Here is a 110,945-nt window from a genome sequence, read left to right as displayed (position 1 = left end):
CGGGCGGGACGCCGGTTTCGATCGCGTTGAAGAGCTTCATGGTCGCAGTCACCAATCCGAAGGGCTACCTCTTCTTTTCGGCCTTCCTACCGCAGTTCATCGATCCGACCGGCCTGCAGGCAACGCAGTATGGCGTGCTGGCACTGGTGTTCGCCTCCCTCGATTTCATCATCATGCTGGCCTATGCCGTGTTCGGCGTGCAGGCCGTCCGATTCCTCACGACGAACGGCGCGTTGTGGCTTGAGCGCGCCTGCGGCTGCGCGCTGTTGGCGTTGGCCGGTTCGCTTGCGCTCTATCGTCGGGCGGCGGCCTGATTTAGGGCAGTGATACGTGTCCGACACGATAGATCTGGCCTGAACCTGCAATGAGCGGCGCCGATCGGCGCAAGCTGAAGCGCACCAGCGTCCAGTTGGTCGGCTCGAAGGCCGAAACCGAGGCCAGGACGTCGGCCTGTCGTGCTTCTCGTTGCGCCTGCCTGACCTCCACGTCTCTGATCTCGGCGAGCGCGGAATAGGGCTCGATGGCGACTATCTCTGTGGTAACGAATTTTGCCTCTGCAATCGCGGAGGCGGTTTCCGCGTGCCATGCGATCCAGGTCTTCACGCGAGGCCAGCCGAAGGACTGCATCAGTCCCTCGAAGCCGGTGCCGGTAAGAAAGTCGCTGGCGCGCTCCGGCTGCTGCCAGAGATAGAAGGGCGCATAGAGGTTTTCGCGGGATCCGAACTCGCCTCTGCGGGCACTGAGGTAGGCCTTGAAGCCGAGACCGGGAAATCCGTCCAGCATCGGTCCCTTGTCGCGGATGCGCCGGTCGATGATCGACATGTCGTAATCGGCCGGAAGGGTGAAGCTGTACTGCATCGCCATCATGAGAGGATCTCCACCGGCTCAAGCCAGTCGACGTTGCGGCCGGCTTCGGTTGCCTGAATACTGAGATAGCTGAACGGGCTGTCGTGTCCGGCGCCGTGCCAATGCTTCTCGCCGGCGGCGAACCAGACAGCATCTCCGACCAGCAATTCGTCGACTGCCCCACCTTCGCGTTGCGCCAGACCCTTGCCTGATAGAACATAGAGCAGCTGCCCGCGCGGATGCCTGTGCCAGCGTGTGATCGTGCCCGGATCGAGCGTCGCCCGCATCGCCGTGTTCTCGCCGTCGGCTGTTCCTTCCAGCAGCATCTCCACCCAGAAGGGTGCGGTGGCAATATCAACGGGCGAGCGGACGGCATTGCCCGGACGCTGGATCGTCATACGTTCAGGGTTGCCCATCATGCCGCACTCCCGAAGGCGCGGGCTTCCCAGCCGGGTTCGCTCATCTGCGCCTTTCCGTCGCCGAACGACCATTCATCCGGTGATGTGGTGGTGACGACGATCATGATGTCTTCCGGCCGGATTCCCGGCGATTGTCCGAGAAGCTCGGTGGCCCGCTTGAAAAAGGCCTGGCGGGTCTCGGTCGAGCGCGGCTTTCCGGCGGTGATGGCGAAAAGCACGAAGTCGTCGGAACGCGGTCCGGCAAGATAGTTGCGGTCGAAGATCAGTTCGCCCGGTTCATGCTGGTGGATGATCTGGAAACGATCGGCGGGCGGCACGTTGAACGTCTCGACCATGGCGCGATGAATGCTGTCCGCAACAGCGCGCAAATACTCCGGCGACTTGCCGCGCAGTAGAGAGATACGAACAAAAGGCATGGCGAGTTCCTTTGAGTGAATTCTTGACAGGAGAAGCATCGCACGCCACGATAATGCTGAAAATCAGAATTGTTTGAACATACGATTCACAAAAACGGGACGAAAGTGATGCGACGGACGATCTTCGATCTCGATGTTCTCAGAACCTTTGCGACCGGAATGGAGCTCGGCAACTTCGCGCGAGCGGCTGACCGGCTCGGCCGCTCGACCTCGGCGGTCAGCGCTCAGTTGAAGAAGCTCGAGGAGCAGGCGGGCACGCCGATCTTCCGCAAGGCGGGGCGCGGCCTTGCGCTCACCGATGCCGGCGAGACGATGCTGGCCTATGCGCGGCGGCTGCTGGAACTCAACGACGAAGCGGCTGCAGCGGTAAAGAGCATCGAGCTCGAAGGCTGGGTGAGGCTCGGATTGCAGGAGGATTTCGGCGAGGTCTTGTTGCCCGACGTGCTCGGCCGTTTTGCGCGCGCGCATCCGAAGGTCCGCATCGAGGCGCGCGTGGTGCGCAATGTCGAATTGATCGAGCGCGTCACATCAGGAAAGCTCGATCTGGCACTCGCGTGGAGCGATGGCACGCTGACGCCGCATTGCGAGCAGATCGCCGAAGTCCCGATGCGTTGGATCGGGCCGGCGGAAGCAGCTGTTGACTGGAGCCTCGGCGGCGGCGAGCCGATGCCGCTCGCCTCGCTGGAAGCCCCGTGCCTGTTGCGCTCCGCGGCGACCAAGGCGCTCGACGCGGCGGGCATTCCGTGGCGGCTTGCCTTCGTCAGTCCGAGCCTCGGCGGATTGTGGGCGGCGACGGCCGCTGGGCTCGGCATTACCATCCGCACACCGATCGGGCTGCCGCGAAAGGTCAAGCCGCTTGTTGCAGACGCAGCCGGCTTGCCGGAGCTTTCCTCGCTCGGTCTCGTCCTGCATCGCGCCGAGGCGGAGCCTGGGCCGGCGACGGCGCGGCTTGCGTCCATCATGTTGCAATCGGTGCGGGAGGCCGTCGCTGATGTCGTGCCGCAGGCGGTCCGCCCGGCGGCGAGAGCCTATGCCTGATATTCGCGCTGCGCGTTGCGGCGGATCGCTTGCGGTGGCTGGCCGAAAGCGCGCAGGAATGCGCGTCGCATCCTCTCACGATCCGCGAAGCCTGTCTCCGTGGCAACGACGTCGATCGGATGCCGGCCCTGTTCCATCATCAGCCGGGCCGCCTCGAGGCGCAGGTTCTCCACCGCTTTTGCGGGCGATTGCCCTGTCTCGGCGCGGAAGGTCCGACTGAACTGGCGGGGGCTGAGCGCCGCTGCTTCTGCCAGTTCTTCGACGGATAGCGTGTTCTTCAGGTTGCTGCGCGCATGGGCCAGCGCCTTCTGGATCCTGTCCGATTTGGGTTCCAGTTCCAACAGCGCGGAAAACTGCGACTGGCCACCGGCCCGGCGGTGGTAGACGACGAGCTTGCGGGCAACGGCGCGGGCGATGTCGGCGCCGTGATCCTTCTCAACCATGGCAAGTGCCAGATCGACCCCGGCTGTCATGCCCGCCGAGCTCCAGACAGAGCCGTCGATGATGAAGATGCGATCCTCCTCGAGCCTGACCTTGGGGTAGCGCGATTGCAGCTCTCGAGCGAGCAGCCAATGCGTCGTGGAGCGCCGGCCGTCCAGCACACCCGCGTCGGCAAGCAGAAATGCACCGGTGCAGATCGAGGCGACGCGGCGGGAGGCGGCAAGCGCGTTGCGGATGAATTCGCCTTCTCCTGGGGTCGGCAGCTTGATGCCGACGGCGCCCGACACCAGCAGCGTATCGAAAGCGGGATCGTCGAACCGCGTCGTCTCCATCGTGACACCGAAGGAGCCGCGCACCGGCCCACCGGTCTCGGAGAGATAGGCGATGTCGTAGACCTGTTCGCCGAGTTCGAGGTTGGTGAACTCGAAGGCGGAGATGGCGGCGAGGCTCATCATCTGAAAGCCGGGAAAGAGCAGGACGGCAATGCGCTGCATGGTTCGAAACTCCGTTTGTCCTAAAAGGTTGTTTATATGACATTCAAGACATTGGCAATCAGGCGTAAGACTCTCCTCAGGCCAACAGCAGGCGCTGTTGCCCAACACGGAGAACGACAATGACCGAGCAGCACAAAGGAACCGCACTCGTTACGGGCGCATCATCGGGGATCGGCGCCATCTACGCCCACCGGCTCGCAAAGCGGGGCTACGATCTCATTCTAGTCGCGCGCAATGCCGAGCGCCTTTCCGAGCTTGCGACCAAGTTGACCCGGGAGACGGGCAGGACGGTTGAAACGGTGCCTGCTGATCTCGGCAACAAGGCTGATCTGGCGCGTGTCGAGGCGGTGTTGAAGAACGACCGCAGCATCACCCTTCTGGTCAACAATGCCGGCGTCGGCGGCACCGCGCCGCTGCTGGCCTCCGATGTCGACAAGATGCAGGCGATGGTCGATCTCAACGTTACAGCGCTGATGCGGCTGACCTACGCAGCCGTGCCCGGTTTCACGGCCCGCGGCGGCGGCTCGATCATCAACATTGCGTCGATCGTGGCGATCGCGCCTGAAGTTCTGAATGGGGTCTATGGGGCAAGCAAAGCGTTCGTTCTTGCTTTCAGCCAATCGCTGAAGCACGAGCTGGCGGATAAGAATATCCGCGTTCAGGCGGTGCTGCCGGGGGCGACGGCGACCGAATTCTGGGGCATTGCCGGTACGCCGGTCGAACACCTGCCGACCGAGATCGTCATGCAGGCGGAAGACATGGTGGATGCGTCTCTTTCCGGCTTTGACCAAGGTGAATTCGCGACGATCCCGGCGCTCGAGGATGCCGGATTGCTGAAGGCCTACGAGGATGCACGCCAGGCGCTGATGCCGAACCTGTCACGGTCGGCACCCGCGACGCGCTACAAGGCTGCGTAGCGTAAGAGACGGGGTGGGCAGGCTTGTTCTGCCTCTACCCGTGCCGGGCCAGTGCGCCGGCGAAGATATCGGCGTCGACGTTGCCTCCCGAGGTGACGACGACGACGTTGTCTTCCTCCATCTCATCGCCGTGGAACAGCGCTGCGGCAAGGGCGACCGCGCCGCCCGGTTCGACGACAATCTTCAGCCGCACAAAGGCTATCACCATGGCGCGAAGCGCCTCCTCGTCTGTCACGACGATACCGGGGCCGGCAAGGCGCTGCAGGATCGGGAAGGTGATATTGCCGGGCTGTGGGGTAATGATCGCATCGCAGATGGAGCCGGTCATCGCCGCGTTGCGCTCGATCTTGCCTGAGGCCAGCGACCGTGTCGTATCGTCGAAGCCTTCAGGCTCGCAGGGACGCACGCGGAACGCAGGCGCGCTAGCCTCGAGCGCAAGCGCGATCCCCGACGTCAGGCCGCCGCCGCCGCAGGGCACCAGCACCTCGGCAGCCTTGATGCCTTCCTCTTCCGCCTGTTCGGCGATCTCGAGACCCGTCGTGCCCTGGCCGGCGATCACCTGGGGCTCGTCGAACGGCTTGATCAGGGTCAGCTTGCGTTCGCCCGAAAGCTTGGCGCCGATGGCGTCGCGATCCTGTGTGGCGCGGTCGTAGAGCACGACTTCGGCGCCGAGGGCGCGGGTGTTGGCAATCTTCAGTTTCGGGGCGTCCGACGGCATGATGATCACCGAAGGCACGCCATGAAGCTTGGCGGCGAGCGCCACACCCTGCGAGTGATTGCCTGACGAGAAAGCGATGACACCGTGCGCGCGTACGGCCGAATCGAGTGCGGAAACGGCGGACCAGCCTCCGCGGAATTTGAAGGAGCCGGTATGTTGGAGGCACTCGGCCTTCACGAACACCCGCCGTCCGGCAAGCTCGTCGATGAAGGGAGAGGAGAGAAGGGGCGTGCGGCGCGCATGTCCGCGCAGACGGGCGCGGGCGGCAACGATCATTTCAATGCTGGTCATAGAGACTCTTTCGAATGACGGTACGCCCGTGCATAAGGCTACACGTGATGCTTGTGAACGACGACTTTGTCACCGTGACACGAAAAGCGCCATACTACGCGCCAGCATCAACGGCGACTACCTCCGTGCTCGCATCCGACAATCAGTATCCGCCGGCGGAGCCCTCGGAGGCGCGGCTGTCCATCGCGCCGTTGTAGCGTGCGCCGCCACCCTTCTCGATATCGGCGAGGCTCTTTCCGCCGACAAGGATGCCGGCGGCCTGCCCCCATTGCGGCGGGCCGCTGCCGTCATCCAGTGTATGGCCCATGGCGATCAGCGCCCGGATCGTATCAGGCGAGAGCGTGTAGGGCTCGAGATAGATCTTGTCAGGCTGCCATTGGTGGTGAATGCGTGGGGCGTTGACCGCCTGGCTGATGTCCATGCCGAAATCGATGACGTTGAGGATCGCCTCGAGGGTGATGGTGATGATGCGCGATCCACCGGGGCTGCCGATGACCATGAAGGGCTTGCCGTCCTTGGTCACGATCGTCGGGCTCATCGAGGAGAGCGGCGTCTTCTTCGGTGCAATCGCATTGGCCTCGCCCTGAACGAGACCGTAGAGGTTCGGAACGCCAGGCTTCGAGGTGAAGTCGTCCATCTCGTTGTTGAGCAGGATGCCGGTGCCGGGCGCGACAACGCCAGCGCCGAAGGAACCATTCAGCGTATAGGTGACCGCGACGGCATTTCCTTCATCGTCGATGATGGAATAATGCGTGGTCTCGACGCTTTCCTTGGCTCCGAGCGGCTTCAGGTCGGCCGACGTGCCGGATTTATAGGGATCGATCTTGGCGCGGATCGCCTTGGCGTAGCTCTTGTCGAGCAATGTCGACATCGGGTTCTCCACGAAGTCGGGATCGCCGAGGGCAGCGTTGCGGTCGACATAGGCATGGCGCATCGCCTCTACCATCAGGTGAACCGTCTCAGCAGAACCGTAGCCGAGGAAGGAGAGCGGGTAATCCTCGAGCACGTTGAGGATTTCGCAGATGATGACGCCACCGGAGGAGGGGGGAGGCGAGGAGATGATGTCATAACCGCGGTAGCTGCATTCGACGGGCTTCAGTTCTCGCACCGCGTACTGCTCGAAATCCTCCTTGGCGAGAATGCCGCCCCTCGCCTGGCTCGTCTTGGTGATCGCGTCGGCCGGCATGCCCTTATAGAAAGCGTCGGGCCCTTTGTCGGCGATGCTGGAAAGAACGACGGCGAGGTCGGGTTGCACCAGTTTTTCGCCTGCGGCGTATGGCTTTCCTTCTGCTTTCAGGAAGATCTTTGCAGCGGCTTCATCCTTCGCAAGCCTCTTGGCGCTGCCGGAAATGTTGGCCACGTCGCCTTGTTCCAGCGTGAAGCCTTCCTTGGCGTAGCGAATGGCCGGCGCCAGCAGATCCTGTCGCGACTTCGTGCCGTATTTTTCTCGCGCCGTCTCGAAGCCCATCACGGATCCGGGCACGCCGACGGCGAGATAGCCGTCGAGGCTGGCGCGGGGAACGATATCGCCCTTGGCATCGAGATACATCGTCTTGGTGGCTGCGAGCGGCGCGCGCTCGCGGAAGTCGAGAAATGTCATCTCCCCGTCCTTCAGCCGGATCGTCATGAAACCGCCGCCGCCGATGTTGCCGGCCGTCGGATAGACGACGGCGAGGGCGTAGCCAACGGCAACCGCGGCATCGACGGCATTGCCGCCGTTCTTCAGGACACCGACGCCGACATCGGTCGCCAGATGCTGTGCGGTCACCACCATGCCATGTTCGGCTTCAACGGGCGCGGGCGAGGCGGCGAACGCCGACGGTGCAAGTGAGAGCGACAGTGCGGCGGCAACCGCGAATATTCTGATGTTGGGCTGATCCATGACTTCCCTCAAAGCATGACGGTGCGATGGATATGGGACGCAACGAGCGCTCGGCAATGCACTGCGCTCAGCAGTGGTGTGTTCCGTTACTGAAAGGTTAGTTTTCGGTTGCGACGGGCCCGGACAGGCTGGCTGGATCGCCGAAGGGCGCGGCAATGTCTGGCGGCCGCGCGGGCTTTTGGTGCACCAAGCGGTGCTCGGCCTGGCGGGCGGCGGCCTGGAGGTCGCGAGCGGCGCCGCCGATCTTCTCCATGGCGGCAATGGCGACGTCGGTGACCATATAGTCCGGCTTGTGGCCGAGGCCCTGTATCTTCACTAGTTCGGAGCCGGCGATATCACGGGCCAGCCCCTGCGAATGAATGTGTTCCCAGACGATGGCATCGCTGTCACCGGTGATGATGACAGCAGGTGCGGTGATCCTGGAATATTGCGGAGAATGCGCCTTGAGGTAAGCCAGCAGGCGGGTGCAGTCGATGGCGTTGTTGTAGAAGGCGCGCGGACGCAGCGCCAAGGTGGGGCCTGTCTTCGCGATATAGTCTTCCGGGCGCGGATTGGGACGGAAGACGTTCATCGTCGCCTGCTCCAGCCGTCGCAAACCTAGCGGCACGACAATGGCGTGGGTAAAGAGCCAGCCGAGCATGGGCATTGCAGCCAGGCGATAATACCAATCGATGCCGCCCGGCCAGGGATGAGTCGCGGGGGCGAGAAAGAGCAGGCCTTCCGTCTTGTCGGGATGGCGCACGCCGAAGGCGGCCGCGATGGCGCCGCCGAAGGAGTGGCCAACGATGATAGCCCGTTTGATTCCCCGCTTCTCCATCAGCGTTGCGATCGCGTCCGCCTGTCCGGACGGCAGGGCATTCTCGGGGCGGCCGCGTTCCGAGTAGCCATGACCCGGCCGGTCGACGAACAGCATCTCGGCACGGCCCTCTAGCGATCCCAGGAAGGCGCCGACTTGATCGAGCAGATTGCCGCCTGCTCCGTGGATAAAGACCAGCGGCGGTAGATCGGCGGTTTCGGGACGTGGAACATGGACGGCATTCAGCTGGTAACCGCCGATATCGGTAAGTTCGCCAATATTGGGATAATTGGCCTCGAACTGCCGTTCCATGTAGATGGAGTAGCCAACAGCGGCGGCAACAGAGGCAATGAAAGCGGAAGCTTCGGCAAGCATGGCAATATCTGCTGAAATCACGTAACCAAGGCTAAGATTGGGCTGCGCGCGCCGCCGTCAAGATCAGGTGCGGCTGCCGGCCAGCTTTTCGGAGAGTGTATTCATCTGCTCCTGGGCGCTTCGATTGGCAGGATAGATCGCCAGGAAACGTTCCCAGGCTTTCAGGGCCAGCGCGTCGTTGCCCGTTTCCATTAGAATGGCGGCCATGCCGGAGAGCGCGCCGAAGTGGCGGGGCTCGATGTCAAGCACGCGCTCGATGTCGGACATGGACTTGCGATAGTTGTCATTGGCGTAGTTGAGCGTCGCCCGGCGATTCCAGCTCTCTGCGTAATCCGGCTTGAGGGCGATCGCCTGATCGAGGAAGTCGAGGGCGGCGGCGGTGCGCTTCTCCTGGATCGCCTTGTCGGCCCACTGCATCAGGAGATTAACGGTCGCGCTGCCCGAGTCGTTCCACTCGGTACGGATTTCATCGGCGATACCGCTTGCTTTGTCAGGGTCGCGCTCGCGCTTCAGCTGTTCGAAGAGCTGATTCACATGCTGCTTGGGTGAGAGGTTTGCGTCCGGCTGCTCGACGATGACATCCTTGTCCGCAGCTGCGGCAGGGAAAACAGGAGCGAACAAGAAAAGGGACAGCGGCAACGCCGCGCAGGTCATAGCAAAAAAACGCATGGCGGACATAGTAGCCCGCCATCGCTGAAGATCAAAGCAATTTGATTTGATTGCAGAAGCAATCCCCGGACGGCGGGCGCAGAATGCCACGAAGCCGTACAGGCGCGCTATATCAGCCCTGACGAGCCTTGTAGCGCGGATTCAGCTTGTTGATGATGTAGATGCGGCCCTTGCGGCGAACCAGGCGGTTGTCACGATGACGAGCCTTGAGCGACTTGAGCGAATTCTTGATCTTCATTGTTTTGATCCGCGATGTTTGAGGGGGAATTCACATTCGCCCGTATCTATTACATTCAAAAGCGCGCTCAGGGCGCGCTCTTCAGGTTGGGCGTGCAGATAACCCGACGGTTCCGCTGTGTCAACCACATGACGGTGTTTTTCCCGGGGCCGAAGCGGCTTTTGTCAGGGAAAAACCGGCAATTTTGCGGTCAACGTGGTGACGTGGCCCATCTTGCGGCCGGGGCGGGATTCCGTCTTGCCGTAGAGGTGGACCAGCGTGTCGGGTCGCTGCAGCCAGTCGGGCAGGGCCAGAATATCGTCACCGATCAGGTTCTGCATGACGCAGTCCGAGTGGCGGTCGGCATTGCCGAGCGGCATGCCGGCGACGGCACGGATATGCTGCTCGAATTGCGAGACAACGCAAGCGGCTTCCGTCCAGTGACCGGAGTTGTGGACACGGGGCGCCATTTCATTGGCGATCAGGCTGCCGTCCGCGAGCACGAAGAATTCGATGCCGATGACACCGAGATAGCCGAGCGCCGCCAGGATCTTCTCGGCGGCTTCGCTGGCGGCGGCTGCCGTTTCCGCAGCGATGGACGCGGGTATGGTCGACGTGTGCAGGATGCCATTGCGGTGAATGTTTTCGGCTGGGTCGTAGCAGGCGACGGTGCCGTCGGCCGCGCGCGCCGCGATGATCGAGATCTCGCGCTCGAAGGCAACGAAGCTCTCGAGAATGAGCGGCACGTTGCCGAGTGCTGCAAAGGTGCCATCCGGCGCATCGGCTGCGGAGCGGAATACTCTCTGTCCCTTGCCGTCATAGCCGAGGCGGCGGGTCTTGAGAACGCCGCGTCCGCCGAAGTCCTTCAGGGCCGCTTCGAGATCGGCTTGGCTGTCGACCGCGTGGAAGCCCGCCGTCGGGATGCCGCATCCATTGATGAAGCGCTTTTCGACCAGCCGATCCTGTGCGGCCTCGAGAGCCTTCGGCGGTGGATAGACCGGGACCTTGCTTGCAAGGGTTTCGGCGGCGGTTACCGGGACATTCTCGAACTCATAGGTAACGACGTCGCAAGCCTTCGCAAGTTCGGCCAGCGCTGCAGGATCGTCGTAGGCGGCGACGATCTGTCCGTTGGCGACCTGCGCTGCTGGACAGTCGGCCTGCGGTTCCAGGACGACGGTGCGGAAGTTCAGTCGTGCAGCGGCCATGGCAAGCATGCGGCCGAGCTGGCCGCCGCCAATGATGCCGATCGTTCTTACTGTCATAGGTCGTCCATCGGATATTCGGCTACCGCGGCGCTCTGGCGCTCGCGCCATTCGTCGAGCCGGTCGGCAATCTCTTCGTCCGACAATGCCAGTACGGCTGCTGCCAGAAGAGCAGCGTTGATCGCACCCGCCTTGCCGATGGCAAGCGTGCCGACCGGGATGCCGCCCGGCATCTGGACGATGGAAAGAAGACTGTCCTGACCTGACAGTGCCTTGGATTGGACCGGGACGCCGAAAACTGGCAGCGGCGTCATGGCTGCGGCCATGCCGGGAAGGTGGGCCGCGCCGCCGGCGCCAGCAATGATCACCTTGAAGCCTTCATCGCGGGCGGACTTTGCGAAGTTCACCAGGCGATCCGGTGTGCGGTGGGCCGATATTATGCGCGCATCATAGGGAATTTCGAGCGCCTCCAGCGTGTCGGCGGCGTTCTTCATGGTCTCCCAATCGGACTGGCTTCCCATGATGATGGCAACGGATGGTCTGTCTGTCATCGTCACGGCGTTCCCTTCAGGCGATGATGTCAGGGATGATCTGGTCTTCCAGCTTGGACAGCTTGTCCTTGATGACCAGTTTCTTCTTCTTCATGCGCTGGATGCGCAATGCGTCGCATCCAGTGGCAATCATGGCGTTGATGGCGGCGTCGTAATCCTCGTGCTCCTGGCGCAGTCTTGCGACCATGAGCCTGATTTCCGCCTGTTCCTGATCGGCCATTTTGCATTCCCCATAACCGTCTTCGGACATCGTCCGTTCTGCCGATAATTTCCGCAAGCTCCTATCACCAATTGGAGGTAACGGCTAGCGGCTGTTCGTCATGATTTTGCCACGTGTTCTCCTTGCTTTCACCTTCGACAAGGCTTCAAAAATATGTCACAGTCGAAGGGTTGACGCCTTGGATCTCCGGCGGTGTTGGCCGGGGAGAGGTAAGAGGAAGGAAGGGTCAAATGACTGTTCAAGCTCATCTTGAGTCACTCCAGAAAAAGCATGTTGCTCTCGAGGAGGAGTTGCATTCGCTTATGACATCCCCCTCCCGAAACGATAATGAAGTAGCTGAGTGCAAACGCAGAAAATTGCGGATCAAGGACGAGATTGAGCGCCTTAAATCATCCTTCCATTGAGTAGGATGCAATAAATCAACGAACGCGGCCCTAGGCGAGGAGGGCAAAACTCCAATTTCACCAAAAGCTTAGACCAGTTCGTGCTCGACAGGCGGTTATGGCGCCGGCTCCGACGGAAAGTCGCGAGCCGGCGTCCTTCGTTTGAGCGGTCGGGCTAGGCCCAGAACTGATCGAGCCAGAGATTGAGCCTGTCGAAGCCGCGATTGTTGACCGCATAAATGCGTCGGGTGCCTTCTGCGGTCACCGAAACCAGATTGCAGTCCAGCAGCGCCTTGAGGTGCTGGGAGACGGCGGGGCGGCTGATCGGCAACCCCTCGGCAAGTTCGCTCACGGTCTTCGGCGCGCGTCGCAACTCCTCCAGCAGGAAGCGCCGGTGAGGGTCGGCTATCGCGGTGAAGGGATCCACGTTCGACATAGCGAAAACGCTACGTCAAACGGCGCAATCGGGCAAGGAAATTGTGCGACGCAACGAAACCCAAAATTGTCAGAAACCCAAGCCTTCCTTCGCGATCAGGACGGCGGCAATGAGCGCCATGGCGTACATGAAAGGGTAGAAGATCGCGGGCTTCATCCGGCGCACGCACCAGGCGCCGGCAATCGTCGCAAGCGGCGCGAACGGCAGCAGCGTGGCCGATGTGGAGAGGTTCTGCGTGTCGAGCTGGCCGAGCGCGAAGTAGGGTATGAGCTTGACGGCGTTGAGAATTGCGAAGAAGCGGACGCTGGTTCCCGTATACTCCCGTGGCTGCATCTGCAGCGGCAAGGCATAGATCTGGAACGGTGCTCCGCCGGCATGAGCGACGAAGCTGCCATAGCCGGACAGGCTTCCCCACGTCGTCGCAAGCAGCGGCCGTTGGGCTCGAGGTGGCGTATGCTTTCCGGCTGCCGGGCCGAAGTTGTTCCAGAAGTAACGAAGGCAAAAGAGGATGGTGACCGCGCCGATGACGACGCGAAGCGCACTGCCTGGAACGAGCGCCGAAGTCGCCCAGCCGAGCCCGATGCCGAACAATGCGCCCGGCAGCATGATCTTCAGCGTTGTCCAGTCGCCGTGTCCGCGCCAGATCACGAGCGAGATCATGTCCATGAAAACGAGGATCGGGAGCAGGATCGCGGCGGCCTGAACGGGCGAGACGACGAGAGCGAGAAACGGCAATCCGATCAGCGACAAGGCATCACCCATGCCGCCTTTCGCCAATCCGACGAGGATGACAGCAGGAACGGCGGCGTAGTAAAATGACAAGTCCATCGGCATGCTTTTGAAATCCTCCACTTGCCAGTCCCGTCTAACGGAACTACTCACACGAGACGAGTGCAGATAGGCCGCAAAACGACCTGTCCTGCTGTAAATGGAAAGAGTTCATGACCGAACCGGAAAACCGCTGCCGCCTAGTTCTGATCGCGCCCGACATTGCCGATGTCGACGAGCAGGCGAAGATCGTCGGCGACGCCTTGAAGGGCGGTGATGTCGCCTCGGTGATCGTACCGCAATACAGCCTCAATGACGGCGAGTTCCAGAAGCACGCCGAGAAGCTGGTTCCCATCATTCAGGAGTCAGGTGCGGCCGCACTGCTAGCGGGCGACAGCCGCGTCGTCGGGCGCAGCAAGGCGGATGGCCTGCATCTAACCGGTCCGGCGAGCGAAATTTCCGAAGCGATCGACAAGTATGCCGACAAGCTGATCGTCGGCGGCGGCAATGCCGCTGATCGCCACCATGCGCTTGAGATCGGCGAGGAGCGACCGGACTACATCTTCTTCGGCAAGCTCGACGGCGACATCAAGCCGGAGGCGCACCCCAAGAACCTCGCGCTCGGCGAGTGGTGGGCTTCGATGATCGAGATCCCGTGCATCGTGATGGGCGGTACGGATCCAGCTTCCGCACTGGCCGTTGCCGAAACCGGCGCGGAGTTCGTCGCGCTGCGGCTGGCGGTTTTCGCGGACGCCGGGCTTGCGCCGTCCATCGTCGCCGAGATCAATGCGCTCTTGGACGAAAAAGCGCCACGGTTTGAGGATTGATATCGCGCTCATGCCGATCCTAGCCCGTCATCTGCGCCTGTCCGCTGCCTTTACTGTCGCCATTTTGGTGGGATTTACCCATGGCGCTTCGGCCCAGGTTGTCGACAATGTCGTGACACGGCCACTGGCGACCGCCCCAGAGTCGCTCAAAGCCGGGCGGCCGCAGACCGATGGCACGGGACCCTCGACGGGCGTTGGCGTTTTCGACCGCATGGGTGCGAAGTTGCCGGACCTGCCGCCGGAAAAGGATTATAAGGGCGTTGTCGATGAGGCCTACGGCGCCTATCAGCGCGGCTACTATCTGACGGCGATGGAAAAGGCTCTGGCCCGGGCACAACTCGGCGATCCGGCAGCGCAGACGCTTATGGGTGAGCTTCTGGCGGACGGGCTGGGCGTCAAACGCGACATGAAGAACGCGGCCTTCTGGTACAGCAAGGGTGCGGAAGGCGGCGACGCTGCAGCAATGTTCAAATACGCGCTGATGCTGATCGAGGGCCGGTACGTCAAGCGCGACAAGGCCAAGGCCGACGAATACATGCACAAGGCGGCCGATGGCGGAAATGCTTCGGCGCAATTCAACTGGGGCCAGATCCTCACGACCGACAATCCCGGCGACAAGGGATTGAAGCTTGCCCTGCCTTATTATGAGAAGTCTGCCGAACAGGGCATCGCCGACGCGCAGTATGCGGTGGCGGAGATTTACGCCTCGCTGCCCGACTTGCCGGAGGAAAAGAAGCAGCTGGCGCGCGAATGGATGGCACGTGCTGCGCATGCCGGCTTCGACACCGCCCAAGTCGATCTTGGCATCTGGCTGGTCAACGGTCAAAACGGCCCGCGCGATTTCGTCAAGGGTTTCCAGTGGCTGAGGCTTGCCGCCAATCGTGGCAACGTCGTTGCGCAGAACAAGCTCGCGCACCTCTATATCAACGCGCTTGGAACCAAGCCGGATCCTGTCGAGGCCGCGAAATGGTATGTCCTGTCGCGCCGCGCCGGTCTGCCCGACCCGGAACTTGAAGACTTCTATCTCGGCATTGAGGACGACCAGCAGAAGGCGGCCATCGATGCTGCCAACAAATTCCGCCGCCTTCAGTGATTTAACCCCTGAAAGGCTCTGAATGGACCGGCGGCTCGTGCCGCCGGCTTTCTGTCTCAGGCGAGATAGCCGCCGTCGATCGTCAGGCTGGCGCCGGTGATGAAGGACGCTTCTGAACTTGCGAGATAGGCCGCAAGGCTTGCAATCTCGCGGTCTTTTCCCATGCGACCGAGGGCAATCAACCCCTTCAACATCTCATTGGCATGCGGATCGGTATTCATGTCCGTCTCGGTAGGTCCGGGCTGGATCGTGTTGACGGTAATGCCGCGCGGGCCGAGATCGCGCGCGAGGCCGCGCATCATCGCAGCGACTGCGCCCTTGGTCATGCTGTAGACAGCGGATGTCGGAAAGCCGCTGCGTTCCGCGGTCACGCTGCCGATGGTGATGATCCGACCGCCTTCATGCATATGTTTCGCTGCGGCCTGCGTGCCGGCAAAGACGGCCCGCACATTGACGGCGAACATGCGGTCGAAGTCCTCCAGAGGGAAGGTTTCCAAGTTATTCAACAACAGGATTCCTGCGTTGTTGACGAGAATGTCGATGGAGCCAAAGTGATCGGCAGCCTTGTCGATGGCTCGCTGCAGTGCTGCGGCATCCGCGCTGTCGGCTTGAATGGCAAGTGCCCTGCCGTCCTTCAACTCGATCTCAGCTTTGATTGCTTCAGCTTTCTCCTTGGAATTGGCAAAGGTGAAGGCGACTGTGGCGCCATCCATCGCCAGCCTGCGAACGATCGCCGCGCCGATGCCGCGTGAGCCGCCGGTCACGATTGCGACCTTTCCTTCAAGTGGTTTCGTCATTTTCATTTCTCCTTATTGGACTGTTTAATCTAGAATAGGGTGCGGAAAATCAGCGCTCTTCGATTGGGCTGTTATCGAAGGCTGCGGATTGCGAGACTGGCGATGGTGCGCAGGGTTTCGGGGCTTGCGCCGTTGCGGGCGCTGACTTTCATGCCGGATAGGGTGGCACCGAGAAACTGGGTGGCGGTTTCGGGATCGATTTCCGCCGATAGCTGGCCTTTCCTCTGGCCATCCTTCAGCAGCGTGAAGATTGCCTTGGCAAGCATTGCCGAGGCGCTGTCAGTCAAGGTCGCCACATCTGCGTCGGTGCGGCCAAACTCGCAAATCGCGCTGACGCCGAGGCAGCCCTTCGACGCCTCCGAGGCAGGTCGAGATGCGAAGGCGAACAGGGCAGCCTCCAGGGCATCAAGCGGTTGCGCGCCGTTTTGCATGTCCGCGATGATGCGCAGAATACTGTCGGTATTGTAACGCTTCAGAGCCTGGAGGTAGAGACTGCGCTTGTCGCCGAAGGTATCATACATGCTCTGCCGGCTGATCTTCATCGCCGCAAGCAGGGTGTCGGTGGAGCTGCCCTCATAGCCATGCTGGGAGAAGACGCCGATCGCAGCGTCGAGAGCATTGTCTTTGTCGAATTCCTTGTGCCTTGCCATGGACACGCAAATAGCAATTCCGGATCAATCTGTCCAGAAATATTTGAGTCGCATTTCTCCGTCGGCGTCGTGGTTCTACGGTCTCCTCTTGAAATTTTCCCGATTTTGTGGTCTTGAGGCCGCCAATCTTATCGAGCGCCGCCTTCTCCGGCGATCAGGGACCTTTCCCACCCTGACAGCGCATACCGTTTACCGCTCAAGGAAAAGTGCTCACATGGCTCGTTCAGCTCTCCTCAATGTCATGGTTCAGGCTGCCATCAAGGCAGGCAAGTCGCTGGGACGTGATTTCGGGGAAGTGCAGAACCTGCAGGTCTCGGTGAAAGGCCCGGGCGATTTCGTCTCGAATGCTGACCGCAAGGCCGAAAAGATCGTTAAGGACGAACTGCTGAAGGCCCGCCCGACCTATGGCTTCCTCGGCGAAGAGAGCGAGGAAATCAAGGGCACGGACGGAGCGCATCGCTGGATCGTCGATCCGCTCGACGGCACGACAAACTTCCTGCACGGCATCCCGATGTTTGCGGTATCGATCGCGCTCGAGCGCAACAATGAAATCGTGGCTGGTGTCGTCTTCAATCCTGCGACGGACGAACTCTACACCGCTGAACGCGGCGGCGGCGCCTTCCTGAACGATCGCCGTCTGCGTGTCGGCGCACGCCGCGTGCTGTCTGATTCCGTCATTGCCTGCGGCGTACCGCACCTCGGCCGCGGAAACCACGGCAAGTTCCTCGTTGAACTCCGGCACGTCATGGGCGAAGTTGCCGGGATTCGTCGCATGGGCGCGGCGTCGCTCGATCTCGCCTATGTGGCTGCCGGTCGGTTTGATGGCTATTGGGAAACTGCGTTGTCGGCCTGGGATATCGCTGCGGGCATCCTGCTCATCCGCGAAGCCGGCGGCTACGTGTCCGATTGGGAAGGCGGCTCGTCCATTCTCGAGACGGGCTCGGTGGTTGCAGGCAACGAGTATATCCAGAAGGCATTGCTTGAAGTCGCCAAGCGCCCGATCCCGGCTCGGTAAATCGCTGTTGTAAAGGCACGGTTTTCGTTCCGCGCATACTTCAATTCGGCACAATGTTGCTCTAGTCTCCGGCTGAAATGAATCCGGAGGCTGCGGAACCTATGGAAAATGTGAATGTGGCTGAGTTCGGCTCGACCGAAAAAACCACGGGTAATTACAGCTATAAACTTTCCAGTCCGATGCCGTTTCTTTGGACGATGGTGCTGTTTCTGATCATCGTCGGGTTCATCGCAGCCATTCTTTTCCGGCAGACGCAGACCGCTTTCATGCACAATCCGGGCCTTAACGGTTTGATCCTCGGCGTATTGGCGGTCGGTATCATCCTCGTCTTCAGCCATGTGCTGTCGTTGCGCCCGGAAGTACGGTGGTTCAATTCGTTCCGCGCTGCAGGCAGCGCCGACAAGGTCGGCCGCAATCCGAAGCTGCTTGCTCCGATGCGGACTCTGATCGGCAGCCGCAGCGCTTCGGCGGGAATCTCGACGGCGGCGTTTCGGTCCATTCTCGATTCCATTGCCAACCGCCTCGATGAATCGCGCGACGTGTCGCGCTACCTGATCGGCCTCCTCGTCTTTCTCGGCCTGCTTGGTACGTTCTGGGGTCTTATCGGCACGATCGGTTCGATCAGCTCGGTTATTCAGACGCTCGACGCGGGTTCGAACGGTTCGACCGATGTTCTCGGAGCGCTGAAGGAGGGGCTTTCGATGCCGCTTTCGGGCATGGGCCAGGCATTCTCGTCGTCGCTGCTTGGCTTGTCCGGCTCGCTCATCTTGGGTTTCCTTGATCTGCAGGCAGGCCGTGCTCAGAACCGCTTCTACATGGAGCTGGAGAACTGGCTTTCGTCAGTGACCGACGTCGGCTCCGATGTGGCGATCCCGACCATCAATCCCAACTCGGCGGTCTCACCGGACGACGTTCGGGCGCTCTCCGAATATATGCGCCGGATCTCAGAGGAAGGCAGCGGCGGCACCCAGAGGTCGGTTGCGGCAATGGCAAACCTTGCCGAAGGCATTCAGGGCCTAGTCAAGAACATGCGCAATGAACAGCAGATGCTTCGCGACTGGATCGAGGCGCAGCAGGACGAGACGAAGGCGATGCGGCGCACGCTCGATCGCCTGGCTGAGAGGATCGGCTCGCAGGAAAAGCACGGCTCAGGCGAACGCTCTCAACGCATGCAGCAACCCGAAAAGACCGAGGGCAAGTAAGCCATGGCTCTTGCCCGCAATCGTCGCCCCCAACGCGCGGTGGACTACTGGCCAGGTTTCGTTGATGCACTATCGACACTGCTGATCTCCATCATGTTCGTGCTGACCGTCTTCGTGGTCGGACAATATATCCTGAGCCGTGAGATTACGGGCCGGGACGAGGTGTTGAATCGGCTGAACAGCCAGATCAACGAATTGACGCAGCTTCTCGCCCTGGAGAAGGGAAGCAAGCAGGACCTCGAGGATAGCGTCGCCAATCTGCAGGCCTCCCTAGCGTCCGCCGAGAGCGAAAGATCCCGCCTGAAGTCGCTCCTTGATGCTGGGTCGGGCGGACAAAGCGCTGCGGAAGCACGTGTCGGCAACCTGACGAAGGAACTCGACGAACAGAAGCAGATGAGTGACCGGGCGATGAGCCAGGTCGAGCTTCTCAACCAGCAGATCGCCGCCTTGCGCAGCCAGATCGCCGCTGTCGAAGCTGCTCTGCAGGCTTCCGAGCAGAAGGATCAGAGTTCGCAGGCGAAGATCGCCGATCTCGGACGGCGCCTGAACGTCGCTCTTGCGCAACGCGTGCAGGAGCTCAACCGCTACCGGTCAGACTTCTTCGGGCGCCTGCGCGAGATCCTGTCCGACCGCGAGAATATCAGGATTGTCGGCGACCGCTTCGTCTTCCAGTCGGAAGTGCTGTTTCCCTCGGGCAGTGCGGATCTCAATCCGGACGGGCAGGTCGAGATGGCAAAGCTTGCGACGGCGCTCCTCGACGTTGCCAAGGAAATTCCGCCTGAGATCAACTGGGTACTGCGTGTCGATGGGCATACGGACAATGTGCCGCTCGCGGGCACCGGACGATATGTCGATAACTGGCAGCTGTCGTCCGCACGTGCGATCTCGGTCGTCAAGTTCCTGATTTCCCACGGCGTGCCGGCCGACCGTCTCGTCGCCGCCGGCTTCGGCGAGTTCCAGCCGATCGCACCAGGCGACACGCCCGAGGCGCGCGCAACCAACCGTCGTATCGAGCTCAAGCTGACCGAGAAGTAGGGTTACGCGACGCCCGACCGAACGTCGGTGAGGCGATCCATCAGGAAACAGCGCACCGCCGGGCTGTCGCTGAGGCCGATTGCCGAAAGGTAGGCGGCCTCTGCCGCCGGATAGTCTCCAACTTCCGTCAGCAAGTGCGCGCGAACGGCCCAATAGGGCTGGTAGGCTCTGATTTCCCTTGCGTCCATGGCGTCGAGAGACGCCAGCCCAGCTTTGGGTCCCTTCGTGCGACCGAGGACGGCGGCACGGCTGACGCGGGCGCCGATCGTCGGCTGCATCATCAGCAGCGCATCATACAAGATCACGAGAGCGTCCCAGTCCGTCAGGCCTGTCAGCCGGCGGGCGGCATGAACGGATTGAATGGCGGCCATGCACTGGAACGGACCGAAGCGGTTGGCGGCGCCGGCCTTGCGGAGCAGCGTGTCGGCTTCGGCGAGCATGATCGCATTCCAGCGATCCGTCGACTGCTTGTCGAGCGCGATGTACTCGCCCTCGGCATTGTGCCGCGCGGCACGTCGACCCTCGCAATAGAGCATCAGGGCAAGCAAACCGATCACCTCTGGCTCTTCGGGAAGCATTGAAAGCAGCGCCCGGCAGAGCCAGATGGCTTCGCTGGAAAGGCCACTGCAACCGCCATCGGCGCCATCGAGATTGTCCCAACCAAGCCCGTAGGCCGCGTAGATTGCGGAAAGAACGGCGGACAGACGCTCGGGCAGCGAGTGTCGATCGGGTATGGCAAACCCGATGCCGGTATCGCGAATGTTCGCCTTGGCCCGGACCAACCGCTGGCCCATGGCGGCAGGCGAAACCACGAAGGCCTGCGCGATTGCTTTTGCGTCGATGCCCAACACGACTTGCAGCATCAGCGGCGTGTGAATGCCTTTGTCGATTTGCGGATGAGTGCAGGCGAAAAGCAGCTTCAGGCGTTCGTCGGGCAACGCGTCTGTGGCCACTTCGTTCATCCTCGCCTCGGCCTCCTCGAAGGCCAGGACGATCGTTGGTCGCGCATTCTCGCGAACGGATCGATGGCGTGCAGCTCGCATGAGGTTGCGCCGCGCAGCGACCAGCACCCACGCCTCCGGCCTGTCGGGGATGCCGCGTTCCGGCCAGACCCGCAGAGCATCGACGAGCGCTTGTGACAACGCATCCTCGGCGGCCGGCAGATCGCGGGAGCGGGCCGCCAGGAAGGCGACCAGCTTGCCATAGGATTGACGCGCCACCCTTTCGGCGACGCGTTCGGCTTCGACCGTCATGTCCGCCTCACATCTGAAGGCGAGGGCGCACTTCGACCGAACCTTCTGCGGAGACCGGAACCCGGGTCGCCCATTCGAGCGCCGTATCGAAGTCCGGTACGTCGATCAGATAGAAGCCTCCCAACTGCTCCTTGCCCTCAGGGTATGGACCATCCTGCACGTCGTGGTCCTCGCCCTTGCGCCGCACCACCGTGCCGGTTTCGGGCGCGGTCAGGCCGGCGCCGCCGGTCATGATGCCGGCTTGGATCAGAGCCTGCGTGTAGGCGATCCAGCCGTCGCGGTAGGTGGGATCGGCGCGGCGGGAAAAATCCCGCGACGATTCGCGAACGATGAGCGCGTATTGCATGTGTATTCCTCCAGAATGGTTGTGTTGACCGGCGTGCAGGCATCTAAGAACCAAAAGCAGAATGCTGCAACGCTTGGGGGATCGGCGGTAGACCGTTCCGAGAGAATGAGACTCGGCGTTGGCTCATTTCGACATCCGGCCAAAAAAATTTCACGGCGGAAAAGTGGCGTTGTCGCCGGGCGGGGCTCCGCGTAGGCTCGTGGCGTTTGGGGGAGAATGCTTTGATTGAATGTGATGTGCTGGTCATCGGCGCAGGACTTGCCGGGCTTGTGGCTGCGGCGGAGGCAGCGGAGCGCGGACGGAAGGTCTGCATCGTCGAGCAGGAGGGCGAACAGAGCGTCGGTGGGCAGGCATTCTGGTCTCTGGGCGGGCTGTTCTTCGTCGACAGCCCTGAACAGCGGCTGCTGGGCATTCGCGACAACCTCGGCCTGGCGCGACAGGACTGGATGGGGTCCGCGTCATTCGACAGGCCGGAAGACTACTGGCCGCGTCGCTGGGCAGAGGCCTATCTGGAGTTCGCCGCAGGCGAAAAGCGTTCATGGCTTTATCAGCAGGGAATGCGCTGGTTCCCGGTGGTCGGTTGGGCCGAGCGGGGAGGCGGCTTGGCGCACGGCCACGGAAACTCCGTACCGCGCTTTCATGTGACCTGGGGAACCGGGCCGGCTGTGCTTGCCCCCTTTGTTCGCCGCGTGCGCGAAGCGGAAGCGAAGGGCCTTGTTACGCTTCTGTTCCGGCATCAGGTGGATGATCTTCTCGTTCAGGACGGCGTCGTCTGCGGCGCCCGCGGCTCGGTCCTTCAGCCCGATGCTTCCGTGCGAGGGCGGGAGACAAACCGTATGTTTTCGGCGCTCTTCGAGGTTCGGGCCGGCGCGACGATCGTCACATCAGGGGGTATCGGGGGTAATCACGACGCGGTGCGCCGGAGATGGCCGGTCGATAGGTTGGGGCGGCCCCCGGCCGAAATGGTCGCCGGCGTGCCCGCCCATGTAGACGGTCGAATGATCGAGATCGCCGAGCGTGCTGGCGGGCGGGAGATCAATTCGGATCGGATGTGGCACTACACGGAGGGCGTGAGGAATTGGGACCCGATCTGGCGCAATCACGGCATACGCATCCTGCCGGGTCCCTCCTCCTTCTGGTGCGACGCCTGGGGTAACCGCTTTACTCCGCCAGCGATGCCCGGCTTCGATACGCTGGGGACTCTGAAGGCGATCTGCGCAACCGGGCAGGACCACAGCTGGTTCATCCTGACCAAGGCAATCATCAAGAAGGAGTTTGCCCTTTCCGGTTCCGAGCAGAATCCCGATATCACGGGCAAGGATATCCGCCTGCTTCTCAAGCGGTTGGGCAAGGAGCCGCCGGGGCCGGTTCGTGCGTTCATGGACAAAGGCGAGGATTTCGTCGTTCGCGACACGCTGGAATCGCTTGTCGACGGCATGAACGGGTTGACGGGTGAAAAACGTGTGGATGCGAGCCGCCTCAGGACGCAGATCGAGGCGCGCGACAGGGAGATCGCCAATCCCTTTGCCAAGGACGCACAGGTGGTCGCCATTCGAGGGGCGCGGCGCTATCTCGGGGATCGCTTGATGCGGACGGCCAGGCCGCATGCACTGCTTGACCCCAGGGCCGGGCCGCTCATTGCCGTGCGGCTGCACATCCTGACACGCAAGTCGCTCGGTGGTCTGGAGACGGATCTATCCGCGCGCGTGATCGGCCATGGTGGCGATCCGGTTCCGGGGCTTTATGCGGCGGGTGAAGTGGCGGGTTTTGGTGGTGGAGGTATGCACGGATACAATGCGCTCGAGGGAACCTTCCTCGGCGGCTGCATCTTTTCCGCCAGGGTAGCCGGGCGGGCAGTTTAAAGGCGGCGTTTGTGGCGCCGCCTTATGTGATCAGGCCTCAGCCTTCGTCGTGTCGACGACTTCTGCGCCGGGAGAATTCTTCTTGATGGATTCGATGGCGCTGAGCGCCGATGCCTTGGCTTTATAGCCTTCGGAGCCGAACATGGCTTCGCCATTCGGAGCTTTGAAACGGAAACGGAACTCGCCAGCCTTGTCCTTGTAAACTTCGAACTTATACATCGATTTTTCTCCCGGAATCAGGATGTTGTCCTATCTGCAGGTGTAGCCTAGAACAAAAAACGCAACTATTCCATCGGGATATTTGCGCGCTTTGCAACCGACGCGACTGACGGGCCGTCAGGGACGACATACGCCCCTGATGTATAGGTTTTACGGTTTGAAGATCGAGAAGACCGACGAAAACTTGTTGATCAGGTAGGGCGCAAAGAGCACCAGGCCGGAATAGAAGAAGTTGGCGCCCTTCGTCATATCGGGGATCTCGTTGCCGCTGGCGAAGCGATGGAGGAGGCAAGGCCAAAGCCGACATAGAGCATCAGGATCGCGACGGTTCCGACAAGCGCGATAAAGCGGCTCGAGCTCGCCTTCATCATCGTGACGGTGAGAGGGACTTGCCCTGCTGCGAGCGCATTGCCGGCGGCATCAATGGCGTTTCCGGCCGTATCAGTCTTAGTCAAGGCGACTTCCTCCGACAAGGCATCGGTGAGCGACCAATCCCGGGCCTCCCGCAGCGAGCGATAGCACAGCAGCATCGATATGACGACGGCTACGGCGACGAGAACGACTAGCATCTGGGCAAAGCTTATCGAGTTCAACTGAGCCTCCCCTCAGAACGCGACGACATGGCGTTCACCCATAAATCGGGTGTAATCTTTGCGTGCATTATGTCAATATACACGCAAAGATTACACGCCGTTGCAACCGGCGGAGGCCGGGGGTCGAGGAAGAGCGTGTGGTCAGGCAATCATCTTGCAGCGGCGAGAAAGTCCCCGGCGCCGGTTTCGAACTGCAGCCTCGCAAGCTTGGCGTATATGCCGCCCTCCCTGATGAGGCTCTGATGTGTTCCCTCTTCGACAACGCGTCCCTGATCCATGACGAGGATACGGTCGGCCTTCAGCACGGTCGCGAGGCGATGGGCGATGACGAGCGTGGTGCGGCCGGTCATCAACCCGTCGAGGGCCTTCTGCACAAGCGTTTCGCTTTCGGCGTCCAGGGCCGACGTCGCTTCGTCGAGAAGCAGGACCGGTGCGTCCTTGAGGATGGCGCGGGCGATGGCGATGCGCTGGCGTTGACCGCCGGAAAGCGTGATGCCGCGCTCTCCCACCTCGGTGTCGTATCCCTTCTCCAAACGAGCGATGAATTCGTCGGCCTGTGCAGCGATCGCGGCGGCCCGCACCTCTTCGCGGCTTGCCTCGGGACGGCCGAAGGCGATGTTGTCGTGAATGGAAGCCGCAAAGATCGTGACGTCCTGGGGCACGATCGCTAGGCGCTTGCGCAGTTCGTCTGGGTCGCTGCTGCGTGCATCCACTCCGTCGATCATCACGGCGCCCTTCTGCGGGTCATAGAAGCGCAGCAGCAGCGAGAAGACGGTGCTTTTTCCGGCGCCGGAGGGGCCAACGATCGCGACGGTTTCGCCGGGAGCGACGCCGAAATTCAAGCCATGCAGCGCGGATCGCTCCGGCCGTGAGGGATAGGCGAAATGCACGTCGGTAAACTGGACACGGCCTTGCGCCGGAGCGGGCAAGGCAACGGGCGCAGCCGGTGCGGAAATCGGGGAAACCTCGTCGAGCAATTCCGTCAGCCGATCGGCCGCTCCCGCGGCCTGCGAGAGCTCGCCCCATACCTCGGAGAGTGCGCCGAGCGAGCCTGCGGCAATGACGGAGTAGAGAAGAAACTGGCCAAGAGTGCCTGGCGACAACGTGCCGGCGAGGACGTTATGGGCGCCGACCCAGAGAACGGCGACGACGCTGCCGAAGATGAGGGTAATGGCGATGCCGGTCAGCAGGGCGCGCGAGCGAATTGCGGCCCGGGCAGCGTCATAGGCGGTTTCGACGGCCATCCCGTAACGCGAGGCGGCGGCATCCTCGCCCCCGAAGGCCTGGACGGTACGGCTGGCCGCAATCGTTTCGTTGGCGAAAGCAGAGGCGTCGGCCAGCGTATCCTGAGCCGAGCGCGAGCGCTTCCGGACGGAGCGGCCGAAGCCGACCAACGGAAAGACGATCAACGGGATCGCACCGATCACCAGGCTGGACAGCTTTGGCGACGTCACGATCATCATGCCCATCGCGCCGAGACAGAGAATGAGGTTGCGCAGGGCGACGGAGGCCGTCGCGCCGACAGCCGACTTGATCTGCGTCGTGTCCGCCGTCAGGCGCGAGACGATCTCGCCGGACTGGTTGACGTCGAAGAACGAGGGAGACAGGCGCGTGACGTGATTGAAAACATCGCGGCGCAAATCGGATACCACACGCTCACCAAGGGTGATGACGAAGTAGTAGCGAAGGGCGCTCGCGATGGCGAGCACGATCGCCATGATCATCAGCATCAGGAAATAGCTGTTGATGAAACTGCCGTCGGCCTGTGTGAAGCCATGGTCGATCATGCGGCGGACGGCGAGCGGCAGAGCAAGCGAAGTGACAGCGGCAAGTGCCAGGGCGGCAAGCGCCCCTGTGACCATGCCGCGATAGTGCATCACATAGGGTGTCAACCTGCCGAGCGGCTTCAGCGAACGAGACTTCTTTTCCTCGGGTTGCCCTGCGTATGCCAATTCGTCTCCGATCGCCTTCGACACCGCTCATCCGCGGCTGATGGCTCTTGTTATCCTGCCGGCCTTCATGTATAGGCAGCCCATCCTAATGGGAAGCCGTAGCCTTTTGCGTCTGCGGCTTCATTTATTCAATCGGTCCTCTTGTCGCAACGAATATGCGTCAAATTGGACGTTGCATGGCAGGAAGATTGTTATGAAGGCAGATATCCATCCCGACTACCACACGATCAAGGTAGTCATGACCGACGGCACCGAATACGAAACCCGCTCGACCTGGGGTTCTGAAGGCGCAGTCATGAACCTCGAAATCGACTCCAAGTCGCATCCGGCATGGACTGGTGGCAACCAGCAGCTCATGGACCGCGGCGGTCGCGTTTCCAAGTTCAACAAGCGTTTCGGCGGCCTTGGCCTCTAATCGCTGTCGCTTGGCAGAGTTTGAAAGAGCCCCGCTTCGGCGGGGCTTTTTTGTGGAATTGCTCAGGAGATAGCACCAAGCCGATTTCCAGCATCCACCACGGCAGCTTTGCGCCGTGAGTGGACTTCGACACGCTCGTGACGGGCGACCGACTTGTGGCCGGAGAACGAACCCGCTGCGCGTTTCTGGCATGGGAAAAGCGATAGCAGACATTCAACGATCCGGATTGAGGTCTCGAGCTGACCTGCTTCGTTATTGCCGCCGCTCGGCAGGAACGTCGCGAGAGGGTGGAAAGCGGTCATTTGCCTAGTCTTCAGGAAAGATGGCGTTACGATCGGAACCGGTCGTTTGATGTTCTGCCTCTTGCAGCAGGCCCTCGAGACGGGTCGCCCATTCCTTGTTGCTATCTCTGAACGGACCAAGCGCATCGCCGGCAGGCTCCGGGAGATCGCCTACAGCGGCGGAGAAACGGCGAGCCTCCTGACTATGTCCCAACGCCGTGTGGCAGCACGCCTGAATGCGGAGCAGCGCCGGCCAGTCAGGCCGCGCCTTTAGCGCCATTCGTCCCGTGTCAAGTGCGCCCTCGACGTCGCCCGAAAAGAACAGCGCAAGCATCAAGAAACTGAACCAGGCCGCATTCTGCGGATCATGGGGGTTGAGTTCGAGGCCCCGAGCCAGGGGCTTTCGCGCGCCGGCCGCATCGCCCACGAAAAGGCGGGCCATGCCGAGGACGAGATACCCCAAGGCGAAGCTAGGACCGAGTTCGATGGACCGCTCGGCTGCGAGGATCGCCTGGTCAGCCCTGCCTGTGTAGGCCGACACAATCGCCAGCGCATAGTGCGCATACGGATTTCGGGCGTCGAGATATATCGCCCGCAAGGCCGCATCGAGACCTTCCTTCCCGTCCGCGGCGGGATTTTCTGTCCAGCCATAGGCGATGAGGCCTGCGTTGACCCGTGCCCGCCAGATCTGCGCCTCTGGAAGCATGGGATCGAGCTCCGCGGCCTCCCGGAAGAATCGCCTTGCGAGAAGATGGGTTGGCTGCGTTACCTTGTGAAAATTGAATGTACCTTGCCGTACAAGGTCCCATGCGGTCACGTTGCCGGTGTGCGGAGCAACCTGAAGTCCATGCCGCAACAGCAGTTCCGGCTCGACCGCCGCTGCAATCCGCTCGGCGATGGCGTCCTGCACTGCAAATACCTCGGCCACCTGAAGATCGTAATGTTCGGACCAGACAGTGGCATCCTTTATTGCGTCGGCAAGGTAAACCGATATCCGCATCCGATCGCAGGTATGCCGGATGGCTCCATCCACCAGAAAATCAACGCCAAGTTCGTGCGCAATAGACTTCGGATCCCTCGGGCCATTCCTCATTGCGAAACTCGCCCCACGCGACGCGACGCGGAACCATCGGAACCGGGCGAGCGCCACGATCAGGTCGTCGGCGATACCGTCGGCCAGATATTGTCTCTCGGCATCTCCGCCAAGATCCTCGAAAGGCAGTACTGCGATCGCGGGGCTGGATCTCGCCTCCGCATGCCCTTCGCTACCGGGTCCGTCGGTCCGGCTCTCCACCGGACCGGAAAATCTGTATCCCACCCGTGGGACCGTAACGATCCAGTCGCCGCCGTCTGATGCCGGGCCGAGCAGCTTGCGAAGGGCAGCAATCTGAACGGAAAGATTACTCTCCTCGACGGCGAGGCCCGGCCAAACAGCATCCATCAGCGCCGACTTGGCGACGATGCGCCCATCTGCCGCGAGCAGAACGGCAAGCAGCGAAGCGCCGCGGGCGCCGATGGCGACAGGCCTGTTATCACGGAGAAGGCATCCGTTCTCGGTAATGAACTCGAAGGGGCCGAATACAAGGTGCTGGGTGTTCATGACTTGGGAATGATACGCCCGATTTCGCAGTTTTCGGAATTTTTCGGCCTTCGTTCAGGACTTGCGCCGGCTCCGCGCGCAGATTCAGCTCCATGCAGCAGTTGAAGTGGTGGGAACGATGGAGAACGAAACAATGCAAGCGAAGAATGCTCATGCATCAACCGCGAAAATCGTACGCGGCAGTGACAGCTATGTCGCCGAGCAGGGATCTGTCTATCGCTCGGGAGTCTCGGCGGAGAGCGTCGGATCCAGCATGCTGTGGCTCGGGATGATCTCGCTACCCGCAGGACGACGAACCAGCGCCCATCGCCATCAGGGACACGAGACGGCCCTGCTTATGACCGCGGGCAAAGAGATCGAGATTTGGTCGGGGGCCGAGCTTGAACGATGCGAAAAGGTCCTCCCCGGCGACTACCTGTTCATTCCGGCCGGCGTTCCGCATCTTGCCGTGAACCGCAGCACGGAAAACGCCGAGTTCCTCGCTGCCCGCAACGACCCCGCAGCGAACGAGAGTGTCGTGCTGATGCCGGAACTTGACGACATCGTACCCTAATCAGGCTCAGAGGTGCGCTATGGCGATCATCGAACAACGTCTGGCCGCTATGGGTCTGGAACTGCCCGAGCCTCTGAAAGTTCGCGAGGGGCTGCGTATGCCTTTCGCCGCGCCGACATATCGGGTCACGTCGCGTGCAGCCGGGATGGGACATTGGCGAAACCCCTCGGCAAGGTCGGGACCGAGGTTTCGCCTGAGCAGGGTTACGCGTCAGCGCGGCTCGTTGCCCTGGCTCATCTCGCGAGCCTCAAGCGGGCAGTCGGAAACCTCGATCGGGTTACGGCGTGGCTGCGCGTCTTCGCCATGGTGAATGTTGCTCCGGGTTTCAATGAGACCCCGCTGGTCACAAACGGTTATTCCGATTTGATACTGGAGCTGTACGGCCCTGACGTTGGCGCCCACGCCCGCTCGTCCATCGGCATGGCCATCCCTTTGAATGCGCCTGTAAACTGCGAAGCGGAAGTGGAAATTGACGGGTGACCCCTTAGGGTCGGTTCACGACCTTTGCGGGGTGCGGCGCGAATGACGTTCATGGCGCAACCGCGACCTCCAGCTGTCGTCGCCGCCAACGTCTGCTTTTCGGACGGGGCAAAGCTGTTCTCCACGACCGATATGGTTTAGTGTTTCGGGTGCCGTCAGGCATACGAAAGCCTCCCATGCAGGAACCCGCGGGTCCGCAAGGGCCGGAAGGAGGCAGGAGGTGTCCCTCCTTGCGTCAACGCATTTGCTGCCTCGCCACTACGTTGAGTCGCGTGGTTGTTGTGCGCACAAAGAAAAACCGGCTGCGCGGGACGCCGCCGGTTTCGTGAATTCAGGTTGCGGCGGTTCAGTTGTTGCCGAAGGCCGTCTGCAGCAGGCTCAGCTGAGCCTGTACGCTGTTCTGGTTGTCGGGAACGATCGGGGCTTCCGCCGGACGGTAGATTTCGCGATCGAGCAGGGCGACACGATTCTGCAGGCGCAACGAGCGTTCGATCAGGTCGCGGAAGGATTCCGGCAGATCGCCCCAGCCCGGCGCATTGCGGTCGACGTTGAAGCCGTCGAGGCGAACCTTGTTCTTCTCGGCCAGAACCTGATCGCGCGACATCTCGCCATTGTTGACGGCGCGCTGCAGCAGTAGCCAGGAGGCCATCTGCATCAGGCGGGTGGTCAGGCGCATCGATTCAGCGGCATAGAGGACGGATGCCATGCGCGGCAGAACCTTGGAGGCAGCGCGGCCCTGGCCATCGAGATAGGCGGCGGTTTCTTCAACCAGCGACATGCCTTCCGAATATAGTGTCTTGAACTGCGAGGATGCGGCAGCGCGACCTGCAAAACTGATCGTGTTCAATCCAAGCTCTGACATTTAAACAGTCCCTGTTGCACGCATCTACTTATGGTCAGGTAACGCCAGTCGAAGGGAAAAAGTTTCCTCGGCCAGTCTTTATGCGTTTAAGATGGTAGCTTTAGCCGAATTGCGCAAGGCGTTTCTTAAGAAAGGGTTAACTTCCACAGTTTCATGGAAATGGTCCCCAGCGCAATAAAAAAAGAAGAGCCGCAAAAGCGGCTCTCAAGGTAAAACAGGGAGAAAAATCAGACCAATTCACCGCATGGAAAACTGTCTGAGATCCAGAGAAGAACTGGATGAGTACAGTAATACCTTATAAAGCTTAATGGCCGCTTAAACCTGTCTCGGATTAACACTCTTCGGTCGTTAGCTTTCTGCAATAGTCAGCCGACGAATTACGAGCGGAAGAGGCTCTCCGCCGCTGATCTTGTCGATGTCTTGCTGGCAGCTTCCGCCTCGAGTCTTACGATTTCCGCCTTGAGCAGCTCCACGCGCGCTCTCAACTCGTCGACCGATAGGGTGGAGAGGTCGGCCCCGATCTCGTGGGCAACCTTCTTCTGCGGCCGGTCATCGTCGATGAAGCTCATATGCTATCCTCCCTTGTATGCCTCAGCTATATTTTAGGGCAGGATCGCCGGTTTCGGGAGTCTTGCCGGTTCCGCGGTCGGCAAGCGACATGCTTTCGGGCGTCAGCGTCTGCGATGTAGCCGTCGGAATGGTGGTAAAGGCGTCGCGATCGCCGGCGGGAACGGCGGCGCGCATGCGGCTGCGGATGATGGCATAGGCGGTGATCAACACATGGGCGATTGCCGTCACCAGGAAGAGGGCGTGCGGATTGATCATCGACATGACGGGGCCGCCGATGGTCGGGCCGATGATGGTGCCGATGCCGTAGAGGAGCAACAAGCCGCCCGAAACCTTTACGAAATCCTCTGCCGAGGCAAAGTCGTTGGCGTGCGCAACCGCGATCGGATAGAGGGTGTTGGCAACGGCGCCGTAAAGGACGACGAGGCCGATGATGAAGGCCGGTGACGATGGTTGCAGGATGGCGATCAACAGGCCGGCGAAGGCCGCGATGGCCGACATGGCTGCCAGCACATAGCGCCGGTCGATGCGGTCGGAAAGCCGCCCTGCCGGCAGCTGCATCACGGCGCCCGCGAAGATGGTGGAGCTCATCATGATGGCGATGCTGGTGTCGGACAGGCCGGAGCCTGCGCCGAAGACAGCGCCCAGCGTTCCGTATGCGCCGTTGGCGATGCCGACGAGGAGAATGCCAAGGCAGGAGACCGGGGAGTTGCGGTAAAGGGCCGGAAGATCCAGCTTCACGGCCTTCAGCGGCTGCGGCGAGGCTGCGGTCGAGAGCGTCGTCGGCAGCATCGCGATGCAGTAGAAGATGCCGCAGACCATGAACAGGACAGGCGTGCGAACATCCTCGAGCGGGATCATCATCTGACCCGCCACGACGCCGAAGAGCGTGATGGCGATATACAGCGAGAAGATTGCGCCGCGGCTCTCGTTTGTGGCGCGCTCGTTCAGCCAGCTCTCGATGATCATCGAGGTGCCGGCGGTCGCAAAACCGGTGACGGCGCGCAGCAGCACCCACCAGACGGGGTGGATGATAATGCCGCTGACCAGGGCGATGATCGCGATAATCGCAATGAAGCCGGAGAAGGCACGGACATGGCCAACGCGGCGCACCAATTTCGGCGCGACGAGGCAACCGATGACGAAGCCGGCAGCCCAGGACGTGCCGAGCAGGCCGAGCGTGGTTGTCGCGTAGCCTTCCAGGTTGCCGCGAACCGGAAGCAGGATGCCCTGCAACCCATTGCCCATGAAGAGAAACAGCGTCCCGAAGAGAAGCGAGGCGACGGACAGCAGATTTCTTTTCATATAGCCAGACTCTATGCGTTGATTGCAAAGACAGATGGCAACACGGAGTGTCGCCCAGCCTCGAGATGATTGATTGTGCCCCCAAATGCCTTTACGGCATGAATAAATGCAGTCGTGACGTGAAAAAATGTCCGTCCTGTGACATTCAGAAGAGATGGAAAAATAAAGACATGACGAAGCTGATCGCTCTGCTGCTCATCTTGGCGATGGCGATTCAGCTGATCAAGCCGCTGGGCGTTCCGGGGCTGCGGCGGCGCATGGATTTCTGGAAGATCGCCCTGATCGCGTTTGGGGTCTGGGCGGTGGCGCTGCTTGGCCGCGATCTGTTCGTTTAGTACGTGATTTCGCCGCGCATGACCGGCGCGCAGCTGCCCGAGATCGTCACATCGGAAACGATGCCGTCCTTCTTGACGGCTTCGATGCCGATGATGCTGCGGCGTCCCATCTCGACGCCTTGCTCGATGGTGAGCGAAACGTTCATGTCCGCATCCGGCTCCAGCGAAACGAGGTAGGCGCCGAGGGCTGCCGAGGCGCTGCCGGTCGCCGGATCCTCCGGAACGTTGTCGAGCGGCGCGAACATCCGGGCGCGGATCGTCCACGGCTCTTCCTGGGAGCGCACATAGACGAACAGCGAGAAATCGTGATTGCCTTCGGCAGTCGGGCCGGCGGCATCCTGGAAATAGGTGAGGTTCGGGCGGGCGCGACCGAGGGCGGCAAGGTCTGCCAGTTCCGCGACGGCGAAACTCAGTCCAACGGAGGCGACAACCGGTCGGTGCTTCGCCACCCGGATTTCCTGCGGCTCGATCACTATACAGCGCGCAACGGTTTCCTCGGATATCGTGTTGCCGATGGTGAGCGGCTTCGGCGCACGAATCGATGCCGACAGCACCTCACCGTCGTCACGCTTCAGGTTGACCTCGACGAGACCCGCCTTCTCTTCGAAGCGCAGGCTGTCGCCGACCGGCCGTCCGAAGACCTCGCGCTGTTGGCCGAGCACATAAGCCGTCCCGACGTTCGGATGCCCCGCAAAGGGAACCTCCATGGTGGGTGTGAAGATGCGGACACGGGCGGTATTTACCGGATCTTCTGGCGGCAGCACGAAGGTGACTTCCGAATAGCCGAACTCGGCGGCAATATTCTGCATGTCTGCGTCCGTCAGGCCACGCGCGTCCGTCATCACGGCGAGCGGGTTGCCTTCGAAGCGAGTAGAGGTGAAGACATCGACTGTCGTGAAGGCAACGGTTCTCATGGCGGCTCCGAGAGGGCTGATACCACGATCTCTACCGGCGATCCGCCGGCTGCAGAAGCCGGAAAGTTGTCGCCCTTACAATGCAGAAACCGGCCGTCTGCGACGACCGGTTTTGCTTTTCTTGTCGATCAGAAGATGGCTTAGGCCGCCTTCTCCAGATCCTTCTTCCAGCTGCCCTTGGCGGCGAGGCTGTTCATTTCGGCGCGGTGGGCAAAGGCACGCTGGCCGGCGGCAATGTTTTCCTGCTTGCCGCCCCAAGCCTTCAGTGCCGTATCCTGCAGTGCGCGGCCGTAGGAGAAGGTCACAGTCCACGGCAGGTCATAACCGGAGTTGATCGCGGAAAGATGCGCCGACGCTTCTTCGGTGGACTGGCCACCCGAGAGGAAGGCAATGCCGGGAACGGCCGACGGAACGGTGCGCTTCAGCACCTCGACCGTGCGCTCGGCGACCTCGGCGACGGAAGCCTTGCGGGCGTTCTTGCCGTCGATGACCATGTTCGGCTTGAGGATCATGCCTTCGAGGCTGACGCGGGCGTCTGCCAATTCCTCGAAGACGGTGCGCAGCGTCCATTCGGTGACCTCGGCGCAGCGATCGATGTTGTGGTCGCCTGGCTTGCCGTCCATCAGGCATTCCGGTTCGACGATCGGCACGATGTTGGCCTGCTGGCACAGCGCGGCATAGCGGGCGAGGGCGTGGGCGTTGGCTTTCATGGAGCCCCAGGTGGGCAGCGTGGAGGAGATTGCGATAACGCCGCGCCACTTGGCGAAGCGGGCGCCGGCTTCATAATACTTCGCAAGACGGTCTGCGAGGCCGTCGAGGCCTTCGGTGATGGTTTCGCCGGGATAGGCTGCCATCGGCTTTGCGCCGATATCGACCTTGATGCCCGGGATGCTGTCGGCCGCACGGATGACGTCGACAAGGGGCGTGCCGTCTGCTGCCTTCTGGTGGAGGGTCTCTTCGTAGAGGATCACGCCGGAGATATACTGACGCATCGCGTCTTCGGTGCGGAACAGCATTTCGCGGTAGTCGCGACGGCTCGTTTCCGTCGATTCAAGTCCGATCGTGTCGAACCGCTTCCCGATTGTGGCTGTCGATTCATCTGCTGCAAGCAGCCCGCGGCCACCAGCCACCATACGCACGGCAATGTCTTCCAAACGTTCGCTCATATCGTTTCTCTCCACAGCAAAAAAATCGTCAACCAGTAGATATAGGTCGCGGATAACAGAAGTTTATGGGTGGGAAAACGGCAGCAAAATTGTCTGAAACGTTTGAATTTTTTTTAATCGTTTGAAAGTTTGGGCTTTTGTACTCCAAATGAGCAAAAGACCGCGGAGCTTTCGCGCCGCGGTCTATCTACATGTAAAATTTGTTAAATTCGTTCGCTTGAATTATTTGTGCTTGTTGAGCACAGCGACACCGGGGAGCACTTTGCCTTCCATCCACTCAAGGAAGGCGCCGCCGGCCGTCGACACATAGCTGAAATCGTCGGCCACGCCGGCGTGGTTCAACGCCGAGACCGTATCGCCACCGCCGGCCACCGAGGTGAGCTTGCCGGCCTTCGTGCGCTCGGCCGCAAATTTCGCTGCCGCGACGGTTGCCTTGTCGAAAGGCTCGATCTCGAACGCGCCGAGCGGGCCATTCCAGACCAGCGTATTGGCGCGCTCGATCCATGCCTTGATCGCCTCGACCGACTTCGGGCCGACGTCCAGCACCATAGCGTCATTGGGGATCGCGTCGATTGCGACCGTTTCGTTGGCGGCGTTTGCCTTGAATTCGCGGGCAACGACGCCGTCTTCCGGCAGAATGATGGCGCAGCCGGCCGTGGCCGCTTCGATCATGATCTGCTTGGCGGTGTCTGCAAGATCGTGCTCGCAGAGCGACTTGCCGACATTCGTGCCGCGGGCGGCAATGAAGGTGTTTGCCATGCCGCCGCCGATCACCAGCGCATCGACTTTCTTCACAAGGTTCATCAAGAGGTCGATCTTGGTCGAAACCTTGGCGCCGCCGACGATGGCGACGACAGGACGGGCCGGGTTGCCGAGACCACTCTCAAGGGCCTCAAGCTCGGCCTGCATGGTGCGGCCCGCATGGGCGGGAAGATGATGGGCGAGGCCTTCCGTCGAGGCATGTGCGCGGTGGGCAGCAGAGAAGGCGTCGTTGACGTAGATGTCGCCGTTCGCCGCAAGCGCCTTGACGAAATCGGGGTCGTTCTTCTCTTCGCCCTTGTGGAAGCGGGTGTTTTCCATGAGCAGGATGTCACCGTTCTTCATCGCACCAACTGCCTCCGCTGCTGCTGCGCCGATGCAGTCGCCGGCGGTTGCCACGGAGTGGTCCAGCACCTCCTCGACGGACGGAGCGATCAGCGACAGCGAAAGGTCCTGCGACGGGCCATCTTTAGGGCGGCCGAAGTGCGCCAGCAGGATGACCTTGGCACCTTTGTTGGAGAGCTCCAGGATCGTCGGGGCAACACGCTCGATGCGTGTGGTGTCGGTTACTTTGCCGTCTTTGACCGGAACATTGAGGTCAACGCGAACGAGGACGCGCTTGCCGGCAACATCGTTGAGGTCGTCGAGGGTCTTGAAGGAAGGCATGGAAAAATCCGTTCGTTATTGCCCAAAAGATGCGGCGACCATAGCAAGGATGATCGCAGACGCAAGGCGCTCATTGCGGGTTTTGATCGCCCTTGGCTGATGCCGCCGCAGCCGCTGCTTCCCGGCTTCTGCGACCTTTGATGCGGTCGCGGATGCGATCGATGATGTCGTGCAAATTGAGGAAGATCGGCAGGGTGGTGGCGGGCTCTACAGCCTCCAGCGACATGCCGACCGAAGTGATGTGGTCCTGATCATCGAGATCGCGGACGATGAGAATGATCGAGCCGAGACGGACCCGGTCCGCATAATCCGCCTTGCCGCCCAGACGATGCTTCATCAGTTCGGCGATCGTCAGCCCTTTCTCGGATTCGTTCAGCAGGCCGGGGCCATAGGCGGCGTCGAGATCGGCCGCTGGCCGGGCGGGCGACAGCGCGAATGCGCCGAAGAAATCGGCGTCATCCTCTTCCACCGGCGCGCGGCTGGCAAAGAGCTTGTCGAGCAGCCGCGAGTAGGACGGCACGACGAACAGATAGACGAGGTCGTTCTCGCGTAGCCGGCCCGCATATTGATAACGCATCGACTTGCCGTCGCGGATGACGAGCGACGGCGTCGCCCAGCGCGGGATGCGTTCGCCGCGAAGCACCGGGCTGTCCTTGATAACGCGGTAGGAGAGGAGCTCGTGGTTTGCCGCACCCGGCAGATCGACTTCGACCTTGTCGACGGCACCCATGCGCGGCGGGATGATGAGCCCCAGCTTCTTGGCGACCGGCTTGATCGTCCAGCCCTGTACGAGAAGCGAGACGAGCACGATGATGAAGGCGGTGTTGAAATAGATCTGGCTGTTCTCCAAGCCGCCGAGAATGGGCATGATGGCGAGCAGGATCGAAACGGCGCCGCGCAAGCCGACCCACGCGACAAAGCCGATCTCCCGCTGCGTATAGTCGAAGGGGAGCAACGAGAGCCAGATGGCGAGCGGGCGCGCGATGAAGATCAGGAACAGGGCGAGCAGCACGGCGGGAACGGCAATCGCCGGAAACTGCGACGGCATTGCAAGCAGTCCCAAGACCAGGAACATAATGATCTGGGCAAGCCAGGTCATGCCGCTCTGGAAGCGCTTGATAGAGGCATGGCCTTGCAGCTTGCGATTGCCCGCGTAGATGCCGGCGACATAGACGGCAAGGAAGCCGCTGCCGCCGACCGCGCCCGTCGCCGAAAAGACCAGCAGCGCTAGGGCCAGCACGAATATCGGGGTCAGGCCGCGATCGGTTTCCAGCTGGCTGACGATCAGCGAGATCATCATGCCGCCGAGCAGACCGAGGATGACGCCGAGGCCCATCTCCTGCACGAACATGGCGAGCATACCGATGTTGATGCCGTGATAGCGCTCGCCGCTGGCAAGGATCTCTACGAGGGCGATGGTCAGGAAGATCGCCATCGGGTCGTTGGTTCCCGATTCAACCTCCAGTGTCGAGCGCACCTTGTCACGAATATTGATGCCGCCGATGCGCAGCAGGAAGAAGACGGCGGCAGCGTCGGTGGAGGAGACGATCGAGCCGAGCAGCAGGCCTTCCAGCCACGTGAAGTTCAGCAGCCACATGGCGGCAACACCAATGAGTGCCGCTGTTATCAGAACGCCGACCGAGGCGAGCGTCAGAGAGGGTATCGCCGCAAGCTTGAAGGCTTGGACCGGCGTTCCGAAACCGGAGTCGAACAGGATGACGGCAAGCGCGATGGAGCCGAGGAAGTAGGCCAGATAATTGTTGCTGAACTGGATCCCGAGGCCATCAGATCCAGCAAGCAGGCCGATCGCGAGGAAGAGCAGGAGGAGGGGGGCGCCGAAGCGGAAGGCGAGCAGGCTGGAGAATGCGGCGAGAAGCACGAGCGTCGTCGATACCAGTACGACGATATAAAACGCTTCCATGCCTGTCCCCTTACCCGCAATTCAATGCAGACCGCCCCCGGTCCCGCAGTCCATCCAATCGCCCTTTCGTGGTCACTCAAGCCCGCTATGAGTAAACGGCAAAACAAACAGGATGGGTAGGCCTTGCGGTCGACCCCGTGCTGTTTTGCGGCTTCATGCTGCTGTTTTGGCGTGCCTGACGGCAAAACCGGGTGAGTGCTCACGAAGGAGCATGAATCGAGTGTATGAGCAAATCGGGCGATAGGAGGGCAGAAGTTGCGCTCTCGCGCGTTTCCTCTCAATCAATGAGCGGTCATGGAGAAGCGCACCGTCGGCTTCTTGCCCGATCGCGCTGCTCAGGCGTCTTCGTCCTCATCGTCCTCGTCATCGACGATGTCGGAAATCGGGATCAGAAAGACGACAAATTCATCGTCAATCGTTCGCTCCGGATCATCGTCGAACTCATAGGCGTGCTCGACTTCGCTTGCCTCTTCGGCGGTCGCCTTGCGCAGCTTGAGTTCCGTGACGCCGTCCCAGACCGGCTTGCCCTGCGATTGCAGAACCGTCAGATCCTCGCGGAAATCCTCGGCCTCGAAGAAATTCTCGGCATCATCGGCATTCTCGGAGCGAAAGCTTGCGATCGCCTGTCCGCCGATCTCGATCGTAAAGTAGTCCATCAAAATTCTCTTTCGCTTCTGTGCCGTCCAGCTTCGATGAACAGTACGGTGATCGGCTGCGGCGCGCCAGTCTAATCGTTCGGGCAAACGGACTATCGAGGTCCCATGACGCGTGTGGACGCCATTAACGGCTGCCCTTCGGCGATCTGCTTCGAGTTGCGCCCGCCAACAAGGCTGAGACTCAGCACGCTCGCAATCATGAGCAGAACGATGATTGTCATGAGAATTCTCATGGATGAGTCCGCCAGCCAACATCCGGCATTATCTTGTCTCTATGACGCTAGTCAGTTTGGCTTCAAAAGAAAAGCGGCCCGGTCGCCCGAGCCGCTTTCGACGATTCATGTCGGGACGCTCTTAGATGAGCTTTGCGAAAGCGACAGCCGTATCAGACATGCGGCTGGAGAAGCCCCACTCGTTGTCGTACCAGGACAGGACGCGCACGAAGTTGCCTTCCATGACCTTCGTCTGATCCGTTGCGAAGATCGAGGAGTGGCTGTCGTGGTTGAAGTCACGGGAAACGAGCGGCTCGTCAGTGTAGCCGAGGATGCCCTTCAGCTTGCCGTTTGCGGCAGCCTTGATCGCTTCGTTGATTTCGCCGACGGTGGTGGCCTTCTTGGCAACGAATTTGAAGTCGACGACCGAGACGTTCGGGGTCGGAACGCGGATCGACGTACCGTCAAGCTTGCCCTTCAGATGCGGAAGGACGAGGCCAACGGCCTTGGCGGCGCCCGTCGACGTCGGGATCATGGACAGGGCTGCGGCGCGGGCACGGTACAGGTCCTTGTGCATGGTGTCGAGGGTCGGCTGGTCGCCGGTGTAGGAGTGGATGGTGGTCATGAAGCCGTGGTCGATGCCGACCGCGTCATCGAGAACCTTCACAACAGGCACGAGGCAGTTCGTCGTGCAGGATGCGTTGGAGATGACTAGATGCTCCTTGGTGAGCTGGTCATGGTTGACGCCGAAAACGACGGTCAGGTCGGCGCCGTCGGCAGGAGCCGAAACGATGACGCGCTTTGCGCCGGCCGTCAGGTGCGCGGCAGCCTTGTCGCGGGCGGTGAAGATGCCGGTGCATTCCATCGCGATGTCGACGCCGAGTTCCTTGTGCGGCAGCGTTGCCGGGTCCTTGATCGCGGTCACCTTGATCGGCTTGCCGCCGCCAACAGTGATCGTGTCGCCCTCGACCTTCACCTCGGCCGGGAACTTGCCGTGGATGGAGTCGTAGCGCAGCAGATGGGCGTTGGTCTCGACCGGGCCGAGGTCGTTGATGGCAACGACTTCAATGTCGGTGCGGCCGGATTCGACGATAGCGCGGAGAACGTTACGGCCGATGCGGCCGAAGCCGTTGATGGCAACCTTTACAGTCATGTGCATTCACTCCCTAGAGATGGGCTTGCGGATTGAGTTGGAGAGCGCCGAAGCGCTCTCTTAGAGGTTTGCTTCTGCGGCAGCGACCACGGCGTCCGCGGTGATGCCGAAATGCTCGAATACCTTCTTTGCCGGACCGGACGCGCCGAAGCCCTTCATGCCGACGAACGTGCCTTCCGGACCGATGAAGGCATCCCAGCCTTCGCGGACGGCGGCTTCCACGGCGATCTTGACTGGCGAGTTGCCGATGACTTCCTTGCGGTATGCTTCCGGCTGCTCAAAGAACAGTTCGGTGCAGGGAACGGAAACGACACGGACGCTGACGCCCTTGGCTTCGAGCGTTGCACGGGCGGCAACGGCGAGCTCGACTTCAGAGCCGGAAGCGAAGATCGTCACCTTGGCGTCGGCTTTGCCGGCGAGCGTGTAGGCGCCGAGTTCGCAAAGGTTCTTTTCGCTGTACTCGGTACGCACTGGCGTCAGGTTCTGGCGGGTCAGCGCGAGCGCGGACGGGTGTGTCTTCGACTTGACGGCGATCTGCCAGCATTCGGCAGTTTCAGTCGGGTCTGCCGGGCGGAAGACCCGTAGATTCGGAACGGCGCGCAGGCCGGCGATCTGCTCGACCGGCTGGTGCGTCGGGCCGTCTTCACCGACGCCGATCGAGTCGTGCGTTAGGACGTGGACAACGCGGATGCCCATGAGGGCGGCCAGGCGGATCGGCGGTCGGCAATAGTCCGAGAAGATCAGGAAGCCGCCGCCGTAGGGGATAAGGCCGCCGTGCAGCGCGACACCATTCATGGCCGAAGCCATGCCGTGCTCGCGGATTCCCCAGTGCATGTAGCGCCCGGCGAAATCGGTCGGCGTGATCGAATGCATCTGGCTGGTCTTGGTATTGTTCGACGGCGTCAGGTCGGCGGAGCCGCCCAGCGTTTCCGGCAGGAAGCCGTTGATGACCTCAAGCGCGTCTTCCGATGCCTTGCGGGTGGCAATCATCGGCTTGGTTTCGATCAGCTTCTTCTTGTAGGCGCTGATCGCGGCGTCGAAGCCTTCCGGCAGGTCGCCGGCGAAGCGGCGGGTGAACTCAGCCTTGTGCGCGGACTTGGCGAGGCCGTCTTCCCAGGTCTTGACTGTTTCGACCGAGCGGCTGCCGGCTGCGCGCCATGCGTCGAGAACGTCGGAAGGAACGACGAAGGGTTCGTATTCCCAGTTCAGCGCCTTGCGGGTCGCCGCGATTTCATCGGCGCCGAGTGGGTTGCCGTGAACCTTATGAGTGCCCTGCTTGTTCGGAGCGCCGAAGCCGATGATCGTCTTGCAGGCGATGAAGGTCGGACGGTCGGACTTGTGAGCGGCTTCGATGGCGGCGGCAATGGCAGCCTGGTCGTGGCCGTCGATTTCGATCGTGTTCCAATGAACAGCCTTGAAGCGAGCAACCTGATCGGTGGAATCCGACAGGGAGATGGCGCCGTCGATGGTGATCGAGTTGTTATCCCAGAAGAGAACGAGCTTGTTCAGCTTCAGATGACCGGCAAGTGCGATCGCCTCGTGGCTGATGCCTTCCATCAGGCAGCCGTCGCCGCAGATGGCATAGGTGTAGTGGTCCTGAAGCTCAGAGCCGAACTCGTCGCGCAGCTTGCGTTCGGCGATCGCCATGCCGACGGCATTGGCAATGCCCTGGCCGAGCGGGCCGGTCGTCGTTTCGATGCCGGTCGCATGACCGTATTCGGGATGGCCGGCGGTCTTCGAACCGAGCTGGCGGAACTGCTTCAGGTCCTCGATCGTCATGTCGGGGTAGCCGGTCAAATAGAGCAGCGAGTAAAGCAGCATCGAGCCGTGGCCGGCCGACAGCACGAAGCGGTCGCGGTTCGGCCAATGCGGCTTCTTCGGGTCGAACCGCAGATACTTCGTGAAGAGAATCGTCGCTACGTCAGCCATGCCCATCGGCATGCCGGGATGCCCCGAATTTGCCTTTTCGACTGCATCCATGGCGAGGAAACGGATCGCATTTGCCATCCGGTCGTTTTGTTCAGGAGAGGTCATGGCTATTCCACGGGTTCCGGGTGTCGGGGGATGGCCTCGAGCCTGTGGAGACCATCAATGAGAGCGGGTGACACATAGCAGTTGGAACGGCCAAGTCAACAAATGGAAGGCCCTCCGGAGGCCTCTCCAATCGATTTTAGACATTTGATCATCGATTTTTACAAAAGTTGAATAGGCGCTAAGGCGGCAGTTGATTTTCGTCATCCACAGAATAGGTCTGCAGCCGCACGGCCAGCTTTATTGACGTGCCGTTGGCGAGGTGCGTATCCTTTTGGAAATACTGGATCGGTCTCGGGCGCCGATTCGCGGGTCTTGTGCGGGGAACCGGTAGAGACATGACGCCTACAGGCAAAATGGAAGCAGCACTCAACGAGCTCAGGCAAGCCATCTCCGGGCTTGAAAATGCAGTCGAGATGCGCATCGAGCACCAGCGGGAGCAGGGCGAAATCGAAGGCGAGGTACGTCGTATTCATGCCGATCGCTCGAAGCTTGCCCAGGAACTGGACCAGGCCGAATTCCGTGCGAACCGGCTCGAGGAAGTCAATCGCGAGGTCTCGCGGCGGCTGGTGACGGCCATGGAGACGATCCGCGCGGTTCTGGACCGATAGAAAGGCGCGATACATGGCGCAGGTAACGGTAACGATCGACGGCAAGGCCTATCGCATGGCCTGCGAGGAGGGTCAGGAAGACCACCTGACGGACCTCGCGACGCGCTTCGACAATTATGTCGGGCACCTCAAGGGGCAGTTCGGCGAAATCGGTGACCTCCGCATCACCGTCATGGCTGGCATCATGGTCATGGACGAAATTTCGGAGCTCACCCGCCGCGTCGCCGGGCTTGAATCCGAACTCGATTCGTTGCGGAACAGCAGTGATAGCGTTCTCGCGGCAAACGCCCGCACCGAGGAGGGCCTTGCGGCGGCCTTGGGTGAGGTGACGAACCGTATCCGCAGCATCACCGACAAGCTGAACGGCCGTGCGCCCGCCGAACTCAATTAAATAGGGGCGGCGTCGCCGGCCCTCTGGCGCAGCGCCCAAATCGGCCTTATATAGCGGAGTGCGGTCTGCGCCTCTCGACAGGAACCACAATCCCTGGGGCCATACTCGATCCAAAGGGAGCTGTCCCTGACCAGGCTCGTGGGCCTGGACACACGGTGCCCACCTACGTTTGTAGGCGCCCAGGATCGTAAACATCCATCGGTTGTCGTGGATCGCACTTCCCAAAAATCCGTACACGCTTACTGCTGTTGGGGCACAATGGATATCTTTCCGTCTGCTTTCTCAATCTTGTACATCCCGATCCCGGCCCCAGGTCCCAGGCGAAGTCTGGCGTATAAGTAATCAGGTGGGGTCATGGCCGCCGTCTGTCGCTTGATCATGAAGTTATTGATCTGCTGATCCGCTAGCGGCGTTTTCGATATGATCAGAAAAATCCAGCTATTCCTTCCGTAAGGCGATTTGGTGAAGTAGATTTGCGGTCGAACAAAACGTTGTCGAATTGCAGATCGGGGTCTGGATTATCCTCGATGCTGCCAATCGCGGTTTAGCTTTGGAGCGCATCTTCTTTCTTCATATTGTTTATAGCTGTTTCCTGCGCGGTAATGTTGCTTCGCAGGCCCTCAAAGGCTTCGCGGCTCTGTTCGTTGTAGCGATAACTCGCATAGATCCTCCAAGCAGTGCTGAGAACGGTGCAGATTACTCCGCACGCCACTGCGACATGAAAATAGATCCGAAATCGGTGTAGAGCCCCTTCTTGATCTCGCTGTTGCTCGTCGAGGAGAACAGGTATCGATACAAGAAGACGAGACCGGTCGGAATAACACACATGAAGACGAGTGCGAAGAAAAACGGGCCGTATTTCTCGGCAGTGATCGTCGCGTGTTCCGGTTGATCTATAAGTTCCTTTAGTTTGATCAGATCGATGTCCCTCACCTCACTGAAGTATTCCCTGGACCGGGCCCATAGACGTTGCAGGTGCAGTAGGCGGAGGGCGGACCGAAGCCCGGGCATATTCCAAACTGCGTGACGCACGCGCGCGGACCCTGCGGTGGGACGCCCTGCATTTGCATCTGGTAGACGACCTGCGGCGGACATGACTGCGCCATGAGGCTGTCCGGATAGAGGCATAATCCGATCAGCAAGGCAGCAGACTTCATCGCTCAGACCCCACAATTCCCCAGGAGCATTTTGAAAGTAAAGATTGCCACAGTTAGCGCAGAATAACAACTTTTGAACGAACCTTGCAATAATGCCCGTTATGATGGTATGCGGTTGTGGTAGACGCTGTCTATCCTGAAATGCTTTCCGGTGATCCGCTATTGAAGATTCTCGATGGAATAGGCGGACCGCGGTCCGCCGACGACAATGCCTGTCGGTTGCTCCGAATGTGACAGAGACTTCTCTTGCTTGCTGTATTGCGAGTGCTAGTTTCCGCATCTTATCGATTTAATTTCCAGGAGACTTGAGATGCAGCTTGGCATGGTGGGTTTGGGCCGCATGGGCAACTACATGGTCCAGCGATTGATGCGCGATGGCCATGAATGCGTCGTCTACGACGCGAGGCCTGAAAGCGTTGCTGATCTCGTCGGCAAGGGCGCTGTCGGCAGCGCCTCTCTCGAGGAGTTTGTTTCGAAGCTGTCGCGCCCGCGCGCGGTTTGGCTGATGCTGCCGGCGGCGATCACGGACAAGGTCATCGCCCAGCTTCTGCCGTTGCTGCACGACGACGACATCATCATCGACGGCGGCAATTCCTACTATCACGACGATATCCGGCGAGGTGCCGAGCTCATCACCAAGGGCATTCACTACGTTGACGTCGGTACCAGCGGCGGCGTTTTCGGCCTGGAACGCGGTTATTGCCTGATGATCGGGGGCGAGAAAGGAATCGTCCAGTCGCTGTCGCCCATCTTCGCGTCTCTGGCGCCGGGACAGGGAGTCATTGCTCCTTCAGAGGGGCGCACTGCTCATCCGGAAAGCACGGCCGAGCAAGGGTATCTTCATTGCGGTCCGCATGGCGCCGGTCATTTCGTCAAGATGGTGCACAACGGCATCGAGTATGGCCTGATGGCCGCCTATGCCGAAGGCCTGAATATTCTGAAACATGCCAATGTCGGTGCGGCCACGCATGCGGTCGATGCCGAAACTGCGCCTTTGGCGCATCCCGAACACTATCGTTACGATTTCAACTTGCCTGATATTGCCGAAGTGTGGCGTCGCGGGAGCGTCATCACCTCCTGGCTGCTCGACCTGACGGCCGACGCGCTGCATGTCGATCCGGTCCTCACCAAGTATGCCGGCCGTGTTTCCGATTCCGGCGAGGGCCGCTGGACGATCATGGCGGCGATCGATGAAAGCGTCCCGACGCCGGTGCTGAGTGCGGCGCTTCATGGTCGCTTCTCCTCGCGCGACAACGACGAGTTCGCCAACAAGGTGCTGTCGGCCATGCGTGCGGGCTTCGGCGGTCACGTCGAGAAGCCAAAGGGCTAGGCTGAAACTTTTCGTTTTCCAAGCCCGCGCAGCGCCGCCTGTGCGGGCTTTCCTTTTATACAGCGGGATATATTGTCTATACAACGGGATACATTGTCGAGAGATTGCATTTAGGGCAAGGGATCACGGGGCTGGCAATGGGGCGCGCGTGGCATGATGCAACTACTGATATCGATGGCATTCGCCCTCGCCGTGGCCACGAGCGCCTCGGCTCAGACCGCCAACCCGCCGTCGCCGCCTTCCACGCCCACGACTAGTGCGGCTCAACCGCCGGCGGAAGTTCGGCAGATACTCGAGCTGATGCAAACGCCACAGGTGAAGGAGTGGATGGCGACGCAAATGAAGGCGGCGCCGACAGCCACCCTGACGGAGGCCGGCGAAATGTCGGCGCTCTCCGAACTCGTCGGTCATGCGCGCCGCCATGTCGAAATGGTCTCCGGGGCGGCGATGGAGTTTCCCGGCGAAGTCGAGACCGCGTCTGAAGTCGTCGAACGCGAGGTCGCGCCGACGGGCTGGCTGCTGATTACGACGGAGGTCATTGCCCTTTTTCTCACCGGAGCGATTGTCGAGCTGCTGTTCCGTCTTATCGTGCCGAAACCGCGAATCCGACGGACCGACGACGAGGTCGTCACCGTTGCCCACCACGCTGCGGCAAATCTGCTTTATCGCGTCGTTCCCGCAATCGTTTTTGCGATGGCGACACTGGTGCCTTTGCTCGCTTTCAACTGGCCTCCGATCACGCGGTCCATGGCCATCGCGATTGCAGTCGCACTCATCGTCGCCCGCTTTACCGTCGCGCTCGGGCGGCTCCTGGTCGCCCTCGTTACCTTGCCGCGTGCGGATGGCGAGCGCCAGATTTCGCGCGCCAGGGGGCTTTTCTGGTTCCGGCGTTGCGCGACCTTTGCGATCTACTTCGCATTCGGCTGGGCGGTGATCCAACTGATGGTGCCGCTCGGCTTTTCCGAGGGCGCGCGCTACTTTGTCGGCTACATTCTCGGCATCGGGCTCTTCGCCATCGCAGTGGAGGCGATCTGGCACCGTCCGGTGGAGGAGGGAGAGCATCGCAGCTTCACCGTTTCCTGGGGGCTGACGCTCTATTTCGCTTTCCTTTGGCTTCTCTGGGTTTCAGGGTTCAACCTGCTGCTCTGGCTCGGGATCTATGCCGTGCTCCTGCCGCGTGCTCTCTCGGTTGCAACGCTGGCCGTTCGTTCCCTGCACCAGGCCGAGGCGGGCTTTCTCGCCGGGCGCCGGATTGCGACTGTGCTTCTCGACCGTGGCGTTCGAGCCCTTATCATCACGGCCGCGGCTTTCTGGCTTGGCCGCATGATCGGGCTTGCGGCCGATCGCATGGCCGCCGGCGAGACCATGCTCGATCGGCTTGCCCGTGGCGCGATCGGCGGCATCGTCATCCTGCTCGCTGCCGATCTGTTGTGGCACCTGGCGCGCGCATACATCAACGGCAAGCTCGATGACTCCAGGATCGAAGGCGCGATAACGGATGAGGAAAAAGCCAGCCGCGCCCGCCTGCAGACATTGTTGCCGATCTTCCGCAATATCCTCGCCGTGGTCATTGCTGTCATTGCTGTACTGATGGTGCTGTCGGGCCTCGGGGTCGAAATTGGCCCGCTGATCGCCGGTGCCGGCGTGGTCGGCGTCGCCGTGGGCTTCGGCGCACAGACCATCGTGAAGGATGTCATCAGCGGCATGTTCTATCTTTGGGACGATGCCTTCCGTGTCGGCGAGTATATCGAGAGCGGTAGCCACAAGGGCGTTGTTGAAGCCTTCAGCCTGCGCTCGGTGCGGCTGAGGCATCACCGCGGGCCGCTGACGACGGTGCCGTTCGGCGAACTCGGCGCGGTCAGGAACCTCAACCGAGACTGGACGATCGACAAGATTACCCTGAACGTCACCTACGACACCGACCTCGTGAAGGCGAAGAAGGTGATCAAGCAGATCGGACAGCAACTGCTGGATAATCCCGACTACAGTCCACACATCATCGAGACGCTGAAGATGAAGGGCGTGGAACAGTTCGGCGAGTTCGCGATTGTCATCCGGCTGGCAATGATGACCAAGCCCGGCGAGCAATTCGTCATCCGACGCAATGCCCTGGCCATGATCCGCAACGCCTTCAAGGAAAACGGCATCGAGTTTGCTGTGCCGACGGTGCAGGTTTCGAGCGAAGGGCACGAGTCCGAGGCGCATGCAGCTGCCGCCCGCCATCTTTCGCAACGCTCGAATTCAGATGAGCCCGCGGCGTAGCATCCGGGACTCGCTTATCGGAACGGGCTAGCCTCGTTCAGTGCTTTTTTGCCGCTCCAACCCTGTCAACGTTACGAAATTGCAATGTGCGCCGGCGCGCCCTGCGCCAAATTTGCCCCAATTGGAGATGAAGCAGGCGAGATCGGCGGTTCAGGGTCGGGCAGGCTGCGCACTCATAGAGCTTGCGTGCCGCGCATGTTACGTGTTTCGGACATGATTCCCACCAAACTGGAATATTGCGGCGGTACGAGATGTCGGGACACGGCAAGTTAGAAGAAATCGAAGACGCCGACGAATCTTCGGTACGTGGATTCTTCAGGCGCTACCGTGCGCACCTGACAGCACTGGCGACGCTCGCGCTGTTCTGTCTCGTCGGCTTCGCAATCGTGCAACTGACGAACGAAGTGCGATATGACGACGTCGTTCAGGCGCTGGCCGACACCAAGGTCAGCTCGATTTTTCTGGCCCTGCTGTTCACCGGCATGAGCTTTCTTGCCCTCGTTTTCTATGACGTCAATGCCATTGAATATGTTGGCCGCAAGCTGCCATTTCCGCAGGTGGCGCTGACCGCCTTCAGCGCCTATGCGGTCGGCAATACGGCGGGCTTCGGGGCGCTGAGCGGCGGTGCAATCCGCTATCGCGCCTATTCGCGCCTCGGCCTGACGCCTGAGGAGATTGGCCGGGTCATCGCATTCGTGACGCTGTCGTTCGGCCTCGGGCTTGCGGGCGTTGCCGCTATCTCGCTCCTGATCATCGCCGATGAAATCGCGCCTCTGATCAATGTCGGCAGCCTGACCCTGCGGCTGATGGCCGGTATGGTCATTGCCGGCCTCGGCGTCATCATGTTCCTGGGACGCGAGGGGCGCGCAGTCCACCTCGGTCCCGTCTCGGTCCGATTGCCGGACTCGCGCACATGGTCGCGGCAGTTCCTGGTGACCGCCTTCGACATCGCCGCCTCGGCGACCGTCCTTTATGTCTTGCTGCCACAGGCCGCGATCAGCTGGCCGATATTCCTGGCTGTCTATGCCATTGCGGTTGGGCTTGGAGTGTTGAGCCATGTACCGGCCGGCCTCGGTGTGTTCGAGACCGTTATCATCGCTTCGCTTGGCAGCGCAGTGAACATCGACGCAGTGCTTGGTTCGCTGGTTCTCTACCGCCTGATCTATCACGTTCTGCCGTTGCTGATCGCTGTGCTGGCCGTCTCGGCAACCGAGCTTCGCCGGTTTGCCGATCACCCGGTTGCGTCAGGCATCCGACGGATCGGCATCCGGCTGATGCCGCAGTTGCTCTCGACCCTATCGCTCCTCCTCGGCGTCATGTTGATCTTTTCGAGCGTGACGCCGACGCCGGACCAGAATCTCGAGTTTCTTGCGAACTACCTGCCGTTGCCGCTCGTCGAGGGGGCGCATTTCCTCTCCAGCCTGCTCGGGCTGACACTGGTCGTTGCGGCACGCGGTCTCGGCCAGAAGCTCGACGGTGCCTGGTGGGTGTCGATCCTGTCGGCCGCGGCGGCGTTGACCTTGTCGCTGCTGAAGGCGATTGCACTGGTCGAGGCCTGTTTCCTCGGTTTCCTGATCTTCGGCCTGTTCGTCAGCCGCCGGCTGTTTCGCAGACATGCGTCCCTTCTCAACCAGACGCTGACGGCCTCATGGCTGACGGCGATTGCCGTGATCTGCGTCGGTGCGATCGTGATCCTGCTCTTCGTCTATCGTGACGTCGAATACAGCAACGAGCTCTGGTGGCAGTTCGAATTTGCCGGCGAGGCCCCGCGCGGTCTGCGCGCCGTGCTCGGCCTTACGATCATTTCCTCGGCGATTGCGATCTTCAGTCTGCTCCGTCCGGCGACGGTCAAGCCGGAACCTGCTTCCACCGACGCGTTGCAGCGGGCGGTCGGTATCGTCGAGAAGCAGCGCTTTGCCGACGCCAATCTGGTGCGCATGGGCGACAAGAGCATCATGTTCTCGGAGAAAGGCGACGCTTTCATCATGTATGGAAGGCAGGGGCGCTCCTGGATCGCTCTTTTCGATCCGATCGGGGAGCGCAGCGCCATTCCAGAGCTGGTCTGGCGTTTCGTGGAGTCCGCACGCGCCGCCGGCTGCCGCGCAGTCTTTTACCAGATCTCTCCGGCGCTTCTTTCGCATTGTGCCGATGCAGGGCTGCGTGCCTTCAAGCTCGGCGAGCTTGCCGTTGCCGATTTGAAAACCTTCGAGATGAAGGGCGGCAAGTGGGCAAACCTGCGGCAAACCGCGAGCCGCGCGCAACGCGACGGCCTTGAATTCGAGGTTATCGCGCCGGAAGACGTTCCCGCCGCAATGGATGAGCTTGGCTCGGTTTCGAATGCGTGGCTCGAGGATCACAATGCCAAGGAGAAGGGTTTCTCGCTCGGTGCGTTCGATCCAGACTATATCGTTGCCCAACCCGTCGGCATCCTGAAGCGCGAAGGCAGGATCGTGGCCTTCGCCAACATCCTGATCACCGCCGCGAAGGACGAGGGGACCATCGACCTGATGCGGTTCTCCCCGGATGCGCCGAAAGGGTCGATGGACTTCCTCTTTGTCCAGATCATGGAATATCTGCGCGACCAGGGGTTTGCGCATTTCAATCTCGGCATGGCGCCGCTTTCGGGCATGTCGAAGCGCGAGATGGCGCCGGTCTGGGACCGCGTCGGCAGCACCGTCTTCGAACACGGCGAGCGGTTTTATAACTTCAAGGGCCTCAGGGCCTTCAAATCAAAGTTCCATCCGCACTGGCATCCGCGGTATCTTGCGGTTTCGGGTGGAGGCAATCCGATGATCGCTCTGATGGACGCAACATTCCTGATCGGCGGCGGATTGAGAGGGGTAGTGAGGAAATGATGAAAAGACACCTTCTTGCAGCCGTCTGCGCCCTGTCGCTGTCCGTTCCGGCGGCAATGGCGGCGACCGAGACGACACAGAGCTTCGAGACCGGGCTCATTCCTTCGCCGCATATTTTCCTGCCCGAAGGCGACGTGAAAGGCGCCGTTGTGCTGATCTCGGATGGCGCCGGCTGGGGCGATAATGAGAAGGCAGAGGCAAACCGTCTCGTCGAGCAGGGAGCCGTCGTCATTGGCATCGATTTCGTGGCCTATATGGAGGCGCTCAGAAACTACGACGTCAGCCAGAATGACGGCTGCATCTACATGGTGTCCGATCTTGAATCGCTGAGCCAGCAGGTACAGCGCGCGGCGGGCAACAGTGCATACCATCTGCCGATCGTTGCCGGCGTCGGCGAGGGCGGTGCGCTGGCGCTGGCGATCGCGGCGCAGACCCCGGATGCGACGATCGGCCAGACGCTGGCGATCGATCCAGTTGCCGGGATTCCGCTTACCAAGGAACTGTGCACGCCGGCGAAGAAGCAGACGGTCGGCGACCGCATGATCTATGGGCTCAGCGAAACATCGCTGCCGGACCCGATCATCGCCTCGTTTACGGCGGCAGCACAAAAGGAGGGCCGTGCGCATGTCGAAGAACTCAAGAAGCAGCACTCGGACATCGATATCCGCGATTCCGGGGACGATGCCCAGACGACGCTTGCCGACACGCTCTCGGACCTGATCGACGCCTCCGGCAGTGCCGACAATCCGCTCGGCCTCCCGCTCACCATTCTCGATGCCAAGCCGGCTTTCGACACGATGGCGGTCATCTACTCCGGTGATGGCGGGTGGCGCGATATCGACAAGGAGGTTGGTGCGGCGCTGCAGAAGCAGGGTGTGCCGGTCGTCGGCATCGACTCGCTGCATTACTTCTGGTCGGAGCGCCAGCCGCAGCAGACGGCGGATGATCTCGGCAAGATTATCGAGCTTTATCGCAAGCAGTGGAAGGTGAAGCACGTTCTGCTGATCGGCTATTCCTTCGGCGCCGATGTCGTGCCTGCCGCGTTTACGCGCCTGAAGCCGGCCGCCAAGGCAACCGTCGCGCAGATGTCGCTCCTGTCCCTGTCGCATGAGGTCGATTACCAGATCTCCGTCATGGGCTGGCTCGGCCAGAAGACGGAAGGTGCGGGCGGCGATCCGGTTGATGACCTGAAGAAGGTCGACCCCAAGATCGTCCAGTGCATCTACGGAAAGGAAGATGACGACGAGGTGGCCTGCCCTGATCTCAAGGACAGCGGTGCCGATGTGATTGCCCTTGCCGGCGATCACCACTTCGATGAGAACTATGAGCTCTTGAGCAAGACGATCATCGATGGGCTGAAGGCGCGGCTTCAGGACTAGGCTGCGTCGCGCCGCCCCAGGCTAGCGCATCAACTGCTCTTCACTCCAGCCGAGAGCGGCGATATCGCCGCTCCGGAAGCGACCATCATCGGCAACGATGAATTCATCGAGCTGCGGTGGATGTACGCTCGTTCCTGCCAACATCGCATGAACCTGGCCGCGATGATGCGTCTGGTGTTGGAACAGGTGGTTCAAAACGTCTTCCATCCGCTCGCGCTGAATGCGCCCCGAACGATGGATCTCGGTCGTCGACGCCAGCTTTTCCGGCGTTGCCGGCTCGCAAAGCGCGACCAGCCGACGATCGACTTTGGCCTGCTCTGCGGCAAGCGCCGCGATGTCGTCGAAAGGCTCCTCGACATCCCAGGCGGTAGGCCCAAGCATGCCGCCTTCGAGCGCATCAACGTAAAACCAGTCGACCGTCAGAATATGGTTGAGCGTCGCCTTGATCGACGGAAAGAAGCTTACGCGTGCCGCCTCGAACTCTCCCGGCTTCAACCTGCTGCAGGCTTCATGCAGGCGATGGTTCGCAAGCGCATTGTTATAGGCAAGCTTCCGTGTGGTCCTGCATGGGTCGAAAGTCGGCATCGGTAACTCCGTTTCTTGACGGGCAACCCGCAAGCGTCAGTCGTCCTCCTGGAACAAGCGAAACTGTGCCGCTTCCAGATCCTTTGGGGGCTGCATGCCGAGGTGCTTCCAGGCCGTCGCGGTCAGGACGCGGCCGCGTGGGGTGCGCTGAATGAAACCCTGCTGAATCATGTAGGGCTCGATGATGTCCTCGATCGCGTCGCGTGGTTCGGAAAGCCCTGCGGCGATGGTTTCGATGCCGACGGGGCCGCCGCCGAAATTGACCGCGATCATGTTGAGGTAGCGCTTGTCGAGCTGGTCGAGGCCCATGTTGTCGACGAGCAGCCGGGTCAGCGCCTCATCGGCAATCTCGCGGGTGACGGCTTCAGCCTTCGCCACTTCCGCGAAATCGCGCACGCGCCGCAGCAGGCGACCGGCAATACGCGGCGTTCCACGAGCGCGCCGGGCGATTTCCCGTGCACCCTCGTCGGTCATGGGCAGGTTCATCAGGCGTGCGCCGCGTCGAACGATCAGCTCCAATTCCTCGACGGTATAGAAGCTCAGGCGGACGGGAATGCCGAAACGGTCGCGAAGCGGCGTGGTCAAAAGGCCAAGGCGGGTCGTTGCTGCAACGAGGGTGAATTTCGACAGGTCGATCTTGACAGAGCGCGCGGCTGGTCCTTCGCCGATGATGAGGTCGAGCTGGAAATCCTCCATCGCGGGGTAGAGGATTTCCTCGACGGCCGGGTTGAGCCGGTGAATTTCGTCGATGAAGAGCACGTCGCGCTCTTCGAGATTGGTCAGTAGAGCGGCGAGATCGCCCGCCTTGGCAATAACCGGACCGGACGTCGAGCGGAAATTGACGCCGAGTTCCTTCGCCATGATCTGCGCGAGCGTCGTCTTGCCGAGGCCGGGCGGGCCAACGAAAAGGACGTGATCCAGCGCCTCACCACGGTTCTTCGCCGCCTCGATGAACACCTTCAGGTTTGCGCGCGCTTCCGCCTGGCCGGTGAACTCGTCCAGCGACTGCGGCCGCAGCGTCACATCCAGGTCTTCGCCTCGTTTCTCGGCCGATATCAGGCGCGCGGCTTCACTCATGCTGGCATTTCCCAATCTTCAAACGCTCGTGACCAATACACCAAGCCGAACGCTTTTGGCACCCGCTCGGGCAATTGGATCAGCGAGCCAGTTCCTTCAACCCAAGGCGGATGAGCTTGGCGCTGTCGGCGCCTTCACCGGCGGTCTTCATTGCGGCGGCAACGGCATTGGCAGCCTGGTCGCGGGAATAGCCGAGGTTCGTCAGCGCGGATACCGCGTCGGCGACAGGGGCAGCGGCAACACCTTCACCGAGCTCCTGCTTGAGGCCGATGGTGGCCGACGCTTCTCCGGCGAAGGCCGGCGCCTTGTTCTTCAGTTCGGTGACGATGCGCACGGCAACCTTGGGACCAACGCCCTGAGCGCGGGCGACTGCCGTGCGATCCTGCAGCGCGATGGCGTTCGCCAGTTCGCTTGGAGGCAGGGTCGAAAGGACGGCGAGAGCCACCTTTGCACCAACGCCCTGTACGCTCTGCAGGAGAATGAACCACTCTCTCTCGAGCGCGGTCATGAAGCCGAAGAGCTTCAGCTGGTCTTCGCGAACATAGGTCTCGATGAAAAGCACACAGGCCTCGCCCACCGAGCCGAGGCGGGAGAGCGTGCGTGCCGAGCAGAAGGCGACGTAGCAGACGCCGTGGACATCGACGAGGACGTAGTCATCGCCGATTTCATCGATGGTGCCTTTGAGCTTGCCGATCATGCAAATGGTCCGTTCGGTGGGTTTTCAGTGAAGATTAGCCGGCAAGCGCCGCCTGCCGCATGCGGCTGCTGCCGCGGTTATGAGCGTGGCAGATGGCGATGGCCAGCGCATCAGCCGCGTCGTTGCCCTTGAATTCGACCTTGGGCATCAGGATTTTCAGCATCATGTGGATCTGCTGCTTCTCGCCGTGGCCGACACCGATGACCGCCTTCTTGACAGCGTTTGGCGCATATTCGGCGACGGGCAAACCGGCGCGGGCAGGGACCAGCATGGCAATGCCGCGTGCCTGCCCGAGTTTCAGCGTTGCAACGGCGTCCTTGTTGACGAAGGTTTGTTCGACGGCAGCCTCGTCAGGCTGATAGCTGTGCACGACTTCCGCCAGGCCATCGTGCAGCTGGCAAAGGCGCGAGGCCAGGTCCAGGTCGCCGTCCGAGGTGACCGTACCGGACGCGACGAAGCGCAAGGAATTGCCGAGCGTGTCGATAATTCCCCAGCCCGTGCGGCGCAGGCCCGGATCAACGCCGATGATGCGAATCGTATTTTGCATGCTTCACCCTATTGCACTCGCCAAATAACTGCCATCGATATGTGAACAAAACAAAAACATTCCTTGTTTTTGCCACGCGCTGTTTACGGCAATTTAAGCTCCATAGCCGACTTTTGATCCACAAAATGTCAGAGGAACTCCCTTCTCAGGAAGGCAAGGTTCCCGTTTTCTGTTTTCAGGTCAGCCGGCAGGATGTTCCACGCTCTGCCGGTATGAGCCGTTCCGGAAGGGTTCATCGTTCATGGTTCAGAGATTTAAATCCCTGTCCTTCAAGGTCATCGCGACATTTATACTGCTGACCGCACTGTCGATTGCGGTCATCAACGTGCTTGCTTACTTCGCCAGCAGCCGCATTTCCGGTGAGCAGGCACTCAAGGCCAAGGAGAGCGTCCTGATCTTCCGCGGCGACATGCTGCAGGATCAGCTTGAGCAGTTGGAAAACCAGGCGAACTCGATTGCGCGCATCGAAGCGTTGCAGATGTCGATTACAAGCCTGAAGAGCGGTTGGAAGACAATCGAGAAGACGTCGGGTGATGCGCGCGCCGAATTGAAGAAGGTGTTCATCACCAACAATCCGAACCCGGCCGACCAGCGCGAAAAACTGGTGAAGCCGCAGGCACCAAGCGGCTTCTACTACTCCAACCATGAAACGACGCAGGGTGAAGTGGCCCGCGACCTGGAGAATACCGCCTTCAGCGACCTGCTGATCGCCGATCTCGATGGCAACGTCCTCTACTCCTACAAGAAGAACGACGATTTCGCGGAGAACCTGAAGACCGATGCATGGAAGGCGACCGGCGCCGGCCTTGCCTTCGCCAAGGCGATCGCCAACACCGCAAAGGCGACTGACGATTCCGCCCCCACCGGCTTTTCCGGTCTTCGCGTCGACGCGGCGAACGGCAAGTCGGCAATCTTCTATGCCGTGCCGATCGTCAAGCTCGGCGCGGCGAAGGGCGTGATGCTCTTCAAGGTCCGCGACAACATCATCACCAGCATTCTCGCCAAGGGCATCGTGTCCGGTAGCACGGCGCAAGCCGCTATCATCTCGGATGACGGATCGGCGATCGGCGTAAACTCGTCCGGCCAGCTGGCAACGCTCGATACCACGCCTTTCACCTTCGCGAAGGACGCGCTGTCGGCCAAGGGCATGACGGTCGACGACTTCGATCGCGCCGATGGCTCGGCACGAGCCTATGTTCGCGGCATCGATTATCAGGGCTCCCGCTTCCTCGTCGTGGAAAGCGTCCGCATCAGCGAACTCAATGCTGGCTCGCTGGAGATCGCCACGCTCCTGACGATGATTGCGTTTGGTGTTCTGATCATCATGGCCGTGGCAACCTGGGCCATCACCAAGCTGCTGTTCTCGCCGCTTGCCCGGCTCGCGGACGTCACGCGTGACGTCGCCGACGGCAACCTCGAAGTCGAGATCGGCAGCCAGAACCGCGGCGACGAAATCGGCACGATGGCCAAGGCATTGGCGCGGTTCAAGCAGTCGCTTGTCGAGAGCCGCGACCTGGAAGCTGCCAGCAACGAAACGCGGGCTCGCGCGGAGCGGGATCGCCAGCAGCACATGGCTGAGCGCGAGGCGGAAGCACGGACCCTGCAGGAAGTCGTCCAGGCGATCGACGAGGGCCTGCATCACCTTGCCAACGGCGATCTTGCCCATCAGATCGAGACCCGCTTCCCGAACGAACTCGAAGGCCTCCGGGTCAACTTCAACGAGGCGCTGGCTACCCTCAGCGAAACGATGACGGCGATCGGCGGCAACTCCATGGCCGTGCGTTCGGGTTCCGAGGAAATGCGCACCGGTGCCGATGAGCTTGCCGGTCGGACCGAGCGGCAGGCCGCCTCTATCACCGAGACCGCGAATGCGATCGATGCGATCACCCAGTCGGTCCGCGTTCAGATCGAGCGTGCGGAGCAGGCCGAACGCATCGCCCGCGACGCCAAGCGGGAGACGACCGGCTCCAGCCAGATCATGCGCGAGACAATTGCCGCGATGGAGGCGATCCAGGCGTCGTCGCGCCAGATCAATTCGATCATCGCCGTTATCGATGCGATCGCCTTCCAGACCAACCTGCTGGCGCTCAATGCCGGCGTCGAGGCTGCACGGGCAGGCGAGTCCGGTAAGGGCTTCGCCGTGGTCGCCATGGAAGTGCGCGAACTGGCACAGCGTTCATCGAGTGCCGCAAAGGAAATATCGAGCCTCTTGCAGAAGTCCACGCATGAAGTGGAGATGGGCGTGTCGCTCGTTGAGCGTGCCGGCGACGCGCTGACGGGGATCGGCAGCCATGTGGAGGCAATCAACGGCCAGATCAGCGAGATCATGGAAACGACGCGCGAGGAAGCCGACACCCTGCGTCAAATCAACTCCGCGGTCTCAGAGCTTGATGCGATGACGCAGCAGAATGCCGCCATGGTCGAGGAAACGACGGCTGCGATCCATCGGCTCGCGACCGAAGCGGTCGAAATGGACCGGCAGCTGGCGAATTTCACGCTGGCGCAGGCGGAACATCACCAGGGCGCCGAGGTACACCTGCTGCGACGTCGGGCTTGAACCGTGATCGGCAGATGAACGAGGGCCGGGAGACCGGCCCGGGAGACCGGCCCTTTTTCTTTCCCGCTCGTTTGGAATGGGCCGAGCGGCCACCTACATAGACCTGTCCTTCCAATTACCGACAGGCTTCGTCATGGTTCCCTTCTCCATTCTCGATCTCTCTCCTGTTCCAGAAGGCGGGACGATCCGCCAGTCGCTCGAGAGTTCGGCGCGCATGGCGCAGAAGGCCGAAGGGTTCGGGTACAACCGCTTCTGGCTTGCGGAACATCACGGCATGCCGGGTATTGCCAGCGCGGCTACGGCGGTCGTGATCGGCCACGTCGGCGCGGCAACCAAGCGGATCCGCATCGGCTCGGGCGGCATCATGCTGCCGAACCACTCGCCGCTTGTCATTGCAGAGCAATTCGGAACGCTGGAAGCGCTGTTTCCGGGCCGCGTCGATCTCGGCCTGGGGCGTGCGCCCGGCACCGACATGCGGACCGCCCAGGCCCTGCGGCGCAATCTCGATGCGGGGGCCCAGAGCTTTCCGAACGACGTGGTCGAATTGCAGCAGTTGCTGGGCACGCCGATCGAGAACCAGGCGATCCTTGCGGTTCCCGGCATGAATTCCAACGTTCCGATCTGGCTTCTGGGTTCCAGCCTCTACAGCGCGCAGCTCGCCGCGATGTTGGGGCTGCCTTATGCCTTCGCCTCGCATTTTGCGCCGGACTCGCTGCTTGATGCCATTGACATCTATCGCAGCCGCTTCACACCTTCCGCCATGCTCGACAAGCCCTATGTCATGGTTGGTGTCATGGGGTCCGTTGCCGCAACGGATGAGGAGGCGCAATACCATTTCACCTCGGCCCAGCAGCAGTTCGTCAATCTGCGCCGCAATGTGCGTGGCCAGTTTCCGCGGCCGGTCGCCGATATGGGGAGCTTCTGGTCCCCGATGGAGAAGCTGACGGTCGAGCACACGCTGCGCTATGCCGTCGTCGGGTCGCCGAAGACCGCGGAGGCAAAGCTCACCGAATTCCTTGCCGAGACGCAGGCGGATGAAGTGATCATCTCCATGCCGATCCACGATATCGAGGCGAGATTGAAATCGGTCGAGCTTTTCGCCGGGCTTGGAAACTTCCTTCGCGCTGCGGCCTAATGCCGCGCATCGCGGGCGCTTCGTGGCCTACAGCCATTTGTGCGAATTGACTTAACGCAGCCGGACCATAGCTTTGCTTGATCACACATGTCGTTTGCACAGCGTTGTGGCGACGCAAGTGTGATGGACGGCGCACGCCGCAAATCGCGCGCGCGGCCGGTTTCGAGCAACCTTTGGAGGATGAGGATTGCTATGCGTTACCACGGTCTTGCTGCTTTGATTTCACTGATCTGTCTTTCCGCCTCGTCTGCAATCGCCCAAGAGGGCGACGTGGCGGCCGGGGAAACGGTCTTTAAGAAGTGCGCGGTCTGTCATATTGCCGACACCGACAAGAACAAGGTCGGGCCGTCGCTGAACCACCTGTTCGGCCGAACAGCCGGGACGCATCCGGATTTTGCCTATTCAGCGGCGATGAAGGCGGCGGGCACAGCCGGGTTGGTCTGGGACGAAGCGACTCTGCGCGATTATCTTCACGACCCAAAGTTGAAGGTTAAGGGTACGAAGATGGTGTTCGTCGGGCTGAAGGACGACGGCGATATCACCAATCTGCTAGCTTATCTCAAGCAATTCTCGAAATGAAATCAGCTTATTGATGTAGAGGCAGACGGCTCGTTGGCGTCATTTCGCGCCATTGCCGTGATGTTTTGTTTATGAGATAGTCCTAACGCAAGTGCCAGCGGATTGCGGGTAATTTCCACAGCCGGCCGGGCATTGGGAGGAACGCATGGTTGTCGTGCTGGTTCTCGGTCTGATCGTCATCGGGTCGGTGGTTTTCCACCTGCTCAGCCCGTGGTGGTGGACTCCGATCGCTTCGAACTGGAACTACATCGACAATACCATCATCATTACATTCTGGATCACCGGCATCGTCTTCGTCGCGGTGATCTCCTTCATGGCCTACTGCATCTTTCGTTTCCGCCATCGGCCGGGCAATCGGGCCGCCTACGAGCCCGAGAACAAGCGTCTGGAATGGTGGCTTGCCGGCAGCACGGCCCTTGGTGTGGCAGCGATGCTGGCGCCTGGTCTCGTCGTCTGGAACCAGTTCGTGACGGTGCCGCCGGATGCTGGCGAAATCGAAGTCGTAGGGCAGCAGTGGCTGTGGAATTTCCGGTTGCCGGGCGCCGATGGCAAGCTCGGCAGGGCAGACAATCGAGCGGTGACCGCCGACAATCCGCTCGGCGTGATCAGGAACGATCCGGCTGGCCTCGACGACATCATCATCTCAGGCGCCGAACTGCACTTGCCGATCGGCAAGTCGGTCCGCGTACACCTGCGCTCGATCGATGTGCTGCATGATTTCTACGTTCCCGAGTTCCGGGCGAAGATGGACATGATCCCCGGTTCGGTCACCTATTTTTGGTTCACGCCGACGCGGACGGGCACCTTCGAAGTGCTGTGCGCGGAGCTTTGTGGCGTCGGACATCCGCAGATGCGAGGGACTGTCGTCGTCGACGAGCCGGACGCCTACCAGGCGTGGCTCGCGCAGCAGCAGACGTTTTCGCAGCTGATGGCAGCGGTTGAACCGGCCAAGTAGGCCGGCGTTGCGGCCGGGGGAGCGGCCGTAACGGGAGGAGGAAGGAAGGCATGCGATGGTTGATATTCCAACCAGTGCCGGCGATGTTATCCCACCCGCCGAGGTGGCGGATGTTGAGCTCTATCATCCGAGGAGCTGGTGGACGAAATACGTCTTCAGTCAGGATGCCAAGGTCATTGCCATTCAGTATTCGGTGACGGCCTTTTCGATCGGTCTGGTGGCGCTGGTGCTGTCGTGGCTGATCCGCCTACAGCTCGGTTTTCCCGGCTATTTTTCCTTCATCGATGCGGATCATTATTACCAGTTCATCACCATGCACGGGATGATTATGGTGATCTATCTCCTGACCGCGCTTTTCCTCGGCGGCTTCGGCAATTACCTGATTCCGTTGATGGTCGGCGCCCGCGATATGGTGTTCCCCTATGCGAACATGCTGAGCTACTGGCTTTATCTGCTGGCCGTGATCGTGCTTGTTGCGGGCTTCTTCGCCCCTGGCGGACCGACGGGGGCCGGCTGGACGCTTTACCCGCCGCAGGCACTGACGTCAGGTACGCCAGGCGGGCGCGACTGGGGTATCATCCTGATGCTCTCGTCCCTCATCATCTTCATCATCGGCTTCACGATGGGTGGCTTGAACTATGTCGTCACCGTGCTGCAAGGGCGGGCGCGCGGCATGACGCTGATGCGGATGCCATTGACAGTATGGGGCATTTTCACAGCAACCGTCATGGCGTTGCTGGCTTTCCCGGCGCTGTTCGTCGCCGCCGTCATGATGCTGTTTGACCGGCTGCTCGGCACCAGCTTCTTCATGCCTGCGATTGTCGAAATGGGAGAGCAGCTGAAATCCGATGGCGGTAGCCCGATCCTGTTCCAGCACCTCTTCTGGTTCTTTGGGCATCCGGAAGTCTACATCGTCGCGCTTCCGGCATTCGGCATCGTCTCCGATCTTATCAGCACGCATGCGCGCAAGAACATCTTCGGCTACCGCATGATGGTCTGGGCGATCGTGATTATCGGGGCGCTGAGCTTCATCGTATGGGCGCATCACATGTATGTCAGCGGCATGAACCCGAATTTCGGGTTCTTCTTCGCCACGACAACGTTGATCATCGCCGTGCCGACCGCGATCAAGGTCTACAATTGGGTGCTGACGCTGTGGCGGGGTGATATCCACCTGACGCTGCCGATGCTGTTTGCCATCGGTTTCATCGTGACCTTCGTCAATGGCGGGCTGACCGGACTGTTCCTCGGCAACGTCGTGGTGGACGTGCCACTGTCCGATACGATGTTCGTGGTAGCGCATTTCCACATGGTGATGGGCGTCGCGCCCATCATGGTGGTCTTCGGCGCAATCTATCACTGGTATCCGAAGATTACCGGGCGGATGCTCGACGAGGTTCTCGGTCGGATCCATTTCTGGGTTACCTTCATCGGCGCCTATGCGATCTTCTTCCCCATGCATTATGTAGGCCTGGTGGGCGTGCCGAGGCGCTATTTCGAGCTTGGCGACACGGTTTTCATTCCGCCTTCGGTGCATGACCTGAACATGTTCATTTCGGTCGCGGCGCTTGTCGTCGGGGCGGCGCAGATGGTGTTCCTGTTCAATATCATTTGGAGTCTGTTCCGCGGTCGCGAGGCCGGTGGCAATCCGTGGCGAGCGACGACGCTCGAGTGGCAGACTCCTCAGACGCCGCCCGCCCATGGCAACTGGGGCAAGGAGCTTCCGATCGTCTATCGCTGGGCCTACGACTACAGTGTACCCGGCGCTCCCGAAGACTTCATACCCCAGAACCAGCCGCCTATGGCCGGAGTGTCGAGGGCGCACACATGAGTGTGGTTCTTGTCTTTCTCGCGGGAATAGCCGCAATCGTCATCTGGTGGCTGTCCGGGCAGAGGATGATGTCGAAGCCATGGATGGAGGTCGGCACGCTTGATGATATCGCGGGACCGGCGAAGCCGCCGATCCCGACCGCCAAGATCGGCCTCGGCATTTTCCTCGCGGTGGTCGGCGCGCTCTTTTCCCTGTTGGCCAGTGCTTATCTTTCGCGAATGAGCGGTGCGGATTGGTGGGCAATGCCCGTTCCTCGGCTTCTTTGGGCGAATAGCGCTGTCTTGATTGCCAGTTGCGCGGCTCTGCAATGGGCGGTGGTTGAAGCGCGCCGGGGCGCCGGTGACGGCCTGCGGCTTGCGCTTGATATAGCGCTGGCGACCGCAGTGCTCTTTCTTGCCGGGCAGGTCGTCGCCTGGCTGCAGCTGGTCGCGGCCGGATATGTCCTTGCCGATAACCCGGCAAACAGTTTCTTCTACATGCTGACGGGATTGCATGGCCTGCATATCCTCGGTGGGCTGGCAGTGCTTGCGCGAACCAGATTGCGCTTGCTCGCAGGCGGCACCGCCGCTTCCGCCAGGCTGCGCCTCGGTGTCGAGCTCTGCGCCACCTACTGGCACTTCATGCTCGTCGTGTGGCTGCTTCTCTTCGCGCTTTTTACCGGCTGGGCAAACGACTTCGTCGATCTCTGCCGCCAACTCGTTTCTTAAGGGGTGGAAGATGGCCGAACTGACCCGAATGCAAACCGACGACGTCGCCATGGGGCCGCCCGCCGGCCTGCGCGGCGTGGCGGCCGACTTTGCCTCGGACCAGCGGGCGTTCAAGAACGTCTCCTGGGGCAAGGCCATGATGTGGATCTTTCTCCTCAGCGATACTTTTATCTTCGGCTGCTTCCTGCTGGCCTATATGACCGCGCGGATGTCGACGCCGGTTCCGTGGCCTAATCCGAGCGAGGTCTTCGCGCTCAATATCGGCGGCCAGGAGGTCCCGCTGATCCTCATCGCGATCATGACCTTCATCCTGATCAGCAGCAGTGGCACGATGGCCATGGCTGTCAATTTCGGTTATCGCCGCGAGCGCGGGAAAACGGCCGCTTTGCTGCTTCTGACCGCCGCGCTCGGCGCGACCTTTGTCGGAATGCAGGCTTTCGAATGGACGAAGCTCATCACCGAAGGCGTGCGCCCCTGGGAAAACCCGTGGGGCGCGGCACAGTTCGGATCATCCTTCTTCATGATCACCGGTTTTCACGGGACGCACGTGACCTTCGGCGTAATCTTCCTGCTGGTTACCGCGCGCAAGGTATGGCGCGGGGACTTCGATACGGGCCAGCGCGGCTTCTTCACAAGCCGCAGGGGCAGCTATGAGAACGTCGAGATCATGGGCCTGTACTGGCACTTCGTCGACCTCGTCTGGGTCTTCATCTTTGCCTTCTTCTATTTGTGGTGAGGTCGCATCCATGGCACAGGCACAAGCACACTCCGGCCAACAGCATCCGATCAGGCTCTACCTCGTCGTCTGGGGATTGCTGTTCGTCCTCAGCACCTTCTCCTATCTCGTCGATTATCTCGGTATCCAGGGCTATCCCCGCTGGACGCTCATCATCGTGTTCATGATGCTAAAGGCCGGACTGATCGTTGCCATTTTCATGCACATGGCCTGGGAACGGCTGGCGCTCGTCTACGCGATATTGCTGCCGCCGCTGCTCGTCCTCGTCTTCGTGGCGATGATGGCGTCGGAGTCGCACTACACGATCTTCACCCGGCTTGCCTTCCTCGGCGGGGCCGGTCCCTGAGTCGGCCGTTGCAGGGCTACATGATCTTCTCGTTCGGATAGACGCCCGATAGGGCGGACTGGCGAACGAACCCGCCGACGTCATGGCCGGTCACCTCGACATTGCACCATGTACCATCACATGAGCGGACGGCGACCCGGACGCGCGCCGCGAGCTTTGCAACGGCATTCGCCGAGGCGCGCGGTGTAGCGCGGATCGGCACCGGCGAGGCCATCCAGGGGCCGATCAGCGCAGTACGGTGGCTGGATAGCAGCGCGCGATGCATGCAGCCGGAGATGCCATCGGCGGATGTCATTTGGCTGGAGAGCACGATGCCGAGCAAGCAGCCGGCAGCCAGCACGCCCAGCCGGTGTGCTGCACGGTATCGACGGCGTGCCATGGCCTAGTTGCAGGATGCCATGCGCTTCAGGGCAGCGGTCACCCCGTTCAGCGAATAAGTATAGGTGGTCGCCGTGCCGCGCTGGGAGACCGCTTCGACCGTCATGTCGCTACCGGAGCGCATGGCGCTGATGACGTCATGCTCGCGCGATTCTTCAAGCACCCAGGCGGACTTGCCCCTGGTGAACATCGTAAACGTCTTGTCGCCGATTGCGATCTTGGCCCGGGAGCCGGGCTTCAGTTCGTAGCCCATGATCGCTTGCGGCTCATATCCGGCGCCCGGCGCCCGACCGATCACGAAGTAATTGCTGCCATGATCGACGCTTGCCGGTTGCTTGCTTGTCGGCACTGTCAGCAGATAGCACACCCTCTCGCCGCCCTTGCTGTAGGAATAGACGCCCCAGTCCTCGAACTGCTTGACCATTGTCGGCTGCGCATGGGCGGCAATTGCACCGGCAAGAGTGAAGGAGAGTACGAGAGCTATTCTTTTCATGGGCATTTTCCCCGCCGAAAGTGTGAGAGACGCTGGTCTTGGAAAAGACCGGCTGGAGCGAACGCGGCGCATTCAAGTCGGCGAGGGTTACCGAGACCTTAATGGCGGGCTGGGGGTAACGAACGTGTGACCGATCGATCGCCTGATGTGAATGGACGGCCAAAACGAAAGGCCGGTCATGTCTTCCATGGCCGGCCCGCAGGCCTAAGGCTCCTCTTCGCCTGATGTTCCGGATGTCAGTTGCCTGTCTGCCGCACCGTCTTCTGAGCGATCGCCTTGGCAAGATCGTCACGCTCCTCGCAGCCGTTCGGGCAAAGCGTCGTCAGTCGTGCGAGCTGGTCGTTCGCCTTGGCCATGTCGCCGGTCTCGACGTAGAGTTCGCCCAGATATTCGCGGGCGGCCTTGTGGTCGGGCTCGAGCTCCAGCGCCTTGGTGTAATAGGTCAGCGAGGTCCGGTAGTCTCCGGTCTTGCGCAGGGTAAAGCCAAGCAGATTGTAGACGTCTGCCTGCTGCGTATCCTCGGCAAGGCCGCGAAGCTCGTCCCGCGCCCCCTGATAATCCCCGGCAGCGATCTTGGCGCGCACCGACGTCAAATCTGGCGCGTTGGTGGATTCGATATTGTCGATGGCGAAGGCCGGAACGGCTTGGATCGCGGGAAGGGCAGCGGTTGCCGCGATCAAGGCGATCGTGCCTGCCAGAACATGTCTCTTCATGATCGTTTCTCCTTCAGTTTCTCATGCCTGGATCTTGGGGGTGAAGCCGTAGACGTTGCCGTCCTTGACGAAGGTGCCGGAGCCCGGGAACGGAAAATGCGAGCCGCAGATCGCGATCTTGTCTGCGATGACGCGGTCGATCAGCTTGCGGCGCGTCTCGATCGCCATCGGCCCGTCCTGGTCGTAGGCGCCCTGCCATTCCGGATGCGGGGCGAGCAAGGCGGGCACGTACATGATGTCGGCCGACACCATCAGCTGTTCGTTTCCGCCGTCGACGAGATAGACGGAGTGGCCGGGCGTATGTCCCGGCGCTGATATCATGCGGATGCCGGGCGCTACCTCGGCGCCGTCCTCGACGAGTTTCCAGTTCTGCCATTTCGGGAAAACATTGGCGATGCGCTGGCCGGCGGCCTTACGGCTTTCCGCAAGCTTTTCGACTCGGCCAGACTCCGTCCACCAGCTATACTCGGCTGCGTTGACGATCAGTTCGGCATCGGGAAAGACGGCCGCATTGGTGCCCTTGTCCATCAGGCCCCAGACGTGGTCCGGATGGAAATGTGAGAGCATGACCGTGTTGATCTTCCTGTAGTCGATGCCCGCCGCCGCCATGTTGGCGGGTAGGTGTGTCGCATTCGCCTGCCACTGGCCGACGCCCGATCCGGCATCCATCATGATCAGCCGGTCGCCCATCTTGAGGACGACGACGGTGAGGGGGATCGGCATGAAACCGGTCGGCAGGCCGGCCTTGGCAAGCGCCTCCTTGGTGTCTTCGATTGAGGCGTTCTTGATGAAGCCTGGGTCGTGCGGCTTTCGCCAGATACCGTCATAGATGGCGGTGACCTCGACCGATCCGACCCTATATCTGTAGAAGCCGACGCTCGGCTCGTCGGGCGTTTCGGCAAAGACGGGTGAAACGAATTCCAGTTTCGAGGCAAGGCCGAAGGCGGCGCCTGCGGCGGCGGTGCCGAGAACGGTACGGCGTGTCATGGTGAACATCGCAAGTCTCCTCTTGTCGGGTGCTATGATGCAGCGGCAACCCGACAATGGGTGCCGCCGCTGCCAGACAAGATCGAGGCCGGCCGGCAGTTATTCCCGGCATGCCGGGCAATCTTCCTAAGCCGATGAAACCGATGAGAGATTTTTCGCGACGGCATCCAGAACCCTTCCCGTGAACGCCTTTCCTCGAAAAAAAATCGCGCCGGGACGGAATAAAATGACGGTCAGGGCGATCTATCTTGCGGAAGGCATAAGGGCGATCCGATGCGGTCGGCCGAACCCGGGGAAGACGATGACAGAGGCTGAGATCGCGGATTTCCTTTCATTCGAATGCCAGCGCACGCCATTAGGTGCCGATCGGGCGATTGCCGGTACCGGGCGGATGGCGGCTCGCCTTCTGAAAGCCCTCTCCGCCATGATCGGCATGTCGTTGGCGATGACGCGGCCGCTGCTCGACCCGCAAGCGGCCACGATGAGGACGCCTGCCGCATCGGCCGAAACGATGCAACGCTTCCAGAAGGCCATCCTTCCGCAGCTGGACGACGCCTACAATTTCGCCCGCTTCCTCAGTCGCGATCCCGATGCTGCTGGAGATATCGTCCAGGAAGCCTTCCTGCGCGCCTATCGGAGCTTCGAAGGCTATCGCGGCGGCGATCCGCGCGCCTGGATGTTTTCGATCGTCAGAAATTGCTACCGCGCCTGGCTACTCGACGGCCGCCGGAAGGCGCATTTCGAAGTGCCGATGGCCGAGGACGTCTCGACCGGTGAAGCGGATATCGCGACTTGCCAGATCGCGTCCGACGACGACACGCCGGAAGCGTCCGTGATCCGCAAGAGCGAGTCCGAGCGCGTACGGCGGGTCATCGGCGATCTTTCCGACCCGATGCGGGAGGTGCTGGTGCTGCGGGAACTCGAGAGCCTGTCCTATCGGCAGATCGCCGAAATCATCGACGCGCCGATCGGCACCGTCATGTCCAGGCTCGCGCGGGCACGGGAGGAGTTCGGCAAAGCCTGGCTGGCCCTGGAAAAGAGCGGGGTGGCGCCATGAGCGATGAAAGCCATAGAGCCTGTCCCGAATGGAGCGACATGCTGCACGGTTTCGTCGACGGTGAGCTCGATTCGGTCCATTCGGCGCAATTCGAGGCGCATCTTGCCGGTTGCGCCTCCTGCAGCGCCGCGCTGGCAAGGGTGACTGCCATGCGGAAGGTCATCGGTGGAAACGGGGTCAAATGGCGCGCGCCGGAAGAAGTGCGTTCTCGGGTCCTAAGTAGCCTGTCCCTCGCGACTGCCGCCTCCGTGGATCCGGAGAAGGCGGCTGCGGCCGAAAACGGCATCTGGCCGCGGATCTTCGCGTTCATCCGGCAATGGAGCCTTGTGCCGTCGCTTGCTGCGCTGGCCGCAAGTCTCTTCCTGTTCGTCAATCTGCCGCGTGGGATAGATATCCAAGATCAGATCGTCGCCAGCCATGTCCGCTCGCTGCTTGCCGATCACCTGGCTGATGTGCAGACCTCGGATCGACACACCGTCAAGCCCTGGTTCAACGGCAAGATCGACTTCTCTCCGCCAGTCGTCGATCTCGCGGCCCAGGGGTTTCCCCTGATCGGGGGCAGGGTCGACTACGTTGGCGGACGGGTCGTCGCGGCTCTGATCTATCGGCTCCGCGGACACGTGATTAATCTCTTTATATGGCCGGGTACGTCGACGGCACCGGGCAGCGCGGAACGCGAGGGATACAATATTAGTCGATGGTCGAGCGGCGGACTGGTGTTCTGGGCGATAACCGATGCCAGCGCCGAAGATCTTGCCGCATTCCGCAAGAATTTTATAGCGCAGGCCGGCTTGGCGCCCGAGGAAGAGCGTCCTTGAAACGAAAGCGCCGGCGGGAACAATCCGGCCGGCGCGATAACATGATGCTTCCTTGCAGGTCTCAGGCCGAAAGCTTGGCCAGAACCTCTTCGTCGACTTCGAAATTCGAGTAGACGTTCTGGACATCGTCATCGTCTTCCAGGCTGTCGATCAGCTTCAGCAGCGACTGGGCACGTTCTTCGTCGACGGGCACGTTGTTCTGGGCGCGCCAGACGGCCTTGACGGTTTCGGCTTCGCCGAGCGAGGTCTCGAGGGCCTTGGCGACTTCGCCAAGAGACTCAAAGGCGCAGGTGATGTAGTGGCCTTCTCCGTCGGTCTCGACGTCGTCGGCGCCGGCTTCGATCGCCGCTTCCATCATCTTGTCGGCATCGCCAGCGGACAGCTTGTAGGTGATCTCGCCAACGTGGTCGAAGGAGAAGGATACCGAGCCCGTTTCGCCAAGTGCGCCGCCGGCCTTCGTAAAGATCGAGCGGACGTTGGAGGCAGTGCGGTTGCGGTTGTCGGTCAGGGCTTCGACGATGATCGCCGTGCCGCCCGGGCCGTAACCTTCGTAACGGACTTCATCGTAGTTCTCGGCGTCGGCGCCAGCAGCCTTCTTGATGGCGCGGTCGATGTTATCCTTCGGCATGGACTGCGCCTTGGCGTTCTGGATTGCCAGACGCAGGCGGGCGTTCATCGCAGGGTCGGGCAGACCGGCCTTGGCCGCAACCGTGATTTCACGTGCGAGCTTGGAGAACATTTTCGATCGCACGGCATCCTGACGGCCCTTGCGATGCATGATGTTTTTAAACTGTGAATGGCCAGCCATGGCACCCCTGTTCACGTCGTATTGTTAGGAATGGGCCGCCTTATAAGAGCGAAATTGGCCGCATTCAAGGGAAAACGGCTCTGTCGCGCCGGTCGCCCGTGTATCCGGAATGGCGGAACAAACCCCAGGAAGTTGACGTTTCACCCACGGACCCTCGAAATGGAAGGAAGTGCTATGGCTAGTTTCAACGAGGCGCGAGAACACCCGGCACGCCAGCTCTGGGACCAGGTGAACGACATTCATGCCGGTATGCTCGGCGTGGACGGGGCCGACATGCACATGCAGCCGATGGCGCCGAATGCCGATCCGAAGACCAACACGATCTGGTTCTATACGAAATCCGATGCGGCGATCGTACGTGCGATCAAGCCGGGGACTCGGGCGCATTTCTGCGTGGTCGGCAAGGATCACGACTACCATGCCTGCCTTGCCGGCAAGATCGAGGTGCGGCCCGACCAGTCAAAGGTAGACGAGTATTGGAACTCGCTCGTCGCCGCCTGGTATGACGACGGCAAGAAGGATCCGAAGCTCACGATGCTCGCCATGCATGTCGACGACGCCGAGATCTGGGTTTCGACAGGCAATAAGCTGAAGTTCGGCTGGGAGATCGCCAAGGCCAACCTCGACGATGACAAGATGCCCGATGTCGGCATCAGGCAGCACTTGCAGTTCGCCTGAGGAGAATAGGCCCGGTGCAGTCCGGGTCTTTTACTGCATGCCCTTCGCGACATAGATCAGCGGCTTTTTCGGCAAGGCGCGCAGCGAGACGGAGATCGTGTTCGTCGGCGCGTAGCTGATGTCGAAATCGGGTCCGAACATCGACAGGAAGCTTTGCAGTGGGCGCGGCTGATGCATCGGCAGGATCAGCGAGGCGCGCAGGCGCTTGATGACGCGGCTCATGCTGTCGGAACCCATCGTCAGCCCACCATCCACCGGCACCATCACGACATCCAGCCGGCCGATGTCCGTGTAGTGGGCCTCCGTCAGTTCGTAATGCAGATGGCCGAGATGACCGATGCAGAGACCGGCAACCTCGAAGATGAAGATCGAGTTCCCATCTTGCTGCGGCGCGCCGAAGCCGCCCCTGATATCGGTTGTGACGTTGCGGATGTAGGTGTCTCCGACCACGAGGTTGATCTTGGCCTTTTCGCCCGGGACGTCGCTCCATCCATGCAGTACATATTTGATGGCCGGGTCGGTCACCAGAGTATAGTGCGAGGAATGGGCGCGGTTCATGGTGACGACCATTGGCGCCTGTGGCGGCGAGTACCAGCCGCTGTAATCGGTCGCGATCGTTACGCCGCCTGGCGTTTCAATGAGGAAGGTGGAGTGCCCGATGTAGGTCAGCGCAACCGATTGGTCGGTGGCGCCGGCACCGATGATCGGTGACGGGCCTGTGAAGCTGGCAAAGGTCGCTTGCGGGATCGATTGGGCGATGGCCTGGCACTGGCTGACGTTTCGCTGTTCCTCCTGAGCGGCGGCGGCTTCCGCGGCAACCAGGACCATCAGGCAGGCGATTGCGAAAACAAGAAAACGCGGCTTCATGCCACTTCCTCCAGCGCTCTCACGGATAGGCTCGGGAGGATGCGGCAAGGCGCAGCAGCGGTCCAGTTGAAATCCGGAGTCGCTTCTCACGTTTGCGTCATGGCGGGAAAGGCTCTAGCGCCAGAACTCCGGAATAGTCTCGGCAAGCCGGGGACCGAGACGCAGCGGAGCGATCTTTTCAGCCAGGCCGGTCGCATCGGAGATCTCAACGCCGACACCGCAGATGGTGGCAGGGCCGGTCGCTGCTTCCATGCGGCCCTTCGGCATCTTGGAGATGAACCGGTTCAGCGGCTCCTCCTTATCCATGCCGAGCGAGGAGTCGTAGTCGCCGCACATGCCGGCATCCGACATGTAGGCGGTACCACCGTTCAGGATCTGGTGGTCGGCGGTCGGCACATGTGTGTGGGTGCCGACGACGAAGCTGGCGCGGCCGTCGACGAAATGACCGAAGCACTGCTTCTCGCTTGTCGCTTCGGCATGGAAGTCGAAGATGATCGCATCGGCCTGTTCCTTGAGCGGGCAGGCATCGAGGATCGCTTCTGCAGACTTGAAGGGATCGTCGAGTTCGGGATGCATGAAGACGCGACCCATGACATTTGCGACCAGCACGCGTGCACCGTTGCGGGCGTAGAACAGCCCCGAGCCGCGGCCTGGCGTGCCCTGCGGATAGTTGGCCGGTCGCAGGAACTGGTCGTGACGCCCGGCAAATGCGACCGCTTCCTTCTGATCCCAGACGTGGTTGCCCGTCGTGACGACATCGGCGCCGGCGTTTATCGTCTCGAGGAAGATATCCTCGGTGATGCCAAAACCGCCGGCGGCGTTCTCGCCGTTGACGACGACGAAATCGAGCTTCAGGTCAGAAATGAGGCCGGGGAGGCGGTTCCAGACGGCGGTGCGTCCGGTCTTACCCACCATGTCACCCAGAAAAAGCAGTCGCATTGCTATCCAATCCAAGAGGCAAAAAAGCGCAGCCCGCTTTCCGTCAGAAGGGCGTCCAGGCTGACATCGTGCGGCTCGTCGGGCACATGTGCCACTTCCTGGCAGTCGAATGCAATGCCGATCAGCTTGGGATGCAGGCCTTTTTGCCGCAAACGGTCGATGGCGCGGTCATAATAGCCGGCACCGTAACCGATGCGGTGGCCGCGATTGTCGAAAGCGGAGAGGGGAACCAGCATGATTTCGGGATCGAGCACGGCGGCGTCCGCCGGCGGTCCCGAGGTGCCGAAGCCTGTGGTGACCAAAGGGACACCGCGCACGAGTTCGCGAAACACGATTGTCTGCTTGTCGAGGATGGCGGGCACGCAAAGCCGTGCTCCGCGCGCCTGGAACCGCGCCAGAAGCGGCCGGATGTCGGCCTCCGAGCGGATCGGCAGGAAGCCGGAAACAACGGTGCCGGGATCGAACGCGACGGCCTCGCCGGCATGCTCGGCCATGGCCAGGCTCATCTCGATGCGGGTGGCTTCCGGGATGGCGTCGCGCAGAGCGAGCCGGCCGGCACGCATTTCGGCTTTCAGTTCTTTCGGGGTCATACGGTCCATCGCGCTGTTTTCAGCAGACGATAAAGGTCTTGCTGATCATTTCAACGGGACAATGCGACCTTTGACCACCCACCGGAGCCAACCAGGTCAAATCGTGATGCTGGCCGGTACGGTTGAGGCGTCGGCCTGTGCCTCAAACGCATAGGCGTTCGCGCCTGGTGCCTGCTGACCAGTCCTTGCGCGCAGTTCGCGCATGGCCTTGTCCATCAACTGCCGGACCTCCTGCAGGACGGCCTTGAACTCTTCCATCGTCTTGCGATCCTCGGCGGAGATGCCTACGGACGCCTGCTGTCCGTCTTCGACGATGCTCTTGTAGGCGTTGCGCGCAGCCGTTGCGCCGTCGGGTTCGTCTGCCTCGGTTGCGCTCGTGTCGGTGCTATCCGAAGACGTCGTTGCATCTGCGGCGGATGCGTGAGCTGTGGCGTCTGCCGAGGCTGCTCCGGTATCTTCAGTTGCGACAGAGGCATCGGCTGTGGAAGCAATGTTTGTGGCGCTGGCCGCAACAGCCGAGGCAAATTCCGCAGCAGCGGCGCTGATCTTGTGAGCGAGTTCGGCAGCAAGCCGGGCGACGACCTCCGGCGGGTAGCCGCCGCTCTTCAGCATTTCGAGTTGCTGCTTGGCTTCCTCAAGCTTGCGCGCCGCTCTGGCCTTCGCCGCTTCGGCCGAGGTGGCCATGCTCTCGCGCAGGCTTTCCTGTGCCTTTGCCGCATTCTGCAATATCTTCAGGCGCGCGCTGGTGCTGTCGGCCGATATATTGAGATTGTCGGCGGAATAGGTGTTGCGCAGGATGTTGAGCGCTGATGCGGAACCGACTTGCATACTATCCTCCGGATTGCACTATCCGGTGCAGTCTGCAACTTCAGGCTTGAGTGGGCCTGTGCCACCTATGCAAGCGTAGCGAGCGCATGGATCGTTTCATTGAACAGCGGCATGCCGCCCGGCGACCAACCGAGAGCACGGATCTTCGCCGTGTCCATCGGCGTAAGCTGCGCCTTGTCGGCGGGAAGCGGGAGCCTGTTCACGCAATCGCGCTCCCAGCGAATGTGTTCCAGGATGTCCCAGGTATCCAGCGTGACATCGGAGACGTTGAAGGTCTCGCCGGAGATACGCGCGGCGTCCGCTTCCAGCATGAGCCGTACGGCCTTGCCGACGTCTCTTCCGTGGACCTCGGTTCCGGCGCGTGATGGCAGGTGGCGGCCGGCTAGGTAATCTTCGATCAGTCTGTCCCATTTGTTCGGTCGGAGGTCGCCATAGACGCCGGTCAATCGGAGGCTGGCCGTTGTGAAGACGGGCGCCGCGAGGTGTGCGAGACTGCGCTCGGCATCAAGCTTGACCTGGCCGTAGAGGGTCTCGGGCTTGTCGGGCATGCCCTCTTTCAGTGTGGTTCCCGGTGCGTGCTCGCCGTAGGCGGCGCGGCTGGAAATGAAAACGCAGCGGCGCGTGCCGGCGCGTTTGGCTGCTTCGAAAAGCCGGACGCTGCCGTCGAGGTTGAAGCGCTTGAACGTCTCCGGGTCGTCGCCCTCGCCGCCGCGGTATTTGCCGGGCAGGTGGTGGAAGGCGGCGTGCACGAAGAAATAGGCGTCCTCGAAGGCTTCGATATGATCGTGCGCCGGATCGAGCGAGAGCGGGGCGAACTCGACCGGTCTCGAAAAGAAGCGGGGCAGGGGAGCGTGGCGGCCGCCGATGATCACGGTATAGCCGGCGGCGAGCAGTTCTTCGACGATATAGCGCCCGACGAGACCTGTTCCCCCCGATACCAATACCTTCATGCTGCCTCTTCCGGGTTCGCCATGGTCGATAGATCCGGCAGGTCATCGCCGGCATAGAATGCATGCCAAAGGTCGATCAGCGGCCGCAGTTTATCGACCTTCGGATGATTCGTCTCCCACGGCTTCTCATACTGGTAGTGCAGGACGGAAATGCTGTGCCAATCCCAAAGCTGGGGCATGGTAAACCAGACATATTGGAGCATGTTGAAATAGATCGGCAGGCCGTGCCAATCCGGGAAAAATTCCTGCAGGAAGGTCTGGTCCGTCCGCTTCCAGAACACTCCCGGCTGATCCAGTCGCTCCAGCATGCGTTGGAATGTGTCTTCAGACGGTTGCGCGACGAAGACGCCGGAGTTCAGCCGCTGGAAGTCCTCGAGGGATTCATAGACGTTCGGGGCGGCCGAAAACTCGGGATAGCGGAAGAGCTTGTCGATGTTGTGCAACACGATCGCATCGGCATCGATGAAGACGCAACTGGTGTATTCGGTCAGCTGCCAGAGGCGCAGCTTGCAGAAATTGTCGAGCGGCGAGTGAAACGCCGGCTTGCGTCCTTTCTTGAAGGGAGCCGCGGCGTGCAGATTGGATCGAGCATGACGCTCATTGAACTCGGCTGACAGCGGCAGATGCTCGACCGGCACCAGGCGGCAGTCGAGCTTTAGGAGTGGGTCGAGGCTGGCTTGGTCAACGCCCGCGGTATGGAGGACGACGATGACCGCTGGGGTAGCGGTTCGGCGCAAGGATGTTGCAAGCGCCTTGGCACCCTTGGCGTAATCGTCGTTGGTGACGAGAGTGACATAGGCGTGCCGGGGCTCACTCATGAAACGGACTTCAGCCTCTTGCCTTCCGGATCATGGTTAATCGTGGCGGCAATGTCCTTCGTCCAAGCGGAAACGGCAGGCACGCGCGACCGGTCAACGCGATAGGCAAATTTCTTGGCGACATCGACGATCTCGCTCAGAAGACCTGCCTGGAGGGTGATCGGATCGAGGCCGAGATGGCGAAATTTCTCGTTCTTGACGATGAGTTCGTTTTCCGGTGCTTCCTTGCGCGGGTTCGGTAGCCAGGCAATTTCGGCGCCGCTCATCTTTGCGATCATTTCCGCGAGATCGCGCACGCGATGCGTTTCGGTCATCTGGTTGAAGATTTCGACACGGGCTCCGCGGGCAGGCGGGTTGTTCAAGGCAAGCTCGATGCAGCGTACCGAGTCCTGGATATGGATGAAGGCGCGGGTTTGGCCACCGGTGCCATGGACGGTCAGGGGATAGCCGATCGCCGCCTGGATGAGGAAGCGGTTCAGCACGGTGCCGTAGTCGCCGTCATAGTCGAAGCGATTGACGAGTTGAGGGTGCCGGCGTGTCTGCTCGGTATGCGTTCCCCAAACGATTCCCTGGTGCAGGTCGGTTATGCGCAGGCGGTCGTTCTTGGCGTAGAAATGGAAAAGCAACTGATCCAGGCATTTGGTCATGTGATAGATCGAGCCGGGATTGGACGGATAGAGGATTTCCTGGCAGACGGTCTCGCCGCTCGCCGTCTCGATGCCAACGGGCAGATACCCCTCGGGGATCGCCGCCCCGACCGTCGAATAGCCGTAGACGCCCATCGTGCCGAGGTGGATGAGATGTGCGTCGAGCTGGAGTTCGACAAGCGCATTCAGGAGGTTATGGGTGGCGTTAACGTTGTTGTTGACGGTGTAGTTCTTGTGGCGGTCGCTCTTCATCGAGTAGGGGGCGGCACGCTGCTCGGCAAAGTGAATGACGGCATCCGGACGGTTCTCGGCGAGCCACTTCTTCAGGAGCTCGTAGTCCTTGGCGAGGTCGATCAGGTTGAAATGAATGCGCCGGCCAGTTTCGGCGTGCCAGATGCGCGTGCGCTCCTGGATCGAGTCCATCGGGGTCAGCGACTGGACCCCGAGTTCGGTGTCGATCCACCGCCGCGAAAGATTGTCGAGGATATGGATCTCATGCCCCGCGTCCGAAAGATGCAATGATGTCGGCCAGCCGATGAATCCGTCCCCGCCCATCACTGCAATCTTCATCGCGGTGTCTCCTGCTTGAATGTCTCTGTCAAAAATTACTTAGGAAGCGTGACAATTGTTCAATGCTTGCAAGGCGGAAAGTCTTCCGCCAAAGAGGGCGCGTGGCTTTGGAGAAAATTATGGCGGACAACGGTTTTTCGATTTCGGGTGAACTCACGGAAACGGGTCACCGGCTCCTGCAGCGGGTTTATTACGAGGACACGGATTTTTCCGGCCTCGTCTACCATGCCCGCTACCTGCACTTCCTCGAGCGCGGCCGCACAGATTACCTCCGGTGCCTCGGCGTCGAGCAACGAGAGCTTATCAATGCGGACGAGGAGGGGCTTGTCTTCGTCGTCCATCGCATGGAGATCGACTTCAAGCAGCCGGCACGGATGGATGACATCCTGACGGTGCTGACCCACACCGAAAGAGCAGGCGGCGCCAAGATGGTCCTCAATCAGGAAATCCGGCGCGGCGAAACGCTGCTGATCGCCGCCAAGGTGATCATCGCCGTCATTAACGCCAATGCGAGGCCCCGAAGACTGCCGGAGACACTTGCCGAGAAGTTTCTCGAAGGCAGCAAGCCGCTCCGCGGGCCGTGAGCCGTTGCCGCGCGCAGTGCGATCAACATCCTTTGCGTGCAGCGATTCGCCCGGGTTGATCGCGAACGCTGAAAAGACACGGGATTCCGGCCTTGCATAAACATGAGTTTTGTGTGAAGGAATTCGCGCGCTGGAAGATATGCGCTGTTGTGGTCATCGAGCTAGATCTGACCAAGTAATCCAAGGGATAAATCTTTCGCCGATAGTTTCGCTGTCATGATCCGGCGCTAACGAACTGTTAACCATAATAGTGTCTTACTCGGATTGTCAGAGTTTGTGCGGTGCACGCCTTCCTTTGACCAAATTTGACGGCAAGGAAGGCGGATAAGAGCTTGGAAGCTTGACCAGGGCTTTGGGCGGCGGCCGCCAGACACTTCTTGCGAGATCACTTTGTGCCGCCCGGTCAAGTGCCGGGCGTTTGGATTCGGGGATTTTGGATCAATGGAACAAGTAGGATTGGCAGCAGCAACGGCCGACGTCAGCCTCTGGTCGCTGTTTATGCAGGCAGGTCTCGTCGTCAAGCTGGTCATGCTCGGGCTCATCGCAGCCTCGGTCTGGACCTGGGCGATCGTCATCGACAAGTATCTGGCGTATGGTCGCGCACGGCGCCAGTTCGAGAAGTTCGAGCAGGTGTTCTGGTCGGGCCAGTCGCTGGAAGAGCTCTATCGCACGCTATCGGAGCGCAACAACACCGGCCTTGCCGCGATCTTCGTTGCGGCGATGCGCGAATGGAAGAAGTCGTTTGAGCGCGGTGCGCGCTCCCCGATCGGTCTGCAGATGCGTATCGACCGCGCCATGGACGTTACGCTGGCGCGTGAATCCGAATTTCTCTCCGCCCGTCTCGGCTCGCTGGCAACGATCGGTTCGGCCGGCCCGTTCATCGGCCTCTTCGGTACGGTCGTCGGTATCATGACCTCGTTCCAGGCAATCGCCGGCTCGAAGTCGACGAACCTCGCGGTCGTTGCTCCCGGTATCGCCGAAGCGCTGCTTGCAACCGCAATTGGCCTTGTTGCCGCTATCCCGGCCGTTATCGCCTACAACAAGTTCACTGCCGACGCCGGCAAGCTTTCGGGCCGTATGGAAGGCTTCGCGGATGAATTCTCCGCCATCCTTTCGCGCCAGATCGACGAAAAACTGCAGCCGCGCCAGGCCGCGCAGTAATCGACGGGAACGGAGTCAACGATATGGGTATGGGTGCTCCAAGCGGTGGCGGTAGCGGCGGTGGTCGCGGTGGTCGTCGTCGCGGTGGCCACAGAGGTGGTGCCATCTCCGAAATCAACGTGACGCCGCTCGTCGACGTCATGCTGGTGCTTTTGATCATCTTCATGGTGGCAGCACCGATGATGACGGTCGGCGTGCCCGTCGACTTGCCGGAAACACAGGCCAAGGCGCTGAATTCCGAAACGCAGCCGATCACGATCTCGGTGAAGAACGACGGCCAGGTGTTCCTGCAGGAAACACCGATCCCGGTCGAAGAGATTGCCGCGAAGCTCGAGGCGATCGCAACGACGGGCTACAATGAACGCATCTTCGTTCGCGGCGACGCGACCGCGCCCTATGGCGTGATCGCCGACGTCATGGCTCGCATCCAGGGTGCTGGCTACAAGAACATCGGCCTCGTGACGCAGCAGAAGAAGGACCAATAGCGAACGCTATGAAGGCCAGTATCGTCACATCTGCGGCTCTGCACTGTGCACTGCTTGCCTGGGCGCTGATCTCGATCGGCTCCCCGGAGCAGTTCAAGGTCGAGGATTTCGAGGCGATGCCCGTCGACCTCGTGCCCGTCGAAGAAATGACGCAGATGCAGCAGGGCGACAAGACGGCCAAGCCGAGTGAAAAGCCGGCGCCGAAGCCGACGGCCAAGCCGACCAATGTCGAAAACGCCGAGAACATGGGCGAGAACAAGGTCGACCTCAAGGCGCCGCCGGTCCCGAACGCCAAGCCCAGCAATAACGAGAGCGCTGCTGCCCCTAAGGCCGTCGAAAAGCCTCTTCCTCAGAATGATCCCGTCCCCAACGAGGTGAAGGAGATAATGAAGGAGGAGACGGACGTCGAGCCGAAGCAGGTCGCGTCCATTACGCCGCCGAAGCCGGAAATCACCCCGCCGACGCCGCCAAAGCCAGAGGAAACGCCACAGGAACAGCCGGAGCCACCGAAGCCGGACGCCGAGGCGCTGCCGGACAAGGTTCCGACTCCGGTCGTGAAGCCGCAAGCCAAGCCGCCGGAACAGAAGCCGGCCGAAAAGCCCCCGGAGAAAAAGACCGAGGATCAGGCGAAGGCGGACGAAAAGCCGACGGACAAGAAGAAGGCCGACAAGAAGCAGGAGAAAGCGAAGTCCGCCTCCTCTAAGCAGAGCGACTTCAACGCCGACGATATCGCGGCGCTGCTGAACAAGCAGGACCCGTCGAATGGCGGAGCCAAAAGTTCGACCGAGGTTGCTTCGCTCGGTGCCAAGAAGGCCACCGGTGGCTCCAAGCTCTCGATGAGCGAGATGGATGCGCTGCGTAGTGCGATCGCCGGCAACTGGTCGGTTATCCCGGGGATGGAAGGTGCTAGCGACGTTCGCATCAAGGTCCACATGAAGCTGGATCCTGACGGTAACATCATCGGCTCACCCGAGGTCGAAGCGGTTGGCGGCACCAACGAGGCGACGCGCATGGCGTTGGCAAGCGGTGCCAAGCGTGCCGTGATGAAGTCGTCGCCCTTCACCAATCTCCCGAAAGACAAATATGACGCCTGGGGCGAAGTTATCGTCAACTTCGATCCCAGCGATCTAGCACTTTAAAATGCTGAAAGGCTTGTCCTCCATGACCAAGTGTTCCCTCATTCGCGCCTTGATGGTCGCCGTCGGCATGATAACCACTGCGGTTGTCGCCACGCCGGCCAACGCGCTTGTCGAAATCAACATCAACAAGGGCAATGTCGAGCCACTGCCGATCGCGATCACCGATTTCCTGCAAGGCGACATGGGCGCCCAGGTGTCGCAAGTGGTTGCCGCCGACCTTCAGCGCTCCGGCCTCTTTGCGCCGATCAACAAGAACGCCTTCATCGAGAAGATCTCCAACCCGGATGCCGCTCCGCGCTTCGAAGATTGGAAGGTCATCAATGCGCAGGCCCTCGTTACCGGTCGCGTGACGCAGGAAAGCGACGGGCGCCTGCGCGCCGAGTTCCGCCTTTGGGATACATTTGCCGGCACGCAGATGACGGGCCAGCAGTTCTACACCCAGCCTGAGAACTGGCGTCGCGTTGCCCATATTATCGCCGATGCGATCTACAAGCAGATCACCGGCGAAGAGGGCTACTTCGATACGCGCGTCGTCTTCGTATCCGAGTCCGGCACGAAGCAGGAGCGCAAGCGCCAGCTCGCCATCATGGACCAGGACGGCTACAACGTGCGCATGCTGACGAACGGCAGCGATCTCGTGCTGACGCCGCGCTTCTCGCCGAACCGCCAGGAAGTCACCTACATGTCCTTCGCCAACCAGCAGCCGCGGGTTTACCTGCTGCAACTGGAAACTGGACAGCGCGAAGTGGTCGGCAACTTTCCGGGCATGACCTTCTCGCCGCGCTTCTCGCCTGACGGACAGAAAGTCGTCATGAGCCTTCAGCAGGAAGGCAACGCAAACATCTACACGATGGACCTGCGTTCGCGCACCACGACGCGCCTGACGTCCACTGCTGCGATCGATACCTCGCCGTCCTATTCGCCTGATGGCAACCGCATCGTCTTCGAAAGCGACCGTGGCGGCCACCAGCAGATCTACGTGATGAATGCCGATGGCTCCGGCCAAACCCGTATCTCCTTCGGAGACGGCAACTACTCGACGCCGGTCTGGTCTCCGCGCGGCGATCTGATCGCCTTCACCAAGCAGTCGGGCGGCAAGTTCTCGATCGGCGTCATGAAGCCTGATGGTTCGGGTGAACGCATCCTGACGACGGGCTTCCACAACGAGGGCCCGACCTGGGCGCCGAACGGCCGCGTTATCATGTTCTTCCGCCAGGCAGCTGGTGCCGGCGGTCCGCAGCTCTACTCGATCGATCTGACGGGCTACAACGAGCAGCTCATCAAGACGCCGAACTTCGCTTCGGACCCGGCCTGGTCGCCGCTTCTCGAGTAGGAAAGCCTGTGGATGTGCCTTTTTGTCGCCGCAAAAATCCCTGATTGGGGCGACTGAGGGACAAATCAACCATCTGTTAACCATAATTCTTGAATGCCGATTAACCCAACGAGGTTACAGTCCGGCAACCTTAATCAAGTCGCAAGGAGACCGGCCATGAGCCGAATTCACACCCCGGCAATGAGCCGCATGCAGAATTTCGCCCGTAACCCCGTCATGATCGCGCTTGTCGCCGGTCTTGCCTTGGCCGGTTGCGCCAACAAGAAGAACATGGCGAACAGCGCTGGTGACCTGGGCCTCGGTGCCGGCGCCGCAACGCCCGGTTCTGCACAGGACTTCACCGTCAACGTCGGCGATCGTATCTTCTTCGACACCGACTCCACCTCGATCCGCGCGGACGCTTCCCAGACCCTCGACCGCCAGGCTCAGTGGCTTGCCCGCTATCCGAAGTACGCGATCACCATCGAAGGCCACGCCGACGAACGCGGCACGCGCGAATACAACCTTGCTCTCGGCGCTCGCCGTGCAGCGGCCACCAAGGATTACCTTGCTTCGCGCGGCGTTCCGGCACAGCGCATGAAGACGATCTCCTACGGCAAGGAACGCCCGGTTGCCGTCTGCGACGATATTTCCTGCTGGTCGCAGAACCGCCGGGCCGTTACAGTTCTCGGTGGCGCCGGCATGTAATTGCTGGGAAATATTACAATTTCGAAAGGCGGCTCCAACGCGGGCCGCCTTTTCTTTTTGAACACACTTTGGCCAGTTTCCGTTGCTTTTTGAAAGCAATTGGAAAAATCTCCTGTTCGTGCCAATGGGTGCGAAGAATCACAGGGACAGGACAAACCATATGAAGAAATTTGTCGTTGCGGGCATGCTGTGCCTCGCGGCCGTGGCCGGGGCGGGCCAATCGGCGAATGCGACGTCGCTTTTCGGGTGGCAGATCGGCGGCAAGGCTGCCAATCGGCAACCGCAGGCACCGGTTGTAAACGTGCAGGCGGGCGGCCCTGAGGTTCGCATCCAGCAGCTGGAAGAACAGCTGCGCCAGCTGAACGGCCGCATCGAAGAGATGAGCTTCCAGCTCCTGCAGATGCAGGAAACGATCCGCAAGGCGCAGGAAGACAACGAATTCCGCTTCCAGGAGCTGGAAAAGGGCGGCGGCAGTAGTGCCGGCAGCAGCTCCAAGACGATGAAAAAGAGCGAAGCCGATGTGCCTCCTCCGGCGCAGGGCCGGAGCGGTGGTGACGATGTCGCCCGCGTAATCCAAGCACCGCAGGGAGCCGAAACGGCTCCCTCGACCGACGTTCCGGCAAATGATGGTCTCGGCCAGCCGCCGAAGCAGCTCGGTTCGATGCAGTTCGACCAGAGCGGCAATCCGGTCGGAGGCTCGGTCAACGAGAATGCCACGGTCGGATCCGGCCCGGTTCCTGGCGTCGATTCCGGCCGTTCGTCGCAGACGGCCTCGCTCGGCAGCGAAGCCGACCAGTACAAGGCCGCCTACGGCCACGTGCTTTCCGGGGACTATTCGACGGCCGAGCAGGAGTTCACCCAGTACATCGCTCAATACCCGAGCAGCGCACGCGCGGCGGATGCCAATTTCTGGCTTGGCGAAGCGCTCTACTCGCAGGGCAAGTACAATGAGGCCGCCAAGACGTTCCTCGATGCTCACAAGAAGTATGGCAGCTCCGAAAAGGCGCCGGAAATGCTTCTCAAGCTGGGCATGTCGCTTGCGGCGCTCGACAATACGGAAACCGCATGCGCCACGCTGCGGGAAGTCTCGAAGCGTTACCCCAAGGCTTCGCGTGCCGTGATAACCAAGGTTGCCAGCGAGCAAAAGCGTCTCGCCTGCTAGGGCCTTCCGGTTTTGCGCCCGGATGGCCCCCTTCTACCTGAGACGGCAGCGCGCCGTTTCCTTGACTCGCTGATCGGGCCCTCGCGCATCCTTGTTGCGACTTCGGGCGGAAGCGATTCAACAGGCCTGCTTTTGGCTCTTGTCGAAGCGAGCAAGGCTGTACCCAACTCGAAAATCTCTCTTTGCGCTGTTACAGTGGATCATGCACTGCGGACAGAATCGGCCGAAGAGGCGCGCCAGGTTGCTGCCCTCTGCGGGTCGCTCGATATCCCGCACGTCGTTAAAGTCTGGCAGGGCGAAAAGCCCAAGGCCGGCCTCATGGCGGCTGCGCGCGACGCCCGCTACGCGCTGCTTGCCGAAGCCGCCGAGAACTTCAACGCCGACATCGTTGTAACCGCGCATACGGCAGACGATCAGCGCGAGACGCTCGCCATGCGGTGGGAGCGCTCAGAACAGCCAAGCACCGGCATCGCCGATCTCGTGCTCTTTGATCGCCGTATTTGGGTTGCCCGACCGCTGCTTAGCTGTCGGCGAGAGGCGATCCGCGAATATCTTCGCACAAGACATGTCGGCTGGATCGACGACCCAAGCAATGATGACCCGAACTATGAACGTGTGCGGATGCGATCCCGCCTCGCCGAAGAGGCGGATGCCGTCCCGGATGCGGGCGAGGCCGGTGACTTGCGCACGAGCGTCGCCGCTTCGGCGGCTAGATGGCTGGATCAGCATTTCGTTCTGCATTCTCCCTTGGTCGGCCAGGTACTCCCGGCCGGACTCACCGCGGAGAGGGGCATTCTTGATTATGCCATTGCGCGCCTTGCTGCGGTTTTCGGCGGGCAGGCGTTCCCGCTCGGACGCAAGCAGACGGACGATGTTCTGGCGCTTATCAAAAGCGATCAGCCAAATCGGATGACCGCGGGCAGGGTAGTGTTTGACCTTCGGCGCGACGGGCTTTTTCTCGTTCGTGAAAACCGTGGGATCCTGCCGTTGACGCTTGCGCCGGGCGCGCGCGGCGTCTGGGACAGGCGGTTCCTCGTTGAAAATGCAGCCCCGACGGATATCGGCGTCGTTGCCGGCGGAGCTGAGATGCAGAGCGACCGGCTACCGAGGGGCGTGCTCAGGCAGGCCCGGTCAGCGGCGCCATGCGTCGTCGACGCTGCTGGGTCCGAAGTTCCCTCTCGTGTTGCCGAGAAAGTCAGGATCAGTCCCTATTTCTCGCCGTTCGACCGTTTTTTGACACGATTTGACTTCATCTTTGCCGACAGGCTTGCGGCTGCCTTTGGAACGCGCCCCTATCCAAAACCGCCATTAGGTCTTATTGACGGAAAATCTATCTAACAGTCCAGTTTTCCTTGGCATTCACCCAAGGCAATCCTATGTTAGAGACCAAATAAGACGGTCGCCATGAGGTGGCTGTTCCAGTGCTGGGGAGTTCGATGAACCCTAACTTACGTAATTTCGCCTTGTGGGCAATCATTGCGCTTCTGCTGATTGCCCTGTTCAGCATGTTCCAGACGTCGCCGGCGCAGACCAGCTCCCGCGAGATCCCTTACTCGCAGTTCCTGCGGGAAGTGGATGCGGGCCGCGTCAAGGAAGTCGTCGTCACGGGCAACCGCGTCACCGGCACCTATGTTGAAAACGGCACCACCTTCCAGACCTATACGCCTGTTGTTGACGGCAGCCTGCTCGATCGCCTCCAGCAGAAGAACGTCCTCGTTTCGGCGCGCCCGGAGACCGATGGCTCTTCGGGCTTCCTGAGCTATATCGGTACGCTGTTGCCGATGCTGTTGATACTGGGCGTCTGGCTCTTCTTCATGCGGCAGATGCAGGGGGGCTCACGCGGTGCGATGGGCTTCGGCAAATCCAAGGCAAAGCTTCTGACCGAAGCGCATGGCCGGGTGACCTTCGATGACGTCGCAGGCGTCGACGAGGCCAAGCAAGACCTTGAGGAAATTGTCGAATTCCTGCGTGATCCGCAGAAATTCCAGCGCCTCGGCGGCAAGATTCCGCGTGGCGTTCTGTTGGTTGGCCCTCCGGGCACCGGCAAGACGCTGCTCGCCCGCTCTGTTGCAGGCGAGGCCAATGTGCCGTTCTTCACGATCTCGGGCTCCGACTTCGTCGAAATGTTCGTCGGCGTCGGCGCAAGCCGTGTCCGCGACATGTTCGAACAGGCCAAGAAGAATGCGCCCTGCATCATCTTCATCGACGAAATCGACGCTGTCGGTCGCCATCGCGGCGCCGGTCTCGGCGGCGGTAACGATGAACGTGAGCAGACGCTGAACCAGTTGCTGGTCGAGATGGATGGCTTCGAAGCAAACGAGGGCATCATCCTGATCGCGGCGACGAACCGCCCTGATGTTCTCGATCCCGCACTTCTGCGTCCGGGCCGCTTCGACCGCCAAGTGGTCGTGCCGAACCCCGACATCGTCGGTCGCGAGCGTATCCTGAAGGTTCATGCCCGCAACGTTCCGCTGGCACCGAACGTCGATCTCAAGGTTCTGGCTCGCGGTACGCCCGGCTTCTCCGGCGCGGATCTGATGAACCTCGTTAACGAAGCTGCCTTGATGGCTGCGCGCCGCAACAAGCGCGTCGTGACCATGCAGGAATTCGAGGACGCCAAGGACAAGATCATGATGGGCGCCGAGCGCCGCTCTTCGGCGATGACCGAGGCTGAAAAGAAGCTCACGGCCTATCACGAAGCCGGTCATGCGATCACCGCACTCAATGTGGCGGTCGCCGATCCGCTGCACAAGGCAACCATCATCCCCCGCGGCCGTGCGCTTGGCATGGTCATGCAGCTCCCCGAGGGCGACCGCTACTCGATGAGCTACAAGTGGATGGTCTCGCGCCTCTGCATCATGATGGGCGGCCGCGTTGCTGAGGAACTGACTTTCGGCAAGGAGAACATCACATCGGGTGCATCCTCAGACATCGAGCAAGCCACCAAGCTTGCTCGTGCGATGGTCACCCAATGGGGCTTCTCCGACGAGCTCGGCCAGGTGGCCTACGGCGAGAACCAGCAGGAGGTCTTCCTCGGCCACTCTGTTTCGCAGTCGAAGAACGTCTCCGAGGCCACCGCCCAGAAGATCGACAACGAAGTTCGCCGCCTGATCGACGAGGCCTATACCCAGGCCCGCGATATCCTCACCGACAAGCATGACGAGTTCGTCGCGCTGGCCGAAGGATTGCTCGAATACGAGACGTTGACGGGCGAGGAAATCAAGGCGCTGATTCGCGGCGAAAAGCCTTCGCGCGATCTCGGCGACGACGCGCCGCCCAGCCGCGGCTCGGCCGTTCCGAAGACCGGTAGCCGACCGGTGGCTAAGGGTGACGAGCCTGAAGCCGGCCTAGAGCCGCAGCCGCATTGATTTATCTTGAGAATGCCTGAAAGGCCGGGGTCCAGTCTGGACTCCGGCCTTTCGCGTCGGTAACGCGATGTAATGGGTTTTCTCGCGAATTTACGTGATGGTGACAGCGATTTATGTCATGCCGGTGACATAGGGAGGCTTCACTCGAAGCTCTTGTAACGACATTCGCCCGTGGCGACGTGATTTTTGCAAGTAATAATGCGCAGCCAGAAGGCGCGCTAAGGCACAGGGGTGCATATGAAAAGACGCTATTTCGGTACAGACGGTATTCGCGGTCAATCCAATGTGTTCCCAATGACACCCGACCTTGCGATGCGGGTCGGGATTGCAGTCGGAACGATCTTTCGCCGAGGCAACCACCGTCATCGCGTTGTCATAGGCAAGGACACCCGCCTTTCTGGTTATATGCTCGAAAACGCGATGGTCGCAGGCTTCACTGCTGCGGGCGTCGATGCCTTTGTTCTCGGTCCTATCCCGACGCCAGCCGTGGCGATGCTGACGCGGTCCTTGCGCGCCGACATCGGCGTCATGATCTCGGCGTCCCACAATCCCTACCAGGACAACGGCATCAAGCTATTCGGGCCAGATGGCTATAAGCTGTCGGACGATCTGGAATCGCAGATCGAGGATCTGCTTGAAAAGGATCTCTCGACGCAGCTTGCCAAAGCCGACGACATCGGCCGCGCCAAGCGTGTTGACGGCGTGCACGACCGCTATATCGAGCATGCCAAGCGCACGCTGCCGCGTGACGTCACGCTACAAGGCTTAAGGATCGCGATCGACTGCGCAAACGGAGCCGCCTACAAGGTGGCGCCCGCTGTTCTCTGGGAACTCGGCGCCGACGTCGTGACCATCGGCAACGAGCCGAACGGCACGAACATCAATCTCAATTGCGGCTCGACCAGCCCGGTTGCTCTGCAGAAGAAGGTCGATGAAGTCCGTGCCGATATCGGCATTGCGCTCGACGGCGACGCCGATCGCGTGATCATCATCGATGAGAACGGCGCTGTTGTCGACGGCGACCAGCTGATGGCTGTCATTGCCGAGAGCTTTGCCGAAAGCCAGCAGCTTCGCGGCGGCGGTATCGTTGCGACGGTGATGTCGAATCTCGGGCTGGAGCGCTTCCTCGAGGATAAGGGCCTCGGCCTCGTACGCACGATGGTCGGTGACCGCTATGTCGTCGAGCACATGCGCCAGCACAGCTACAACGTCGGTGGCGAGCAGTCCGGTCACATCGTGCTGTCGGACTACGGTACGACGGGCGACGGTCTAGTGGCCGCATTGCAGATCCTTGCTGCGGTCAAGCGGACCGGCAAGACGGTGAGCGAAGTTTGCCGCCGCTTCGAGCCAGTGCCGCAGCTCCTTCGCAATGTGCGCATTTCCGGCGGCAAGCCGCTTGAAGACGCCCGTGTGCGGAAGGCAATCGCCGATGCAGAAGCCGAGCTCGGTCATAGCGGCCGCCTTGTTATCCGCCCGTCCGGCACCGAACCGCTGATCCGGGTCATGGCTGAAGGCGATGACCGCGGCCAGATCGAACGCATCGTCAATGATCTGGTTGGTATAATCGGTGGTGCGCGCGACGCCGCGTGACGTCCGTATTTGTGAACATGGCGGGCATTGTTTCGGCGTCCGGCCATGTGCGCAAGATCATGCTAAAGATTTTCTGAATTTAATCTGACATTAACTCTAATTTGTAAGACTCTGGGATGAATAAAAGCCGGGCGTGGTCGAATGACGCACGCCCGGGCATCGATTGTTTCTGGAGCATACTATGAAGAGATTTTTGATTGCCCTGGCTGCGGCGTTGACGGCAGGTGGCCCGGTTCTCGCTGCCGATCTTTATGTCGATCCGGCTCCTCCGCCCCCTCCCGCCTTCGGCGGATGGTACCTGCGCGGGGACTTGGGCATGACTAACCAGCGTCTTGGCAGTATGCAGCACGAATTGTTTGACGACGTGGAACTCCACGAATTTCCGGATGAGGGCTCATTTGACAGTGGCCTGCTCGGTGGGTTGGGCGTCGGTTATCAATTTAACCAGTGGCTCCGCGGCGATGCGATCGTTCAGTATCGCGGCAAGACCGATTTTTCCGCGCTCGATCGTTACGGTCATACCGATGCGACGGGACCCGTCTGGGATGGTACGAATGACTACGATGCTGCCAAATCGGAATGGCTGTTGATGGCGAATGCCTATGTCGACATCGGCACATGGGAAGGCATTACGCCTTATGTCGGCGCCGGCATCGGTGCCTCACGCAACACGATCTCTCGGTTCAGGGATGTCAACGTCCCGACCCAAGGCGTTGCTTATGGTGACAGTGAATCCACTTGGAACTTTGCTTGGGCGCTCCATGCCGGCATCGGCTATCAAGTGACAGATCGCCTCACCGTCGATTTTGGCTATAGCTACGTCGATCTTGGCGACGCAAAAACCGGCCCGCTCCGTTCCTACGACAACACGGTGAACACCGGCCCGATGCACTTCGACAACATTACCTCGCACGATTTCAAACTCGGCCTGCGCTATTCGCTGCAATAGCCGACACCCCATTGTTGCGAGCGCTTCGACTTCAAGGCCGCCGTCAGGGCCGCCTTTTTCGTTTCTCCCCGTCCCCGATCGAAGTTAACAAACATAGTTAACCGCGCGTTAGCATCTGGTTGGAATAATGCCCGGATGGTCAGTCATGCGGGCATTTCTCTGCCCGGTCGGGAATTGCAATGAAATCGTCCACCATCATCCGCGCCACGGCGGCAAGCTTCGCTCTGTTCGGCGGTCCGGCGATGGCGGAGGAACCCCCGATTACGCAGGCACCCGAGGTCACCATTGCCGGCGATGCATCGGCAAGGGGCTGGTATCTTCGCGGTGATCTTGGCTATGCGCCGTGGACAGGAAACGAAGCGCCGGCCTACCGCTTTACTGACGCCGGGGGCGCCACTGCTGGCGGCGAATTCGATCCGGCACGTTTTTCCAGGCCGATCTCAGGCGGTGCCGGTATCGGCTATCAATTCACCGACATCTGGCGCGCCGACTTCACGGGCGACTTTTTCAAAAGCAAGTTCACCGGCACAGCCGGCACCGATTTGCCTTGTGCTGCATCCGCAGCCGTCGGAACCGGCTGCGCCTTCGGTGCGCGCGGCGATCTTCGGGCCTATGGCGTGATGGCGAACGGCTATGCCGACCTCGCGACGATTGCCGGTTTCACCCCTTATGTCGGTGCCGGGATCGGGGCGACCAACGTAAAATGGGGGAACGTGCATGCGCAACCCGCGTGCACGGATGGTGCTTCGACCTGCTCGGGAGCGGCGTTCTCCCAGCAAGAACTCAATGGCGAAAGCAGCTGGCGCTTCACCTATGCGCTGATGGCCGGCCTCAGCTATGAGGTCACGGATACCATCAAGATCGATGTCGGCTACCGCTTCTCCGACATTGCCGGCGGCAGCATGTTTACGGGTCCTTCGGGATCAAGCGGTCGCGACGACGGACTGACGCGATACGAAATCCGTGTCGGCTTGCGGATCGCTGGCTGGTAAGTCCGCGGCGCAATGACGCGCATACGCTAAAAATCTCTCTCCTAGCGACAGCGGCTGCTTGACTTCGATCCCACCGCCCTATAACGACGGCGGCGGGACACTCCTCCCCAACGAGGAGCTATCTATCTGGAAGGATAGCACATGGCGAAGACCGCAAAGCCGGACGTACGTCCGAACAATACTCATTTTTCCTCTGGCCCTTGCTCGAAGCGCCCCGGTTGGTCGCTCGAAGCCCTTTCCGATGCGGCTCTTGGCCGTTCGCACCGCGCGAAGATCGGAAAGACGAAGCTCAAGCAGGCCATTGATCTCACCCGTGACGTTCTGGAAGTGCCGGCGGATTATCGCATCGGTATCGTTCCTGCTTCCGACACTGGCGCCGTCGAAATGGCCCTCTGGTCGTTGCTCGGTGAGCGCGGCGTCGACATGGTCGCCTGGGAAAGCTTCGGCGCTGGTTGGGTTACCGACGTCGTCAAGCAGCTGAAGCTGAAAGACGTCCGCAAGATCGAAGCTGGCTACGGCGAGCTGCCGGATCTTTCCACCATCGATTTCGACCGCGACGTGGTCTTCACCTGGAACGGCACCACCTCCGGTGTTCGCGTTCCGAACGCCGATTTCATTCCGGCTGATCGCAAGGGTCTGACGATCTGCGACGCCACCTCGGCCGCTTTCGCACAGAATCTCGACTTCGCCAAGCTCGATGTAGTCACCTTCTCCTGGCAGAAGGTTCTGGGCGGCGAGGGCGCACATGGCGTCATCATCCTGTCTCCGCGCGCTGTCGAGCGTCTGCTCACCTACGCGCCGGCCTGGCCACTGCCGAAGATCTTCCGCATGACTTCGGGTGGCAAGCTGATCGAAGGCATCTTCAGCGGCGAGACCATCAACACGCCGTCCATGCTCTGCGTCGAGGACTATATCGATGCACTGCTCTGGTCGAAGGAAGTCGGCGGTCTCAAGGCCCTGATGGCCCGCGCCGATGCCAACGCCAAGGTAATCGCGGACTTCGTTGCTGCCAACGACTGGATCGCCAACCTGGCGGTGAAGCCGGAGACGGCATCCAACACGTCCGTCTGCCTGAAGATCGTCGACAAGGACGTTCTGGCGCTCGACGCCGATGGTCAGGCGAACTTCGCCAAGGGCGTCGTCAGCCTGCTCGACAAGGAAGGTGTCGCCTATGACATCGGCCACTATCGCGATGCACCGTCGGGCCTGCGCATCTGGGCAGGTGCCACGATCGAGACTGCCGACATGCAGAAGCTGATGCCGTGGCTCTCCTGGGCGTTCGCGACCCAGAAGGCGACGCTTTCCCAGGCTGCTGCCTGAGCTGATAGCATCCGGCTCCGCCGAACGGGCGGAGCCTCGTATCCCTGATTTCATCCATCGCTGAACTTTTTGAAGGAAGCCCCGCAATGGCACCTCGCGTTCTCGTATCCGACGAACTGTCGGAAACCGCTGTCCAGATCTTCCGTGATCGTGGCGTCGAAGTCGATTTCCAGCCGCAGCTCGGCAAGGACAAGGACAAGCTCTCCGAAATCATCGGCAACTACGATGGTCTCGCCATCCGCTCCGCCACCAAGGCGACGGAAAAGCTGATCGCCGCTGCGACCAATCTCAAGGTCATTGGCCGCGCCGGCATCGGCGTCGATAACGTCGATATCCCGGCCGCCTCCAAGCGAGGCATCATCGTCATGAACACGCCGTTCGGCAACTCTATCACCACGGCCGAGCATGCCATTGCGCTGATGTTCGCCGTTGCCCGCCAACTGCCCCAGGCCGATGCATCGACGCAGGCCGGCAAGTGGGAAAAGTCGAAGTTCATGGGTGTCGAAATCACCGGCAAGATGCTCGGCGTCATCGGCGCCGGAAACATCGGCGGCATCGTCTGCAAGAAGGCTATCGGCCTCGGCATGCATGTTCTGGCCTACGATCCCTTCCTGTCGGCCGAGCGCGCGCAGGAAATGGGCGTCACGAAGGTTGAGCTCGACGAGCTGCTGGCCAAGGCCGACTTCATCACGCTGCACGTTCCGATGACCGACAAGACCCGCGGTATCCTCGGCAAGGAAAACCTCGCCAAGACGAAGCCCGGCGTTCGCATCATCAACTGCGCCCGTGGTGGCCTGGTTGACGAAGCAGCGCTCGCAGAAGCCATCAAGTCCGGCCACGTCGCCGGCGCCGGCTTCGACGTCTTCGAGGTCGAGCCCGCCAAGGAGAGCCCGCTGTTCGGCCTGCCGAACGTCGTCTGCACGCCGCACCTGGGTGCGTCGACCACGGAAGCACAGGAAAACGTCGCCCTTCAGGTCGCCGAGCAGATGTCGGATTACCTCGTCAAGGGTGCAGTCTCCAACGCCATCAACATGCCGTCGATCACTGCTGAAGAAGCACCGATCCTGAAGCCGTTTATCCGGCTTGCCGACGTTCTCGGTGCTTTTGTCGGCCAGGTGTCGGAAGATCCGATCAAGGAAATCGAGATCCTGTACGATGGCGCGACGGCGACGATGAACACCAAGGCGCTGACCTCGGCTCTGCTCGCCGGCCTCATTCGCAACCAGGTCGCCGACGTCAACATGGTTTCGGCGCCGATCATGATCAAGGAAAAGGGCATCGTGCTCTCCGAGGTCAAGCGTGACAAAACCGGCGTCTACGACGGCTACATCAAGCTCACCGTCAAGACCGACACGATGACGCGTTCGATCGCCGGCACGGTCTTCTCTGACGGCAAGCCGCGCTTCATCCAGATCAAGGGCATCAACCTTGATGCCGATGTCGGTTCGCACATGGTCTACATCGCCAACACCGACGTACCCGGCATGATCGGCTTCATCGGTACGACGCTAGGCGCCGCTGGCGTCAACATTGCGAACTTCCAGCTCGGCCGCGACAAGCAGGGGGGCGATGCTATCGCGCTGCTTTACGTCGATGGTCCGATTGGCGATGAGGTTCTGGCCAAGCTGACAGCACACTCGGCGATCCGCCAGGCAAAGCCGCTGGTCTTCGCAGTCGACTGAGTTTTGCTCCCAAGGCAATGAGAAAACCCGGCGTGGGAACCTGCGCCGGGTTTTCTCGTTTTGTCTTTCGGTCGACCACGTTGATCACTGCCAGGGCGACCATCGGTCTCTTTCTACGGTTGTTGAACAACCAATTTGGGAGCTTTCATGACAAAGTCAGTCGTCGCTATCGGCCTTGCGCTCGCATCACTCATCAGCCTGTCAGCTTGCGCAAACACGGCGAACGGTCTTGCCAAGGACGGCAGGGAAGCGGGCAATGCGCTGGATGTCAGCACGCATCGCATCCTCAAGGCCGGCGCGAACTAAGTCGAGCGGCCGGCCTTGCAGGTTAAACCCGCCTGAGCAAGCGGTCTCGCGACTACTGCGGGTTCGCTGGAGCCGGAGCGGCTGGCGCCGGGGCGGCTGGCGCCGGGGCGGCTGGCGCCGGGGCGGCCGGAGTCTCGGTAGCCGGGGCAGCAGGAGCTGGAGCGGCAGGAGTCTCAGCTGCTGGCGGTGTCGCGGGTGCAGTCGATGCAGGTGGCGGTGACGCCGGCTCGGAAGTGGTCGGAGCCGGTGCGTTCGGTGCCGTCGCGGTCGAACCGGTTTGTGTTCTCGGCCAATAAGTGGCTGCTAATGCTACGATAACGACAATGGCTGCCAAAACAATCCATAGCGTCCTGCTCTTGGACGCCGAGGTATTCGTTGGGTTTGGTCTGTTGAAGTCATTCGTCATGTTACTCCTCCTCTCAACGTTAACGCCCCAGCGAGCGAAATGTTCCCACTGCGTGCAAATTGCGCAGCGAGACTAACGCAGAGGTTTTGTACCTGACCCGGTGCCTTTGATAATCGTAGGCGTATGAAGGGCGGGCGATGCGCAAATTTTACTGTAACGTACTTCTAATTTGCGTTCTTTCGTGGCTCGCTTCGGACCGCTGGCCAGGCCGTTGCCCAGGACTAGGCAGCCTTGGCGCGCGTTTCTTTTCGGAGTTGGAGGCTTGTGAGAACGGGTATCGTGGCAGTCTCCGTTGCAGCGTTTGCGACTGGCATACGTGGGTGGGTGCGCACTGCGGGCCGCCATATCCGGGGCGCGCTTATCGCTTTTTCGGCCTTCAGTGGAACTGCAGTCGGCTGCGCCTATGTCTATGGGCAGGTTCCGCAGCAGACCGACAGGCAAGATTTCCCTCAGCGCGAACTTGTTATCGGCACCAAGCAGGCACCGCCATTTGCGATGAAGGATGCCGATGGCAATTGGAGCGGCATTTCCATTGAGCTCTGGCGCGAGGTCGCGCAGAAGCTAGGGCTGCAGTTTCGCCTCGCCGAAGAGCCCGATGTTCAAAAACTCATCGAAGCCACATCGCGGGGCGACTACGATGTTTCCGTCGCAGCGATCACCATCACGGCCGACCGCGAACGCCGCGTGGATTTCAGTCAGCCCTTCTACGATACCGGTCTGGGGATCGCTGTGTCGGTCAACAGCGTGTCGGTGTGGCGCGAAATCACCCGGACAATGATCTCAGCGGGATTCCTGCAGGCGGCGGGAGCGCTGATCGGTATCTCCCTGCTGGTCGGCGCACTGGTGTGGCTGTTCGAGCGGCGCCACAACGACGACTTCGGCGGACCGGTCGGACGCGGTTTGGGAGCGAGCATCTGGTGGTCCGCGGAGGCCATGACGCAGGCAAGCACCGGGCATCGCGGGCCGATCACCGTTGCGGGGAGGGCGCTTGCGATCATCTGGATGGTGGTATCGATCATCACGATCGCCGTGTTCACCGCCAGCGTCACTTCCGCACTGACGACGAGGCAGATGCGCGGGCTGGTCAATGGCGTGGAGGATCTGCCGGGCGTGCGCGTTGGCACGCTTGCCAATTCGGCGACCATCGGCTTCCTGGACGGCGAGCGCATCAAGCACCGCACATTTGCCCAGGTTGCCGACGGGCTGAAGGCGCTCGAAACAGGATCGATCGATGCCTTCGTCTACGACAAGCCGCTTTTAGCGTGGACTGTGGAGCAGCATTTCTCCAGCAGCGTGCAAGTCCTGGATGTCGATTTCGAGCCCCAAAGCTACGGGCTCGCCATGCCGCTCGGCAGACCGTATCGAAAGGCAATCGACGTCGCCGTCCTTCAGGCGATTCACGATCCGCGTTGGAAACGAACGATCTTTCAGTACCTCGGAGAAAAACGATGAGCGAAAGAGCGGTGCCTGCTTAACCCCTTACCTGGCCGGCTTCAGCAGTCTCAGCGCATTGATGGTGACCAGCACCGTTGCGCCGGTATCGGCCAGGATCGCCGGCCAGAGGCCAGTGATGCCTGCGATGGTGGTCACGAGAAATGCCGCCTTCAGGCCGAGCGCGATGGTGATGTTTTGGACGATGTTGCGCATGGTGCGCTTGGAGAGCGCGATCATCGCCGCAACGTCGCTGACGCGACCATGCAGGATCGCGGCATCGGCAGTTTCGAGCGCCACATCGGTGCCGCCGCCCATGGCGATACCGACATCGGCGGTCGCAAGGGCAGGGGCGTCGTTGATGCCGTCGCCAACCTTGGCAACGATCAGGCCGCCGCGCTTCAGCTCGGTCACGATGCGTTGCTTGTCCTCCGGCATCAGTTCGGCGCGTACCTCGATGCCGAGCTGTGTGCCAATTGCTTTTGCGGTACGGTGATTGTCACCCGTTAGCATGACAGTCTTGATGCCTGCCTCGGTTAATCTCTCAAGGCCGGGCTCGGCGTCATCGCGCGGTTCGTCACGCATGGCGATGGCTCCTGCCAGCGTGTCGCCGACGATTAGTACCGAAACTGTTTTTCCATCGTCGTTGAGCGCCGTGATGCGCGCGACCTGATCCGATGAAAGAGGGATTTGTTCGCTGGCGGCTTTGGGAGACCCGAAGAATACGGGTTGGCCCTCGACGATCCCGGTGATGCCTTTTCCTCCCAGAGCCTTGGCGTTGCTTGCTGCGGGGAGGGTGATCTCGGCGGCGGTTGCTCGCGCCAGAATTGCAAGCGCCAGCGGATGGCTGGATCCTGTCTCAAGGGCAGCGGCATATTTCAGGACTTCGCCTTCGTCCTTTCCAAACGCGATCACATCGGTCACCTGCGGCTTGCCTTCCGTCAGCGTGCCTGTTTTGTCGAATGCTACGGCAGTGACTTTGCCGAGGGTCTCGAGAACCGCGCCGCCTTTCAGCAGCAGACCGCGGCGCGCTCCAGAAGAAAGCGAGGCGGCAATCGCGGCCGGGGTCGAGATCACGAGGGCACAGGGGCAGCCGATCAGCAATATGGCGAGGCCCTTGTAGATCCATTCGTTCCAGGCGCTGCCGCCAAGAAGCGGCGGCAGGATCGCGACAAGGGCGGCAACCACGACGACGCCGGGCGTATAGTAACGAGAGAAACGGTCGATGAAGCGCTCCGTCGGCGCCTTTGATTCCTGCGCCGCTTCGACCAGCCGGACGACACGCGCAATCGTGTTGTCCGCCGCCGCTGCCGTCACCTTGACCCGAAGAGCCGCGTCGCCGTTGACGGTACCTGCAAAAACGGTGTCGCCCACGCCTTTTTGCACGGGCGTACTTTCGCCGGTGACCGGCGCTTCGTCGATTGCACTTTCGCCGGACAGGATGGTGCCATCCGCTGCGATGCGGTCGCCCGGACGAACCAGAATCGTCGAACCGACGGCGAGGCTCTCGGCGGGCACTTCCCGGGTCTTGCCATCCTCTTCGAGGAAGGCGCGTTTCGGGACCAGGGTCGCCAGCGACTGGATGCTCGCGCGTGCCTTGCCGGCGGCGATGCCTTCCAGCAGTTCGCCAACCAGAAACAGGAAGACCACGGCGGCGGCTTCCTCGCTGGCCTGGATGATCACCGCGCCAACCGCCGCGATCGTCATCAGCATCTCGATCGAAAAGGGCGTGCCAGCGAAGGCAGCGACGATTGCGCGTCGGGCGATTGGAACAAGGCCGACGAGCACTGCCATGATGAACGCGTAGGGCGCAATTGCCGGCACGAGGTGGCCGATGACGTAAGCTATAACGAGGGCTGCGCCGGCAAAGATTGTCAGCCGGCCCTTCTTGCTGTGCCACCAAGGTCCGGCCATAGGGGCCTCGTGACCGTGGAGCCCTTCCAGCGCGTCAGGCACTCTTTCCGCTACATGCTCATGACCTGCGTGATTATGCCCCGCGTGGTCGTGATTACTGTGGTCATGGTCATGGTGGGAATGGTCTGCCGGCTGTGTATCCACTGGCATCCTTCCGGTCACCTGCGAGACGGAATAGCCAAGGCTCGTCACTTTCTTTTCGATGGCGACAAGATCGCTGCTGCCGTCGTGGCGTACAGTCATCGTCCCCGCGGTCACGGAGATAGAAACGTCTTCGACACCTGGGATGCGTCGGACGGCGGTGTCAATCTTGGCTGCGCAGCTGGCGCAATCCATGCCGCCAACCCTGTAACGTTTCTCGACCGTTTCACCCATGATCCGCTTCCTTGTCAGACAGAAGCATCCTCCCTACATCCTCTAGCGACTAGAGGTGCAAGAGGAAAATCATGAAAACGATCACGATCGGCGAAGCCTCCCGGAAAAGCGGCGTCAAAGTGCCGACGATCCGCTACTACGAGAGCATCGGCCTCCTGCCGGAGCCGAACCGGAGCGAAGGCAACCAACGTTCCTACGAGCCGGCGGATCTGCGCAGGCTCGCCTTCATCCGTCATGCCCGCGAGCTTGGCTTCGAAGTGGAGGCGATCCGCACCCTCCTGACCCTGCAGGACGACCCGCACCAGTCATGCGCCTCTGCAGACGCGATCGCCAAGGCCCGCCTAATCGAAGTCGAGCAGAGGATCCGAAGCCTGATGGCGCTGAAAGCGGAGCTGGAGCTGATGGTGGAAGGCTGCGGTCACGGCCGTGTCGATCAGTGCCGTGTCATCGAGGTGCTGGCGGATCACGGCCAGTGCAGCCATGCCCATCACTGATGGGGAGGGGAGGCAGAAATACCGCAATGCACAATCCAAAGGCGTTGCGCCTAAAGTTTGTGCGAATTATGATTTTGTTTTTGTTTAGCTTTTCGACCTATAACCCGTCGATCCGCTGCCATTACTTCTTGTGATCTAGTATGACCGGTTTCCAGAAAGCATTTGCTCCGATCGATGCGCCGAACGATGATTTTCAGTCGCTGTTTGCAACCCATCCGTCGCCGATGTGGGTCTACGAACCCGGCAGCCTTCGCTTCCTGATCGTCAACAATGCTGCCGTCGATCTCTACGGCTATTCGCGCCAGGACTACGCGCGCATGACGGTCCTCGACATCAGGCCGGAGCAAGAGCGCAAGCGAATGCGCGATGCCGTGCAGGCCCGTACGGATATGGAGCGTGCGGAGCGCTGGACGCATTTGAAGGCCAATGGCGAAACCCTGGAAGTGCTCACCTACGGACGGGCGGTTCGCTTCGACGGACGGGATGCGATCCTCGCGATCGTGCAGGACCGGACCGAGGTCAACGCAGCCCAAAGGCAGGTGAGCGATACACGCTCAATGCTGGACAGTATCGTCGACAACCTGCCCGTAGGCGTCTTCGTGAAGGACATGGAAGAAGACGGACGCTACATCCTTTTCAACGAAGCGTGTGGGGTCATCGTCGGCCACGATCCAGAAGGTATCATCGGTCAGAGCGACTCCATCATTTTCGAGGAGAAGCAAACGGCGATCTTTCGCGAGCAGGATTCCCGAGCTCTCGGGGCAGGTACAACCATCAGCTTCGAAGAGACGATGCAGCGCGCCGATGGGACGCCGCGGATTCTGCGGACGATCAAGCGGGCTCTGCCCGCACCGGACGGCGGCGTGCCGCGCTATGTCCTGGGCATTTCCCAGGACGTGACCGAGGAGCGATCGGTCGAGGCTCGTCTCGCTTACATGGCAATGCACGATGCGCTGACGGGCCTGCCGAACCGCGCCTCTTTCGCCGATCATATCCAGCGGGAGGCACCGGTCGCCACGACGGAAAACCCGCTGGCGCTGCTTTACCTCGATGTCGACCACTTCAAGCATATCAATGACAGCAAAGGGCATGCCGCGGGCGATGCGCTGCTATGCCAGGTCGCAGGGCGCCTGATGCAGCTTGTCGCCGATGGCGACCTCGTCGCGCGTCTCGGCGGCGACGAGTTTGCGCTGCTGCTCCGACTGGAGCGACGTGAGAACATTGAACGCTTTGCCGAACGGCTGCTCCGATCGTTATCGGCCCCATTTGATCTTGATGGCGTCGACGAGCACGTCACCTGCAGCATCGGCATTGCGCTTGCGCCGGAGCACGCCGAGGACGACGATGTCCTGATGCGAAACGCGGACCTTGCGCTCTACGCAGCGAAGGAAAGTGGTCGCTCGACCTATCGCTTTTATCTTCCTGAAATGCGCCTCGAAGCCGAGCGCAGGCACATGCTCACGGCCGAGCTTCACGAGGCGCTGCTAAAGGGCCAGTTTGAACTGCACTACCAGCCAATCGTGCAACTTGACGACGATGGTCTGGCGGGCTTCGAGGCCTTGATCCGCTGGCGCCATCCCGTACGAGGGCTGGTCCCGCCGATGGAATTCATACCCCTCGCCGAGGAGACGGGCCTTATCATTCAGGTCGGCGAGTGGGTGCTGCGCGAAGCCTGTCGGGCGGCGGCGGCCTGGCCCGATCACCTCAAGATCGCCGTCAATCTCTCCGTGTGCCAGTTTCGCCACAACAGCCTGCTTGCGACCGTTGTTGCGGTACTGGATGAGACCGGTCTCCGTCCTGAACGCCTTGAGATCGAGATCACCGAGTCAGTCTTCCTCGCCGACGTTGAGCAGAGCCTGCCGCTCTTGCGGGCGTTGAAGGAACTCGGCATCCGCATCGCCATTGACGATTTCGGCACCGGTTATTCCTCCTTCAGTTATCTGCGCGCCTTTGCCTTCGACAAGATCAAGCTCGACCGCAGCTTTGTCTCCGGCATCGAAACGGATCCGGGTAACTTGGCGATCGTGCGGGCGGTCGTCGGCATCGGCTCTGGTTTCAACGCGACAACGCTTGCGGAAGGGATCGAGACCGAAGAGCAGTTACGGAAATTGCGCGCCGAAGGCTTCAGCGAAGTACAAGGCTTCCTGCTTGGCACGCCTATGCAACAGGCCGAGGCGGAGGCCCTGATTTACGGCGGAGCCTCTCCCTTGCTTGCCGCGACCGGCTCCTGAAATCATTACCTCGAAGGTGTCAGCTTTGCTGCGTGGATCGCTGACGGGGCAAGCTCCTGATTTATAAAGCAGTTCTAAGCCGCCTTTTCAACGGAAGCAGCGAAAGGCCGGCGAGCGAGGCAAAGGCTGCGCCGGCGAGAAAGGTTATCTGGTGTCCGCCCCAATCCCAGAGGGCGCCGGCGAGCACGCTCGCGGCGAGAAGAGCGACACCCGCAATCAGGTTGAAGATGCCGAAGGCGGTTCCGCGCAGTTCGGCGGGTGCGGCATCCGCAACAAGGGTCGCCAGCAGGCCCTGTGTAAAGCCCATGTGGAACCCCCACAGCAGTACTCCAATCCCGAGGCCTGCCAGCCCGGGAAGAAACGCAAGGCTGAGGTCGGCGAGAACGAGAAGCGCCAGCCCGACCATCAGCAGGGTTATCCTGTCGACACGATCCGCCATGACGCCTACCGGATAAGCCGAGATTCCATAGGCAATGTTCATGACGATCAGGACGATCGGAACGAACATGACGGGAAGTCCCATCTGTTGAGCATCAAGGATGAGGAAGGCCTCGCTGAACCGTGCAAGGGTGAAGACAGCAGAGACGGCAACGACCAGCCAGTAGATCACAGGCAGTCGAACGAGTTCCGAGGCTCGGAGCGGCACCCGAGCGCGCCCTTGGTCGGCATGCGGCGGTTCCTTGACGACAAAGAGGATGATCGCGACCGAGCAGAACGCCGGTATGACGGCGATCCAGAAGACCGTCGCATAGTGGTCGGCGGTCCACCACATCAGACCCAAGGCCAGTGCCGGCCCAAGGAAGGCGCCGACCGTGTCCAGCGACTGACGCAGACCGAAACTTGCGCCGCGGATTTCCTTCGGGCTGATGTCGGCTATCAAGGCGTCGCGCGGTGCGCCCCTGATGCCCTTTCCAACGCGGTCCACGAAACGCGCGGTCACGAGCCAGCCCAGCGACGGTGCCAGGGGAAACACTGGCTTTGTCAGCGCGGCCATTCCGTAGCCCAGGGCCACGAGCAGCTTTCGCTTGCCAAGCCAATCGCTGAGCGCTCCGGAAAACACTTTGGTGATGGCGGCGGTCGCCTCGGCAATGCCTTCGATCACGCCGACTGCAAATGCCGAAGTGCCGAGGATGGCAACCATGTAGACCGGAAGCAGCGCGTGGATCATCTCGGAGGAGATGTCCATGAACAGCGAAACGAAGCCGAGAGCCCAGACGCCTTTCGGGATCGCCCGCAGGGCTGCGGGTCGCGAGCCGGCAACGTCGACCATATCGAACTACCTTTCACAAACGAACCCGCCAGGGTCTTCTGCTTTTGAAATCTGACGGCGACCTGAAAAAGCGTCCGAAGCCTAGCGTGATATCGTCCTCCTCGTGCGCTCGGACACTTCAGTCTAGCCGCTGCGGGATCAATCGTTACATCTCAATTGTTTGCCGGCAGCGCAAGCAGGCGGAAAATGTTGACATAGCCGATTCACGCGTGGATCATATGGTCCATGGGGTCGCGATCACCCCACGAGGCGCCAGCCGAAGAGTCGCGTCCAACGAAGCCGCTAAAACGGAGGACGCGCGATGCCGTCATTCACCGAAATCTCAGCCGACAAACTGAACCGCCTCATCGGCACGCCGGGTGCGCCTGTCTTGATCGATGTGCGCAATGACGAGGACTTTTCCGCAGATTCTCGTCTCATTCCCGGATCGATCCGCAAGCCATTCAAGGATGTGGAGGAGTGGGGTGCCGAAATCCACGGTCCGGCCGTCATTGTCTGCCACCACGGCGCCAAGCTTAGCCACGGCGTTGCCGCACATCTTCGCGTCATGGGTACGCAGGCCGAAACACTGGAAGGCGGGTTCGAGGCATGGATCAAGGCAGGCGGTCTCGCCGTGCCGGACGATAAGCTGCCGCCGCGGGACGCGAAGGGGCGGACGGTTTGGGTCACGCGCGCGCGCCCGAAGATCGACCGTATCGCCTGCCCCTGGTTGATCCGCCGCTTCGTCGATCCATCGGCTGTCTTCCTGTTCGTTCCCACCGCTGAAGTGCTGATGGTCGCCGACCGGTTCGGCGCAACACCGTTCGACATCGAGGATGTCTTCTGGAGCCATCGTGGCGAGCGTTGCTCCTTCGATATCATGCTGGAGGAGTTCACCCTTCAATCCCAGCCGCTCCTCAGGCTTGCGACGATCGTCCGGGCTGCCGACACCGCAAGGCTCGATCTCGCACCCGAAGCAGCGGGATTGCTGGCGGCTTCGCTCGGGCTCTCGCGGATGTTTGCCGATGACCTCGAGCAATTGCAGGCCGGCATGACCCTTTACGATGCCTTCTACCGATGGTGCCGCGACGCGACCGACGAAACGCACAACTGGCCCTCGGCGAAGAAGGGAAGTTAGATGACCAATCTTGCCACGAACAGGCCCGCCGACGACACGACGGGCGGGACGGGTCACGGTGTCTCCTTCGGCGAGGCCTTTCGCGTCTGGTTGCGCGTGGCGGCGTTGAGTTTCGGCGGCCCGGCCGGGCAGATCGCCGTCATGCACAGGATCGTCGTCGACGAAAAGAAGTGGATCGGCGAACACCGTTTTCTGCACGCCCTCAACTACTGCATGCTGTTACCCGGGCCAGAGGCGCAACAGCTCGCCATCTATATCGGCTGGCTCATGCACAGGACGGCAGGAGGCCTTGTGGCCGGCATCCTTTTCGTCTTGCCCGGCTTCCTCTCCATCCTGGCCTTAAGCTACGTCTACGTGATATTTGGCAACGTCGAGGCCGTCGAAGGCATGTTCTTCGGCCTCAAGGCCGCCGTGCTTGCGGTCGTCGTGCAAGCGGTCATTCGGATCGGGGGCAGGGCGCTCAAAAATCCCGCGATGGTCGTTATCGCGCTAGTGGCATTCTTCGCGATATTTGTGCTCCACGTCCCATTCCCGCTCATCATTCTGGCGGCGGCGATAACAGGCTTCCTCGGTTCCAAATCCAGTTCAAGGCTCTTCCAGGTGGGTAATGGCCACAAAACTGCGGCGGGTCACATCCTTGCCGATGCCGACTCCGCGCTTGGTGAGGAAACGCCGGTTCATGCGCGGCCAAACCTGGTGTGGTCGCTTAAGATCTCGGCTGTGTTGCTGGCACTCTGGCTCGGGCCGCTTCTGCTGCTCTACGTCTTCCGTGGCGGAGATGATGTGTTCACGCAGATCGGCATCTTCTTTAGCAAAATGGCCGTGGTGACTTTTGGCGGCGCATACGCCGTCCTCGCCTATGTCGCGCAGGAGGCGGTGCAGCACTATGGCTGGCTGCGGCCGACGGAGATGCTAGATGGACTCGGCATGGCCGAGACGACGCCGGGGCCGCTGATCATGGTTCTACAGTTCGTCGGGTTCATGGGCGCCTATCGCGACCCGGCTGGCCTCGATCCGATGACCGCAGCCACGCTGGCGGCGATGCTGACGACCTGGGTCACGTTCGTGCCGTGCTTCCTCTGGATTTTTCTCGGTGCGCCTTTCATTGAAAAGCTCAGGGGAAATGCGGCGCTCGCAAGTGCAATGTCGGCGATCACCGCTGCCGTGGTGGGTGTGATACTGAACCTCGCCATCTGGTTCGGTCTGCACTTTCTATTTGTCGAGGCTCGCGTCCATCAGTTCGGTCCACTATGGGTCGAACTGCCGGTCTGGTCGTCGCTCGCCCTGCCGTCGCTGGCTCTCAGCCTTGCCGCAGCGGTTGCGATCTTCCGGTTCAGGATGTCGGTGATCCCCACACTGCTTGGATGTGCTGCTGCCGGAATGGCGTGGAGGCTGATCGCGTCGTCCTGATCGAGCCGCGCTGCGAACCAGGGCGGCGCGAGTGATGAAACTTGCTTCCTCTTGCGCCGGACCCCAATCCTTTCTATATCCTCGCCACGAAAGTCCGGCGGCCGATCCCGCTCGGACGCAGGAAATCCGCCGGCTCAGATGGGCGGACCGCAACAAGCTTAGAATTGGCAGCCACCCGTGAATACACTGGATTTTGACAAGAGGCCGGAAGATACCCGCGTTGTCGTCGCCATGTCCGGCGGCGTTGATAGCTCCGTGGTGGCAGGCATTCTCAAGCGCCAGGGCTATGACGTGCTCGGCATTACGCTGCAGCTTTACGACCACGGCGCGGCCGTTCACCGTGCCGGTTCCTGCTGCGCCGGCCAGGATATCGACGATGCGCGTCGCGTTTGCGAAACGCTCGGTATTCCTCACTATGTCCTGGATTACGAAAAGCGCTTCCGGGATACGGTGATCAACCCCTTCATGGAAAGCTATGTGGCCGGCGAGACGCCGATCCCCTGCGTCTCGTGCAACCAGACGGTCAAGTTCGCGGATCTCCTGGCAACGGCCAAGGAGCTTGGCGCCGACGCGCTGGCGACTGGCCACTACATTCGCTCCCGCGCCAATCCGGCCCCCGGCAATCCCGGTCGCCGCGCCCTTTATCGCCCTGCTGATGCCGATCGCGACCAAAGCTACTTCCTCTTCGCGACGACGCAGGAACAGATCGATTACCTGCGCTTTCCGCTCGGCGGTCTGCCCAAGGCAGAAACCCGCAAGCTTGCCGAAGAGATGGGGCTTGTCGTCGCCAAGAAGGCCGACAGCCAGGACATCTGTTTCGTGCCGCAGGGCAAATATTCCGACATCATCAACAAGCTGAAGCCGAATGCGGCACTCGCAGGCGAGATCGTCCATCTCGACGGCCGCGTGCTGGGCCAGCATGAAGGCATCCTGCACTACACGATCGGCCAGCGCCGCGGCATCGGCGTCGCCACCGGCGAGCCGCTCTATGTCGTCTATCTCGATGCCCGCTCGCGCCGGGTGATTGTCGGGCCGAAGGAGGCGCTGGAGACGCACCGCGTCTATTTGCGGGATGTCAACTGGCTGGGTGACGAGCCGCTTGTCGAGGCGGCTTCGGGCGAGGGCTTCGTGTGCTTTGCCAAGGTTCGCTCGACGCGCGCGCCGACGCCTGCCGTCTTGCATGCCGATGCGACCGGCATCTATGTCGACCTCGCGGTTGGCGAGGCTGGCGTTGCGCCGGGCCAGGCCTGTGCGCTCTATTCGGCACCCGGCGACGACGCCCGCGTGTATGGCGGTGGTTTCATCGAACGCTCCGAGCGCGAACCGGCGGCGGAAGCTTCGCTGAAGGCGCTGTTGGCCAGCCCGGTCGCGGCCTGAAAAAGCCTGTGGTATTTTCTCGATCATGCGCTTGACACAAAGCCGAAGCGCACCTTATAAGCCGCTCATCCCACGGGCCGAGCGCATCGCGAACGGCACCGTTGACCAGTGGCGGAGTAGCTCAGTAGGTCAGAGCAGAGGAATCATAATCCTTGTGTCGGGGGTTCAAATCCCTCCTCCGCTACCAGTCAAATGACGCATTTTCTTCTGTGGACTTTCCCATAAACCTTGGCTGCGGGCCTTTCTCCGTTGCTTACCCCTGTGCACCATGGGTCTGCGCTGTTGTCATCATTGTCGCTTAGACTGCTCGGCGAAAATCACGGATCGGATTTGAGAATGGCGAAGAAGCCGAAACTGGAACATTCCGAGCTTGCCGGTGAGTTTACCGATGATGGCGTGACCGTGCTCGTCGACATCTTCCGTCCGGCGGGTACGAATGGCGACTGGAAAATGGAAGTGGTGACCCAGCACGAGGATCTCATCGAATGGGAAGAGCCCTTCGCGACCGATCGCGAGGCCTTTGACGAGTTCCTGGCGACGATCGCACGCGAGGGGATCCGAACATTTCTGGAGGAAGAGGACCCGTCCGTCCACTAGCCCTTGCAACGTCGCGAAGGCTCGCGGCCGGCCGGCAAGCGGAGAATTGCTCGCAGCGCTCTACGTTCCGGAATATTGGTCCGCTCTCGGGCCGGCCAGCGTTACTTGCCAGGCGCTTCTGTCGTTGAAGTTCTGGCTTGCCAGAAAAGTATATCCCGTGCTTGCCTAGGGTTTTACTTTGCCTGCAAGATTGTCGAGAACATAATCGCCGGATCTCAGTCGGGCCAGCAGGACGACATGGTTGTTGCCGCGGCGATCGATGACAACCGAAAGCGCCAGTTTGTTCGACGCAAAGCCGGCGCCCAGCAAGGTTTTCAGCTTCAGTAGGGCATAGTCTTCGCAGTCGCCTTTGTTGTTGATGGGAAGCGACCAGTATTCGGATTTCCCCGATGTCTGTGCGTCCGTCGCCAGCGTTGACCTGCCTGTTCACCTTTTGAAGCAAAGGCATAGCCTTCTCGTCGGTCATCTCGTGGCCGCCGTTGCCATGGCAAAGCCAAGTATAGCGCGTGCAAGCCGAGGGGAAGCCTATCGGCGCTCCAATGGCGCCTGATGCGCGCAGGGCGGATCCTGCATAGCTCTCACCAGAAAACGCTGTGAAAACAAGCGTGAACGCTGCGAAAGCTGCCAAGGTCCGCGTCGAAAACATCCTATCGGCTGAGTGCTGCGCAACCAAGGTGGCGGTAACGAAGGCGGCGGTAACCAGGGTGGCGGTAACGAAGGTGGTGGCAACCAAGGCGGTGGCAACCAGGGTGGTGGCCACCAGGGTGGCGGCAACCAGGGTGGTGGAAACCAGGGTGTGGAAACCACCACTAAGGCTTATCTTACACGGCGACCAGCCTCAGTTCAGAGAAGCAAAGCCCGGGCGTATGTCCGGGCTTGGTCATTTCATCGTTGAGCAGTCTCAAAATCTGAAGCCAACGCCGACGGTAACAACCTTCTGATTGAAAACGGTGTCTATGCCCAAAAGGACTTTGCTGCCGTAGTCGTTGTAACGACATTCCACGCCCGAAGATGTTGTACGTGAAGGCGTAGTCGAGACCGGCTCCGGCGGTCCACCCTGAGAACTGGCATCGAAGCCGTTCCAGGTGAAAACTGGGGCTGCTGGTACAACCGCGGCCGCCCCCTCATAAGATCGGGGGGCGACGCCACCCCTGCAAGACCAATGAAGGCCGCCGAGGCGGCAGCGATACGAAAATGCGCGATAAATCCCTCTCCTATGACAAGGGTCCACTCACTTTGCGCACCGATCGGGCTAGGTCCGATCGGTGATCGCGGTCCATGCTGCGTGAGCGAACGTGGCCCTGTCTGAACGGGTCCATTACGAAGTTCTGATGTAGAGGACTACTGGAGAGGAGTGCGGAGCGCTTATCCGTTGGCCAATGTCTCGTGACGGTCAAGGGCGAACGAGCGCGTTTCTTCGGCGGGCATCGCCTTGCCGAAGAGATAGCCCTGTCCGACATCGCAGCCGAGTTGAAGCAGGTGGCCGAGTTGGCGATGCTCTTCGATGCCCTCGGCGGTGGTCTGTATGTTGAGGCTGCGCCCGAGCCCAAGCATGGCGCGGATGATTTTTTCCTGACGCTCATCATCGCGGTACGTTGCGATGAAGCTCTTGTCGATCTTGATCTTGTCGAAGCGATAGCGGGCGAGCTGGGCGAGGCTGGAGTAGCCGGTGCCGAAATCGTCAAGCGCGATCTGAACGCCTGCATCGTGGAGTTCATCCAGGATGATTGCGGCAACCGCCGGATCCTGGATCAGGGCATTTTCGGTGATCTCGATCTCCAGACGACTTGGCGGAAGACCATTTGCCGACAACACCTTGAAGATGCGCGAGGCCAGCAGCTTGTCCTCCATTTGCACCGGAGAGACATTGAAGGAGAGGGTAACGTGGTCGTCCCAGGCCAGGGCGTCTCCGCAGGCCTGCGCCAGAAGGTCTTCGAAAAGCTCGGTGATCAGTCCGGTCTCTTCGGCAATGCCGATGAACTCCGGCGGCGGAATGGCGACGCCTTCTTCGTCCGTCCAGCGAGCGAGCGCTTCGAAGCCGCAGACCGTGCCTCTCTTGAGATCGATCAACGGTTGATAGAAGGGGCGGATGGCCTTTTGCTGAATTGCGACGCGCAGCTTGGATTCCAGCGTCGCGCGCTTTGCCACCTTGTCCTGCATCGAGGCTTCGAACACCATGTGGTGGTTGGGGCCGCGTGACTTCGCCTCGTACATGGCGAGGTCGGCTCGGTGGGCCGCGTCCTCGAGCGGCTCTTGACCCTGCTCCCAGCGATCGTGGCCGACGCTGGCGCCGACTTCGACCGCGAACCCGTTGATGTGAATGGGCCGTGTTACGGCTTGAATGAGCAAACGCGCGAAGCGTTCTTCATGGCGGGAGGAGAGGCCAAGCGCAACGACGACGAACTCGTCGCCGCCGAAGCGATAGACGCAGTCCGCGTTTCCGATTGCGCAGATCCGTTTTGCCACCTCGATCAGAAGGGCGTCGCCGCCATTGTGGCCGACAAGGTCATTGACCTTCTTGAAGCCATCGAGGTCTATCGAGAAGATTGTCACGTTCTGCTCCCACTCGTCACCTTCGACGTCGGTCTTCGTCCTTTGCGGCAGGACTTTCCGTTCGAACGCATAGCGGTTGGGAAGTTTGGTGAGGTGGTCGTGGGTTGCTGTCCAGTCGGCCTTGGCCTGAGCGGTGGCCCGCAGCTCCATCTCCTTGCGCAAATCGACAATGCGCAGGATCGAATAGACGAAGCTCATCGCCCCGCCGATGCCAAGGGCGAGGACGAGCTTGTCTGCACCATAGCTTTCGTAGGCGCCGACGAAGGCGACCACACAGTTATCCAGTTCCAGGATTGCACCGACGAGCCATAGCGTTACCCCCAACGCCATGACCAACAAGCATTGCCTCCCGGCCCTGCTCTGGAAGAATACCGGCATGCTTTACTCCATCTCCACCCGGGCGCTGATGTATCATGGAAGTCTGAAGCGTTTGTTGAAATCAAAGGGCGATTTCTTGTTATCGAATCGCTATCACGGCGTGTGAACTGGCTCGAAAGCCGCGGTGAAAAACGAGGCGAGCGCTTGTCGCTCGCCTGTTGTTCTCAAAGTCTGGTTAGAAGGGTGACGCTGACGACGAGCAGGAGAAGCATCCCGGCGCCAGTCATACGTAGCAGGCGCGTGCGTCGCATCCGCGCGCCGCTCCAATCATAGGGCATGCAAAGTCCTCCTTGGGGCAAGGATTGACAGCCCGACGGTGTCGGGTCGAAAAACTATCGCATCGATTGCTTGCGTAAGGCTGGACTAAATTATCGCCCTGAAAATTAGGTGGTTTGTCCTTCGAAGCGCAGGGACCAGCGGCTTCCGTTGCTGGTCATGTGAGCGACGGCGAGCGGTTCGATATCGGTAATCCAGAATGATGACAGGGGGGCATTCAGCGTGCCGATGATGGCTGCTCGGATGACCGCCGCATGGGTAATGGCGATGATGTTACCGCCGGACTGCAAGTGCTCGCGCATCCAGCCGTTTACACGCATGCACACGGCAGCGATCGCCTCGCCACCATGCGGTGCTTCCTCCGGTTGCGCCATCCAGGCGGCAAGGTTCTCGGGTTCCGCTTGCTGGATCTCGGCGATCGAACGGCCCGCCCAGCGGCCAAAATCGCAATCGGCGAGCGCCTCGGAAACTTCCGGCTGCAAGCCAAGCGCGCCGGCCGTCTGCCGCGCGCGCAGCGTCGGGCTGGCGAAGACGCTGTCGGCGTGCCGCAGGCGTGGGGTGATTGCCCGTGTGGCAATGATTGCCTTTTCATTCAGCGGTTCGTCCTGCGGGAAGCGCGCCTCGCGGTTGGCGGCCGTCGGGCCGTGGCAGATCCAGGTAAGGCGCGTCATCACGTTCGTTGTCTCCGGATATCGGGGAGCGTGGCCCGCCGCTGCATGAAGTTTCGTTGACAGGTTCGAAGCGGCAGATATAACGGTGATGTTGTGGGTTTGGAAACCGGTGAAATTCCGGTGCGGTCGCGCCACTGTGATCAGGATGAGGATACCTCGGACTGGAAGTCAGACCCTGCCACGCAACGATTCTCGACTGAACGCGTCATTCCAGGAGGAATACATGTCTGACACTACTTTTGCGCCCGTCGCCGCACCGGCTCCGATTCCGGTTGGCGAGCTTTTGCCTTGGGCCATCTTCGGCGGTCTACTGATGCTCATCGCCATCTATTTCGTCGGTACCGAAGAGGGCGCGATGGCGCTTTTCAACGGTATGTACGTGCACGAGTTCGTGCATGACGGCCGGCATCTCCTCGGCTTTCCCTGCCACTAAGGGAGTTCCGGACATGGTTGGAAATCTTTTGCTTCGCGGCATGCTCGCGGGGGTGGTCGCTGGCGTCCTCGTTTTCGCCTTTGCGCATATTTTCGGCGAGCCGCTTGTCGACCAGGCGATCGCGTTCGAGGAGGCGGCCGCCCAGGCGGCGGGTGAAACTGCTGAGCCTGAAATCGTCAGCCGCGCCACGCAGGCGGGCCTTGGCCTCTTGACCGGTGTAATGGCCTACAGCATTGCTGTCGGCGGCCTGTTTGCCCTCGTATTCGCCTTTATCCAGGGGCGGTTCAGCAATCTGAGCGCCCGCGGGACCTGTGCCGTCATCGCCGTTGCGGCGTTTGTCGCTATCGTGATCGTACCCAACATAAAATATCCGGCCAATCCGCCGGCAGTCGGCAATCCCGACACCATTGGCGTCAGGACCGAGCTGTTTTTCCTGATGATCGTCGTTTCGATCGCTGCGCTTGTAGCGGCAATTGCGCTTGCACGCCGCCTCACGCCGCGGTTCGGTATGTGGAATGCGGCAATCGCGGCAGGTCTGGCCTATGTCGGTTTCATCGGCCTCGTGCAGTATCTGCTGCCGCCGATCAACGAGGTTCCGGAGAACTATTCGGCTATGGTTCTCTGGCGTTTCCGTACGACCACGATCGGGATGCACGCCATCCTATGGGGCGTTCTTGGCCTGGCCTTTGGTGCTCTGGCCGAGCGCAAGCTCGGTGCCGCACCCAGGCTCAGCGCTCGCGCGTCGGTCTTCCATTGATCGGAGAAGGCTCCGGAGTCCGGAGCCTGTCCTCAGAGATGACCAGTCGGCGTCCCATTTTTCTTGTAGCCATGATTGCTGTCCTGCAGCTTTGGTCCGTCGCGGCCGACGCGCACCAGCGGAGCAGCAGCGGTTCCCAAAGCGGCATCGCGATCGCCGAGATCTCACATGGCGAAATGGTCATGATGGCGGAGTATCGCGATCGGATCATTGATCTCGCGGCGCGTGCCACGGACACGAACGAGCCGTTCCGACGCGTGCTGAACTATGCGCAGATCCAGCATGCCTATTGTCTCTGGGGCAAGATGCCGGGCGGGGTGACCGACGAGGCCAGTCCATTCAATGAATGCTCGCACGCCTACCTCGCGGCAACGAAGGCCGTGCTCCTGTCGATGCGCAACATGGGCGCGGAGGCGGACGAGGCGGAGGCCATCGTCTCTGCGATCGACGCCGGCATGGTGTTGCGCGGTCTGGCGCTGATCACCTGCGAGTTCAGCGGTGAGGCGTTCAACACTGCGGATGTCGTTCGCCCGGTGTGGAGGAATGTTCCCTTGCATCCCGGCAGCATGGTGACGGTTACCGGCTTCGCGGCGGTGTTGCTGGCTGCGGCATATTGTGGACGGCGGCTGCTTCGGTGGATCGCGCCCTGACGAAACCTGCTCCGGCAGACCGTCCTTAATTTAACCCTGAATGGCTCTAGGTGTGTGGTCCCGGAATGAGATGGTGCGGATTGATTTTGAAGATTGACGGGTCCCTTGTCCAGGCGTTGCAGATTGCTTGATAGGGCGTTCGCCATCGGAGCGCCTTGAGGTGTTTGGCG

At 61.0% G+C, this 110,945-nt stretch carries 111 protein-coding genes, 1 tRNA gene, 1 other RNA gene, 4 pseudogenes and 1 riboswitch (1 of these 118 running past the window's edge); of the genes and pseudogenes, 59 read left to right on the top strand and 58 right to left on the bottom strand.

Annotated features, from left to right (window positions below; all coding sequences use genetic code 11):
* A protein-coding gene (locus tag IB248_RS23380; RefSeq protein ID WP_169682573.1) for a LysE family translocator crosses the window boundary here: on the top strand, nt 1-314 show its 3' portion. Its footprint begins 322 nt before the window's first position; 314 of the gene's 636 nt are visible here — the last part of the coding sequence; the start codon falls outside the window, past its left edge; the stop codon is at nt 312-314.
* A gap of 1 nt (nt 315) precedes the next feature.
* Here the strand turns inward: IB248_RS23380 and IB248_RS23375 are convergent, their stop codons facing one another.
* From IB248_RS23375 to IB248_RS23365, 3 genes are read right to left on the bottom strand one after another with little or no spacing between them, the layout of a single operon-like run.
* Entirely contained in the window at nt 316-867 is a 552-nt protein-coding gene (locus IB248_RS23375) for a DUF4865 family protein (RefSeq protein ID WP_169682575.1), read from the bottom strand.
* Nucleotides 864-1,265 (bottom strand): cupin domain-containing protein, encoded by a 402-nt coding sequence (locus IB248_RS23370; protein WP_169682578.1) that lies wholly within the window; start codon nt 1,263-1,265, stop codon nt 864-866. The genes IB248_RS23375 and IB248_RS23370 overlap by 4 nt, the downstream gene beginning before the upstream one ends.
* Nucleotides 1,262-1,681, bottom strand: a complete 420-nt coding sequence (locus tag IB248_RS23365; protein WP_018858905.1) for a tautomerase family protein — start codon at nt 1,679-1,681, stop codon at nt 1,262-1,264. The genes IB248_RS23370 and IB248_RS23365 overlap by 4 nt, the downstream gene beginning before the upstream one ends.
* A gap of 108 nt (nt 1,682-1,789) precedes the next feature.
* On the opposite strand from IB248_RS23365, the gene IB248_RS23360 reads away from it, so the two are divergent.
* A complete protein-coding gene (locus IB248_RS23360; protein WP_018858904.1) occupies nt 1,790-2,719 on the top strand; it encodes a LysR substrate-binding domain-containing protein in 930 nt (309 codons plus the stop codon).
* Here the strand turns inward: IB248_RS23360 and IB248_RS23355 are convergent.
* A complete protein-coding gene (locus tag IB248_RS23355) occupies nt 2,710-3,654 on the bottom strand; it encodes a GlxA family transcriptional regulator (protein ID WP_112646239.1) in 945 nt (314 codons plus the stop codon). The two genes, IB248_RS23360 and IB248_RS23355, sit on opposite strands and share 10 nt — an antisense overlap.
* A gap of 119 nt (nt 3,655-3,773) precedes the next feature.
* Here IB248_RS23355 and IB248_RS23350 point away from each other — a divergent pair, with 119 nt between their 5' ends.
* Nucleotides 3,774-4,571 carry an SDR family oxidoreductase gene (locus IB248_RS23350; protein ID WP_192241705.1) on the top strand — a complete coding sequence of 266 codons (798 nt, stop codon included), beginning with the start codon at nt 3,774-3,776 and terminating at the stop codon, nt 4,569-4,571.
* A gap of 34 nt (nt 4,572-4,605) precedes the next feature.
* Here IB248_RS23350 and IB248_RS23345 read toward each other — a convergent pair whose 3' ends face one another.
* From IB248_RS23345 to IB248_RS23310, 8 genes are all read right to left on the bottom strand, one after another.
* A complete protein-coding gene (locus IB248_RS23345; protein WP_018858901.1) occupies nt 4,606-5,580 on the bottom strand; it encodes a threonine/serine dehydratase in 975 nt (324 codons plus the stop codon).
* Between the two features lie 142 nt (nt 5,581-5,722).
* Nucleotides 5,723-7,462: a gamma-glutamyltransferase gene (ggt, locus tag IB248_RS23340; protein WP_192241704.1), complete on the bottom strand. Its 1,740-nt coding sequence runs from the start codon at nt 7,460-7,462 to the stop codon at nt 5,723-5,725.
* 97 nt (nt 7,463-7,559) lie between these two features.
* Nucleotides 7,560-8,633, bottom strand: a complete 1,074-nt coding sequence (locus IB248_RS23335; protein ID WP_192241703.1) for an alpha/beta hydrolase — start codon at nt 8,631-8,633, stop codon at nt 7,560-7,562.
* A 63-nt stretch (nt 8,634-8,696) separates the two neighbouring features.
* Entirely contained in the window at nt 8,697-9,311 is a 615-nt protein-coding gene (locus IB248_RS23330) for a hypothetical protein (RefSeq protein ID WP_112646231.1), read from the bottom strand.
* Between the two features lie 103 nt (nt 9,312-9,414).
* A complete protein-coding gene (ykgO, locus tag IB248_RS23325; protein WP_003582204.1) occupies nt 9,415-9,540 on the bottom strand; it encodes a type B 50S ribosomal protein L36 in 126 nt (41 codons plus the stop codon).
* Between the two features lie 164 nt (nt 9,541-9,704).
* Complete coding sequence (locus IB248_RS23320; protein WP_192241702.1) at nt 9,705-10,781, bottom strand: 5-(carboxyamino)imidazole ribonucleotide synthase; 1,077 nt, start codon at nt 10,779-10,781, stop codon at nt 9,705-9,707.
* Complete coding sequence (gene purE / locus IB248_RS23315; protein WP_018858896.1) at nt 10,778-11,272, bottom strand: 5-(carboxyamino)imidazole ribonucleotide mutase; 495 nt, start codon at nt 11,270-11,272, stop codon at nt 10,778-10,780. The genes IB248_RS23320 and purE overlap by 4 nt, the downstream gene beginning before the upstream one ends.
* Before the next feature lie 16 nt (nt 11,273-11,288).
* Nucleotides 11,289-11,492, bottom strand: a complete 204-nt coding sequence (locus tag IB248_RS23310; protein ID WP_025660870.1) for a DUF465 domain-containing protein — start codon at nt 11,490-11,492, stop codon at nt 11,289-11,291.
* Nucleotides 11,493-11,722: 230 nt separating this feature from the next.
* Between IB248_RS23310 and IB248_RS23305 the strand changes: the two genes are divergently transcribed.
* A complete protein-coding gene (locus IB248_RS23305) occupies nt 11,723-11,896 on the top strand; it encodes a DUF465 domain-containing protein (protein WP_018858894.1) in 174 nt (57 codons plus the stop codon).
* A 154-nt stretch (nt 11,897-12,050) separates the two neighbouring features.
* Here the strand turns inward: IB248_RS23305 and IB248_RS23300 are convergent, their stop codons facing one another.
* Both IB248_RS23300 and IB248_RS23295 read right to left on the bottom strand, forming a co-directional pair.
* The gene (locus IB248_RS23300) at nt 12,051-12,311 is read right to left on the bottom strand and encodes a metalloregulator ArsR/SmtB family transcription factor (protein ID WP_018858893.1); all 261 of its coding nucleotides are present in this window, start codon (nt 12,309-12,311) and stop codon (nt 12,051-12,053) included.
* 69 nt (nt 12,312-12,380) lie between these two features.
* Entirely contained in the window at nt 12,381-13,145 is a 765-nt protein-coding gene (locus IB248_RS23295; protein WP_018858892.1) for a sulfite exporter TauE/SafE family protein, read from the bottom strand.
* 107 nt (nt 13,146-13,252) lie between these two features.
* Here IB248_RS23295 and IB248_RS23290 point away from each other — a divergent pair, with 107 nt between their 5' ends.
* Both IB248_RS23290 and IB248_RS23285 read left to right on the top strand, forming a co-directional pair.
* Nucleotides 13,253-13,906 carry a thiamine phosphate synthase gene (locus IB248_RS23290; RefSeq protein WP_018858891.1) on the top strand — a complete coding sequence of 218 codons (654 nt, stop codon included), beginning with the start codon at nt 13,253-13,255 and terminating at the stop codon, nt 13,904-13,906.
* Nucleotides 13,907-13,916: 10 nt separating this feature from the next.
* A complete protein-coding gene (locus tag IB248_RS23285; protein ID WP_018858890.1) occupies nt 13,917-14,999 on the top strand; it encodes a tetratricopeptide repeat protein in 1,083 nt (360 codons plus the stop codon).
* Between the two features lie 56 nt (nt 15,000-15,055).
* On the opposite strand, the gene IB248_RS23280 is transcribed toward IB248_RS23285, so the two are convergent.
* Nucleotides 15,056-15,796: a 3-oxoacyl-ACP reductase family protein gene (locus IB248_RS23280; protein WP_018858889.1), complete on the bottom strand. Its 741-nt coding sequence runs from the start codon at nt 15,794-15,796 to the stop codon at nt 15,056-15,058.
* Between the two features lie 71 nt (nt 15,797-15,867).
* Nucleotides 15,868-16,446: a TetR/AcrR family transcriptional regulator gene (locus IB248_RS23275; RefSeq protein WP_018858888.1), complete on the bottom strand. Its 579-nt coding sequence runs from the start codon at nt 16,444-16,446 to the stop codon at nt 15,868-15,870.
* Nucleotides 16,447-16,660: 214 nt separating this feature from the next.
* Between IB248_RS23275 and IB248_RS23270 the strand changes: the two genes are divergently transcribed.
* The 3 genes from IB248_RS23270 to IB248_RS23260 all read left to right on the top strand — a co-directional run bounded on the left by IB248_RS23270 (nt 16,661) and on the right by IB248_RS23260 (nt 19,698).
* Nucleotides 16,661-17,461, top strand: coding sequence for an inositol monophosphatase family protein (locus tag IB248_RS23270; RefSeq protein WP_018858887.1), 801 nt, complete (start codon nt 16,661-16,663; stop codon nt 17,459-17,461).
* 101 nt (nt 17,462-17,562) lie between these two features.
* Nucleotides 17,563-18,663, top strand: coding sequence for a hypothetical protein (locus tag IB248_RS23265; RefSeq protein ID WP_018858886.1), 1,101 nt, complete (start codon nt 17,563-17,565; stop codon nt 18,661-18,663).
* Nucleotides 18,664-18,666: 3 nt separating this feature from the next.
* Nucleotides 18,667-19,698 carry a peptidoglycan -binding protein gene (locus IB248_RS23260; RefSeq protein WP_018858885.1) on the top strand — a complete coding sequence of 344 codons (1,032 nt, stop codon included), beginning with the start codon at nt 18,667-18,669 and terminating at the stop codon, nt 19,696-19,698.
* Nucleotides 19,699-19,700: 2 nt separating this feature from the next.
* Here the strand turns inward: IB248_RS23260 and IB248_RS23255 are convergent, their stop codons facing one another.
* Both IB248_RS23255 and IB248_RS23250 read right to left on the bottom strand, forming a co-directional pair.
* Nucleotides 19,701-20,951 (bottom strand): DUF6596 domain-containing protein, encoded by a 1,251-nt coding sequence (locus IB248_RS23255; protein ID WP_192241701.1) that lies wholly within the window; start codon nt 20,949-20,951, stop codon nt 19,701-19,703.
* 7 nt (nt 20,952-20,958) lie between these two features.
* Nucleotides 20,959-21,297: a YciI family protein gene (locus IB248_RS23250; RefSeq protein WP_018858883.1), complete on the bottom strand. Its 339-nt coding sequence runs from the start codon at nt 21,295-21,297 to the stop codon at nt 20,959-20,961.
* A 221-nt stretch (nt 21,298-21,518) separates the two neighbouring features.
* Between IB248_RS23250 and IB248_RS23245 the strand changes: the two genes are divergently transcribed.
* Nucleotides 21,519-23,159: an FAD-binding dehydrogenase gene (locus IB248_RS23245; RefSeq protein WP_018858882.1), complete on the top strand. Its 1,641-nt coding sequence runs from the start codon at nt 21,519-21,521 to the stop codon at nt 23,157-23,159.
* A gap of 30 nt (nt 23,160-23,189) precedes the next feature.
* Here the strand turns inward: IB248_RS23245 and IB248_RS23240 are convergent, their stop codons facing one another.
* From IB248_RS23240 to IB248_RS23230, 3 genes are all read right to left on the bottom strand, one after another.
* On the bottom strand, nt 23,190-23,378 hold the full coding sequence (locus IB248_RS23240; RefSeq protein WP_018858881.1) for a YegP family protein: 189 nt from the start codon (nt 23,376-23,378) through the stop codon (nt 23,190-23,192).
* 245 nt (nt 23,379-23,623) lie between these two features.
* Nucleotides 23,624-23,971, bottom strand: coding sequence for a hypothetical protein (locus IB248_RS23235; RefSeq protein ID WP_018858879.1), 348 nt, complete (start codon nt 23,969-23,971; stop codon nt 23,624-23,626).
* 149 nt (nt 23,972-24,120) lie between these two features.
* Nucleotides 24,121-25,923, bottom strand: coding sequence for an ABC transporter transmembrane domain-containing protein (locus IB248_RS23230; RefSeq protein WP_026372007.1), 1,803 nt, complete (start codon nt 25,921-25,923; stop codon nt 24,121-24,123).
* A 193-nt stretch (nt 25,924-26,116) separates the two neighbouring features.
* Here IB248_RS23230 and rpmE point away from each other — a divergent pair, with 193 nt between their 5' ends.
* Nucleotides 26,117-26,338, top strand: coding sequence for a 50S ribosomal protein L31 (rpmE, locus tag IB248_RS23225; protein WP_007527409.1), 222 nt, complete (start codon nt 26,117-26,119; stop codon nt 26,336-26,338).
* A 62-nt stretch (nt 26,339-26,400) separates the two neighbouring features.
* Here the strand turns inward: rpmE and IB248_RS23220 are convergent, their stop codons facing one another.
* A complete protein-coding gene (locus IB248_RS23220) occupies nt 26,401-26,640 on the bottom strand; it encodes a hypothetical protein (RefSeq protein WP_018858877.1) in 240 nt (79 codons plus the stop codon).
* 4 nt (nt 26,641-26,644) lie between these two features.
* Nucleotides 26,645-28,219 (bottom strand): winged helix-turn-helix domain-containing protein, encoded by a 1,575-nt coding sequence (locus IB248_RS23215; RefSeq protein WP_192241700.1) that lies wholly within the window; start codon nt 28,217-28,219, stop codon nt 26,645-26,647.
* A 118-nt stretch (nt 28,220-28,337) separates the two neighbouring features.
* Here IB248_RS23215 and IB248_RS23210 point away from each other — a divergent pair, with 118 nt between their 5' ends.
* Together IB248_RS23210 and IB248_RS23205 are read left to right on the top strand one after the other, a co-directional pair.
* Nucleotides 28,338-28,772, top strand: coding sequence for a cupin domain-containing protein (locus IB248_RS23210; RefSeq protein ID WP_025660882.1), 435 nt, complete (start codon nt 28,338-28,340; stop codon nt 28,770-28,772).
* A gap of 19 nt (nt 28,773-28,791) precedes the next feature.
* Nucleotides 28,792-29,252 (top strand): annotated as a pseudogene (locus IB248_RS23205) (RidA family protein).
* A 346-nt stretch (nt 29,253-29,598) separates the two neighbouring features.
* Here the strand turns inward: IB248_RS23205 and IB248_RS23200 are convergent.
* The 3 genes from IB248_RS23200 to IB248_RS23190 form a co-directional block, all read right to left on the bottom strand.
* Nucleotides 29,599-30,114 (bottom strand): DUF1465 family protein, encoded by a 516-nt coding sequence (locus tag IB248_RS23200; protein WP_018858873.1) that lies wholly within the window; start codon nt 30,112-30,114, stop codon nt 29,599-29,601.
* A 377-nt stretch (nt 30,115-30,491) separates the two neighbouring features.
* Nucleotides 30,492-30,683 carry a DUF1192 domain-containing protein gene (locus IB248_RS23195; protein ID WP_018858872.1) on the bottom strand — a complete coding sequence of 64 codons (192 nt, stop codon included), beginning with the start codon at nt 30,681-30,683 and terminating at the stop codon, nt 30,492-30,494.
* Nucleotides 30,684-30,705: 22 nt separating this feature from the next.
* On the bottom strand, nt 30,706-31,986 hold the full coding sequence (locus IB248_RS23190) for an MFS transporter (RefSeq protein WP_018858871.1): 1,281 nt from the start codon (nt 31,984-31,986) through the stop codon (nt 30,706-30,708).
* A 170-nt stretch (nt 31,987-32,156) separates the two neighbouring features.
* On the opposite strand from IB248_RS23190, the gene IB248_RS23185 reads away from it, so the two are divergent.
* Entirely contained in the window at nt 32,157-32,321 is a 165-nt protein-coding gene (locus IB248_RS23185; protein ID WP_018858870.1) for a hypothetical protein, read from the top strand.
* Here the strand turns inward: IB248_RS23185 and IB248_RS23180 are convergent.
* From IB248_RS23180 to tkt, 8 genes are all read right to left on the bottom strand, one after another.
* The gene (locus tag IB248_RS23180) at nt 32,318-33,235 is read right to left on the bottom strand and encodes a PhzF family phenazine biosynthesis protein (protein ID WP_018858869.1); all 918 of its coding nucleotides are present in this window, start codon (nt 33,233-33,235) and stop codon (nt 32,318-32,320) included. The genes IB248_RS23185 and IB248_RS23180 overlap by 4 nt on opposite strands.
* Before the next feature lie 140 nt (nt 33,236-33,375).
* A complete protein-coding gene (locus IB248_RS23175) occupies nt 33,376-34,401 on the bottom strand; it encodes a class I fructose-bisphosphate aldolase (RefSeq protein WP_113471236.1) in 1,026 nt (341 codons plus the stop codon).
* 222 nt (nt 34,402-34,623) lie between these two features.
* Nucleotides 34,624-35,826, bottom strand: a complete 1,203-nt coding sequence (locus IB248_RS23170; protein ID WP_018858867.1) for a phosphoglycerate kinase — start codon at nt 35,824-35,826, stop codon at nt 34,624-34,626.
* A 70-nt stretch (nt 35,827-35,896) separates the two neighbouring features.
* A complete protein-coding gene (locus IB248_RS23165; protein ID WP_018858866.1) occupies nt 35,897-37,747 on the bottom strand; it encodes a potassium/proton antiporter in 1,851 nt (616 codons plus the stop codon).
* Nucleotides 37,748-38,082: 335 nt separating this feature from the next.
* Nucleotides 38,083-38,403, bottom strand: a complete 321-nt coding sequence (locus IB248_RS23160) for a hypothetical protein (RefSeq protein WP_018858865.1) — start codon at nt 38,401-38,403, stop codon at nt 38,083-38,085.
* Nucleotides 38,404-38,495: 92 nt separating this feature from the next.
* On the bottom strand, nt 38,496-38,624 hold the full coding sequence (locus IB248_RS32215) for a hypothetical protein (RefSeq protein WP_018858864.1): 129 nt from the start codon (nt 38,622-38,624) through the stop codon (nt 38,496-38,498).
* A gap of 133 nt (nt 38,625-38,757) precedes the next feature.
* The gene (gene gap / locus IB248_RS23155) at nt 38,758-39,768 is read right to left on the bottom strand and encodes a type I glyceraldehyde-3-phosphate dehydrogenase (RefSeq protein ID WP_018858863.1); all 1,011 of its coding nucleotides are present in this window, start codon (nt 39,766-39,768) and stop codon (nt 38,758-38,760) included.
* Between the two features lie 60 nt (nt 39,769-39,828).
* Complete coding sequence (gene tkt, locus IB248_RS23150) at nt 39,829-41,802, bottom strand: transketolase (RefSeq protein ID WP_192241699.1); 1,974 nt, start codon at nt 41,800-41,802, stop codon at nt 39,829-39,831.
* Nucleotides 41,803-42,137: 335 nt separating this feature from the next.
* Here tkt and IB248_RS23145 point away from each other — a divergent pair, with 335 nt between their 5' ends.
* From IB248_RS23145 to ssrS, 3 genes are all read left to right on the top strand, one after another.
* On the top strand, nt 42,138-42,410 hold the full coding sequence (locus IB248_RS23145) for a DUF4164 domain-containing protein (protein WP_025660886.1): 273 nt from the start codon (nt 42,138-42,140) through the stop codon (nt 42,408-42,410).
* Nucleotides 42,411-42,423: 13 nt separating this feature from the next.
* A complete protein-coding gene (locus IB248_RS23140) occupies nt 42,424-42,801 on the top strand; it encodes a cell division protein ZapA (protein ID WP_192241698.1) in 378 nt (125 codons plus the stop codon).
* Nucleotides 42,802-42,860: 59 nt separating this feature from the next.
* Nucleotides 42,861-43,019: non-coding RNA, 6S RNA (ssrS, locus tag IB248_RS23135), on the top strand.
* 478 nt (nt 43,020-43,497) lie between these two features.
* On the opposite strand, the gene IB248_RS23130 is transcribed toward ssrS, so the two are convergent.
* Nucleotides 43,498-43,734: a hypothetical protein gene (locus tag IB248_RS23130; protein WP_169682593.1), complete on the bottom strand. Its 237-nt coding sequence runs from the start codon at nt 43,732-43,734 to the stop codon at nt 43,498-43,500.
* 534 nt (nt 43,735-44,268) lie between these two features.
* Here IB248_RS23130 and gnd point away from each other — a divergent pair.
* The 4 genes from gnd to IB248_RS23110 all read left to right on the top strand — a co-directional run bounded on the left by gnd (nt 44,269) and on the right by IB248_RS23110 (nt 51,784).
* Complete coding sequence (gene gnd / locus IB248_RS23125; RefSeq protein ID WP_018858858.1) at nt 44,269-45,288, top strand: phosphogluconate dehydrogenase (NAD(+)-dependent, decarboxylating); 1,020 nt, start codon at nt 44,269-44,271, stop codon at nt 45,286-45,288.
* Between the two features lie 153 nt (nt 45,289-45,441).
* Nucleotides 45,442-47,550, top strand: coding sequence for a mechanosensitive ion channel family protein (locus IB248_RS23120; RefSeq protein ID WP_192241697.1), 2,109 nt, complete (start codon nt 45,442-45,444; stop codon nt 47,548-47,550).
* A gap of 251 nt (nt 47,551-47,801) precedes the next feature.
* Nucleotides 47,802-50,405 (top strand): bifunctional lysylphosphatidylglycerol flippase/synthetase MprF, encoded by a 2,604-nt coding sequence (gene mprF, locus IB248_RS23115; RefSeq protein WP_192241696.1) that lies wholly within the window; start codon nt 47,802-47,804, stop codon nt 50,403-50,405.
* Entirely contained in the window at nt 50,402-51,784 is a 1,383-nt protein-coding gene (locus IB248_RS23110) for an AcvB/VirJ family lysyl-phosphatidylglycerol hydrolase (RefSeq protein WP_025660890.1), read from the top strand. The genes mprF and IB248_RS23110 overlap by 4 nt, the downstream gene beginning before the upstream one ends.
* 21 nt (nt 51,785-51,805) lie before the next feature.
* On the opposite strand, the gene IB248_RS23105 is transcribed toward IB248_RS23110, so the two are convergent.
* From IB248_RS23105 to ruvC, 4 genes are all read right to left on the bottom strand, one after another.
* Nucleotides 51,806-52,369: a DinB family protein gene (locus tag IB248_RS23105; protein WP_192241695.1), complete on the bottom strand. Its 564-nt coding sequence runs from the start codon at nt 52,367-52,369 to the stop codon at nt 51,806-51,808.
* A gap of 36 nt (nt 52,370-52,405) precedes the next feature.
* Nucleotides 52,406-53,446, bottom strand: a complete 1,041-nt coding sequence (gene ruvB / locus IB248_RS23100; protein WP_007527359.1) for a Holliday junction branch migration DNA helicase RuvB — start codon at nt 53,444-53,446, stop codon at nt 52,406-52,408.
* 79 nt (nt 53,447-53,525) lie between these two features.
* The gene (gene ruvA, locus IB248_RS23095; protein WP_018858853.1) at nt 53,526-54,143 is read right to left on the bottom strand and encodes a Holliday junction branch migration protein RuvA; all 618 of its coding nucleotides are present in this window, start codon (nt 54,141-54,143) and stop codon (nt 53,526-53,528) included.
* A 34-nt stretch (nt 54,144-54,177) separates the two neighbouring features.
* Nucleotides 54,178-54,690 carry a crossover junction endodeoxyribonuclease RuvC gene (gene ruvC, locus IB248_RS23090; protein ID WP_018858852.1) on the bottom strand — a complete coding sequence of 171 codons (513 nt, stop codon included), beginning with the start codon at nt 54,688-54,690 and terminating at the stop codon, nt 54,178-54,180.
* Between the two features lie 241 nt (nt 54,691-54,931).
* Here ruvC and IB248_RS23085 point away from each other — a divergent pair, with 241 nt between their 5' ends.
* From IB248_RS23085 to IB248_RS23050, 8 genes are all read left to right on the top strand, one after another.
* A complete protein-coding gene (locus tag IB248_RS23085) occupies nt 54,932-57,247 on the top strand; it encodes a methyl-accepting chemotaxis protein (RefSeq protein ID WP_192241694.1) in 2,316 nt (771 codons plus the stop codon).
* 133 nt (nt 57,248-57,380) lie between these two features.
* Nucleotides 57,381-58,382: an LLM class flavin-dependent oxidoreductase gene (locus tag IB248_RS23080; RefSeq protein WP_026372006.1), complete on the top strand. Its 1,002-nt coding sequence runs from the start codon at nt 57,381-57,383 to the stop codon at nt 58,380-58,382.
* Nucleotides 58,383-58,574: 192 nt separating this feature from the next.
* Nucleotides 58,575-58,961, top strand: coding sequence for a cytochrome c family protein (locus IB248_RS23075; protein WP_026372005.1), 387 nt, complete (start codon nt 58,575-58,577; stop codon nt 58,959-58,961).
* 145 nt (nt 58,962-59,106) lie between these two features.
* Nucleotides 59,107-59,916, top strand: a complete 810-nt coding sequence (locus IB248_RS23070) for a cytochrome c oxidase subunit II (protein WP_018858848.1) — start codon at nt 59,107-59,109, stop codon at nt 59,914-59,916.
* 55 nt (nt 59,917-59,971) lie between these two features.
* The gene (ctaD, locus tag IB248_RS23065) at nt 59,972-61,747 is read left to right on the top strand and encodes a cytochrome c oxidase subunit I (RefSeq protein WP_018858847.1); all 1,776 of its coding nucleotides are present in this window, start codon (nt 59,972-59,974) and stop codon (nt 61,745-61,747) included.
* Nucleotides 61,744-62,454, top strand: coding sequence for a cytochrome c oxidase subunit 3 (locus tag IB248_RS23060; protein WP_018858846.1), 711 nt, complete (start codon nt 61,744-61,746; stop codon nt 62,452-62,454). The genes ctaD and IB248_RS23060 overlap by 4 nt, the downstream gene beginning before the upstream one ends.
* 10 nt (nt 62,455-62,464) lie before the next feature.
* Nucleotides 62,465-63,190, top strand: a complete 726-nt coding sequence (locus IB248_RS23055) for a heme-copper oxidase subunit III family protein (protein ID WP_018858845.1) — start codon at nt 62,465-62,467, stop codon at nt 63,188-63,190.
* A 10-nt stretch (nt 63,191-63,200) separates the two neighbouring features.
* Complete coding sequence (locus tag IB248_RS23050; RefSeq protein WP_018858844.1) at nt 63,201-63,536, top strand: cytochrome C oxidase subunit IV family protein; 336 nt, start codon at nt 63,201-63,203, stop codon at nt 63,534-63,536.
* Nucleotides 63,537-63,552: 16 nt separating this feature from the next.
* Here the strand turns inward: IB248_RS23050 and IB248_RS23045 are convergent, their stop codons facing one another.
* The 4 genes from IB248_RS23045 to IB248_RS23030 all read right to left on the bottom strand — a co-directional run bounded on the left by IB248_RS23045 (nt 63,553) and on the right by IB248_RS23030 (nt 66,116).
* A complete protein-coding gene (locus tag IB248_RS23045) occupies nt 63,553-63,915 on the bottom strand; it encodes an SH3 domain-containing protein (protein ID WP_018858843.1) in 363 nt (120 codons plus the stop codon).
* 3 nt (nt 63,916-63,918) lie between these two features.
* Nucleotides 63,919-64,407, bottom strand: coding sequence for an invasion associated locus B family protein (locus IB248_RS23040; protein WP_018858842.1), 489 nt, complete (start codon nt 64,405-64,407; stop codon nt 63,919-63,921).
* 236 nt (nt 64,408-64,643) lie between these two features.
* A complete protein-coding gene (locus IB248_RS23035) occupies nt 64,644-65,120 on the bottom strand; it encodes a tetratricopeptide repeat protein (RefSeq protein WP_018858840.1) in 477 nt (158 codons plus the stop codon).
* A gap of 21 nt (nt 65,121-65,141) precedes the next feature.
* The gene (locus IB248_RS23030; RefSeq protein ID WP_018858839.1) at nt 65,142-66,116 is read right to left on the bottom strand and encodes an MBL fold metallo-hydrolase; all 975 of its coding nucleotides are present in this window, start codon (nt 66,114-66,116) and stop codon (nt 65,142-65,144) included.
* 292 nt (nt 66,117-66,408) lie between these two features.
* On the opposite strand from IB248_RS23030, the gene IB248_RS23025 reads away from it, so the two are divergent.
* Both IB248_RS23025 and IB248_RS23020 read left to right on the top strand, forming a co-directional pair.
* Nucleotides 66,409-67,164, top strand: a complete 756-nt coding sequence (locus IB248_RS23025) for a sigma-70 family RNA polymerase sigma factor (RefSeq protein WP_113472030.1) — start codon at nt 66,409-66,411, stop codon at nt 67,162-67,164.
* On the top strand, nt 67,161-67,982 hold the full coding sequence (locus tag IB248_RS23020) for an anti-sigma factor (RefSeq protein ID WP_018858837.1): 822 nt from the start codon (nt 67,161-67,163) through the stop codon (nt 67,980-67,982). Before IB248_RS23025 ends, IB248_RS23020 begins: the two co-directional genes overlap by 4 nt.
* 61 nt (nt 67,983-68,043) lie before the next feature.
* On the opposite strand, the gene IB248_RS23015 is transcribed toward IB248_RS23020, so the two are convergent.
* Nucleotides 68,044-68,790, bottom strand: coding sequence for a YebC/PmpR family DNA-binding transcriptional regulator (locus tag IB248_RS23015; RefSeq protein ID WP_018858836.1), 747 nt, complete (start codon nt 68,788-68,790; stop codon nt 68,044-68,046).
* A 174-nt stretch (nt 68,791-68,964) separates the two neighbouring features.
* Here IB248_RS23015 and IB248_RS23010 point away from each other — a divergent pair, with 174 nt between their 5' ends.
* Entirely contained in the window at nt 68,965-69,468 is a 504-nt protein-coding gene (locus tag IB248_RS23010; RefSeq protein WP_018858835.1) for a pyridoxamine 5'-phosphate oxidase family protein, read from the top strand.
* 30 nt (nt 69,469-69,498) lie between these two features.
* On the opposite strand, the gene IB248_RS23005 is transcribed toward IB248_RS23010, so the two are convergent.
* From IB248_RS23005 to IB248_RS22975, 7 genes are all read right to left on the bottom strand, one after another.
* On the bottom strand, nt 69,499-70,335 hold the full coding sequence (locus IB248_RS23005) for an MBL fold metallo-hydrolase (RefSeq protein ID WP_192241693.1): 837 nt from the start codon (nt 70,333-70,335) through the stop codon (nt 69,499-69,501).
* Between the two features lie 114 nt (nt 70,336-70,449).
* Nucleotides 70,450-71,274 (bottom strand): TIGR00282 family metallophosphoesterase, encoded by an 825-nt coding sequence (locus IB248_RS23000; protein WP_016557201.1) that lies wholly within the window; start codon nt 71,272-71,274, stop codon nt 70,450-70,452.
* A gap of 2 nt (nt 71,275-71,276) precedes the next feature.
* A complete protein-coding gene (locus tag IB248_RS22995) occupies nt 71,277-71,864 on the bottom strand; it encodes a 5-formyltetrahydrofolate cyclo-ligase (RefSeq protein WP_026372051.1) in 588 nt (195 codons plus the stop codon).
* Between the two features lie 96 nt (nt 71,865-71,960).
* Nucleotides 71,961-72,692, bottom strand: coding sequence for a hypothetical protein (locus tag IB248_RS22990; protein ID WP_018859203.1), 732 nt, complete (start codon nt 72,690-72,692; stop codon nt 71,961-71,963).
* 65 nt (nt 72,693-72,757) lie between these two features.
* Nucleotides 72,758-73,642, bottom strand: a complete 885-nt coding sequence (locus IB248_RS22985; RefSeq protein WP_018859204.1) for an NAD(P)-dependent oxidoreductase — start codon at nt 73,640-73,642, stop codon at nt 72,758-72,760.
* A complete protein-coding gene (locus IB248_RS22980; RefSeq protein ID WP_018859205.1) occupies nt 73,639-74,460 on the bottom strand; it encodes a glycosyltransferase in 822 nt (273 codons plus the stop codon). Before IB248_RS22980 ends, IB248_RS22985 begins: the two co-directional genes overlap by 4 nt.
* On the bottom strand, nt 74,457-75,677 hold the full coding sequence (locus IB248_RS22975; RefSeq protein WP_192241692.1) for an NAD-dependent epimerase/dehydratase family protein: 1,221 nt from the start codon (nt 75,675-75,677) through the stop codon (nt 74,457-74,459). Before IB248_RS22975 ends, IB248_RS22980 begins: the two co-directional genes overlap by 4 nt.
* 119 nt (nt 75,678-75,796) lie before the next feature.
* On the opposite strand from IB248_RS22975, the gene ybgC reads away from it, so the two are divergent.
* The 16 genes from ybgC to IB248_RS22895 all read left to right on the top strand — a co-directional run bounded on the left by ybgC (nt 75,797) and on the right by IB248_RS22895 (nt 94,293).
* The gene (ybgC, locus tag IB248_RS22970) at nt 75,797-76,261 is read left to right on the top strand and encodes a tol-pal system-associated acyl-CoA thioesterase (RefSeq protein ID WP_112646151.1); all 465 of its coding nucleotides are present in this window, start codon (nt 75,797-75,799) and stop codon (nt 76,259-76,261) included.
* A gap of 441 nt (nt 76,262-76,702) precedes the next feature.
* A complete protein-coding gene (gene tolQ / locus IB248_RS22965) occupies nt 76,703-77,422 on the top strand; it encodes a protein TolQ (protein WP_016557208.1) in 720 nt (239 codons plus the stop codon).
* Between the two features lie 29 nt (nt 77,423-77,451).
* A complete protein-coding gene (gene tolR / locus IB248_RS22960; protein ID WP_025660914.1) occupies nt 77,452-77,907 on the top strand; it encodes a protein TolR in 456 nt (151 codons plus the stop codon).
* Nucleotides 77,908-77,915: 8 nt separating this feature from the next.
* Nucleotides 77,916-79,046: a cell envelope integrity protein TolA gene (locus IB248_RS22955; RefSeq protein WP_018859209.1), complete on the top strand. Its 1,131-nt coding sequence runs from the start codon at nt 77,916-77,918 to the stop codon at nt 79,044-79,046.
* 22 nt (nt 79,047-79,068) lie between these two features.
* A complete protein-coding gene (gene tolB, locus IB248_RS22950) occupies nt 79,069-80,379 on the top strand; it encodes a Tol-Pal system beta propeller repeat protein TolB (protein WP_018859210.1) in 1,311 nt (436 codons plus the stop codon).
* Nucleotides 80,380-80,535: 156 nt separating this feature from the next.
* Complete coding sequence (gene pal, locus IB248_RS22945; protein WP_007802639.1) at nt 80,536-81,066, top strand: peptidoglycan-associated lipoprotein Pal; 531 nt, start codon at nt 80,536-80,538, stop codon at nt 81,064-81,066.
* 160 nt (nt 81,067-81,226) lie between these two features.
* Nucleotides 81,227-82,228, top strand: coding sequence for a tol-pal system protein YbgF (gene ybgF / locus IB248_RS22940; RefSeq protein ID WP_026372052.1), 1,002 nt, complete (start codon nt 81,227-81,229; stop codon nt 82,226-82,228).
* Between the two features lie 12 nt (nt 82,229-82,240).
* Nucleotides 82,241-83,566, top strand: a complete 1,326-nt coding sequence (tilS, locus tag IB248_RS22935; protein WP_018859213.1) for a tRNA lysidine(34) synthetase TilS — start codon at nt 82,241-82,243, stop codon at nt 83,564-83,566.
* Between the two features lie 98 nt (nt 83,567-83,664).
* On the top strand, nt 83,665-85,596 hold the full coding sequence (gene ftsH / locus IB248_RS22930; protein WP_025660918.1) for an ATP-dependent zinc metalloprotease FtsH: 1,932 nt from the start codon (nt 83,665-83,667) through the stop codon (nt 85,594-85,596).
* Nucleotides 85,597-85,833: 237 nt separating this feature from the next.
* Nucleotides 85,834-87,186 carry a phosphoglucosamine mutase gene (gene glmM, locus IB248_RS22925; protein ID WP_018859215.1) on the top strand — a complete coding sequence of 451 codons (1,353 nt, stop codon included), beginning with the start codon at nt 85,834-85,836 and terminating at the stop codon, nt 87,184-87,186.
* Between the two features lie 181 nt (nt 87,187-87,367).
* Nucleotides 87,368-88,135 carry an outer membrane protein gene (locus IB248_RS22920; protein ID WP_018859216.1) on the top strand — a complete coding sequence of 256 codons (768 nt, stop codon included), beginning with the start codon at nt 87,368-87,370 and terminating at the stop codon, nt 88,133-88,135.
* A 179-nt stretch (nt 88,136-88,314) separates the two neighbouring features.
* Nucleotides 88,315-89,127, top strand: coding sequence for an outer membrane protein (locus tag IB248_RS22915; RefSeq protein ID WP_018859217.1), 813 nt, complete (start codon nt 88,315-88,317; stop codon nt 89,125-89,127).
* A gap of 141 nt (nt 89,128-89,268) precedes the next feature.
* Complete coding sequence (locus IB248_RS22910; protein WP_018859218.1) at nt 89,269-90,447, top strand: phosphoserine transaminase; 1,179 nt, start codon at nt 89,269-89,271, stop codon at nt 90,445-90,447.
* A gap of 86 nt (nt 90,448-90,533) precedes the next feature.
* Nucleotides 90,534-92,129 (top strand): phosphoglycerate dehydrogenase, encoded by a 1,596-nt coding sequence (gene serA, locus IB248_RS22905; protein ID WP_113471094.1) that lies wholly within the window; start codon nt 90,534-90,536, stop codon nt 92,127-92,129.
* Nucleotides 92,130-92,276: 147 nt separating this feature from the next.
* Complete coding sequence (locus IB248_RS22900) at nt 92,277-92,435, top strand: hypothetical protein (RefSeq protein ID WP_018859220.1); 159 nt, start codon at nt 92,277-92,279, stop codon at nt 92,433-92,435.
* Between the two features lie 670 nt (nt 92,436-93,105).
* The gene (locus IB248_RS22895; protein ID WP_245268003.1) at nt 93,106-94,293 is read left to right on the top strand and encodes a transporter substrate-binding domain-containing protein; all 1,188 of its coding nucleotides are present in this window, start codon (nt 93,106-93,108) and stop codon (nt 94,291-94,293) included.
* Nucleotides 94,294-94,320: 27 nt separating this feature from the next.
* Here IB248_RS22895 and IB248_RS22890 read toward each other — a convergent pair whose 3' ends face one another.
* A complete protein-coding gene (locus IB248_RS22890; protein WP_192241691.1) occupies nt 94,321-96,561 on the bottom strand; it encodes a heavy metal translocating P-type ATPase in 2,241 nt (746 codons plus the stop codon).
* A gap of 71 nt (nt 96,562-96,632) precedes the next feature.
* On the opposite strand from IB248_RS22890, the gene IB248_RS22885 reads away from it, so the two are divergent.
* Both IB248_RS22885 and IB248_RS22880 read left to right on the top strand, forming a co-directional pair.
* The gene (locus IB248_RS22885; RefSeq protein ID WP_018859225.1) at nt 96,633-97,055 is read left to right on the top strand and encodes a helix-turn-helix domain-containing protein; all 423 of its coding nucleotides are present in this window, start codon (nt 96,633-96,635) and stop codon (nt 97,053-97,055) included.
* Between the two features lie 140 nt (nt 97,056-97,195).
* Nucleotides 97,196-99,286: a bifunctional diguanylate cyclase/phosphodiesterase gene (locus IB248_RS22880; RefSeq protein ID WP_018859226.1), complete on the top strand. Its 2,091-nt coding sequence runs from the start codon at nt 97,196-97,198 to the stop codon at nt 99,284-99,286.
* Nucleotides 99,287-99,347: 61 nt separating this feature from the next.
* On the opposite strand, the gene IB248_RS22875 is transcribed toward IB248_RS22880, so the two are convergent.
* Nucleotides 99,348-100,556, bottom strand: coding sequence for an MFS transporter (locus IB248_RS22875; protein WP_018859227.1), 1,209 nt, complete (start codon nt 100,554-100,556; stop codon nt 99,348-99,350).
* 301 nt (nt 100,557-100,857) lie between these two features.
* Here IB248_RS22875 and IB248_RS22870 point away from each other — a divergent pair, with 301 nt between their 5' ends.
* The 5 genes from IB248_RS22870 (at nt 100,858) to IB248_RS22850 (ending at nt 105,057) form a co-directional block, all read left to right on the top strand.
* Nucleotides 100,858-101,673, top strand: a complete 816-nt coding sequence (locus IB248_RS22870; RefSeq protein WP_113471095.1) for a sulfurtransferase/chromate resistance protein — start codon at nt 100,858-100,860, stop codon at nt 101,671-101,673.
* The gene (gene chrA, locus IB248_RS22865) at nt 101,674-103,083 is read left to right on the top strand and encodes a chromate efflux transporter (protein ID WP_192241690.1); all 1,410 of its coding nucleotides are present in this window, start codon (nt 101,674-101,676) and stop codon (nt 103,081-103,083) included. It abuts the gene before it with no gap.
* A 177-nt stretch (nt 103,084-103,260) separates the two neighbouring features.
* Complete coding sequence (gene mnmA / locus IB248_RS22860) at nt 103,261-104,460, top strand: tRNA 2-thiouridine(34) synthase MnmA (protein WP_018859230.1); 1,200 nt, start codon at nt 103,261-103,263, stop codon at nt 104,458-104,460.
* 110 nt (nt 104,461-104,570) lie between these two features.
* Nucleotides 104,571-104,647: transfer RNA gene (locus IB248_RS22855), tRNA-Met, on the top strand.
* Nucleotides 104,648-104,796: 149 nt separating this feature from the next.
* A complete protein-coding gene (locus IB248_RS22850; protein ID WP_018117109.1) occupies nt 104,797-105,057 on the top strand; it encodes a hypothetical protein in 261 nt (86 codons plus the stop codon).
* A gap of 60 nt (nt 105,058-105,117) precedes the next feature.
* On the opposite strand, the pseudogene IB248_RS22845 reads toward IB248_RS22850, so the two are convergent.
* Nucleotides 105,118-105,703 (bottom strand): annotated as a pseudogene (locus IB248_RS22845) (transglutaminase-like cysteine peptidase).
* On the opposite strand from IB248_RS22845, the gene IB248_RS22840 reads away from it, so the two are divergent.
* Nucleotides 105,651-105,998 carry a hypothetical protein gene (locus IB248_RS22840; RefSeq protein ID WP_192241706.1) on the top strand — a complete coding sequence of 116 codons (348 nt, stop codon included), beginning with the start codon at nt 105,651-105,653 and terminating at the stop codon, nt 105,996-105,998. The pseudogene IB248_RS22845 and the gene IB248_RS22840 overlap by 53 nt on opposite strands.
* Here IB248_RS22840 and IB248_RS31880 read toward each other — a convergent pair.
* From IB248_RS31880 to IB248_RS22830, 3 genes and pseudogenes are all read right to left on the bottom strand, one after another.
* A pseudogene (locus IB248_RS31880) lies at nt 105,959-106,121 on the bottom strand (porin family protein); the annotation flags it as partial. The gene IB248_RS22840 and the pseudogene IB248_RS31880 sit on opposite strands and share 40 nt — an antisense overlap.
* 301 nt (nt 106,122-106,422) lie before the next feature.
* Complete coding sequence (locus IB248_RS22835) at nt 106,423-107,988, bottom strand: EAL domain-containing protein (RefSeq protein WP_192241689.1); 1,566 nt, start codon at nt 107,986-107,988, stop codon at nt 106,423-106,425.
* A gap of 383 nt (nt 107,989-108,371) precedes the next feature.
* Complete coding sequence (locus IB248_RS22830) at nt 108,372-108,935, bottom strand: histidine phosphatase family protein (protein ID WP_113471098.1); 564 nt, start codon at nt 108,933-108,935, stop codon at nt 108,372-108,374.
* A gap of 57 nt (nt 108,936-108,992) precedes the next feature.
* Nucleotides 108,993-109,130: riboswitch (cobalamin riboswitch) on the top strand.
* Nucleotides 109,131-109,158: 28 nt separating this feature from the next.
* Here IB248_RS22830 and IB248_RS22825 point away from each other — a divergent pair.
* Genes IB248_RS22825 through IB248_RS22815 form a run of 3 tightly spaced genes read left to right on the top strand, consistent with a single transcriptional unit; the run spans nt 109,159 to nt 110,775 of the window.
* Nucleotides 109,159-109,368 carry a CbtB domain-containing protein gene (locus IB248_RS22825; protein ID WP_018859236.1) on the top strand — a complete coding sequence of 70 codons (210 nt, stop codon included), beginning with the start codon at nt 109,159-109,161 and terminating at the stop codon, nt 109,366-109,368.
* Between the two features lie 13 nt (nt 109,369-109,381).
* Nucleotides 109,382-110,125, top strand: a complete 744-nt coding sequence (locus IB248_RS22820; RefSeq protein WP_192241688.1) for a CbtA family protein — start codon at nt 109,382-109,384, stop codon at nt 110,123-110,125.
* 38 nt (nt 110,126-110,163) lie between these two features.
* A complete protein-coding gene (locus IB248_RS22815) occupies nt 110,164-110,775 on the top strand; it encodes a hypothetical protein (RefSeq protein ID WP_018859238.1) in 612 nt (203 codons plus the stop codon).
* Between the two features lie 46 nt (nt 110,776-110,821).
* Here IB248_RS22815 and IB248_RS22810 read toward each other — a convergent pair.
* Nucleotides 110,822-110,945 (bottom strand): annotated as a pseudogene (locus IB248_RS22810) (IS481 family transposase); the annotation flags it as partial.

This window comes from Rhizobium sp. RHZ01 (assembly GCF_014851595.1).
In the GTDB taxonomy this organism is placed as follows: Bacteria; Pseudomonadota; Alphaproteobacteria; order Rhizobiales; family Rhizobiaceae; genus Rhizobium; species Rhizobium altiplani.
This window is presented reverse-complemented; position numbering and strand designations above follow the sequence as displayed.

Excerpts from the sequence above, each read along its gene's own strand:
- IB248_RS23375 (WP_169682575.1), bottom strand. The coding sequence starts at position 867 with ATGATGGCGATGCAGTACAGCTTCACCCTTCCGGCCGATTACGACATG.
- IB248_RS23370 (WP_169682578.1), bottom strand. The coding sequence starts at position 1,265 with ATGATGGGCAACCCTGAACGTATGACGATCCAGCGTCCGGGCAATGCC.
- IB248_RS23365 (WP_018858905.1), bottom strand. The coding sequence starts at position 1,681 with ATGCCTTTTGTTCGTATCTCTCTACTGCGCGGCAAGTCGCCGGAGTAT.
- IB248_RS23360 (WP_018858904.1), top strand. The coding sequence starts at position 1,790 with ATGCGACGGACGATCTTCGATCTCGATGTTCTCAGAACCTTTGCGACC.
- IB248_RS23355 (WP_112646239.1), bottom strand. The coding sequence starts at position 3,654 with ATGCAGCGCATTGCCGTCCTGCTCTTTCCCGGCTTTCAGATGATGAGC.
- IB248_RS23350 (WP_192241705.1), top strand. The coding sequence starts at position 3,774 with ATGACCGAGCAGCACAAAGGAACCGCACTCGTTACGGGCGCATCATCG.
- IB248_RS23345 (WP_018858901.1), bottom strand. The coding sequence starts at position 5,580 with ATGACCAGCATTGAAATGATCGTTGCCGCCCGCGCCCGTCTGCGCGGA.
- ggt (WP_192241704.1), bottom strand. The coding sequence starts at position 7,462 with ATGGATCAGCCCAACATCAGAATATTCGCGGTTGCCGCCGCACTGTCG.
- IB248_RS23335 (WP_192241703.1), bottom strand. The coding sequence starts at position 8,633 with ATGCTTGCCGAAGCTTCCGCTTTCATTGCCTCTGTTGCCGCCGCTGTT.
- IB248_RS23330 (WP_112646231.1), bottom strand. The coding sequence starts at position 9,311 with ATGTCCGCCATGCGTTTTTTTGCTATGACCTGCGCGGCGTTGCCGCTG.
- ykgO (WP_003582204.1), bottom strand. The coding sequence starts at position 9,540 with ATGAAGATCAAGAATTCGCTCAAGTCGCTCAAGGCTCGTCATCGTGAC.
- IB248_RS23320 (WP_192241702.1), bottom strand. The coding sequence starts at position 10,781 with ATGACAGTAAGAACGATCGGCATCATTGGCGGCGGCCAGCTCGGCCGC.
- purE (WP_018858896.1), bottom strand. The coding sequence starts at position 11,272 with ATGACAGACAGACCATCCGTTGCCATCATCATGGGAAGCCAGTCCGAT.
- IB248_RS23310 (WP_025660870.1), bottom strand. The coding sequence starts at position 11,492 with ATGGCCGATCAGGAACAGGCGGAAATCAGGCTCATGGTCGCAAGACTG.
- IB248_RS23305 (WP_018858894.1), top strand. The coding sequence starts at position 11,723 with ATGACTGTTCAAGCTCATCTTGAGTCACTCCAGAAAAAGCATGTTGCT.
- IB248_RS23300 (WP_018858893.1), bottom strand. The coding sequence starts at position 12,311 with ATGTCGAACGTGGATCCCTTCACCGCGATAGCCGACCCTCACCGGCGC.
- IB248_RS23295 (WP_018858892.1), bottom strand. The coding sequence starts at position 13,145 with ATGCCGATGGACTTGTCATTTTACTACGCCGCCGTTCCTGCTGTCATC.
- IB248_RS23290 (WP_018858891.1), top strand. The coding sequence starts at position 13,253 with ATGACCGAACCGGAAAACCGCTGCCGCCTAGTTCTGATCGCGCCCGAC.
- IB248_RS23285 (WP_018858890.1), top strand. The coding sequence starts at position 13,917 with ATGCCGATCCTAGCCCGTCATCTGCGCCTGTCCGCTGCCTTTACTGTC.
- IB248_RS23280 (WP_018858889.1), bottom strand. The coding sequence starts at position 15,796 with ATGACGAAACCACTTGAAGGAAAGGTCGCAATCGTGACCGGCGGCTCA.
- IB248_RS23275 (WP_018858888.1), bottom strand. The coding sequence starts at position 16,446 with ATGGCAAGGCACAAGGAATTCGACAAAGACAATGCTCTCGACGCTGCG.
- IB248_RS23270 (WP_018858887.1), top strand. The coding sequence starts at position 16,661 with ATGGCTCGTTCAGCTCTCCTCAATGTCATGGTTCAGGCTGCCATCAAG.
- IB248_RS23265 (WP_018858886.1), top strand. The coding sequence starts at position 17,563 with ATGGAAAATGTGAATGTGGCTGAGTTCGGCTCGACCGAAAAAACCACG.
- IB248_RS23260 (WP_018858885.1), top strand. The coding sequence starts at position 18,667 with ATGGCTCTTGCCCGCAATCGTCGCCCCCAACGCGCGGTGGACTACTGG.
- IB248_RS23255 (WP_192241701.1), bottom strand. The coding sequence starts at position 20,951 with ATGACGGTCGAAGCCGAACGCGTCGCCGAAAGGGTGGCGCGTCAATCC.
- IB248_RS23250 (WP_018858883.1), bottom strand. The coding sequence starts at position 21,297 with ATGCAATACGCGCTCATCGTTCGCGAATCGTCGCGGGATTTTTCCCGC.
- IB248_RS23240 (WP_018858881.1), bottom strand. The coding sequence starts at position 23,378 with ATGTATAAGTTCGAAGTTTACAAGGACAAGGCTGGCGAGTTCCGTTTC.
- rpmE (WP_007527409.1), top strand. The coding sequence starts at position 26,117 with ATGAAGGCAGATATCCATCCCGACTACCACACGATCAAGGTAGTCATG.
- IB248_RS23220 (WP_018858877.1), bottom strand. The coding sequence starts at position 26,640 with ATGACCGCTTTCCACCCTCTCGCGACGTTCCTGCCGAGCGGCGGCAAT.
- IB248_RS23215 (WP_192241700.1), bottom strand. The coding sequence starts at position 28,219 with ATGAACACCCAGCACCTTGTATTCGGCCCCTTCGAGTTCATTACCGAG.
- IB248_RS23210 (WP_025660882.1), top strand. The coding sequence starts at position 28,338 with ATGGAGAACGAAACAATGCAAGCGAAGAATGCTCATGCATCAACCGCG.
- IB248_RS23200 (WP_018858873.1), bottom strand. The coding sequence starts at position 30,114 with ATGTCAGAGCTTGGATTGAACACGATCAGTTTTGCAGGTCGCGCTGCC.
- IB248_RS23195 (WP_018858872.1), bottom strand. The coding sequence starts at position 30,683 with ATGAGCTTCATCGACGATGACCGGCCGCAGAAGAAGGTTGCCCACGAG.
- IB248_RS23190 (WP_018858871.1), bottom strand. The coding sequence starts at position 31,986 with ATGAAAAGAAATCTGCTGTCCGTCGCCTCGCTTCTCTTCGGGACGCTG.
- IB248_RS23185 (WP_018858870.1), top strand. The coding sequence starts at position 32,157 with ATGACGAAGCTGATCGCTCTGCTGCTCATCTTGGCGATGGCGATTCAG.
- IB248_RS23180 (WP_018858869.1), bottom strand. The coding sequence starts at position 33,235 with ATGAGAACCGTTGCCTTCACGACAGTCGATGTCTTCACCTCTACTCGC.
- IB248_RS23175 (WP_113471236.1), bottom strand. The coding sequence starts at position 34,401 with ATGAGCGAACGTTTGGAAGACATTGCCGTGCGTATGGTGGCTGGTGGC.
- IB248_RS23170 (WP_018858867.1), bottom strand. The coding sequence starts at position 35,826 with ATGCCTTCCTTCAAGACCCTCGACGACCTCAACGATGTTGCCGGCAAG.
- IB248_RS23165 (WP_018858866.1), bottom strand. The coding sequence starts at position 37,747 with ATGGAAGCGTTTTATATCGTCGTACTGGTATCGACGACGCTCGTGCTT.
- IB248_RS23160 (WP_018858865.1), bottom strand. The coding sequence starts at position 38,403 with ATGGACTACTTTACGATCGAGATCGGCGGACAGGCGATCGCAAGCTTT.
- IB248_RS32215 (WP_018858864.1), bottom strand. The coding sequence starts at position 38,624 with ATGACAATCATCGTTCTGCTCATGATTGCGAGCGTGCTGAGTCTCAGC.
- gap (WP_018858863.1), bottom strand. The coding sequence starts at position 39,768 with ATGACTGTAAAGGTTGCCATCAACGGCTTCGGCCGCATCGGCCGTAAC.
- tkt (WP_192241699.1), bottom strand. The coding sequence starts at position 41,802 with ATGACCTCTCCTGAACAAAACGACCGGATGGCAAATGCGATCCGTTTC.
- IB248_RS23145 (WP_025660886.1), top strand. The coding sequence starts at position 42,138 with ATGACGCCTACAGGCAAAATGGAAGCAGCACTCAACGAGCTCAGGCAA.
- IB248_RS23140 (WP_192241698.1), top strand. The coding sequence starts at position 42,424 with ATGGCGCAGGTAACGGTAACGATCGACGGCAAGGCCTATCGCATGGCC.
- gnd (WP_018858858.1), top strand. The coding sequence starts at position 44,269 with ATGCAGCTTGGCATGGTGGGTTTGGGCCGCATGGGCAACTACATGGTC.
- IB248_RS23120 (WP_192241697.1), top strand. The coding sequence starts at position 45,442 with ATGATGCAACTACTGATATCGATGGCATTCGCCCTCGCCGTGGCCACG.
- mprF (WP_192241696.1), top strand. The coding sequence starts at position 47,802 with ATGTCGGGACACGGCAAGTTAGAAGAAATCGAAGACGCCGACGAATCT.
- IB248_RS23110 (WP_025660890.1), top strand. The coding sequence starts at position 50,402 with ATGATGAAAAGACACCTTCTTGCAGCCGTCTGCGCCCTGTCGCTGTCC.
- IB248_RS23105 (WP_192241695.1), bottom strand. The coding sequence starts at position 52,369 with ATGCCGACTTTCGACCCATGCAGGACCACACGGAAGCTTGCCTATAAC.
- ruvB (WP_007527359.1), bottom strand. The coding sequence starts at position 53,446 with ATGAGTGAAGCCGCGCGCCTGATATCGGCCGAGAAACGAGGCGAAGAC.
- ruvA (WP_018858853.1), bottom strand. The coding sequence starts at position 54,143 with ATGATCGGCAAGCTCAAAGGCACCATCGATGAAATCGGCGATGACTAC.
- ruvC (WP_018858852.1), bottom strand. The coding sequence starts at position 54,690 with ATGCAAAATACGATTCGCATCATCGGCGTTGATCCGGGCCTGCGCCGC.
- IB248_RS23085 (WP_192241694.1), top strand. The coding sequence starts at position 54,932 with ATGGTTCAGAGATTTAAATCCCTGTCCTTCAAGGTCATCGCGACATTT.
- IB248_RS23080 (WP_026372006.1), top strand. The coding sequence starts at position 57,381 with ATGGTTCCCTTCTCCATTCTCGATCTCTCTCCTGTTCCAGAAGGCGGG.
- IB248_RS23075 (WP_026372005.1), top strand. The coding sequence starts at position 58,575 with ATGCGTTACCACGGTCTTGCTGCTTTGATTTCACTGATCTGTCTTTCC.
- IB248_RS23070 (WP_018858848.1), top strand. The coding sequence starts at position 59,107 with ATGGTTGTCGTGCTGGTTCTCGGTCTGATCGTCATCGGGTCGGTGGTT.
- ctaD (WP_018858847.1), top strand. The coding sequence starts at position 59,972 with ATGGTTGATATTCCAACCAGTGCCGGCGATGTTATCCCACCCGCCGAG.
- IB248_RS23060 (WP_018858846.1), top strand. The coding sequence starts at position 61,744 with ATGAGTGTGGTTCTTGTCTTTCTCGCGGGAATAGCCGCAATCGTCATC.
- IB248_RS23055 (WP_018858845.1), top strand. The coding sequence starts at position 62,465 with ATGGCCGAACTGACCCGAATGCAAACCGACGACGTCGCCATGGGGCCG.
- IB248_RS23050 (WP_018858844.1), top strand. The coding sequence starts at position 63,201 with ATGGCACAGGCACAAGCACACTCCGGCCAACAGCATCCGATCAGGCTC.
- IB248_RS23045 (WP_018858843.1), bottom strand. The coding sequence starts at position 63,915 with ATGGCACGCCGTCGATACCGTGCAGCACACCGGCTGGGCGTGCTGGCT.
- IB248_RS23040 (WP_018858842.1), bottom strand. The coding sequence starts at position 64,407 with ATGAAAAGAATAGCTCTCGTACTCTCCTTCACTCTTGCCGGTGCAATT.
- IB248_RS23035 (WP_018858840.1), bottom strand. The coding sequence starts at position 65,120 with ATGAAGAGACATGTTCTGGCAGGCACGATCGCCTTGATCGCGGCAACC.
- IB248_RS23030 (WP_018858839.1), bottom strand. The coding sequence starts at position 66,116 with ATGTTCACCATGACACGCCGTACCGTTCTCGGCACCGCCGCCGCAGGC.
- IB248_RS23025 (WP_113472030.1), top strand. The coding sequence starts at position 66,409 with ATGACAGAGGCTGAGATCGCGGATTTCCTTTCATTCGAATGCCAGCGC.
- IB248_RS23020 (WP_018858837.1), top strand. The coding sequence starts at position 67,161 with ATGAGCGATGAAAGCCATAGAGCCTGTCCCGAATGGAGCGACATGCTG.
- IB248_RS23015 (WP_018858836.1), bottom strand. The coding sequence starts at position 68,790 with ATGGCTGGCCATTCACAGTTTAAAAACATCATGCATCGCAAGGGCCGT.
- IB248_RS23010 (WP_018858835.1), top strand. The coding sequence starts at position 68,965 with ATGGCTAGTTTCAACGAGGCGCGAGAACACCCGGCACGCCAGCTCTGG.
- IB248_RS23005 (WP_192241693.1), bottom strand. The coding sequence starts at position 70,335 with ATGAAGCCGCGTTTTCTTGTTTTCGCAATCGCCTGCCTGATGGTCCTG.
- IB248_RS23000 (WP_016557201.1), bottom strand. The coding sequence starts at position 71,274 with ATGCGACTGCTTTTTCTGGGTGACATGGTGGGTAAGACCGGACGCACC.
- IB248_RS22995 (WP_026372051.1), bottom strand. The coding sequence starts at position 71,864 with ATGACCCCGAAAGAACTGAAAGCCGAAATGCGTGCCGGCCGGCTCGCT.
- IB248_RS22990 (WP_018859203.1), bottom strand. The coding sequence starts at position 72,692 with ATGCAAGTCGGTTCCGCATCAGCGCTCAACATCCTGCGCAACACCTAT.
- IB248_RS22985 (WP_018859204.1), bottom strand. The coding sequence starts at position 73,642 with ATGAAGGTATTGGTATCGGGGGGAACAGGTCTCGTCGGGCGCTATATC.
- IB248_RS22980 (WP_018859205.1), bottom strand. The coding sequence starts at position 74,460 with ATGAGTGAGCCCCGGCACGCCTATGTCACTCTCGTCACCAACGACGAT.
- IB248_RS22975 (WP_192241692.1), bottom strand. The coding sequence starts at position 75,677 with ATGAAGATTGCAGTGATGGGCGGGGACGGATTCATCGGCTGGCCGACA.
- ybgC (WP_112646151.1), top strand. The coding sequence starts at position 75,797 with ATGGCGGACAACGGTTTTTCGATTTCGGGTGAACTCACGGAAACGGGT.
- tolQ (WP_016557208.1), top strand. The coding sequence starts at position 76,703 with ATGGAACAAGTAGGATTGGCAGCAGCAACGGCCGACGTCAGCCTCTGG.
- tolR (WP_025660914.1), top strand. The coding sequence starts at position 77,452 with ATGGGTGCTCCAAGCGGTGGCGGTAGCGGCGGTGGTCGCGGTGGTCGT.
- IB248_RS22955 (WP_018859209.1), top strand. The coding sequence starts at position 77,916 with ATGAAGGCCAGTATCGTCACATCTGCGGCTCTGCACTGTGCACTGCTT.
- tolB (WP_018859210.1), top strand. The coding sequence starts at position 79,069 with ATGACCAAGTGTTCCCTCATTCGCGCCTTGATGGTCGCCGTCGGCATG.
- pal (WP_007802639.1), top strand. The coding sequence starts at position 80,536 with ATGAGCCGAATTCACACCCCGGCAATGAGCCGCATGCAGAATTTCGCC.
- ybgF (WP_026372052.1), top strand. The coding sequence starts at position 81,227 with ATGAAGAAATTTGTCGTTGCGGGCATGCTGTGCCTCGCGGCCGTGGCC.
- ftsH (WP_025660918.1), top strand. The coding sequence starts at position 83,665 with ATGAACCCTAACTTACGTAATTTCGCCTTGTGGGCAATCATTGCGCTT.
- glmM (WP_018859215.1), top strand. The coding sequence starts at position 85,834 with ATGAAAAGACGCTATTTCGGTACAGACGGTATTCGCGGTCAATCCAAT.
- IB248_RS22920 (WP_018859216.1), top strand. The coding sequence starts at position 87,368 with ATGAAGAGATTTTTGATTGCCCTGGCTGCGGCGTTGACGGCAGGTGGC.
- IB248_RS22915 (WP_018859217.1), top strand. The coding sequence starts at position 88,315 with ATGAAATCGTCCACCATCATCCGCGCCACGGCGGCAAGCTTCGCTCTG.
- IB248_RS22910 (WP_018859218.1), top strand. The coding sequence starts at position 89,269 with ATGGCGAAGACCGCAAAGCCGGACGTACGTCCGAACAATACTCATTTT.
- serA (WP_113471094.1), top strand. The coding sequence starts at position 90,534 with ATGGCACCTCGCGTTCTCGTATCCGACGAACTGTCGGAAACCGCTGTC.
- IB248_RS22900 (WP_018859220.1), top strand. The coding sequence starts at position 92,277 with ATGACAAAGTCAGTCGTCGCTATCGGCCTTGCGCTCGCATCACTCATC.
- IB248_RS22890 (WP_192241691.1), bottom strand. The coding sequence starts at position 96,561 with ATGGGTGAAACGGTCGAGAAACGTTACAGGGTTGGCGGCATGGATTGC.
- IB248_RS22885 (WP_018859225.1), top strand. The coding sequence starts at position 96,633 with ATGAAAACGATCACGATCGGCGAAGCCTCCCGGAAAAGCGGCGTCAAA.
- IB248_RS22880 (WP_018859226.1), top strand. The coding sequence starts at position 97,196 with ATGACCGGTTTCCAGAAAGCATTTGCTCCGATCGATGCGCCGAACGAT.
- IB248_RS22875 (WP_018859227.1), bottom strand. The coding sequence starts at position 100,556 with ATGGTCGACGTTGCCGGCTCGCGACCCGCAGCCCTGCGGGCGATCCCG.
- IB248_RS22870 (WP_113471095.1), top strand. The coding sequence starts at position 100,858 with ATGCCGTCATTCACCGAAATCTCAGCCGACAAACTGAACCGCCTCATC.
- chrA (WP_192241690.1), top strand. The coding sequence starts at position 101,674 with ATGACCAATCTTGCCACGAACAGGCCCGCCGACGACACGACGGGCGGG.
- IB248_RS22850 (WP_018117109.1), top strand. The coding sequence starts at position 104,797 with ATGGCGAAGAAGCCGAAACTGGAACATTCCGAGCTTGCCGGTGAGTTT.
- IB248_RS22835 (WP_192241689.1), bottom strand. The coding sequence starts at position 107,988 with ATGCCGGTATTCTTCCAGAGCAGGGCCGGGAGGCAATGCTTGTTGGTC.
- IB248_RS22830 (WP_113471098.1), bottom strand. The coding sequence starts at position 108,935 with ATGACGCGCCTTACCTGGATCTGCCACGGCCCGACGGCCGCCAACCGC.
- IB248_RS22825 (WP_018859236.1), top strand. The coding sequence starts at position 109,159 with ATGTCTGACACTACTTTTGCGCCCGTCGCCGCACCGGCTCCGATTCCG.
- IB248_RS22820 (WP_192241688.1), top strand. The coding sequence starts at position 109,382 with ATGGTTGGAAATCTTTTGCTTCGCGGCATGCTCGCGGGGGTGGTCGCT.
- IB248_RS22815 (WP_018859238.1), top strand. The coding sequence starts at position 110,164 with ATGACCAGTCGGCGTCCCATTTTTCTTGTAGCCATGATTGCTGTCCTG.